116 protein-coding genes and 1 tRNA gene (2 of these 117 only partly in view) are annotated in these 110,842 nt (G+C 66.1%); 64 read left to right on the top strand and 53 right to left on the bottom strand.

The genetic code is table 11. The features are described from left to right. From fusA to rpsL, 3 genes are all read right to left on the bottom strand, one after another. Positions 1–1,558: the 5' portion of an elongation factor G gene (gene fusA / locus VGU00_RS18445; RefSeq protein WP_327471158.1), read on the bottom strand. The gene continues 536 nt to the left of window position 1, outside the view; 1,558 of the gene's 2,094 nt are visible here — the first part of the coding sequence; its start codon is at positions 1,556–1,558; its stop codon lies off the left edge, out of view. 93 nt (positions 1,559–1,651) lie between these two features. Beyond that, positions 1,652–2,122, bottom strand: coding sequence for a 30S ribosomal protein S7 (rpsG, locus tag VGU00_RS18440; RefSeq protein WP_058818022.1), 471 nt, complete (start codon positions 2,120–2,122; stop codon positions 1,652–1,654). Between the two features lie 72 nt (positions 2,123–2,194). After that, complete coding sequence (gene rpsL, locus VGU00_RS18435; RefSeq protein WP_058805196.1) at positions 2,195–2,566, bottom strand: 30S ribosomal protein S12; 372 nt, start codon at positions 2,564–2,566, stop codon at positions 2,195–2,197. Positions 2,567–2,871: 305 nt separating this feature from the next. Here rpsL and VGU00_RS18430 point away from each other — a divergent pair, with 305 nt between their 5' ends. Beyond that, positions 2,872–3,366, top strand: coding sequence for a DNA-deoxyinosine glycosylase (locus tag VGU00_RS18430; protein ID WP_327471157.1), 495 nt, complete (start codon positions 2,872–2,874; stop codon positions 3,364–3,366). Here VGU00_RS18430 and VGU00_RS18425 read toward each other — a convergent pair whose 3' ends face one another. Then, positions 3,367–4,668, bottom strand: a complete 1,302-nt coding sequence (locus VGU00_RS18425) for an amidohydrolase family protein (protein ID WP_327471155.1) — start codon at positions 4,666–4,668, stop codon at positions 3,367–3,369. A 60-nt stretch (positions 4,669–4,728) separates the two neighbouring features. Then, positions 4,729–7,068: a S8 family peptidase gene (locus tag VGU00_RS18420; RefSeq protein WP_327471153.1), complete on the bottom strand. Its 2,340-nt coding sequence runs from the start codon at positions 7,066–7,068 to the stop codon at positions 4,729–4,731. Positions 7,069–7,418: 350 nt separating this feature from the next. Here VGU00_RS18420 and VGU00_RS18415 point away from each other — a divergent pair, with 350 nt between their 5' ends. After that, a complete protein-coding gene (locus VGU00_RS18415) occupies positions 7,419–8,096 on the top strand; it encodes a pyrimidine 5'-nucleotidase (RefSeq protein ID WP_327471762.1) in 678 nt (225 codons plus the stop codon). Continuing rightward, positions 8,093–8,935, top strand: coding sequence for a 2,3,4,5-tetrahydropyridine-2,6-dicarboxylate N-succinyltransferase (dapD, locus tag VGU00_RS18410; protein ID WP_327471152.1), 843 nt, complete (start codon positions 8,093–8,095; stop codon positions 8,933–8,935). The genes VGU00_RS18415 and dapD overlap by 4 nt, the downstream gene beginning before the upstream one ends. Before the next feature lie 12 nt (positions 8,936–8,947). Here the strand turns inward: dapD and VGU00_RS18405 are convergent, their stop codons facing one another. Beyond that, a complete protein-coding gene (locus tag VGU00_RS18405) occupies positions 8,948–10,981 on the bottom strand; it encodes a DUF3857 domain-containing protein (RefSeq protein WP_327471151.1) in 2,034 nt (677 codons plus the stop codon). A gap of 218 nt (positions 10,982–11,199) precedes the next feature. Between VGU00_RS18405 and VGU00_RS18400 the strand changes: the two genes are divergently transcribed. Further along, the gene (locus VGU00_RS18400; protein WP_327471149.1) at positions 11,200–13,290 is read left to right on the top strand and encodes a TonB-dependent receptor; all 2,091 of its coding nucleotides are present in this window, start codon (positions 11,200–11,202) and stop codon (positions 13,288–13,290) included. Between the two features lie 157 nt (positions 13,291–13,447). Here VGU00_RS18400 and gpmA read toward each other — a convergent pair whose 3' ends face one another. Beyond that, positions 13,448–14,134: a 2,3-diphosphoglycerate-dependent phosphoglycerate mutase gene (gene gpmA, locus VGU00_RS18395; RefSeq protein ID WP_327471147.1), complete on the bottom strand. Its 687-nt coding sequence runs from the start codon at positions 14,132–14,134 to the stop codon at positions 13,448–13,450. A 189-nt stretch (positions 14,135–14,323) separates the two neighbouring features. On the opposite strand from gpmA, the gene VGU00_RS18390 reads away from it, so the two are divergent. Continuing rightward, positions 14,324–14,779, top strand: coding sequence for an Hsp20 family protein (locus tag VGU00_RS18390; protein WP_327471145.1), 456 nt, complete (start codon positions 14,324–14,326; stop codon positions 14,777–14,779). 77 nt (positions 14,780–14,856) lie between these two features. On the opposite strand, the gene VGU00_RS18385 is transcribed toward VGU00_RS18390, so the two are convergent. The 12 genes from VGU00_RS18385 to VGU00_RS18330 all read right to left on the bottom strand — a co-directional run bounded on the left by VGU00_RS18385 (position 14,857) and on the right by VGU00_RS18330 (position 23,185). Continuing rightward, a complete protein-coding gene (locus VGU00_RS18385) occupies positions 14,857–15,336 on the bottom strand; it encodes a GNAT family N-acetyltransferase (RefSeq protein WP_327471143.1) in 480 nt (159 codons plus the stop codon). Then, on the bottom strand, positions 15,333–16,442 hold the full coding sequence (locus VGU00_RS18380) for a M14 family metallopeptidase (protein WP_327471141.1): 1,110 nt from the start codon (positions 16,440–16,442) through the stop codon (positions 15,333–15,335). The genes VGU00_RS18385 and VGU00_RS18380 overlap by 4 nt, the downstream gene beginning before the upstream one ends. Then, a complete protein-coding gene (locus tag VGU00_RS18375; protein WP_327471139.1) occupies positions 16,439–17,065 on the bottom strand; it encodes a DUF4136 domain-containing protein in 627 nt (208 codons plus the stop codon). Before VGU00_RS18375 ends, VGU00_RS18380 begins: the two co-directional genes overlap by 4 nt. Positions 17,066–17,131: 66 nt before the next feature. Beyond that, positions 17,132–17,791: a cell wall hydrolase gene (locus tag VGU00_RS18370; protein WP_327471137.1), complete on the bottom strand. Its 660-nt coding sequence runs from the start codon at positions 17,789–17,791 to the stop codon at positions 17,132–17,134. A gap of 198 nt (positions 17,792–17,989) precedes the next feature. After that, the gene (locus VGU00_RS18365) at positions 17,990–18,322 is read right to left on the bottom strand and encodes a DUF1491 family protein (protein WP_327471136.1); all 333 of its coding nucleotides are present in this window, start codon (positions 18,320–18,322) and stop codon (positions 17,990–17,992) included. Between the two features lie 21 nt (positions 18,323–18,343). Continuing rightward, positions 18,344–18,808 (bottom strand): PTS sugar transporter subunit IIA, encoded by a 465-nt coding sequence (locus VGU00_RS18360; protein ID WP_327471134.1) that lies wholly within the window; start codon positions 18,806–18,808, stop codon positions 18,344–18,346. 202 nt (positions 18,809–19,010) lie between these two features. Then, positions 19,011–19,586 carry a ribosome hibernation-promoting factor, HPF/YfiA family gene (gene hpf, locus VGU00_RS18355; protein WP_327471132.1) on the bottom strand — a complete coding sequence of 192 codons (576 nt, stop codon included), beginning with the start codon at positions 19,584–19,586 and terminating at the stop codon, positions 19,011–19,013. A 46-nt stretch (positions 19,587–19,632) separates the two neighbouring features. Then, a complete protein-coding gene (gene dnaQ / locus VGU00_RS18350) occupies positions 19,633–20,331 on the bottom strand; it encodes a DNA polymerase III subunit epsilon (RefSeq protein WP_327471130.1) in 699 nt (232 codons plus the stop codon). 19 nt (positions 20,332–20,350) lie between these two features. Further along, entirely contained in the window at positions 20,351–20,974 is a 624-nt protein-coding gene (gene coaE / locus VGU00_RS18345; protein WP_327471128.1) for a dephospho-CoA kinase, read from the bottom strand. Continuing rightward, positions 20,971–21,783 carry a shikimate dehydrogenase gene (locus VGU00_RS18340; RefSeq protein ID WP_327471126.1) on the bottom strand — a complete coding sequence of 271 codons (813 nt, stop codon included), beginning with the start codon at positions 21,781–21,783 and terminating at the stop codon, positions 20,971–20,973. Before VGU00_RS18340 ends, coaE begins: the two co-directional genes overlap by 4 nt. Next, positions 21,780–22,376, bottom strand: coding sequence for a Maf family protein (locus tag VGU00_RS18335; RefSeq protein WP_327471124.1), 597 nt, complete (start codon positions 22,374–22,376; stop codon positions 21,780–21,782). Before VGU00_RS18335 ends, VGU00_RS18340 begins: the two co-directional genes overlap by 4 nt. Next, the gene (locus VGU00_RS18330; RefSeq protein WP_327471122.1) at positions 22,373–23,185 is read right to left on the bottom strand and encodes a pyruvate, water dikinase regulatory protein; all 813 of its coding nucleotides are present in this window, start codon (positions 23,183–23,185) and stop codon (positions 22,373–22,375) included. The genes VGU00_RS18335 and VGU00_RS18330 overlap by 4 nt, the downstream gene beginning before the upstream one ends. Before the next feature lie 341 nt (positions 23,186–23,526). On the opposite strand from VGU00_RS18330, the gene hemE reads away from it, so the two are divergent. The 7 genes from hemE to VGU00_RS18295 all read left to right on the top strand — a co-directional run bounded on the left by hemE (position 23,527) and on the right by VGU00_RS18295 (position 28,387). Further along, the gene (hemE, locus tag VGU00_RS18325; protein ID WP_327471120.1) at positions 23,527–24,555 is read left to right on the top strand and encodes a uroporphyrinogen decarboxylase; all 1,029 of its coding nucleotides are present in this window, start codon (positions 23,527–23,529) and stop codon (positions 24,553–24,555) included. A 32-nt stretch (positions 24,556–24,587) separates the two neighbouring features. Continuing rightward, positions 24,588–25,004 (top strand): CopD family protein, encoded by a 417-nt coding sequence (locus tag VGU00_RS18320; RefSeq protein ID WP_414713573.1) that lies wholly within the window; start codon positions 24,588–24,590, stop codon positions 25,002–25,004. A 195-nt stretch (positions 25,005–25,199) separates the two neighbouring features. Further along, a complete protein-coding gene (rho, locus tag VGU00_RS18315) occupies positions 25,200–26,456 on the top strand; it encodes a transcription termination factor Rho (RefSeq protein WP_093510006.1) in 1,257 nt (418 codons plus the stop codon). 12 nt (positions 26,457–26,468) lie between these two features. After that, entirely contained in the window at positions 26,469–26,762 is a 294-nt protein-coding gene (locus VGU00_RS18310; protein WP_327471116.1) for an antibiotic biosynthesis monooxygenase, read from the top strand. 59 nt (positions 26,763–26,821) lie between these two features. Next, on the top strand, positions 26,822–27,484 hold the full coding sequence (locus VGU00_RS18305; RefSeq protein WP_414713589.1) for a TerC family protein: 663 nt from the start codon (positions 26,822–26,824) through the stop codon (positions 27,482–27,484). 33 nt (positions 27,485–27,517) lie between these two features. Next, a complete protein-coding gene (locus tag VGU00_RS18300) occupies positions 27,518–27,955 on the top strand; it encodes a hypothetical protein (protein WP_327471114.1) in 438 nt (145 codons plus the stop codon). Positions 27,956–27,985: 30 nt separating this feature from the next. Further along, entirely contained in the window at positions 27,986–28,387 is a 402-nt protein-coding gene (locus tag VGU00_RS18295; RefSeq protein WP_327471112.1) for a DUF1489 family protein, read from the top strand. Here the strand turns inward: VGU00_RS18295 and VGU00_RS18290 are convergent. Together VGU00_RS18290 and VGU00_RS18285 are read right to left on the bottom strand one after the other, a co-directional pair. Continuing rightward, positions 28,384–28,797, bottom strand: a complete 414-nt coding sequence (locus VGU00_RS18290; protein ID WP_327471110.1) for a nuclear transport factor 2 family protein — start codon at positions 28,795–28,797, stop codon at positions 28,384–28,386. The two genes, VGU00_RS18295 and VGU00_RS18290, sit on opposite strands and share 4 nt — an antisense overlap. Continuing rightward, positions 28,794–29,492 (bottom strand): dienelactone hydrolase family protein, encoded by a 699-nt coding sequence (locus VGU00_RS18285; RefSeq protein ID WP_327471108.1) that lies wholly within the window; start codon positions 29,490–29,492, stop codon positions 28,794–28,796. The genes VGU00_RS18290 and VGU00_RS18285 overlap by 4 nt, the downstream gene beginning before the upstream one ends. A gap of 109 nt (positions 29,493–29,601) precedes the next feature. Here VGU00_RS18285 and VGU00_RS18280 point away from each other — a divergent pair, with 109 nt between their 5' ends. The 3 genes from VGU00_RS18280 to mnmG all read left to right on the top strand — a co-directional run bounded on the left by VGU00_RS18280 (position 29,602) and on the right by mnmG (position 33,167). Next, a complete protein-coding gene (locus VGU00_RS18280; RefSeq protein WP_327471107.1) occupies positions 29,602–29,895 on the top strand; it encodes a DUF6489 family protein in 294 nt (97 codons plus the stop codon). Between the two features lie 23 nt (positions 29,896–29,918). Beyond that, positions 29,919–31,223 carry a tRNA uridine-5-carboxymethylaminomethyl(34) synthesis GTPase MnmE gene (mnmE, locus tag VGU00_RS18275; RefSeq protein ID WP_327471758.1) on the top strand — a complete coding sequence of 435 codons (1,305 nt, stop codon included), beginning with the start codon at positions 29,919–29,921 and terminating at the stop codon, positions 31,221–31,223. A 75-nt stretch (positions 31,224–31,298) separates the two neighbouring features. After that, on the top strand, positions 31,299–33,167 hold the full coding sequence (mnmG, locus tag VGU00_RS18270; RefSeq protein ID WP_327471105.1) for a tRNA uridine-5-carboxymethylaminomethyl(34) synthesis enzyme MnmG: 1,869 nt from the start codon (positions 31,299–31,301) through the stop codon (positions 33,165–33,167). A gap of 51 nt (positions 33,168–33,218) precedes the next feature. On the opposite strand, the gene VGU00_RS18265 is transcribed toward mnmG, so the two are convergent. Continuing rightward, positions 33,219–33,509 (bottom strand): DUF7660 family protein, encoded by a 291-nt coding sequence (locus VGU00_RS18265; protein WP_327471103.1) that lies wholly within the window; start codon positions 33,507–33,509, stop codon positions 33,219–33,221. A 560-nt stretch (positions 33,510–34,069) separates the two neighbouring features. Between VGU00_RS18265 and rsmG the strand changes: the two genes are divergently transcribed. The 9 genes from rsmG (at position 34,070) to VGU00_RS18220 (ending at position 45,075) form a co-directional block, all read left to right on the top strand. After that, the gene (rsmG, locus tag VGU00_RS18260; protein WP_327471756.1) at positions 34,070–34,708 is read left to right on the top strand and encodes a 16S rRNA (guanine(527)-N(7))-methyltransferase RsmG; all 639 of its coding nucleotides are present in this window, start codon (positions 34,070–34,072) and stop codon (positions 34,706–34,708) included. Further along, complete coding sequence (locus VGU00_RS18255; protein WP_327471101.1) at positions 34,705–35,487, top strand: AAA family ATPase; 783 nt, start codon at positions 34,705–34,707, stop codon at positions 35,485–35,487. Before rsmG ends, VGU00_RS18255 begins: the two co-directional genes overlap by 4 nt. Next, entirely contained in the window at positions 35,488–36,450 is a 963-nt protein-coding gene (locus tag VGU00_RS18250; protein WP_327471099.1) for a ParB/RepB/Spo0J family partition protein, read from the top strand. A 262-nt stretch (positions 36,451–36,712) separates the two neighbouring features. After that, entirely contained in the window at positions 36,713–37,210 is a 498-nt protein-coding gene (locus VGU00_RS18245; protein ID WP_327471097.1) for a DUF4402 domain-containing protein, read from the top strand. A gap of 190 nt (positions 37,211–37,400) precedes the next feature. Beyond that, positions 37,401–38,231, top strand: a complete 831-nt coding sequence (locus tag VGU00_RS18240; RefSeq protein WP_327471095.1) for a molecular chaperone — start codon at positions 37,401–37,403, stop codon at positions 38,229–38,231. 33 nt (positions 38,232–38,264) lie between these two features. Beyond that, complete coding sequence (locus VGU00_RS18235) at positions 38,265–41,075, top strand: carboxypeptidase regulatory-like domain-containing protein (protein WP_327471093.1); 2,811 nt, start codon at positions 38,265–38,267, stop codon at positions 41,073–41,075. A 142-nt stretch (positions 41,076–41,217) separates the two neighbouring features. Beyond that, positions 41,218–42,753 (top strand): NAD(P)/FAD-dependent oxidoreductase, encoded by a 1,536-nt coding sequence (locus tag VGU00_RS18230; protein WP_327471091.1) that lies wholly within the window; start codon positions 41,218–41,220, stop codon positions 42,751–42,753. 25 nt (positions 42,754–42,778) lie between these two features. Next, the gene (locus VGU00_RS18225; protein WP_327456714.1) at positions 42,779–43,210 is read left to right on the top strand and encodes a GtrA family protein; all 432 of its coding nucleotides are present in this window, start codon (positions 42,779–42,781) and stop codon (positions 43,208–43,210) included. Then, positions 43,207–45,075: a hypothetical protein gene (locus tag VGU00_RS18220; RefSeq protein ID WP_327471089.1), complete on the top strand. Its 1,869-nt coding sequence runs from the start codon at positions 43,207–43,209 to the stop codon at positions 45,073–45,075. The genes VGU00_RS18225 and VGU00_RS18220 overlap by 4 nt, the downstream gene beginning before the upstream one ends. A 3-nt stretch (positions 45,076–45,078) precedes the next feature. On the opposite strand, the gene msrB is transcribed toward VGU00_RS18220, so the two are convergent. From msrB to VGU00_RS18200, 4 genes are all read right to left on the bottom strand, one after another. Then, positions 45,079–45,564: a peptide-methionine (R)-S-oxide reductase MsrB gene (gene msrB, locus VGU00_RS18215; RefSeq protein WP_327471088.1), complete on the bottom strand. Its 486-nt coding sequence runs from the start codon at positions 45,562–45,564 to the stop codon at positions 45,079–45,081. A 43-nt stretch (positions 45,565–45,607) separates the two neighbouring features. After that, positions 45,608–46,843, bottom strand: coding sequence for a cytochrome P450 (locus tag VGU00_RS18210; protein WP_327471086.1), 1,236 nt, complete (start codon positions 46,841–46,843; stop codon positions 45,608–45,610). 88 nt (positions 46,844–46,931) lie between these two features. Further along, entirely contained in the window at positions 46,932–48,221 is a 1,290-nt protein-coding gene (locus VGU00_RS18205; protein ID WP_327471084.1) for an ABC transporter permease, read from the bottom strand. Continuing rightward, positions 48,218–49,171, bottom strand: a complete 954-nt coding sequence (locus VGU00_RS18200) for an ABC transporter ATP-binding protein (protein ID WP_327471082.1) — start codon at positions 49,169–49,171, stop codon at positions 48,218–48,220. Before VGU00_RS18200 ends, VGU00_RS18205 begins: the two co-directional genes overlap by 4 nt. 67 nt (positions 49,172–49,238) lie before the next feature. On the opposite strand from VGU00_RS18200, the gene queG reads away from it, so the two are divergent. Continuing rightward, positions 49,239–50,291, top strand: a complete 1,053-nt coding sequence (queG, locus tag VGU00_RS18195) for a tRNA epoxyqueuosine(34) reductase QueG (protein ID WP_327471080.1) — start codon at positions 49,239–49,241, stop codon at positions 50,289–50,291. Positions 50,292–50,298: 7 nt separating this feature from the next. On the opposite strand, the gene VGU00_RS18190 is transcribed toward queG, so the two are convergent. Then, positions 50,299–50,679, bottom strand: a complete 381-nt coding sequence (locus VGU00_RS18190) for a hypothetical protein (protein WP_327471079.1) — start codon at positions 50,677–50,679, stop codon at positions 50,299–50,301. Next, complete coding sequence (locus tag VGU00_RS18185; protein ID WP_327471077.1) at positions 50,676–51,359, bottom strand: EI24 domain-containing protein; 684 nt, start codon at positions 51,357–51,359, stop codon at positions 50,676–50,678. The genes VGU00_RS18190 and VGU00_RS18185 overlap by 4 nt, the downstream gene beginning before the upstream one ends. A gap of 109 nt (positions 51,360–51,468) precedes the next feature. Between VGU00_RS18185 and VGU00_RS18180 the strand changes: the two genes are divergently transcribed. Beyond that, positions 51,469–52,467: an adenosine kinase gene (locus tag VGU00_RS18180; RefSeq protein ID WP_327471075.1), complete on the top strand. Its 999-nt coding sequence runs from the start codon at positions 51,469–51,471 to the stop codon at positions 52,465–52,467. Between the two features lie 65 nt (positions 52,468–52,532). Then, positions 52,533–52,790, top strand: a complete 258-nt coding sequence (locus VGU00_RS18175) for a hypothetical protein (protein WP_327471073.1) — start codon at positions 52,533–52,535, stop codon at positions 52,788–52,790. 3 nt (positions 52,791–52,793) lie between these two features. Here VGU00_RS18175 and VGU00_RS18170 read toward each other — a convergent pair whose 3' ends face one another. The 3 genes from VGU00_RS18170 to tsaD all read right to left on the bottom strand — a co-directional run bounded on the left by VGU00_RS18170 (position 52,794) and on the right by tsaD (position 56,438). Next, the gene (locus tag VGU00_RS18170) at positions 52,794–54,323 is read right to left on the bottom strand and encodes a lipopolysaccharide biosynthesis protein (protein ID WP_327471071.1); all 1,530 of its coding nucleotides are present in this window, start codon (positions 54,321–54,323) and stop codon (positions 52,794–52,796) included. Between the two features lie 76 nt (positions 54,324–54,399). Beyond that, positions 54,400–55,407, bottom strand: a complete 1,008-nt coding sequence (locus tag VGU00_RS18165; protein WP_327471069.1) for an NAD(P)H-dependent glycerol-3-phosphate dehydrogenase — start codon at positions 55,405–55,407, stop codon at positions 54,400–54,402. After that, positions 55,404–56,438, bottom strand: a complete 1,035-nt coding sequence (tsaD, locus tag VGU00_RS18160) for a tRNA (adenosine(37)-N6)-threonylcarbamoyltransferase complex transferase subunit TsaD (RefSeq protein ID WP_327471067.1) — start codon at positions 56,436–56,438, stop codon at positions 55,404–55,406. The genes VGU00_RS18165 and tsaD overlap by 4 nt, the downstream gene beginning before the upstream one ends. A 63-nt stretch (positions 56,439–56,501) precedes the next feature. Between tsaD and hemC the strand changes: the two genes are divergently transcribed. The 5 genes from hemC to VGU00_RS18135 are packed head-to-tail and all read left to right on the top strand — an operon-like array spanning position 56,502 to position 61,432. Beyond that, a complete protein-coding gene (hemC, locus tag VGU00_RS18155; protein ID WP_327471065.1) occupies positions 56,502–57,449 on the top strand; it encodes a hydroxymethylbilane synthase in 948 nt (315 codons plus the stop codon). Next, positions 57,446–58,135, top strand: coding sequence for a uroporphyrinogen-III synthase (locus tag VGU00_RS18150; protein ID WP_327471063.1), 690 nt, complete (start codon positions 57,446–57,448; stop codon positions 58,133–58,135). The genes hemC and VGU00_RS18150 overlap by 4 nt, the downstream gene beginning before the upstream one ends. A 19-nt stretch (positions 58,136–58,154) precedes the next feature. Further along, positions 58,155–59,069, top strand: coding sequence for a mitofilin family membrane protein (locus tag VGU00_RS18145; RefSeq protein WP_327471061.1), 915 nt, complete (start codon positions 58,155–58,157; stop codon positions 59,067–59,069). 46 nt (positions 59,070–59,115) lie between these two features. Then, complete coding sequence (locus tag VGU00_RS18140; protein ID WP_327471059.1) at positions 59,116–60,318, top strand: acyl-CoA dehydrogenase; 1,203 nt, start codon at positions 59,116–59,118, stop codon at positions 60,316–60,318. Then, on the top strand, positions 60,311–61,432 hold the full coding sequence (locus tag VGU00_RS18135; RefSeq protein ID WP_327471057.1) for a CaiB/BaiF CoA-transferase family protein: 1,122 nt from the start codon (positions 60,311–60,313) through the stop codon (positions 61,430–61,432). The genes VGU00_RS18140 and VGU00_RS18135 overlap by 8 nt, the downstream gene beginning before the upstream one ends. A 47-nt stretch (positions 61,433–61,479) precedes the next feature. On the opposite strand, the gene VGU00_RS18130 is transcribed toward VGU00_RS18135, so the two are convergent. Continuing rightward, entirely contained in the window at positions 61,480–63,843 is a 2,364-nt protein-coding gene (locus VGU00_RS18130; RefSeq protein ID WP_414713572.1) for a TonB-dependent receptor, read from the bottom strand. 195 nt (positions 63,844–64,038) lie between these two features. On the opposite strand from VGU00_RS18130, the gene VGU00_RS18125 reads away from it, so the two are divergent. Next, positions 64,039–64,674, top strand: a complete 636-nt coding sequence (locus VGU00_RS18125; protein WP_327471055.1) for a TetR/AcrR family transcriptional regulator — start codon at positions 64,039–64,041, stop codon at positions 64,672–64,674. Position 64,675: 1 nt separating this feature from the next. Here the strand turns inward: VGU00_RS18125 and metW are convergent, their stop codons facing one another. The 3 genes from metW to metX are packed head-to-tail and all read right to left on the bottom strand — an operon-like array spanning position 64,676 to position 66,815. Beyond that, entirely contained in the window at positions 64,676–65,260 is a 585-nt protein-coding gene (gene metW, locus VGU00_RS18120) for a methionine biosynthesis protein MetW (protein ID WP_327471053.1), read from the bottom strand. 2 nt (positions 65,261–65,262) lie between these two features. Then, the gene (locus tag VGU00_RS18115; protein WP_327471051.1) at positions 65,263–65,694 is read right to left on the bottom strand and encodes a GNAT family N-acetyltransferase; all 432 of its coding nucleotides are present in this window, start codon (positions 65,692–65,694) and stop codon (positions 65,263–65,265) included. Further along, positions 65,691–66,815 carry a homoserine O-acetyltransferase MetX gene (gene metX, locus VGU00_RS18110; RefSeq protein WP_327471049.1) on the bottom strand — a complete coding sequence of 375 codons (1,125 nt, stop codon included), beginning with the start codon at positions 66,813–66,815 and terminating at the stop codon, positions 65,691–65,693. Before metX ends, VGU00_RS18115 begins: the two co-directional genes overlap by 4 nt. A 91-nt stretch (positions 66,816–66,906) precedes the next feature. On the opposite strand from metX, the gene hisC reads away from it, so the two are divergent. Together hisC and VGU00_RS18100 are read left to right on the top strand one after the other, a co-directional pair. Beyond that, entirely contained in the window at positions 66,907–68,022 is a 1,116-nt protein-coding gene (gene hisC, locus VGU00_RS18105) for a histidinol-phosphate transaminase (RefSeq protein ID WP_327471047.1), read from the top strand. Continuing rightward, positions 68,022–68,936 carry a prephenate/arogenate dehydrogenase family protein gene (locus VGU00_RS18100; RefSeq protein WP_327471045.1) on the top strand — a complete coding sequence of 305 codons (915 nt, stop codon included), beginning with the start codon at positions 68,022–68,024 and terminating at the stop codon, positions 68,934–68,936. The genes hisC and VGU00_RS18100 overlap by 1 nt, the downstream gene beginning before the upstream one ends. Positions 68,937–68,973: 37 nt before the next feature. Here the strand turns inward: VGU00_RS18100 and VGU00_RS18095 are convergent, their stop codons facing one another. Genes VGU00_RS18095 through ftsE form a run of 4 tightly spaced genes read right to left on the bottom strand, consistent with a single transcriptional unit; the run spans position 68,974 to position 71,896 of the window. After that, complete coding sequence (locus VGU00_RS18095) at positions 68,974–69,705, bottom strand: 1-acyl-sn-glycerol-3-phosphate acyltransferase (protein WP_327471043.1); 732 nt, start codon at positions 69,703–69,705, stop codon at positions 68,974–68,976. 11 nt (positions 69,706–69,716) lie between these two features. Further along, on the bottom strand, positions 69,717–70,247 hold the full coding sequence (locus tag VGU00_RS18090; protein ID WP_327471041.1) for a YdcF family protein: 531 nt from the start codon (positions 70,245–70,247) through the stop codon (positions 69,717–69,719). Then, on the bottom strand, positions 70,244–71,161 hold the full coding sequence (locus VGU00_RS18085; RefSeq protein ID WP_327471039.1) for a cell division protein FtsX: 918 nt from the start codon (positions 71,159–71,161) through the stop codon (positions 70,244–70,246). The genes VGU00_RS18090 and VGU00_RS18085 overlap by 4 nt, the downstream gene beginning before the upstream one ends. Positions 71,162–71,164: 3 nt before the next feature. Then, positions 71,165–71,896, bottom strand: a complete 732-nt coding sequence (gene ftsE, locus VGU00_RS18080; protein ID WP_327471037.1) for a cell division ATP-binding protein FtsE — start codon at positions 71,894–71,896, stop codon at positions 71,165–71,167. A 159-nt stretch (positions 71,897–72,055) separates the two neighbouring features. On the opposite strand from ftsE, the gene VGU00_RS18075 reads away from it, so the two are divergent. Beyond that, entirely contained in the window at positions 72,056–72,835 is a 780-nt protein-coding gene (locus tag VGU00_RS18075) for a zinc-ribbon domain-containing protein (RefSeq protein WP_327471035.1), read from the top strand. Positions 72,836–72,866: 31 nt separating this feature from the next. On the opposite strand, the gene VGU00_RS18070 is transcribed toward VGU00_RS18075, so the two are convergent. Next, complete coding sequence (locus VGU00_RS18070) at positions 72,867–73,901, bottom strand: YeiH family protein (protein WP_414713587.1); 1,035 nt, start codon at positions 73,899–73,901, stop codon at positions 72,867–72,869. A gap of 133 nt (positions 73,902–74,034) precedes the next feature. On the opposite strand from VGU00_RS18070, the gene VGU00_RS18065 reads away from it, so the two are divergent. The 3 genes from VGU00_RS18065 to VGU00_RS18055 all read left to right on the top strand — a co-directional run bounded on the left by VGU00_RS18065 (position 74,035) and on the right by VGU00_RS18055 (position 76,980). After that, positions 74,035–74,111, top strand: a tRNA-Arg gene (locus VGU00_RS18065). A gap of 65 nt (positions 74,112–74,176) precedes the next feature. Further along, positions 74,177–75,394 carry a CoA transferase gene (locus VGU00_RS18060; protein WP_327471032.1) on the top strand — a complete coding sequence of 406 codons (1,218 nt, stop codon included), beginning with the start codon at positions 74,177–74,179 and terminating at the stop codon, positions 75,392–75,394. After that, on the top strand, positions 75,391–76,980 hold the full coding sequence (locus tag VGU00_RS18055) for an acyl-CoA dehydrogenase family protein (RefSeq protein WP_327471030.1): 1,590 nt from the start codon (positions 75,391–75,393) through the stop codon (positions 76,978–76,980). The genes VGU00_RS18060 and VGU00_RS18055 overlap by 4 nt, the downstream gene beginning before the upstream one ends. A 10-nt stretch (positions 76,981–76,990) precedes the next feature. Here VGU00_RS18055 and VGU00_RS18050 read toward each other — a convergent pair whose 3' ends face one another. The 5 genes from VGU00_RS18050 to VGU00_RS18030 all read right to left on the bottom strand — a co-directional run bounded on the left by VGU00_RS18050 (position 76,991) and on the right by VGU00_RS18030 (position 86,147). Continuing rightward, positions 76,991–78,157: an alginate lyase family protein gene (locus tag VGU00_RS18050; protein ID WP_327471028.1), complete on the bottom strand. Its 1,167-nt coding sequence runs from the start codon at positions 78,155–78,157 to the stop codon at positions 76,991–76,993. 9 nt (positions 78,158–78,166) lie between these two features. After that, positions 78,167–79,345, bottom strand: coding sequence for an alginate lyase family protein (locus tag VGU00_RS18045; protein ID WP_327471026.1), 1,179 nt, complete (start codon positions 79,343–79,345; stop codon positions 78,167–78,169). Positions 79,346–79,398: 53 nt separating this feature from the next. Next, positions 79,399–82,347 (bottom strand): TonB-dependent receptor, encoded by a 2,949-nt coding sequence (locus tag VGU00_RS18040; protein WP_327471024.1) that lies wholly within the window; start codon positions 82,345–82,347, stop codon positions 79,399–79,401. Positions 82,348–82,527: 180 nt separating this feature from the next. Then, positions 82,528–83,679 carry a glycoside hydrolase family 88/105 protein gene (locus VGU00_RS18035; RefSeq protein WP_327471022.1) on the bottom strand — a complete coding sequence of 384 codons (1,152 nt, stop codon included), beginning with the start codon at positions 83,677–83,679 and terminating at the stop codon, positions 82,528–82,530. Next, positions 83,670–86,147, bottom strand: coding sequence for an exo 1,3/1,4-beta-D-glucan glucohydrolase (locus VGU00_RS18030; protein WP_327471020.1), 2,478 nt, complete (start codon positions 86,145–86,147; stop codon positions 83,670–83,672). The genes VGU00_RS18035 and VGU00_RS18030 overlap by 10 nt, the downstream gene beginning before the upstream one ends. Before the next feature lie 127 nt (positions 86,148–86,274). On the opposite strand from VGU00_RS18030, the gene manD reads away from it, so the two are divergent. The 7 genes from manD (at position 86,275) to VGU00_RS17995 (ending at position 91,212) form a co-directional block, all read left to right on the top strand. After that, entirely contained in the window at positions 86,275–87,486 is a 1,212-nt protein-coding gene (gene manD / locus VGU00_RS18025) for a D-mannonate dehydratase ManD (RefSeq protein ID WP_327471019.1), read from the top strand. Next, complete coding sequence (locus tag VGU00_RS18020) at positions 87,486–88,379, top strand: DUF4861 family protein (protein ID WP_327471017.1); 894 nt, start codon at positions 87,486–87,488, stop codon at positions 88,377–88,379. The genes manD and VGU00_RS18020 overlap by 1 nt, the downstream gene beginning before the upstream one ends. A gap of 33 nt (positions 88,380–88,412) precedes the next feature. Beyond that, complete coding sequence (locus tag VGU00_RS18015) at positions 88,413–89,138, top strand: FadR/GntR family transcriptional regulator (protein ID WP_327471015.1); 726 nt, start codon at positions 88,413–88,415, stop codon at positions 89,136–89,138. 174 nt (positions 89,139–89,312) lie between these two features. Beyond that, positions 89,313–89,810, top strand: coding sequence for a helix-turn-helix transcriptional regulator (locus VGU00_RS18010; RefSeq protein WP_327471013.1), 498 nt, complete (start codon positions 89,313–89,315; stop codon positions 89,808–89,810). Positions 89,811–89,870: 60 nt separating this feature from the next. After that, the gene (locus tag VGU00_RS18005; RefSeq protein WP_327471011.1) at positions 89,871–90,245 is read left to right on the top strand and encodes a hypothetical protein; all 375 of its coding nucleotides are present in this window, start codon (positions 89,871–89,873) and stop codon (positions 90,243–90,245) included. A 24-nt stretch (positions 90,246–90,269) separates the two neighbouring features. Next, positions 90,270–90,683, top strand: a complete 414-nt coding sequence (locus VGU00_RS18000; protein ID WP_327471009.1) for a hypothetical protein — start codon at positions 90,270–90,272, stop codon at positions 90,681–90,683. A 73-nt stretch (positions 90,684–90,756) separates the two neighbouring features. Beyond that, a complete protein-coding gene (locus tag VGU00_RS17995; protein ID WP_327471007.1) occupies positions 90,757–91,212 on the top strand; it encodes a winged helix DNA-binding protein in 456 nt (151 codons plus the stop codon). 45 nt (positions 91,213–91,257) lie between these two features. Here the strand turns inward: VGU00_RS17995 and VGU00_RS17990 are convergent, their stop codons facing one another. The 6 genes from VGU00_RS17990 to VGU00_RS17965 form a co-directional block, all read right to left on the bottom strand. Next, a complete protein-coding gene (locus tag VGU00_RS17990) occupies positions 91,258–92,004 on the bottom strand; it encodes a FliA/WhiG family RNA polymerase sigma factor (RefSeq protein WP_327471005.1) in 747 nt (248 codons plus the stop codon). Then, entirely contained in the window at positions 91,994–94,117 is a 2,124-nt protein-coding gene (gene flhA, locus VGU00_RS17985) for a flagellar biosynthesis protein FlhA (protein WP_327471003.1), read from the bottom strand. Before flhA ends, VGU00_RS17990 begins: the two co-directional genes overlap by 11 nt. Continuing rightward, entirely contained in the window at positions 94,114–94,941 is an 828-nt protein-coding gene (locus tag VGU00_RS17980) for a transglycosylase SLT domain-containing protein (RefSeq protein ID WP_327471001.1), read from the bottom strand. Before VGU00_RS17980 ends, flhA begins: the two co-directional genes overlap by 4 nt. 79 nt (positions 94,942–95,020) lie before the next feature. After that, positions 95,021–95,320 carry a hypothetical protein gene (locus tag VGU00_RS17975; RefSeq protein ID WP_327470999.1) on the bottom strand — a complete coding sequence of 100 codons (300 nt, stop codon included), beginning with the start codon at positions 95,318–95,320 and terminating at the stop codon, positions 95,021–95,023. Continuing rightward, positions 95,317–95,616 (bottom strand): flagellar biosynthesis anti-sigma factor FlgM, encoded by a 300-nt coding sequence (gene flgM, locus VGU00_RS17970; RefSeq protein WP_327470997.1) that lies wholly within the window; start codon positions 95,614–95,616, stop codon positions 95,317–95,319. Before flgM ends, VGU00_RS17975 begins: the two co-directional genes overlap by 4 nt. Before the next feature lie 187 nt (positions 95,617–95,803). Then, on the bottom strand, positions 95,804–96,313 hold the full coding sequence (locus VGU00_RS17965) for a flagella basal body P-ring formation protein FlgA (RefSeq protein WP_327470995.1): 510 nt from the start codon (positions 96,311–96,313) through the stop codon (positions 95,804–95,806). Between the two features lie 255 nt (positions 96,314–96,568). Between VGU00_RS17965 and VGU00_RS17960 the strand changes: the two genes are divergently transcribed. The 14 genes from VGU00_RS17960 (at position 96,569) to VGU00_RS17895 (ending at position 107,356) form a co-directional block, all read left to right on the top strand. After that, positions 96,569–96,910 (top strand): flagellar basal body rod protein FlgB, encoded by a 342-nt coding sequence (locus VGU00_RS17960; protein ID WP_327470993.1) that lies wholly within the window; start codon positions 96,569–96,571, stop codon positions 96,908–96,910. Next, a complete protein-coding gene (gene flgC / locus VGU00_RS17955) occupies positions 96,907–97,317 on the top strand; it encodes a flagellar basal body rod protein FlgC (protein ID WP_327470991.1) in 411 nt (136 codons plus the stop codon). Before VGU00_RS17960 ends, flgC begins: the two co-directional genes overlap by 4 nt. 1 nt (position 97,318) lies before the next feature. After that, a complete protein-coding gene (locus VGU00_RS17950; protein ID WP_327470990.1) occupies positions 97,319–97,621 on the top strand; it encodes a flagellar hook assembly protein FlgD in 303 nt (100 codons plus the stop codon). A 4-nt stretch (positions 97,622–97,625) separates the two neighbouring features. Continuing rightward, positions 97,626–98,453, top strand: coding sequence for a flagellar hook-basal body complex protein (locus VGU00_RS17945; protein WP_327470988.1), 828 nt, complete (start codon positions 97,626–97,628; stop codon positions 98,451–98,453). Between the two features lie 35 nt (positions 98,454–98,488). Continuing rightward, positions 98,489–99,232: a flagellar basal-body rod protein FlgF gene (gene flgF / locus VGU00_RS17940; protein ID WP_327470986.1), complete on the top strand. Its 744-nt coding sequence runs from the start codon at positions 98,489–98,491 to the stop codon at positions 99,230–99,232. Positions 99,233–99,244: 12 nt separating this feature from the next. Then, the gene (gene flgG / locus VGU00_RS17935) at positions 99,245–100,030 is read left to right on the top strand and encodes a flagellar basal-body rod protein FlgG (RefSeq protein WP_327470984.1); all 786 of its coding nucleotides are present in this window, start codon (positions 99,245–99,247) and stop codon (positions 100,028–100,030) included. Beyond that, entirely contained in the window at positions 100,011–100,679 is a 669-nt protein-coding gene (locus VGU00_RS17930) for a flagellar basal body L-ring protein FlgH (protein ID WP_327470982.1), read from the top strand. The genes flgG and VGU00_RS17930 overlap by 20 nt, the downstream gene beginning before the upstream one ends. Positions 100,680–100,693: 14 nt before the next feature. Then, entirely contained in the window at positions 100,694–101,803 is a 1,110-nt protein-coding gene (locus tag VGU00_RS17925; RefSeq protein ID WP_414713571.1) for a flagellar basal body P-ring protein FlgI, read from the top strand. Next, positions 101,800–102,117 carry a rod-binding protein gene (locus tag VGU00_RS17920; protein ID WP_327470980.1) on the top strand — a complete coding sequence of 106 codons (318 nt, stop codon included), beginning with the start codon at positions 101,800–101,802 and terminating at the stop codon, positions 102,115–102,117. The genes VGU00_RS17925 and VGU00_RS17920 overlap by 4 nt, the downstream gene beginning before the upstream one ends. Further along, complete coding sequence (gene flgK / locus VGU00_RS17915) at positions 102,114–103,439, top strand: flagellar hook-associated protein FlgK (protein WP_327470978.1); 1,326 nt, start codon at positions 102,114–102,116, stop codon at positions 103,437–103,439. The genes VGU00_RS17920 and flgK overlap by 4 nt, the downstream gene beginning before the upstream one ends. Positions 103,440–103,477: 38 nt before the next feature. Then, positions 103,478–104,284 carry a flagellin gene (locus VGU00_RS17910; RefSeq protein WP_327470976.1) on the top strand — a complete coding sequence of 269 codons (807 nt, stop codon included), beginning with the start codon at positions 103,478–103,480 and terminating at the stop codon, positions 104,282–104,284. 88 nt (positions 104,285–104,372) lie between these two features. Further along, the gene (gene motA / locus VGU00_RS17905; RefSeq protein ID WP_327470974.1) at positions 104,373–105,236 is read left to right on the top strand and encodes a flagellar motor stator protein MotA; all 864 of its coding nucleotides are present in this window, start codon (positions 104,373–104,375) and stop codon (positions 105,234–105,236) included. Continuing rightward, entirely contained in the window at positions 105,236–106,102 is an 867-nt protein-coding gene (locus VGU00_RS17900) for a flagellar motor protein MotB (RefSeq protein ID WP_327470972.1), read from the top strand. Before motA ends, VGU00_RS17900 begins: the two co-directional genes overlap by 1 nt. A 180-nt stretch (positions 106,103–106,282) precedes the next feature. Further along, the gene (locus VGU00_RS17895; RefSeq protein ID WP_327470970.1) at positions 106,283–107,356 is read left to right on the top strand and encodes a sigma-54 dependent transcriptional regulator; all 1,074 of its coding nucleotides are present in this window, start codon (positions 106,283–106,285) and stop codon (positions 107,354–107,356) included. A 156-nt stretch (positions 107,357–107,512) separates the two neighbouring features. Here VGU00_RS17895 and VGU00_RS17890 read toward each other — a convergent pair whose 3' ends face one another. Then, positions 107,513–107,875, bottom strand: a complete 363-nt coding sequence (locus tag VGU00_RS17890; RefSeq protein WP_327470968.1) for a response regulator — start codon at positions 107,873–107,875, stop codon at positions 107,513–107,515. A 72-nt stretch (positions 107,876–107,947) separates the two neighbouring features. Here VGU00_RS17890 and VGU00_RS17885 point away from each other — a divergent pair, with 72 nt between their 5' ends. The 4 genes from VGU00_RS17885 to VGU00_RS17870 are packed head-to-tail and all read left to right on the top strand — an operon-like array spanning position 107,948 to position 110,502. Beyond that, positions 107,948–108,226: a DUF3572 domain-containing protein gene (locus tag VGU00_RS17885; RefSeq protein ID WP_327470967.1), complete on the top strand. Its 279-nt coding sequence runs from the start codon at positions 107,948–107,950 to the stop codon at positions 108,224–108,226. Next, positions 108,223–108,864 carry an HAD family hydrolase gene (locus VGU00_RS17880; RefSeq protein ID WP_327470965.1) on the top strand — a complete coding sequence of 214 codons (642 nt, stop codon included), beginning with the start codon at positions 108,223–108,225 and terminating at the stop codon, positions 108,862–108,864. Before VGU00_RS17885 ends, VGU00_RS17880 begins: the two co-directional genes overlap by 4 nt. 13 nt (positions 108,865–108,877) lie before the next feature. Next, positions 108,878–109,342: a RidA family protein gene (locus VGU00_RS17875; RefSeq protein WP_327470963.1), complete on the top strand. Its 465-nt coding sequence runs from the start codon at positions 108,878–108,880 to the stop codon at positions 109,340–109,342. An 8-nt stretch (positions 109,343–109,350) separates the two neighbouring features. Beyond that, on the top strand, positions 109,351–110,502 hold the full coding sequence (locus VGU00_RS17870; RefSeq protein WP_327470961.1) for a GNAT family N-acetyltransferase: 1,152 nt from the start codon (positions 109,351–109,353) through the stop codon (positions 110,500–110,502). Positions 110,503–110,605: 103 nt separating this feature from the next. Here the strand turns inward: VGU00_RS17870 and VGU00_RS17865 are convergent, their stop codons facing one another. Then, a protein-coding gene (locus tag VGU00_RS17865; RefSeq protein ID WP_327470959.1) for a hypothetical protein crosses the window boundary here: on the bottom strand, positions 110,606–110,842 show its 3' portion. 78 nt of this gene lie beyond the right edge of the window; 237 of the gene's 315 nt are visible here — the last part of the coding sequence; the start codon falls outside the window, past its right edge — the gene reads right to left on this strand; its stop codon occupies positions 110,606–110,608.

The raw sequence follows: 110,842 nt of genomic DNA, 5'->3' as shown, positions 1-110,842 counted from the left end.
CGACGCTGACCTTGACGCGGCCGAACTGGCCCGAGCCGCCCGACTGCTTCTTGTGGGTGTAGTCGACGTCAACGGCCTTCGCGAGCGATTCGCGGTACGCCACCTGCGGCGCGCCGACATTCGCTTCGACCTTGAATTCGCGCTTCATGCGATCGACGAGGATGTCGAGGTGAAGCTCGCCCATGCCCTTGATGATCGTCTGACCCGATTCATGGTCGGTCGACACGCGGAACGAGGGATCCTCGGCAGCCAGACGGTTGAGCGCGATGCCCATACGTTCCTGGTCGGCCTTGGTCTTCGGTTCGACCGACAGCTCGATGACCGGCTCGGGGAATTCCATCCGCTCGAGAATGATCGGCGCGTTGGTGGCGCAGAGCGTGTCCCCGGTGGTGGTTTCCTTGAGGCCGGCAAGCGCAACGATGTCGCCCGCATAGGCTTCTTCGATGTCTTCGCGGCTGTTCGCATGCATCAGCAGCATGCGACCGACCTTTTCCTTCTTGTCCTTCACCGAGTTCAGGTACGTGCCCTTGTTCAGGGTACCCGAGTAGATGCGGGCGAAGGTGAGCGAACCGACGAACGGGTCGTTCATGATCTTGAACGCGAGCAGCGACAGCGGCGCCGAGTCCGACGTCTCACGCGAGTCGGGCTGATCGGTGTCCGGGTTGATGCCCTGAACGTCGGGAATGTCGAGCGGCGAAGGCAGATAGTCGACAACCGCGTCGAGCAGCGTCTGGACGCCCTTGTTCTTGAACGCCGAGCCGCAGAGGACCGGAACGAACGCCTGCGCCAGCGTACCCTTGCGGATCAGCTTCTTGAGCGTCGCGACGTCGGGGACGGTGCCTTCGAGATAGGCTTCCATCGCGTCGTCGTCCTGTTCGACGGCGAGTTCGACGAGCTTTTCGCGATATTCGGCAGCCTTGTCGGCAAGGTCGGCCGGGATTTCTTCATAGAAGAATTCGGCGCCGAGGCTTTCATCCTTCCAGATGATCGCGCGCTCGTTGACGAGGTCGACGAGGCCCTTGAAGCCGCCTTCCGCACCGATCGGCAGATAGAGCACGGCCGGGGTCGCACCAAGACGATCGATGATCGTCTGGACGCAATAATAGAAATCGGCACCGGTGCGGTCGAGCTTGTTGATGAAGCACATCCGCGGAACCTTGTACTTGTCCGCCTGACGCCACACGGTTTCCGACTGCGGCTCGACGCCGGCAACGCCGTCGAACGCGGTGATCGCGCCGTCGAGCACGCGCAGCGAACGCTCGACTTCAATCGTGAAGTCGACGTGGCCGGGGGTGTCGATGATGTTCAGGCGGTGTTCCGGACCCTGACCTTCTTCGGCTTTCCACAGGCAGGTGGTGGCAGCCGACGTGATCGTGATGCCGCGTTCCTGCTCCTGTTCCATCCAGTCCATCGTGGCGGCGCCGTCATGGACTTCGCCGATCTTGTAGGATTTGCCGGTGTAATAGAGAATGCGCTCGGTGGTCGTGGTCTTGCCGGCGTCGATGTGCGCCATGATACCGAAATTGCGATAGCGTTCGAGCGGATGGCTGCGTGCCATGGTCTTTTCCTTGGATTTGGGGGGAGGCCTTTGGAGCCACCCCCGATATAGGAACGATTGTTACGATTGCGAGACGCCGAAGCGTCCCCGCAATTACCAGCGGTAGTGGCTGAACGCGCGGTTCGCTTCCGCCATGCGGTGCGTATCTTCGCGCTTCTTGACCGCGTTGCCACGGTTGTTCGACGCGTCGAGCAATTCGCCCGACAGACGCGCGGCCATCGTGGTTTCGCTGCGGTTGCGCGCAGCGGTGATCAGCCAGCGGATCGCGAGCGCCTGCGCGCGGTCCGGACGGACTTCGACCGGAACCTGATAGGTCGCACCGCCGACGCGGCGGCTGCGGACTTCGATGTTCGGGCGGATGTTCGCGAGCGCTTCGTGGAACACGCCCAGCGGTTCCTTCTTGGCGCGGGCTTCGACCGACTCGAGCGCACCGTAAACGATGCTTTCGGCGACGGACTTCTTCCCGTCCAGCATGACGCTGTTCATGAACTTCGACAGCACCGTATCACCGAAGCGGGGATCGGGCAGGATTTCGCGGCGTTCGGGACGACGACGACGAGCCATAGGTAATTCCTTTTACAACAACATCCCGGCGCGAGGCGCAGCGGGATGATCAAATAGCCGAAAAAGCGGTCCTTACTTCGGACGCTTCGCGCCGTATTTCGAACGGCTCTGCTTGCGGTCCTTCACACCCTGCGTATCGAGCACGCCGCGCAGGACGTGGTAACGCACGCCGGGAAGGTCGCGCACACGGCCGCCGCGGATCAGCACGACGCTGTGCTCCTGGAGGTTGTGGCCTTCGCCGGGGATGTAGGTGATGACTTCGCGGCTGTTGGTCAGGCGGACCTTCGCAACCTTGCGGAGCGCCGAGTTCGGCTTTTTCGGGGTCGTCGTATAGACACGGGTGCAAACGCCGCGCTTTTGCGGGTTTGCGTCCATCGCCGGGACCTTGGACTTCACCTTCTGGGGAGTCCGGCCCTTGCGGACCAGCTGGTTGATCGTGGGCATGAATGCTTCACCTTAAAATGTTCGCCCATCAAAGCGAACGGTTACTGTACCGCGGTGGATGAAGCTCCGGCCCGAAACCCGCCGAAAATGGCGAAAAACGGCCGACCTGATAACAGCAAAAGACCCCGGCGGATCGTGATGATCTTCCGGAGGCTCCATCCGCGCCAGCAATGTTCAAGCGCTGTTGTAACTGAAAGAGGCGGCAAACCGCCCTTTTCGGTCGAGCGCGCCCCTAGACCCGATTCCTCCGGCGGTCAAGGGGTGGGCAATATTGTTGCGCCGGACCGGGCGGGCTATCGGAAGCCATGCCCGCCATCCGCCACGCCAGTTTTGCGCCGCAGGTGTCGTCCGACACGCGGCTGCTGATTCTGGGCAGCCTGCCCGGCGTGCGCTCGCTCGCCGAGGGCCAATATTATGCACATCCGGCGAACCAGTTCTGGCGGCTGCTCGGCGCGGTGACGGACCGGCCGCTCGCCGAACGCGCCTATGCCGATCGGCTCGCCGCGCTGCGCGAGGCAAAGATCGGCCTGTGGGATGTGATTCGCAGCGCCGAACGACGCACAAGCAGCGACGCGCTAATTCGCGACGTCGAAGCGCATGATCTTGCGGCGCTGGTCGCCACCCTGCCCGAGCTGCGCATGATCGCCTTCAACGGCGGCAAGGCGGCGGCGATCGGAAGGAAGCAATTGCCGCCACTTGCGCACGTCGAGGTCGTCGACCTGCCGTCGAGCAGCGCCGCGCACACGATCGGATTCGACGCCAAGCTGGCGCGCTGGCGGGTGCTGCGCGGCGCGCTTTGATCAGTCGACGACTGCGCCGCGCGCCATCACGAAATCGACCTTCTTGAGCACGCGGACGTCGGCGATCGGGTCGCTGGCGACCGCGATGATGTCGGCGCTCTTGCCCGGTGCGATCGTGCCGATCTCGTTCGACAGGCCGAGCAGGTCGGCGGCGTTCACGGTCGCCGCCCTGAGCGCCTCGACCGGGGTCATGCCATGTTCGACCATCAGTTCGAACTCGTCGGCGTTGCGGCCGTGCTTCGACACGCCGGCATCGGTGCCGAAGGCGATGCGCACGCCGCGCGGGACCAGCTTTTCGAGGCTTTGCCCCGTGATACCGATACGCCACTGGATCTTCGCGAGCACGTCGGGCTCATAAGCCGCGGCGTTCGCTGCGATGCGTTCCTTGTAACCGTTCACGGTCGAGAGTGTCGGGACGTAATAGGTCTTCGACTTCGCCCAGGCGGCGATCGTCGCATCGTCGAGGATCGTGCCATGTTCGACCGAATCGACCCCGGCAGCTAGCGCGAGCCGGATGCCGTCGGCGCCGTGCGCATGGACCGCGACCTTCTTGCCGAACATATGCGCGGTCTCGACGATCGCCTGCGCCTCGTCATCGAACATCTGCTTGCCGAGGCCCGCGCCGATCCGGCTGTTGACCCCGCCGGTCGAGGCGAATTTGATCACGTCGGCCCCGCGTCCGATCTGGAGCCGCACCGCACGGCGGCAATCGTCGGCGCCGTTGCAGGTGTTGCCCGCACCGGCGAAGAAGGGGCGGAGTTCGTCGCGATAGCCGAGCGATCCGTCCATATGCCCGGCGCTGCCCGAAATGCTGGCACCCGCATCGACGATGCGCGGCCCCTTCGCCTTGCCGGCAGCAATCGCATCGCGCAGCGCGAGCGTCACGCCGTCGCCGTCGCCGAGATTGCGGACGGTGGTAAAACCCGCGCGCAGCGTCTTCATGCCGTTGACCTGGGCGTTGAAGGCCTGCGCCGCGGGGCTGAGCGTCATTTCTTCGAGCTGGCCGGCGATGCCGCCCGCGTCGCTCGTCAGATGGACATGGCTGTCGATGAGGCCGGGGAGGACATATTTGTCCTTGAGGTCGATCAGCGTCGCGCCGAGGTCGGCGGGCTGGAAGCCGTCGGCGACCGAAACGACCTTGCCCGCCTCGACCACGATCGTCGAGGCGCCGCGTGCCGGCTTGCCCGGTTCGGCGAGCAAATGCCCCGCGTGAATCACGGTGCGCGCCGGTGTCTGCGCAGCAAGCGGCGCGGAAACGGCCGCCCCCGCGAGCGCGAGCATAAGGACATGGATCGACTTCATTCTGGCATCCCCTGTTTTGCTTCTTGGCCCTGTTCCAACCCTTGCGCGCGTTAAAGCCGATCAGAAGCCCATCGTAAAGCGCAGCGCGGCGCCGCGATCGTCGGGCATCGCGGCGATGTGGCCGGGGTCGCGGCGCCACCAGATGTTCGCGATCAGATCGCCGCCGCCGAGCGGCGTCATATAGCTCGCCTCGACCACCCGTTCGCGGCCGGTCGGCGCGAGATTATATGTGCGGCGCGCAAAGTCGGTGCGCCCGGTCGCATAATCGTGCGCGACGGGAAGCATGAGGTCGATACCTCCATTTGCAACGCGCAGCGGCTGGGCAAGGCGCAGTGCAGCACGGTCGCCGGCACGCGCGAGATTCGCCCGCGCGATGTCGAAGGAAAAAGCGGCCGAGCGCAGCGCGCCCCCGGTGACGAGGCCGCTTGCGTCGGGGTGGGTCCACATCTGGCGCCACGCGGCTGCAATTTGCCAATCGTCGCGCATATCGAGCATGAAACCGGCGTCGCCGACGAAGCTGGTCGCGCCGTCGGCGGCGAAGACGGGGCCGAGGCGCGCGCCGAGGAGGCTGCCCGTTTCGCGCAACCAGCCGGCCCCGAGCGTTGCGCGGACAGGGCCGAAGCGGCCGTCCCATGTCGCGCCGAGGCGGCGGTAGCGGCTGTCGCCGTAGCGGAAGAGCCCGTCGTCCTGCCAGCGCGATCCCGACACAACACCCTTTTCCAATATGATATTAACATATTGATTATCATATATATTATGTCGGATTATCGCGCCGACCCCCGGCCGGACGGCGAAGCCCGGCCCTTCGTGTGCGGGGTCGCCGATCAGCATCGCGAGCGCCGGTTCGCCGCGTTCGCCCGCGAGCATCCCGCCGGTTCCGCGCCCCGCGGCGAAGCCGAGGCGCGTGCGCGCGTCGAGCCGCATGACGACCGAGGCGGCGAGCGTGCGCGCGCGCTGCGCATCGTGGAAGGAGAGGCCCGCGAGCGCGTCGGTGCCGCCCGCGCCGGGCGCGGTGACGAGCGACAGCGCGAGCGACCGGTTCGCCGCGCTCTGCTGGCGGACGAGCCCGCCGATCGCGCCGGTCAATTTGAAGTCGGGGCGGCGGACGCCAAGCGATCCCGCGAAATCGACGTTGAAGGCGCGGCCGAAAGTGTCGGTGACGAGCCCCATCGTGCCACCGCCGCGCGCGGCGCCCGCGTCGCCCATCGGCCCGCCGAGGATGCCGAGCGGTGCGTCGAGCGCCACCGCCGTCGTCGTCCCCGCGAGCGTCGTCGCGCCCATCGGCTGGAACGCCCGCGCGATGTCGAGAATGCCCTGCCCGAACACCCCGTCGGCACCCGCCGCGCCCGCGTCGCGCGCCGACTGGTAAAGCAGTTGCACGATCTGCTGGCTCGACAGGTTGGGAAAGGCCTGCGCCAGCAACGCGGCCGCGCCCGCGATATGCGGCGCGGCGAAGCTGGTCCCGTTCAGCAGGAAGACCGCATTGCCCTCGGTGCGTATCGCGCCATCGGCATAAGCGCAGCACACGCCTTCGCCGAGCGCCGCGAGATAGGATGCCGAATAGGCCCCGGCGCGGTTGCTGAAGGAGGCGATCGCCCCGTTCGCATCGACCGCGCCCGCGATGATCACGAGCCCACCGCCGGCGTCGCGCAAACCCTGCGCAAAGGGTTCGGGACTGTTCGGATCGTTGCCGCCGAGCGCATTGTCGCCCTCGTTCCCCGCCGACAGGACGATGATGGTCCCCGCCGCCGTCGCGCGCGCCACCGCCGCGCGCAGCGTCGCGCCGGGCGCATCCTCGCCGCCGAGCGAGATATTGACGACGCGCGCGCCGGCGCTGACGGCGCGGTCGAGCCCCGCCGCGATCGCGGTTTCGGGAAAGCGGCAGCCGCTTTCGTCATTGCCGGGATCCTCGGTTGCGCAGCTTCCCGGCCGGTCGGCGCGCAGCACGAGCAGCCCGGCGTCGAACGCGATGCCCGCCGTCCCGCGGTTGTCGCGCGCGCCGAGCAGCAGCTGCGCGACATTGGTGCCATGTGTCCCTTCGCCGTCGATGCCGCGCGAACCCGCGACATCGGCCGACAGCGGCGAGATGCGCCCGGCAAATTCGGGGCTGTCGACGTCGATTCCGTCGTCGATGACGCCGGCAAGAACGCCCTGCCCCGTCGCGCCCGCCTGCCAGGCGGTGATCGCGCCATGATAACCCGCGCCGTCGGTCCGGCGAATCTCGGCGGTGTCGAACTGGCCCGGCGGCGGCGGGGTCGGCGTGGGGGTGGGTGTCGGGGTCGGCGCGGGAGCCGGTGGCGGCGCCGGGGTCGGCGAAGGCCGCGCACCGCCGCCACCGCCGCAGGCGGACAACGACATGGCGGCAAGGCCAACCAGCGTCCAGATCGGCAGACGCCTCATCCGCCGGATGCTGCCGCCTCTGTTCGCATGCGCCATTGCCGTTCCCCCTGCCCCGTCTTTTAGCGTGGCGAAGCGCGGAGCGGTAGAAGGCTTATAGCCGCGCGGTATCGCCGTCTTTGGGGTGGAGAGCTGCCACTCCTAATATCCGTCATCCCGGCGAAGGCCGGGATCTCACCCTCTCGAAATGACGCGCCGGCGAGATCCCGGCCTTCGCCGGGATGACGAGGATAGAGGCGGCAGCAATCGGTCGAAAGCGGCCACCGCCGGCGCACGTCTTCGTCGCGATCGCGTAAGTCATGGCGCGTATCGTCATTGCCGAACCCGCCGGCAGCCCCTATGCGCGCCGCATCATGCCTGCCGCGATCGACCATATCGACAGCTGGATCTTCGATCTCGACAACACGCTTTATGCGCCGTCGGCGAAGCTATTCGACCTGATCGACGAGCGCATGGGCGCCTTCATCATGCGGCTCCTGAACGTCGATGCCGTCGAGGCGCGGCGCGTGCAGAAGCGATATTTCCACGATCATGGTACGACGATGGCGGGGCTGATGCGCCATCATGGCGTCGACCCCGAGGATTTCCTGGTCGATGTCCATGACATCGCGCTCGACCGGCTGAGCGCCGATCCACGGCTGCGCGCGGGGCTCGAACGGCTGCCGGGCCGCAAGCTGGTCTTCACCAACGCCGACGCCGATTATGCTGCGCGCGTGCTCGAAGCGCGCGGGATCGCCGACCTGTTCGACGGCATCTGCGACATCAGGGTCACGCGCTATGTGCCCAAGCCCGACGCCGCAGCCTATGCGGCGATGGTCGATCATCTGGGCGTCGATCCCGCGAAGAGCCTGTTCGTCGAGGATATGGCGCGCAACCTGACCCCGGCCAAGATGCTGGGGATGACGACCGTGTGGCTGGACAATGGCAGCGAAAGCGGCCATCGCGACCACCTGCCAAGCCATGTCGATTTCCACGCGACCGACATCGCCGACTGGCTCGACAACCTGCCTTTACCATGGGGAATTTCATGAGCACCGACCTGCAAAGCACGATCGAAGCCGCGTGGGACGCGCGCGACACGCTGGGCCTGACGACGACAGGCGCGGTGCGCGAAGCGGTCGAAACCGCGCTCGAAGGGCTCGATAACGGCAGCTATCGCGTCGCCGAGCGCGACGCCGGCGGCAACTGGCAGGTCAACCAGTGGTTGAAAAAGGCGGTGCTGCTGTCGTTCCGGCTCAACGACATGGATTTGATCGAAGGCGGCCCCGGCGGCGCCCGATGGTGGGACAAGGTGCCGTCGAAATTCAAGGGCTGGGGTGAAGCTAGTTTTCGCACTGCGGGTTTCCGCGCCGTCCCCGGATCGATCGTCCGCCGCGGCGCCTTTATCAGCAAGGGCGCGGTGCTGATGCCGAGCTTCGTCAATATCGGCGCTTATGTCGGCGAGGGATCGATGGTCGACGCATGGGCGACCGTCGGCAGCTGCGCGCAGATCGGCGCCAACGTCCATCTGTCGGGCGGCGCGGGGATCGGCGGCGTGCTCGAACCGTTGCAGGCGGGCCCGGTGGTGATCGAGGACGGCGCCTTCATCGGCGCGCGCGCCGAAGTCGCCGAGGGCGTGATCGTGCGCGAGGGCGCGGTGCTGTCGATGGGCGTTTACCTCGGCGCGTCGACCAAGATCATCGACCGCGCAACAGGCGAAGTCTTTATCGGCGAGGTTCCGGCCTATTCGGTCGTCGTACCGGGATCGCTGCCGGGCAAGCCGCTGCCCGACGGGACGCCGGGGCCGTCGCTCTATTGCGCGGTCATCGTCAAACGCGTCGATGCGCAGACGCGCGCCAAGACCGGGATCAACGAGCTGTTGCGCGACTGATCGCGGGCTTCGTCAGCGTTTCGTCGCGGGCGATAGGCAGGGAACATCGTCGGCGGTCCAGTCGATATCGTAGGTCGCGGGCACCGCACGGTTGCCCGCGGGCTGCGCTTTCGACACCGCAGGCCGATAGGACACCCATGCCATGCTGTTGTCGAAGGCCGCGATCCGGCCATTGTCGCGCCGCGCGCTGACCGCGTCGATTTCGGTCTGTTCGACGCGCGAGGCGCGGATCATGCGGATCGCGCCGTCGCGAATGTCGAACGCGCGGTAATAGTTGCGGCCAAAAATGCGCGTGTCATAGCCCGATCTGGACGACCAGTTCGCGGCGTCGGTCGTTGCCGGGAGCCGCAATGTCGTGACCCGGCAGTCGAATTCGGGCGCGCTGTACCAGGGCAGGTCCTGATTCTGGTCGGCGGCGCGGGCGCGCCGCTCGGGCGGGCTGAAGCCGCCGCCGGGCAACGCGAGCGATTTGTCGCCGTCGCCGTCATCCTCCCAGTCGACGTTCCAGGTGCCGACGACGGTGAGCACGCTCGCCGCAGCCTTTTGATCGTAACGCCATTTGACGTCCTCGACCGTTTCCCAGGTTCCGCCGACCAGCTGCTGGCGCATGGCGTCGCGCAGCTGGCCGGCGGTCAGTCCCGACATTTCGACCTGCTGCACCAGTCCCGCGATGCCGCGCACGATCACCGTATTGGTCACGCGCGCCGGCTTGTCGAAGCCCGCGCGCGCGTCGATTTCATAGAGGGTGATTTCGTCGGGCCGGACCGCCGGGCGCCAGTCGATCTTCTGGAGGGCGCCGCCCTTTGCGGTCAGGGGCAGGACCCAGCGATAGGGCACCACCGGCGTCGCCGCTGGCGGCGCGACGGGCGGCAGCGTCCCGTCGAGCCAATATGCGGCGCCGCCGATCCGCGCGCGGACGAGGACATGGTCGAACATACCGGGATTGGGGAGGCGTTCGTCGAGGCCGTCGTCGGCGCCGCTGTTGTTGGCGAGAACGGCTTCGGCCTCGATCCCCAGCCGGCCAAGCAGGCCGAGCAGCAGCGCGGTCTTGCCCTTGCAATCGCCGTAGCGGCGCTGCCAGGTTTCCTCGGCGGTCGCGGGGGTCAGATTGCCGTTGCCCAGCCCGACATAGATGTAGCGCACGTCGCGCTGCACCAGTTGCAGCGCGGCGTTCGCGCGGTCGATCGGGGCGCTGTGCGCGGCGGCGATACGCCGCACCTCCTCGTCGAGCGGCGAGCCGTCGGCGATTGCCGATGCCTTGGCGAACAGCGGCGCGAAATGGCGCGAGATCGTCGCCCAGTCGGCGAAGTCGGTATATTCGACGATCCGTTGCCATTGGTACCGCCCCGGCGCGTCTTTCGGCGGCGTCAGCATCGCCGGATTGTCGAAGCGGAAGTCGATCCCGCCATCGCGCGGCACGCCGACCGGCGCCAGATCGGGGGTCATCCGGATGTTCGGCTTCATCCCCTTGTCCCAGCTGAGCCCCAGCCGGTAGCGGCCGGGCGCGGGGCTGGGCGCGAGGAAAAGCAGACCCGAATCATTGTTCCCGAGGGTCGGGTCGGTCGTCCGGGTCGTCAGCCCGACCTCGAGCTCGTCACCGACGCGAAGGTCGGGGACGCGGAGTATCGCGGTCAATATGCCGTCGAGTTTCGCGGCTTCGAGCTGGTCCTCGCGCCGCAGGATCTCGAACGACGCCTTTTCGAGCACGTCAATCGTCGTGTCGCCCCGATGGACCTTGACCATGTGCACGACCGGCGGTCCCGAAGCCGGATTCCATGTCGTCGAAATATTGCCGGCCTGAAGCGCATTCGGGTGGAGGATACGCAGCCGATAGCCGAGATATTGCGCCTGTCCCTCTGCATCGAGATGGATCAGCGCATCCTGCCGCCGCACGAAGACGAGCCCGCCGGCATCGTCGGGCACCGCCATCGGTTCGGACGGATCGACCCAATCGGGCTCCGCGCCGCGCGCGATCCGGTCGTCCTCGGCATGGGCGGGCGCCTGCACGAGCAGCCCCGCCAGAAATATCGAAATTGCAATGCGCACCACAGCCCCCTGTAACTGCATGGCATAATGTCGCGAATTCACCGCGACGCAAGAGCGGACACCATCCGGCGGCACGGCGAGCGTCGCGACGGGGGCGCCAGCGTTCGTCGAACGGCGCCGGGCGTTGGTAGACATCATATGACAGGATATTTATTGCGAACTATTCGCGATTGGGGAACGCTGCCTTCTGTTTCGATAGCGGCCGCGAGGGGGGAATCATGTCGGCCTGTATCATCAGAATTTCGTTTGCCGCCGCCGTGCTGCTGTCGGCGGTGCCGGCCGCGGCGCAGGAGGTCAGCGGCGACGCACCGCCCGCGGTGCCGACGCCGGCGAACGGCGCACAGCGTTATACCCCGGCCGACTTCGAACGCTTCGCGCCGCGCACGGCGCTCGACATGGTCGAAAAGGTCCCGGGATTCCTGATCGTCACCGGCACCAACGGCGGCGCGCGCGGGCTGGGCGCGGCGACCGAAAATGTCCTGATCGACGGCGAGCGGATCGCGAACAAATCGACCGACGCGCGCACCGCGCTGGCGCGCATTACCGCCGCCGAAGTCGCCTATGTCGACATTGTCGACGGCGCCGGGTTGAATGTCCCGGGGCTGACCGGGCAGGTCGCCAATGTCGTGCTGGTCGCCGGAGCGGGGAAGGGCGGATTCACGACGACGCTGCGCTGGCAACCCGAATGGCGCCCGCGGCTCGACGACAATTTGCTGAACGGCGAGATTTCGACGACGGGCAAGATCGGCGGCACCAATGTGACGCTGAGCCTGAAGAACGAGGCGCGGCGGCAGGGCCACTGGGGGCCCGAACGGCGGTTCGACGGCGATGGCGGCCTGTCGTTCGTGCGCGACGAATTCGGCCGGTACAAGGCCGACCAGCCGCGCCTGTCCGCCGCGCTCGCGCGGACGACGGCCAACGGCAACAAGTGGAATTTCAACGTCGGCGGCCAGCTGCTCCGGCTCGACGACCGGGTCGACGGGATTTCGGTCCAGCCGGGCGCCGGGACGGTGCGCGAGGCGTTCCGCTTCACCGAAGACGAGCATAATTTCGACATCGGCGGCGACTATGAACTCGGGCTCGGCAAGGGCCGGCTGAAGCTGATCACCCTCTATCGTTTCGAGCATAGCCCGTTCGTCGACAGCTTCATCGTCGATCGCGAAATCGGCGGCCGGACGGGCGAGCGGTTCAAGCAGACCGCCGACGAAAGCGAGTCGATCCTGCGTGGCGAATATAGCTGGCGCACCGGCGGCGGCACCGACTGGCAGGTCGCGCTCGAAGGCGCCTACAACACGCTCGACGTCGATGCCGAGTTCGCGACGCTCCAGCCCGACGGCAGCTTCCTGCCCGTGATCTTCGGCGGCGAGAAGACCCGCGTCGAGGAGAAGCGCGGCGAGGCGTCGCTGACCTGGGGACGCGCGCTCGCCCCGAACCTGACCGCGCAGCTCAATCTCGGCGCCGAATATAGCGAGCTCACCTCGTCGGGCCCGGGCGGGCTGACGCGCCGCTTCGTCCGGCCGAAAGGCAAATTGGCATTGGCATGGAAGGTCGGGCCGAAAACGACGATCAACTACCAGCTGCAGCGCCGCGTCGACCAGCTCGACTTCTTCGATTTCGCAAGCTCGGTCGACGTCGCGAACGGGCAGGGCAATGGCGGCAACGGCCTGCTCGTGCCGCCGGTCGTCAACCGCACCGAGCTCGAATTCGTGCAGGACATGGGCGCGTGGGGCAATGCGTCAGTCGCCTTTGCCTATGCCTATGCGCAGGATCTGGTCGACCAGATCCCGCTGTCGCCGACCACCGAAGGGCGGGGCAATCTGCCGCCCGCGCACCTCTATCGCATCAGTTCGAAGGCGACCTTGCTGCTCGACCGGCTGGGATGGAAGGGCGCGCGGATCAACAGCGACATCACCTGGCGCCGCAACCGCGTGCGCGACCCGCTGACCGGGGCATGGCGCGACCAGAGCGAAGGGCAGGATTATGTCGTCGACCTGAGCCTGCGCCACGATATTCCCAGGACCGACCTTGCCTGGGGTGCGGGCTATTTCGACGAACGCTATAGCCCGAACCTGCGGCTCGATGCGATCCAGCAGGAATTTACCGACGGCCCCTTCGTCACCGCCTTTATCGAGCATAAGGATGTCGCGGGCTTCACGGTGAAGCTGTCGTACCGCAATCTTGCGAATATGAAGGACGGGTTCAACCGGACGGTGTTCGTCGACCGGCGCGACGGCCCGGTCGCGTTCAGCGAGCAGCGGCTGCGCAAGTTCGGGCGCTATTTCCAGCTGACGGTGACGGGGACGATTTAGGTCGGCTTCCGCTTTGCGGAAGCGTGCGGCACCGGCCCGCTCCCCCACCGCCCGAAGATGACGCGTGGCGTCGAAGGGCCTCCCCTACGATAGTAACTAGGGAGGCCCGGTGGGGGAGCGGGCCGGTGCCGCTTTCCACGTTAGTGGAAAAATACGCTCAGCGTTCGCTCAGATAATAGCGCTCGCGCGCGCTCAGGTCGTCGTTCAGCTCGTAGACGATCGGCTGGCCGGTCGGGATTTCGAGGCCCGTGATGTCGGCGTCCGAAATGCCCGACAGATGCTTGACGAGCGCGCGCAGGCTGTTGCCGTGCGCCGAGATCAGCACCGTCTTGCCCGCGGCGAGTTCGGGGACGATCGCCGCTTCATAATAGGGCAGCACGCGCTCGATCGTGTCCTTGAGGCTTTCGGCCGACGGAATGTCGATACCGGCGTAGCGCGGGTCGGTCGACAGGTCCCATTCCGAGCCGGCGTCGAGCGGCGGCGGCGGGATGTCGAAGCTGCGGCGCCAGATCTTGACCTGCTCGTCGCCATGCTTCGCCGCGGTCTCGGCCTTGTCGAGCCCGGTGAGCCCGCCATAATGACGTTCGTTGAGGCGCCAGTCCTTGGTGACGGGGAGCCAGAGGCGGCCCATCGCTTCGAGCGCGAGATTGAGCGTCTTGATCGCGCGCGTCTGGACCGAGGTGAAGCAGGTGTCGGGGGCAATGCCCTTCGCCTTCATCAGCTCGCCCGCCGCGAAGGCCTCGGCGGCACCCTTTTCGGTGACATCGACATCCCACCAGCCGGTGAAGCGGTTTTCGAGATTCCACTGCGACTGGCCGTGACGGATGAGGATGAGCTGGGGCATTTCGGATCCTTGCGATGGAGGAGGTGTGCCGCCCTTTAGCGCGGCTTTTCGGCAAAGGCCAACCGCCCTCTTGAAATGGTTTCGGCCGCTACCAGATTGTCCCTGTCCGGCCGCCGATACGGGGCCGGGTGGCGATCGCGGCGCGCTGCCGCGGTCCCTTGCTTCGCTTTGCAAAAGGAAGAAAGACCCATGCGTAACAGCTTCGACTGGACCCCCTATCGCCGTTCGACCGTCGGGTTCGACCGGTTGTTCGATTTCCTCGAAACCGGCGGTTCGGGCGCCGAAAATTATCCGCCGTTCGACATCGAAAAGGTCGCCGACGACCATTTCCGCATCACGGTGGCGGTCGCTGGTTTCAAGAGCGACGAAATCGACATCACCGCGCAGCAGAATATGCTGACCGTCAGCGGCCGCAAGGCGCCGGTGGCCGAAGGCGAGGGGCGCCAGCTCCTCTATAGCGGTATTGCGACGCGCGCGTTCGAGCGCCGCTTCCAGCTCGCCGATTTCGTACGCGTCGCCAGCGCCGACCTGGCCGACGGGCTGCTCGTCATCGACCTGGTGCGCGAAGTGCCCGAGGCGATGAAGCCGCACAAGATCGCGATCGGCGGCAGCCAGCCGGCGATCGAGGACAAGAAGGCCGCCTGAGGCGAGCCACCTGTCCGAAGCCCTTCGGGGCTTATGAGCGGGGTCCGGAGTCCCTTCCGGACCCCGTTTTCGTTTCGCTACAGTGCCCGCGTCATGAAGCGGCTGAAGGGGTCGGGTTTATAGTCGGCGAACGGCGCGCATTCCTCGAAACCGTGTAGCGCGTACAGCGCAAGCGCGGGCTCGAAGGCCGGACCCGATCCGGTTTCGAGGCTGAGGCGTTCGAGGCCGCGGACGCGCGCTTCGGTCATGATGTGGCCGAGAATCCGCGCCGCGACGCCCTGACGCAGGAAGGCGTCGGCGGTGCGCATCGACTTGATTTCGCCATGCTGCGCGTCGAGCATCTTCAGCGCCCCGCAGCCCGCGAGTTCGCCGCCCTTGTGGATCGACCAGAAGGTGACGTCGCCCGCGCGCAGCCCGTCGAAGTCGAGGAAGTGACAGCTTTCGGCCGGCGAATTCGCCAGCATGCCCGCAAAATGCTGCTCGAGCAGTGCGCGGATCGGCGCGCCCGACAGATCGTCCTCGACGATCCGCCACGCGCCGTCCGCGCCTGCGCTCACAGAAGCTGGTCCAGCGTCGCGAGACAGGCGTGCGCGAGCAGTTTCGACCGTTCGGGCGACCAGCCGCGTTCGGGGTCGGGCAGGTCGCGATTGTCCTTGAACGGCATTTCAAGCGTCATCGTGACGGCGCCGAACCGTTCGGCGAGCTGCGTCGTCGACATCGACAGATTCGCCTTGCCCGGTGCCGATTGTTCGTAGCCGAGGTCGACCTGGAAATCGGGGGTGTTCGCTGCGAGCGCGGTTTCGAACGCCTTGTATTTTTCGCTCTGTCCGGCCGTCAGCGACGGAATGCCTTCGAAGCCCGCGAGGAAGACCGCGGGGATCGCTTCGTCGCCATGGACGTCCATCGCCCAGTCGACGCCGGTCGCGTCCATCGCGTCACGCACGCACAGCACTTCGGGACTGCGTTCGGCGGTCGGATTGTCCCATTCGCGGTTGAGGTTCACGCCCGCATAATTGGTGCGCAAATGCCCGCGGCGCGAACCGTCGGGATTCATGTTCGGGACAATATGGAAACGGCATTTTTTCAGCAGCGACCGCGCATGCGGATCGGCGGGGTCGACGAGCTTTTCGAGCGCGCCTTCCATCCACCATTCGGCCATGCTCTCGCCCGGATGCTGGCGCGCGTAAAGCCACACCTGCGTATCGCCGCTGCCCATTTCGAGGCAGTCGATCGGCTGGCCTTCGAGGCTGGTTCCGAGGCAGCGATAGGTCACACCCTCGCATTCGGCGACCGACGCGACGAGGTCGTGGTGCCGCTCCATCGAATAAGGCGCGAAATAGGCGACCCAGAGGATCGGGCCTTCGGCGTTATGGCGGATCGTCAGCGTTCCGGCGTCATAAGCGGTGTCGAGGCGGAACCAGTTTTCGCGGTCGTAGCTCGCGCAGGCCGCATAATCGGGCCAGCCGTCGGGGTAGGCCGAACCGGCAAGGCCCGCGATCGCAAGCTCGAGCGCGTCGCCCACCGCGCACGCGACGCGGAAATGGAACCACTGGAAAAAGTCCGATTCGCGGTCCTTGCGGATCGACAGGCGGGCGGACGTGCCGTCGATGGCGTCGACGACGATGTTGCCGCTGTCGAAAGCGGCGTTGATGGTGATGGTCATTTGACGCTGATAGTGCGTCCCGATTCGCCGGGGAAGTCCTTGAATAGCGCGTCGGCCAATTTCGCCGCGGCGAGGCCCGGCTGCGACGCCGGCGCCTTTACCGGCACCGCGGCGAGCGCGCGCCCTTCCCACAAGGCGCGGCCGCTGGCGCTGTCGTCGATGCGCACCGCGAGTTGCAGGTCCTGCACCTTGCGCGGGCCGCCGCCGAGGTTGATGCCGATTCCGAGCCCGACGCCCGAACGATAGCCCCCCGTCGAGCCGCCGACGCCGACCGAAACGGGCGAACGGCCGCCGCCGGTTTCGCGGTCGATCCGGTCGAACCCGATGCGGACCTTGAGCGGCGCGCTGGCGCCGTCGGGCGCCGCGACCAGCCCCTGCAATTGCAGCTGGCGCTCGACCGCAGCGCGATAGCTGCCCCATTCCATCGACGGCTGCGTCGCGCCGACCATCGCCGCGGCATCGCCGAGCGGCGCGGTATCAACGGTGTAGCGCGTGCCGGGTGCCCAGCCGGCCGGTGCGGCAGCGTGGAACCGGGTCACTTCGACCGGCGGGACGGCTGTTGCGCAGCCGCCGAGGGCGAGCGCCGCTGCAGCGAGCAGGGCGGCGGAAAGATGACGCGTCATCCGCGCATCATGCGCCACTTAATATGGCTTGGCAATGAACGGGATACGCGCGCGCATCCCGTCCGATCAGCGATAGAAGATGTGATTGTCGATCTGCGCGATGCGCGTCTTGCGCCAGCCGGGCGAGACGTAGCGGGCGTGGAAGAAGAGCGCGCCGGGCGCGTGGTTCTTCCAGCTGCCGTCGCGCGCGATCTGCGCGATGGCGACGGCATTGGCCCACTGCGCCGCGTTGCGCACGGCGGGCATCTTGCCCCCGCGCACGAAGCTGAACTGGCTTTTCTGGTGGACGACGCCGCACAGGCTCTTCGGAAAACGGCCCGACTGGGCGCGGTTGATCACGACATGCGCGACCGCGAGCTGGCCGGGAAGCGATTCGCCGCGCGATTCGAAATAGACCGCGCCGGCAAGGCAGCGCAGTTCGGCATCGATTTCGGCGGGCTTCGGCGTCGCGGCGACGAGTTCGGCAAGCGAATCGGCGGTCACCGGCGCCGGCTTGGGCCCCGCAACGTCTTCGGTTTTTTTGCTGTCTTCGACCGGCGTTTCGGCTTCGGTCGGAAGGTCCGCCTTTTCCTCGACCACCGGCGCGTCGGCGCCCGGCAGGAGGATCGCGGGGATATTGGCGTCGGCAGCAAGATCGCTTGCAAAGCCGGGTTCCGCCAAAAGCAGCATGGCGGCGGCAGTCATGCCGACGGCGGCCATACTGGCACCATTCAGAATGCGACTCATATTGTCCGTCAAAAGTGCGGCCGATGAACCGAACCTCTCAAAACAGGCGGGGGACTAGCGTCCAGTATCGCCGCCTGCGGTCATCGTCCGACTGCGTGTCCAGTCCGTTTTACCGGGGCCTTGCGAAAGGGCAGGGCAACCCGCGGAACGACCTACGCGTTATCGAATGGGCGCCAGTTATTGTGCGCCGCAACAGAGTCAAGTTAACGCGGCCCACTCCGCGACGAGTCGTGGCGCATCTGCGATATCCAGTTCGACGATCCACAGGTCCGGATCGGCCTTTCGCCGCCGTTCGCGGTAGTTTTCGTACGATTCACCATCTTCGCCGGTCGGCCCGACGGCTTCCCAGACATAGGCGCCGTTCGCCGCGAAGCGTCGTTCGAGCAGCGGCCCGGGCGCGCCGCGATCGGCGCACTGGACAAGGATGATCCCGGAGCTTTCGTCGCCTTTGGCGAGCACGGTCGCAAAGCCGCCGGCCGTTTCGGCGCGGCGGATCAGCAGGTCGACGAGAAAGCGACTCTTCAGCCGCACGGGGTTTTTCGCCGTGCGCGGTTACGCCGCGTCACGCGTTTCGCCGTCGGCGAGCAGCGCGTAGAGCGCTTCGTCGCTCTTCGCGCCGCGCAGCCGATCGGCGATCGCCTCGTTGCGGAGCATGCGCGACACGCCGGCGAGCGCCTTCAGATGATCGGCGCCGGCATCGAGCGGCGAGAGCAGGACGAAGAGCAGGTCGACCGGCAGACCGTCGACCGCGTTGAAATCGATCGGCTTGGCAAGTTGCAGGAACAGGCCGCGCACGCCGCCGAGGTCAGCCATCTTGGCATGCGGCAGCGCGATACCGCGACCGAAACCGGTCGAACCGAGGCGTTCGCGTTCGAGCAGCGCTTCGCTGACTTCGCCAGCGTCGAGGCCAAGCGAACGGCTGGCAAGGTCGCCGACGAAGGGAAAAAGCGCCTTTTTCGAATCGAGCTGAACATGCGCGCGCACGGTCGCCGGATAGAGAAGGGAAGAAAGATTCATTGCTCTGGTCAAATCTTGTTAAACGCCGGCCGCCGCCAGCTACCTCGCTGGCGAGCGATCGCGGATCTGTCGTGGCAGGCCCCCGCCATCCGGATTTCGGGTATCGTTGGGCGCGGCCCTTAGGCCGGATGGCAGAGAAAATCCAGTCCTATCGTGTGAAGCTTGACGGTCCAGGCTGAAACCAGCCTGAACCGGTGGCGGTTCAGCGCGGTTCGACCCAGCCGATCGTGCCATCGTCGCGGCGGTAGACCATATTGTGCGTACCGGTCTTGCTGTTCACGAAAAGCAGCGCATTGGTGTTGCGCAAGTCGAGCATCATCACCGCGTCGGAGACGCTGCTGCTGGGGATATCGACGCGCGTTTCGGCGATGATCGCGGGCGCATCGCCCACATCTTCTTCATCGGCGCCGCTGTCGAAAACCGTGTAGCTGGCGTTATCCTCGATCTCGTCGACCGTCGGCGAGGGCTCTGCCGGACCGTTGTTGCGATCCTTCAATCGCCGCATATAGCGCCTGAGCTGCTTTTCGATCCGCTCGGCCGCGCCCTCGAACGCGACGTGGGCGTCCTGCGCTTGGCCGTGCCCCTTCAGCACCAGCCCCTGCATCACATGCGCGACGATGTCGCACTGGAAACTGTCATGCGGCCCCTTGCCGAAGGTCGCGTGCGCCCCGATCGCGCGGGAGAAATATTTGTCGGCAATCGCGTTCATCCGATCCGATACGTGCGACTGCAGCGCTTCGCCGGTTTCGATCTGGTGGCCAGAGACGCGGATTTCCATTTTTCTTCTCCTTCTTGGCCGGCGCGATGACTTTAAGGGAGTGTCATCACACCGTATCGAGCCACAGCGGCTGGTTCAGCCCTGCGACAAATTCGGCGTGGCGCGCGAGTTCTGCGGCCGACGCCATATGGGGACGGGGTTCGCGAAAGGGACGGTCGGGGTGCGACGGCGCGGGCACCGGGGCGACCGACGGAGTGATGCTCACGGCCGACGCGGCAAGTCCGAGGCCGATCTGCCGGCCGCCGGTCATTTCGATGTACAGATGCGCGAGCAGTTCGGCGTCGAGCAGGGCACCATGCTTGACGCGATGGCTGCGGTCGATGCCGTAGCGCGTGCAGAGCGCGTCGAGGCTGTGCTTGGCGCCGGGATGGAGCTTGCGCGCCATCTGCACCGTGCAGCACATGCGCGCCATGTCGAGCGCCGGCCGGCCTGCGCGCGCAAGCTCGGCGTTGACGAAGCCGAAGTCGAACGCGGCATTGTGCGCGACGAGCGGCGCATCGCCGAGAAATTCGATCAGCTCGTCGACACGAGTCGCGAAGAGCGGCTTGTCCGAGAGGAACTGGATCGACAGGCCGTGCACCGCTTCGGCGGCGGCGGGCATGTCGCGTTCGGGGTTGAAATAGGCGTGAAAGGTGACGCCGGTTTCGCGGCGGTCGACCAGCTCGACACATCCGATTTCGACCAGCCTGTCCCCGCTCCTGGGATCGAAACCCGTGGTTTCGGTATCGAAAATAATCTCGCGCATCGAAGCCTTAATCTGGACCCTATCGGGCGCGGAAACAAGAGGCGATGAAGCGAATCTGGCGATGCGTCTCGCTTTTCGGGCGGCCCGTTTCGATGATGAAATCGGCGCGCGATCGCTTGACCCGGTCGGGAACCTGCAGCCGCCGGATCGCCTTGAGCTTTGCGGCGGTCATACCGCGGCGGCGCATCACGCGCCTCCGCTGCATCCACGCGGGCGCCGAGACGACGGCGATCGCGCCGACGCGTCGCCAGCCGCCCTTTTCGAAGAGCAAAGGGATATCGAGCACGACGACGTCGCGCGCGCGGTGCCGGGCGAGGAAACGTTTCTGCGCCTTGCCCACCGCAGGATGGACGATCGCCTCGAGCGCGGCGAGTTCGTGCGTATTGCCGAGCACGCGCGCGCCGAGTTTCTGGCGGTCGACGCCGCCTGCCCCGGTCGTACCGGGAAAGCGCGCCTCGATCGCGGCGACGAGCGCGCCGCCGGGCCCTTGCAGCCGGTGCACTTCGGCATCGGCGTCGAACACGGGCACGCCCTCGCGTTCGAACATCGCGGCCGCGGTCGACTTGCCCATGCCGATCGACCCGGTGAGGCCGATGATGAAGGGACGGCGGAGCCGCGAGCCGGGGCGCCGATGGTGGGTCATGCGGTCAGGAGAGCGCGCAGTTCCTCGTCGCGGCCCTCGGGCGGCGCGGCGCCGAAGAAGAGCTCGAAGGCGAGCGCGGCCTGGCCGATCAGCATGTCGAGCCCGTCGACCGTATCGAGCCCGCGCGCTTCGGCGGCCCCCAGCAGGCCCGTTTGCAGCGGCGAATAGACGAGGTCGTAGACGATCGCATCATCGGGCAGCGGCGCAAGATCGAGATCGAGCGGCGGCTGGCCCTTCATGCCGAGGCTGCTCGAATTTACGAGCAGCGACACGGGAGGAAGCTGGGCATCGAGCGCCACGACATCGCCCTTGAGCCCGAAGGTTGCGAGCAGACCCATCGCTTTCAGCGGGCTGCGGTTGAGGATGGTGACGGGCCCGACATTCGCGCGCGCGAGCGCGAACAGCACCGCGCGCGCCGCACCGCCGGCGCCGACGACCGCGACGGGGGCGCCCTCGAGATCGAGTTCGGCGAGCGGCGCGTAGAAGCCGGCGGCGTCGGTGTTGGTGCCGATGAGCGCGCCGTCGGGCTGGCGGACGACGGTATTCATCGCGCCGATCGTGCCGCGGATATTGCCGGGATCATCGACGAGATCCATCACCGCCGCCTTGTGCGGCATGGTGACGTTGCAGCCGCGCCAGTCGGGGTCGGCGCGGCGCTCGGCGATATAGGCAGCAAGATCGCCGGGCTTTACATGCGCGCGGCGGTAATCGCCGGAAAGGCCGAGCGCTTCGAGCCAGAAGCCATGGATTAGCGGCGATTTCGACTGCGCGATCGGGTCGCCGATCACCTCTGCGTAGGGTGTGCTCATTGCGGTGCCAGTCCGGTGGTGCGCAGCCACGCCAGCAAGGGGAGCATCGGCATACCGATGATAGTCCAGGGATCGCCTTCGACTCGTTCGAACAATTGCACGCCCGCTCCCTCGATTTCGTAACAGCCGACGGTCCAGCGAATGCTGTCCCAGTTTTGCGCGACATAGTCGGCAATGAAGCCGTCCGACAAGGGGCGCATCCACAGTTTCGCCTCGCCGATCGCGCGCCAGACAGGGGCGCCGTCGCGCGCGGCGACCGCGGCGCTGAACAGCCGGTGGCGCGTCCCCGCCATGCGGCGGAGATGCCCGGCCGCCTCGTCGGGACTGGCAGGTTTCGACAGCATCGACCCGTCGTCGAGCGCAAGCGTCGAGTCGGCGCCGATCACGGTGACGCCGGGAAGCCGCGACGAGATTTTGACCGCCTTCGCCTCGGCGAGCGCGTCGGCGATGTTGCGCGGCGTCTGGCCGGCGGCGAGCAGCGACGCGGTGAGCGCGTCCTCGTCGACATGCGCCGCGCTGGTTTCGAAAGTCAGCCCGGCGGCGCGGAGCATCGCGGCGCGGCCGCTGCTTTGCGAAGCAAGAAGAAGCGTCATGCCGCACCGCGATCTTCGACGAGCTTGATTACCGCCGCGGCGGTTTCCTCGATCGAGCGGCGCGTCACATCGATCACCGGCCAGCCATTGTCGGCGAACATGCGGCGCGCATAGGCAAGCTCGGCCTTGACGCGCTCGTCGTCGACGTAAGCGGTTTCGGGCGCCTGATTCAAAGAGAGCAGGCGATTGCGGCGCACCTGCACGAGGCGGTCGAGCCCGGTGGTCAGCCCGACGACCATCGGCCGCTTCAGGTTGAACAGGGCGGTCGGCGGCGGCGATTCGGGAACGATCGGAATATTCGCGGTCTTGAATCCGCGATTCGCGAGATAGATGCTCGTCGGGGTTTTCGAGGTGCGCGACACGCCCGCGAGCACGATGTCGGCCTGTTCCCAATTTTCCCAGCCGATGCCGTCGTCGTGCGCGACGGTGAACTGGATCGCCTCGACGCGCGCGAAATAGGCGGCGTCGAGCTGGTGCTGACGACCGGGACGCGCCTTGGCTTCCTGTCCGAGCATCCGCGACAAGGCGTCGGTCACCGCATCGAGCGCGGCGACGGTGGGAAGGTTGAGCGTCCGCGCGCGGCGTTCGAGACTGACGCGCAGTTCGCCGTTCACCAGCGTGAAGAGGATCATGCCGGGGCTCGCCTGCACTTCGGCCATGATCCGGTCGAGATGCGATTCCGATCGCACCATCGGCCAGAAATGGCGCACGACCTCGACATCGTCGAACTGCGCGATCGCCGCCTTGGCGATATTTTCGAGTGTCTCGCCCGTGGAGTCGGATATGAGATGCAGGTGAAGCCGGCCCATCGCGGCACCATGGCGGGAAAGCGCCGAAAAAGGCAAGCCGCGAAGCGTTTCGCGGACCTGTGGATAAGTTTCGGTATAAGCGCAGGGACAAAATCGGCACGCGCGATTCATCCCCAACCGTGTCGATTCCGCTCCACCCGTTATCCACATGGGATGAATCTTATCCACAGGCTGTGAATATGGGGAAAAGCATGTGGCGACTCTGCCGACGCGCTTGCGAGTCCGGGAGTCAAGCTGTTGGCAAAAGGGACGCCCCGCCCTAAGGCCGCGTTTGTCCGCCGACCAACAAACCACCACAATCCTATTACATATTATATTATGAAGAGAGAAAGAGGGGCCGCGTGAAGGCGTCACCGAAAAGTTTGCTGGCAGTGCTGCGCGGGGTGCGGCAGGAACGTCCGCCCCTTTGGCTGATGCGTCAGGCGGGACGCTATCTGCCCGAATATCGCGCCCTTCGCGAAACCAAGGGTGGTTTCCTCGAGCTTTGCTACGATCCCGAAGCGGCGGCCGAAGTGACGTTGCAGCCGATCCGGCGCTTCGGCTTCGACGGCTCGATCCTCTTTTCCGATATCCTCGTGATTCCGCACGCGCTCGGTCAGCATCTCTGGTTCGAGGCGGGCGAGGGTCCGCGGCTCGCACCGCCACTGGTCGACAGCGCCTTGGCGTCGCTCGAGGCGGCGCACCAGCGGCTGGACCCCGTCTATGCGACGGTGGCGCGTGTCGCCGCGGCCTTGCCGCCCGAAACGACCTTTCTCGGCTTTGCGGGCAGCCCCTGGACGGTGGCCACCTATATGGTGGCGGGGCAGGGGTCGAAGGATCAGGCGGCGGCGCGGCGCATGGCGTTCGGCGATCCTGCGGCATTCCAGGCGATCATCGATGCGATCGTCGATTTGAGCGTGACCTATTTGTCGGGCCAGATCGAAAATGGCGTCGATGCCGTGCAATTGTTCGACAGCTGGGCGGGCAGCCTGTCGCCCGCGCAATATGAGCAATGGGTGATCGCGCCCAATGCCGAGATCGTGCGCCGGCTGAAGGCACTGCATTCCGATACGCCGATCATCGGCTTTCCAAAGGGTGCGGGCGGCAAGCTCCGCGCCTACGCCGACGAAACGGGGGTCGATGGACTTGGGCTCGACGAGACGGTCGATCCTGTCTGGGCGGACGCAGCCTTGCCGCCGCATCTTCCCGTGCAGGGCAATCTCGATCCGCTCGCGCTCGTCGCCGGCGGCGATGCACTCGATACGGCGATCGACCGCATCCTTGCGGCCTTCCCGTCGCGTCCCCATATCTTCAATCTCGGCCATGGTATCGTGCCCGACACGCCGATCGCCCATGTCGAACATCTGATCAAACGCGTTCGCGGCGGATAACTATGGAACTGGCCGGATTTTTGGGGGCGACGATGCTTTGGGTCAAAGCGGCGCATGTCATTTTCGTGATCTTCCTGATGGCAGGCCTGTTCATGATGCCGCGCTTCTTCGTCTATCACCATCAGGCGCCCCTCGGGTCCGACGAAGACCGGAAGTGGATCGAGCGCGAGGACCGGCTGCGGCGGATCATCCTGAACCCGTCGCTGATCATTGTCTGGATTTTCGGGCTGATGCTCGCGTTCAACGGCGATTATTGGCGCGAGGGCTGGTTCATCGCCAAATTGCTGCTCGTCATCGCGCTTTCGGGCTATCACGGCTGGATGATCGGCTATTTCAAGAAGCTCCAGAAGGGCGAGCGGCCGCTTACCGAAAAGCAGCTGCGCCTGCTCAACGAGGTCCCGGGCATCGCCGCGGCGATCATCGTCATCCTCGTCGTCGTTCGGCCCTGAATTTCGGTCTTCCGGCGCAGCCCGATTGACTTGAACCCGGCCCGGTTATAGGGGCCGGTCAACCCCGCTTCGCGCGGGCGGCGCGTCCCCCGCGCCGATGCTATCGAAACGGTCGTCCCACGGCCGGATAGGCACCCCGGCGGTGCAACGCGAATTGTCTTAATTTTCTCCCGAATACCTATCTGGAATCCATCCATGCATCTCAAAGAACTCAAAACCAAAGCCCCCGCCCAGCTTGTCGAAATGGCAGAAGAACTGGGTGTCGAGGGTGCATCGACGCTGCGCAAGCAGGACCTGATGTTCTCGATCCTGAAGGAACTCGCCGAAGAGGGCGAGGAAATCATCGGATCGGGAACGATCGAGGTTCTCCCGGACTCGTTCGGTTTCCTTCGCTCGTCGGACGCCAATTATCTCGCCGGCCCCGACGACATCTATGTCTCGCCGAACCAGGTCCGCAAATATGGCCTGCGCACTGGCGACACGGTCGAGGGCGAGATCCGCGCGCCGAAGGACGGCGAACGCTATTTTGCGCTGACCAAGCTGATCAAGGTCAATTTCGACGACCCCGAAGCGGTGCGCCACCGCGTCAATTTCGACAACCTCACCCCGCTCTACCCGAACCAGAAGCTGTCGCTCGATACCGTCGACCCGACCGTCAAGGACAAGTCGGCGCGCGTGATCGACCTCGTCAGCCCGCAGGGCAAGGGCCAGCGCGCGCTGATCGTCGCGCCCCCGCGCACGGGCAAGACGGTGCTGCTCCAGAATATCGCCAAGGCGATCACCGACAACCACCCCGAGGTCTACCTGATCGTCCTCCTCGTCGACGAACGTCCCGAGGAAGTCACCGACATGCAGCGCAGCGTGAACGGCGAAGTCGTCTCCTCGACCTTCGACGAACCCGCGACGCGCCACGTCCAGGTTGCCGAAATGGTGATCGAAAAAGCCAAGCGCCTCGTCGAGCACAAGAAGGATGTCGTCATCCTGCTCGACTCGATCACGCGCCTCGGCCGCGCCTACAACACCGTCGTTCCCTCGTCGGGCAAGGTGCTGACCGGCGGTGTTGACGCCAATGCGCTCCAGCGCCCGAAGCGCTTCTTCGGCGCCGCGCGCAACATCGAGGAAGGCGGTTCTTTGTCGATCATCGCGACCGCGCTGATCGACACCGGCAGCCGCATGGACGAAGTGATCTTCGAGGAATTCAAGGGCACGGGTAACTCGGAAATCGTGCTCGACCGCAAGGTCGCCGACAAGCGCATCTTCCCGTCGCTCGACGTCGGCAAGTCGGGCACCCGCAAGGAAGAATTGCTCGTCGAGAAGGACAAGCTGTCGAAAATGTGGGTGCTGCGCCGCATCCTCATGCAGATGGGCACCGTCGACGCGATGGAATTCCTGCTCGACAAGATCAAGGATTCGAAGACCAACGAGGATTTCTTCGACAGCATGAACCAGTAAGCCGGCATCGCGATGGCTGTGATCGAACATGCGCTGCTTTCCGTTCGCGCGGGCAGCGAAGCGGCGTTCGAGACGGCCGTCGACGAGGCGCGGCGGCTGATCGAAGCGTCGCCCGGATTTATCTCGATGCAAGTCCGGCGCCCGACAGCCGCAGGACAGCCTTATCTGTTGTTGGTCGAATGGAGGTCGGTCGCTGATCATCAGGGCGGCTTCCGGCAATCGGATCGCTATCAGCAATGGCGGGCGTTGCTGCATCGCTTTTATGACCCTATGCCAGAGGTCAGCTATTTCGGAGAGCCGCTGTGATTTTGGAATTTCTGACTCAGGCCGCGGCGCATGCCGGCGGTTTCGGCGGTCCCGCCGGAATGTGGGATGCTATCGTCAACGATTTCTCGAACATCACCGAACCTGCGGCCTTTGCGGCCTTCCTGCAGGTGCTGATGATCGACATCGTGCTGGCGGGCGACAATGCGATCGTCGTCGGCGCGCTCGCGGCGGGGCTACCCGCCGACCAGCGCCGCAAGGTGATCATGATCGGCGTGCTTGCCGCGCTCGTCCTGCGCATCGCCTTCGCGCTCGTCGTGACGCAGCTGATGCAGATCGTCGGGCTGATCTTCGTCGGCGGCCTGCTGCTCGTCTGGGTGGCATGGAAAATGTGGCGCGAGCTGCGCGAAGGCGCGCATTCGGCCGGTTCACCCGAGGTCGAGGGCGACGAACATTCGGGGCTGAAACCCGCCAAGAGCTTTGCCGCCGCCGCCTGGGCGGTTGCCGTCGCCGACGTCAGCATGAGCCTCGACAATGTGCTCGCGGTCGCCGGCGCGGCGCGCGATCACCCCGGCATCCTGATCGTCGGCTTGATCTTTGCCGTCGCGCTGATGGGCGTCGCGGCGAACATCATCGCCAAATATATCGAGCGCTATCGCTGGATCGCCTACATCGGGCTCGCCGTGATCGTCTATGTCGCGGTCAAGATGATCTACGAAGGCTGGATCGACCCGAGCGTCGGCGTCGGCACGCTGTTCGGCTAGACAAATTGCGGTGTCCATCGCATCGTCGCCGCGATGGCTGACGATGCGATGGTCCCGATTGCACGCCTGTTGGGGCGCGGAGAAGCGCTGACGGTTGCCGCGATGCTCGATGCGGCGGGCATCATCGTCCATGTCGGCGGCGAATATTACACCAGCGTATCGCCCGACATCCTTGCAATCGGCGGGTTTCGGCTGGCGGTGCCGGCGTGGCAGCATGAAGAGGCGTCAGCGCTGCTGGCGGACATGCTCGCCGAACCCGAACCGCAACCCAATGATCATATGCGCCGAGCATTGGGGCGCTTTGCGCTCGCGACCATGGCGATGATGGGGGTTGCAGTGCTGCCCTATGCGGCGGTGCTCGGTTTGAAATCGCTCGCTGTCGTCCTGCTTTCGCCGGTGAGCATGATCGTGCTTCCCGTCAATCCGCAGGGACGGGGCGATTATTATCTGGTCGCCGCCAGGAGCGATTGAACCGCGCCGGCGAACGCCCATTTAGAGGGGATGTCCGCTCTCCACATGACCCGCGTCGCCGTTGGCTGTACCGACTATCCTGCGCTTGAGGCGCGGATCGCCAATTATGCCGTCGATGGCGAGATCCGGTTCACGACACGCTTCCGGCCCAAGCGTGCCGACGAGCTGATCGGCGGCAAGCTGCACTTCATCGTCAAGCATACGCTCGTCGCGCGCGTCGAAATCCTGCGTTTCGACGATCGCAGCGACGGGCGCGTCGATATCGTGTGCGTCGCATCGCTCGAGCGGGTTCACCCGCAGCCGAAACGCGCGCATCAGGGTTGGCGTTACCTCACCGACGCCGACGCGCCGAAGGGCATCGATGGGGGCGACGGCGTCGGCGACCTGCCGCCCGAGCTGTACCGCGAACTCGCCGGGCTCAGCCTGATCTAGCTTGCGGCCTGCGCCGCGAGCATTTCGGCCATCTTTTCCCAGACCTTGTTGATCGCCTTGAGCGGCCTGACCATCACCTTGAAATCGCTTATTTTTCCGTCCGCGTTCCATGCGATGATGTCGACACCGTTGATCTGGATGCCGTCGAGGCTGCTCTGGAATTCGAGCATCGCCTGATCGCCGTCGACGATTTCGCGCAGATAGCGAAAATCGTCGCCGCCGAGGACATGGCTCGCCGCATGGAGATAGGCGAAGACCTTGTCGCGTCCCGCCTGCGGCGTGTGGACGACGGGCGAGTGGAACACCGCATCTTCGGCGAGCAGGTCGCGCAAGGCCTGCGGGTCGCCGCCGCCCGCCATATAGGCGTGCCAGGCGGCGAGACCGGCCCCGGCTCCATTTGGCACGCTCATGCAAGATGCTCGGCGAAAAAGGCGCGGGTGCGGCCGTCGGCGAGCTGCGCTCCGTCCTCGTTGCGGCGGTTGCCCATCGTCGCGGCAAAGCCGTGGTCGAGCCCCTGATAATCATGGAGCGTCACCTTGGGATGCGGATCGAGACCTTCGTGGATCCGCTTCTGCGCTTCATGGTCGACGAGATGGTCTTCGGTCGGGATGTGGAGCATCAGCGGATGCGCGATCGCATGGCTTTCGCCCAGCATCTGGTCGATCATGACGCCATAATAGCCGACCGACGCATCGATATCGGTGCGCGCCGCGGTCATATAGGCGAGGCGGCCACCGAGGCAGAAACCCACCGCGCCGACCTTGCTGGAGCCCTGGCCGTGCAGCCAGCGGATTGTAGCCTCGATATCTTTCACCCCGTCGTCGGCATCATATTGGCCGAAATAGCCGAAGGCTTCCTGCAGCTCGGACTCGACATCGGGATTGAGCTCGACCCCGGGCGCGAAACGCCAGAAAATGTCCGGCGCGATCGCGAGATAGCCCTCGGCCGCCCAATCGTCGCATTTCTTGCGGATGCCTTCGTTGATCCCGAAAATTTCGGGAATGACGATGATCGCGCGCGAGCTGTCGGCGTCGGGGCGTGCGACATAGGCGGGAATTTCGTTCGTCCCGTCGAGCGCGGGGATGGTGGTGTTGGTCGCGGCCATGCGGGGAGCTCTCCTGTCTCTTGCTTCTTTGCTGGGAAAGCGCGAAGCTAGCGGGGCTGCGGGCAGGGCTCAAGCGGCTAACCGGGATTTTTCGGGGCGGAGACAGGCAATGAAGTTCAATATCGAGATCGATTGCACCCCCGAGGAAGCACGGCGCCTGTTTGGGCTTCCCGACCTCGAGCCGCTGCACGATATCTACCTCAGCCGCGTCAAGGAACTGATGGCGAAGGGGATCACCCCCGACATGGTGCAGTCGATGGTAAAGACCTGGGTGCCGATGGGGGGCAGCGGGCTCGAGCTCGTCCAGTCGCTACTCGGCCAGTTCGGCGGCGGATTGATGGGCGGTTCGAAATCGGCCGATGCGACCGATGACGACAAGCCCGCCAAGGGACGCAAGAGCTGAACCAAATCCTTGTAAGAGATACGATTTTTGCGCTGTCGAGCGGGATACCGCCGGCGGCGATCGGCGTCGTGCGCGTGAGCGGGCCAATGGCTGGGCCGGCGCTGGCCGCGTTGGCGGGGCGTCTGCCGCCCGCGCGCCGCGCCTCGCTCGCGCTGTTGAAGGACGCCGCGGGTGCGCCGCTCGATCGCGCTTTGCTGCTGTGGTTTCCCGGACCCGCGACCGCGACGGGCGAGGATCTCGCCGAACTGCATCTGCACGGCGGGCGCGCGGTGGTCGCCGCTGTTGAAGCGGCGCTCGGGATAATGGACGGGTTGCGACGCGCCGAGCCGGGCGAATTCACGCGCCGGGCGTTCGAGAGTGGGCAGATCGATCTCGCCGAGGCCGAAGGGCTCGCCGACCTGCTCGCCGCCGAGACCGAGAGCCAGCGCGTGCAGGCGCTGAGCCATGCGAGCGGCCATGTGTCGCGGGCGGTTGCTGGCTGGCAGGACCGGCTGCTCGGGCTGATGGCAGGGGCGGAGGCCGAGCTCAACTTCGCCGATGAGGATGATGTCGAAGTTGGCGAAAGTGTCGCGCAGCGTATGATTTCGGGGATGGGCGAACTGGCGGGCGAGCTGGACGAATGGCTGGCGCGGCCGGCGGCGGAGGTGATCGCCGAAGGGCTTTCGGTCGTGATCGCTGGGCCGCCGAACGCCGGAAAATCGACCCTTATCAATGCATTGGTCCGGCGCGAGCTGGCGATCGTGTCGCCCATCGAGGGAACGACGCGCGACGTGATCGAAACCCAGCTCGCGCTCGACGGCATCGCGATGCGCTTTTCGGACACGGCGGGGATCCGGGGCGAAGGTGCCGATGTCATCGAGTCGATCGGGATCGACCGCGCGAAGGCGGCGATCGAGGCCGCGGACATCCTGCTGTGGCTCGGGCGGCCGAAGGAAGCGCCGGATCACCCGCGCGCGATCCTGATTGCGGCGCAGGCCGATCGCTGGAAAGGCGATGCAGCGGCCGAGGCCGAAGCCGCGCGGTGCGACCTCATCCTGTCGGCGACGACGGGTGAGGGGATGGACAAGCTGCACAGGATGATCGTCGAGATGGCACGGACGCTGCTGCCGCGAGAGGGCGAAGCCGCGCTGCGTCAACGCCAGCGTTCCGCACTTTCAGAAGCAAAACAATGGCTTGAGGTCGATATCCGATCGCGCGAGGCGAGCGATCTGATCCTGCTCGCCGAGCGGCTGCGGCTCGCGGCGACGGCGCTCGATCGAATCACGGGGCGTGCGGGAGTCGAGGAGATGCTTGACGCTTTGTTCGGGCGTTTTTGCATCGGAAAATGATGTTCCACGTGAAACATCGAGCGGCAAGCAGCGCGGTGGATTCGAAGCGCGCTTTGCGCTAAGGGCGCCGCAATCATGCAGGATTCAGCAATTTTCGATGTCATCGTCGTCGGCGGTGGGCATGCCGGAACCGAGGCGGCTGCGGCGGCGGCGCGACTCGGCGCGCGCGTCGCGCTCGTCAGTTTCGATCCCGCGCTGATTGGGACGATGTCGTGCAATCCCGCAATCGGCGGGCTCGGCAAGGGCCATCTGATGCGCGAGGTCGATGCGCTCGACGGCTGGATGGCGCGCGCGGCGGATAGCGCGGCGATCCATTACCGGATGCTCAACGCGTCGAAGGGAGCGGCGGTGCAGGGACCGCGCATCCAGGCCGACCGTAAATTATATCGCGACGCGATCCAGACTCTGCTCGCGGCCGAGGAAGGCATCACCGTCGTTGCCGGCGAAGCGGCGGCGCTGCGGCTGTCGGGTGATGGCCGCGTCGAGGGACTCGAACTTGCCGATGGCGCGGTGCTGACCGCGGGCGCGGTCGTGCTCGCGACGGGCACCTTCCTCGGTGGAAAGCTATTCCGCGGTGAGGAGCGGATGGAGGGTGGGCGTATCGGCGAGGCCGGGGCGCACCGGCTCGCCGGGCAGTTGCGCGGTGCCGATTTGCCGATGGCGCGGCTCAAGACGGGGACGCCGCCGCGGCTCGACGGACGCACGATCGATTGGGCGCGGCTCGCCGAACAGGCGTCGGACAGCGCCGAGGGCGCGCGCTGGACCTGTTCCACGTGGAACAGCGCGCGGACGGTGCCGCAGGTTTTTTGCGCGATCACGCGCACGAACAGTGAAAGCCATGCGATCATCGCGGCGAATCTCGATCGCTCACCGCTGTTTACGGGCGCGATCGGCGCGGCCGGGCCGCGCTATTGTCCGTCAATCGAGGACAAGATCCACCGTTTCGCCGACCGCGACGGGCATCAGGTGTTTCTCGAACCCGAGGGGCTCGATAGTACCCTTGTCTATCCGAACGGCATTTCGACTTCGCTGCCCGCCGACGTCCAGCTCGCGATGCTGCGTACGATGGAGGGGCTCGAGACGGTCGAGATGGTCGTCCCCGGCTATGCGGTCGAATATGATCATATCGATCCGCGCGCGCTCGATCGGACATTGCAGATCCGCGCGATGCCGGGCGTGTGGTGCGCTGGGCAGATCAACGGGACGACCGGATATGAAGAAGCGGCGGCGCAGGGACTCGTCGCGGGCGCCAATGCGGCGCTCGCGGCGCTGGGGCGCGATCCGCTGATTCTCGATCGCAGCGAATCCTATATCGGGGTGATGGTCGACGATCTGGTGCTGCAGGGCGTGACCGAACCGTATCGGATGCTCACCGCGCGCGCCGAGTATCGGCTGCGGCTGCGCGCCGACAATGCTGCGACGCGGTTGACGCCGAAAGGGATCGCGCTCGGGCTGGTGCATCCGGCGACGGCGGACCTGTTCGCAGCGCGGATGGCCGAGCGGGCGCGGGCCGAAGCCTTGCTCGACGCCCTTGTGAGCACCGCCGATTATGCGACGGTCGGGCTGGCGTTGCCGGGCGACGGAATCGCGCGCAAGCGGATCGACCTGTTGCGCTATCCCGAGATGACGATGGCGCGGCTCGCGCGTTTGGCGCCCGAGCTTGAATCGATCGATTCGGCGATCCTGTCGGAGGTTGGCGAGGACGCGCATTATGCGCCCTATATCGCACGGCAGGATGCCGAGCTGCGCTCGCTCGCGGCGAATGAGGCGATCCTGCTCGACCCAAGCCTTGATTATGGCGCGATCGGCGGACTGTCGCGCGAAATGGTCGAGCGGTTGACGCGGGCGCGTCCCGAGACATTGGGGCAGGCCGGGCGGATCGACGGGGTGACGCCGGCGGCGCTGACCGCGATCATGGTGCACAGCCGGCGGCGGGCGGCTTGAGCTTTCGGGCTTGGCGTGAGAGCGTCCGGTTTAGGGTAGAGAACGGACGTTCTATTCGTAGAATTTGCCCGCATAGAGAATGTGCGCGCAACGCTTCCAAGGATTGTCTTCGGCAAGAGAAAAGCCCGTCAAAAGCTTGATGCGCCCCCAAGCCGCGGCTGCACCGAGCACGGTGTCGACCGTCCCATTTTCCCAACCGAGCTGACCGGGACCATACAGACCTGATGGGCTTTCCGCTTCAAGTTCTCGTTCACAAGCAAAATCGTTAGCGAGCGCTTCCACGAATGCGATGAAGCCTTTTTCGTCGGCGACTTGTTCAAGCAGAGCGTCCAAATCGATCATTTCAGGGTGTCCGTCATAGCTCTACGCTGAGCAAGAATTCCTAGTAGTTTCGCGACCCGCCACTTTGACCGCTGGTGCCGGGAGAGCGACGGAAACTCCTCTGCCTTTCTCAAGGCCCCGGCTGATCCTCTCGCCAAGTCTAATCCGCCGGCTCGGCTGAGAGTAGACTAAGCCTAGCTTTGCAAGAGAACGTCCGCAATCGGTCGAAAGCAGCCCTGTATTGACCCCGGACGAAAGCACCTTTGTCCGGTGCAACTGGGGCCCCGGCTTTCCCCGGGGTTGCACAACGCGCGTTCCTGTCGTTTCATTCTCATTGTCATTGTCATTGTCATCCTCGAACGAGACAGGTGGCTCGTTCGCCTTGATCCGGGATCAATGTAGCGCCGAAGTCATGGACCCCGGATCAAGTCCGGGGTGACGAGAAGGGCGTTCTGTTGCGTGGTGGACTTTCCAAAGGCTGCGGAAAGGCGCTAGGGCGTGAAAACGGAAGCTGGACTTCCGTTTCCGCGGAAACGACGAAGATAGGTAGGGCGCTGGTGGGTTCGGACGACGCGATTCTGGTGACCGAGGATGGAGCAAGGGCCTGGATCGGGGACGCGTTTTCGCCGACCGCCGATCAATGGGCTCGGCTCGAACGCTTCGCCCGAATGCTTATTGCCGAGAATGCGCAGCAGAATCTGATCGCGGCGTCGACGATTCCGACGATCTGGGTGCGGCATATCGCCGACAGTGCGCAATTGCTGGCGCTCGATATGGGGGGCGAGGGGCTCTGGGTCGATCTGGGGAGTGGGCCGGGGCTGCCGGGGCTTGTGGTTGCGATCCTGAGTGACCGCCCGATGCTGCTGGTCGAATCGCGCAAGCGCCGCTGCGATTTCCTGCGCGCCGTGGTGGCGGAGCTTGACCTGAGCCACGTCGAGGTCGCCGAAGCGCCGCTCGAGCGCGTCGAAACGCGGGCGGCTGCGACGATCAGCGCGCGCGCGTTCGCGCCGCTCGACAAGCTTATCGACTTATCCGCGCGTTTTTCCACCGAATCGACGCACTGGCTGCTGCCAAAAGGCCGAAACGCGGTTAAGGAACTGGCATTGCTGCCCGAGCCATGGCAGAGAATGTTCCACGTGGAACAGAGCCGCACCGACGCCGAGAGCCAGATTTTGGTGGGGCGTGGAAAGATTGCGGCAAAACAGCGAGGAAAGCGATGATCCGCATTGCCGTGGCGAACCAGAAGGGTGGGGTCGGCAAGACGACGACCGCGATCAATCTGGCGACCGCGCTTGCGGCCACAGGATGGCGAACGCTGATCATCGACCTCGATCCGCAGGGCAATGCGTCGACGGGGCTCGGCATTAAACAGTCGCAGCGCGAATTTTCGAGTTATGAGCTGCTGCGCGGCGACGCGACGATCGCCGAATGCGCGATCCCGACCGCAGTGCCGCGGCTCGACATCGTCACCGCGACGGTCGACCTGTCGGGCGCCGAAATCGAGCTGATCGAGTTTCAGGACCGGCTGCACCGGCTCCAGCAGGCCTTGTCGGGTGCCGAAGCGGGGCAGTGGGATATCTGCCTGATCGATTGCCCGCCGTCGCTCGGCATGCTCACGCTCAACGCGCTGATCGCGGCCGAATCGCTGATCGTGCCGCTGCAATGCGAATTTTTCGCGCTCGAGGGGCTCAGCCAGCTGCTGACCACGGTCGAACGCGTGCGCGAGCGCTTCAACCAGAAATTGTCGATCCTCGGCGTCGCGCTGACGATGTTCGACCGGCGCAACCGGTTGACCGACCAGGTATCGGACGATGTGCGCGAAGTGCTGGGACCGGTGGTGTTCGAGACGGTGATCCCGCGCAATGTGCGCCTGTCCGAAGCGCCGAGCCACGGCCTGCCGGCGCTGATCTACGATCATCGCTGCGCGGGATCGGCCGCCTATATCGCGCTGGCGCGCGAATTGATCGACCGGCTCCCCGAGATCCGTAAGGCCGCCTAAATGACTGATAATAAAGACGATAATGGTGCAGTTCCGATTCGCAAACGGCCTTCGGGGTTGGGCCGCGGGCTGAACGCGCTGTTCGGCGACGCCGCGGTCGAGGCGCCGGTGCTCGCGACGCCCGGCGGCGCGGCAAAGGCGGCGCCGGTATCGGGTGACGCCGTGCAGCATGTGCCGGTCGGATCGATTCGGCCGCTTCCCGGGCAACCGCGGCGTCATTTCGACGAGAATGCGATCGCCGAACTCGCCGATTCGATCGGGCTGCGCGGATTGCTGCAGCCGATCATCGTCCGCCGTTCGCCCGACGGCGAGGGTTTTCAGCTCGTTGCCGGCGAACGGCGCTGGCGCGCGGCGCAGCGCGCCGGGCTGCACCAGATCCCGGCGCTCGTCCGCGATCTCGACGACGCGGCGACCTATGAGATCGCGCTGGTAGAGAATATCCAGCGGCAGGACCTCAACGCGATCGAAGAGGCGAGCGCCTATCACCGCCTGGTCGAGGATTTCGGGCATAACCAGGAGGCACTGGCCAAACTGGTCGGCAAGTCGCGCAGCCATGTCGCGAACCTGATGCGCCTGCTCGACCTACCCGACAGCGTACAGGCGCTCGTCGGCGATGGATCGCTTGCGATGGGGCACGCGCGCGCGCTGATCGGAGCGCCCGACGCCGAAGCGATCGCGCGCCGCGTTGCGAAAGAAGGCCTGTCGGTGCGCGCGGTCGAAGCGCTCGTCCGTTCGGGCAAGGATGGCGATGCGCCGCGCAAGGCCGCGAGCGAGGTGATGGTAGCGAGCGGGGCGGGGCGCGACCCCGACATCGTCGCGGTCGAGCGGCATCTGTCCGAACTGCTCGGAATCGGCGTGGCGATCCAATATGCCGGCGGCGGCAAGGGCGCGCTGACGCTGAAATTCGCGTCGCTCGACCAGCTCGACATGATCTGCCAGCGCTTGTCCGGCGAATCGATCTGAACGGGCGGTTGTCCGGCGGGCTTCGAGCTCGTCCAACCTGTACCAGTCCGGGCCGTTAAAGCAAAAATGCGTCACTTCGGTTCGGCCGAAAAACTGCATAAGTAATTGATTTTAATCAGGTAAATCATGATTTTCGACGCAATTCCTACCGTGCTGTTAACCATGCTTGCTGGCAAAGCCTGAACAGGTCGTCCCCTAAACAGGTCGGCGAATGGGGTGGGATATCCATTCGAAATTTCGACTGTTTCAAGGGACCAAAAATATGCGCAAATTTGGAATGAAGCGCGCCCTCGTTGGCGCCGCGATTGCTGCCCTCGCCATGAACGCCTCGGCGGCGCATGCGGCGTCGGCCACGGGCACGGCCAAGGCCAAGATCCTGCGCCAGATCACGCTCGCGAACACCAGCGACCTGCAATATGCGACGATCATCAGCGGTGCGACCGCTTCGACCGTCGCCGTGTCGACCGGCGGCACCCGCACCTGCGGCGGTTCGCTGACCTGCACCGGCACCGCCACTGCAGCGAACTTCAACGTCGCCGGCACCGACGGCGCCGTGGTTGTCGTCGGCGGCGATTCGAGCGTGACGCTCAACGGGTCGCTCGGCGGCACGATGACGTCGTCGCTGACCTATTCGTCGGCGACGATCACGCTGGGCGCCACGGGCGGCAGCTTTCAGGTCGGCGGCACGCTGAGCGTCGGCGCCAACCAGGCGTCGGGCGACTATTCGGGGACGTTCAACGTCACCGCCAATTACCAGTAATTGAGGGGGGACGGCGGGCTTCTCGCTCGCCGGCCAGTCGAAGGGAGGCCGCCGGGCGATGGTCCGGCGGCCTCTTTTTGTGCGCCGGGCACCGATGGTTAGCAAAATATCAACCATGTTGGCGCAGGCAGGACGCGACCATCGGGACGGTGTGGGGCCGTTTCCCGAGACGATTGTGGGGATCGTATCCATGTTGCGTTTTCTGAAGGGCTTCGGCCTGTTTACCGCGGCTGCGCTGGGCGTCGCGGCTCTGCCCGTCCATGCGGCGGGCGACTTGCTGGTGGCGCCGACGCGCGTCATTCTCGACGGATCGCGCGGCACCGAGGTGGTGCTGAACAATATCGGCGCCGAGCCCGCGACCTATCGCATCAGCCTCGAGATCAAGCGGATGACCGCCGAAGGCGGGCTCGACGAAATTTCCGAGGACAAGGTCAATCCGGCCGAGCGGGCCGCGCTCGACATGATCGCCTTCAGCCCGCGCCGCGTCACCCTGCCGCCCAACCAGCCGCAGGTGATCCGCGTCGGCGTGCGCGTTCCCGAAGGCACGCCGGCTGGCGAATATCGCGCGCATATGCTGTTTCGCGCGGTGCCCGATTCGGCCGCCGCCGCTCCGGCTGATGCCGGCAGGCCCGCGAGCGAGGGAGTGTCGATCGCGCTGACGCCGATTTACGGCATCACCATCCCGGTGATCGTCCGCGTCGGCGACCTCGGCGCCGAAGCATCGATCGGCGAAGCGTGGGTCGGCGAGACACAAGACGGTCCGGCGTTCAATTTCGACCTGACGCGCACGGGCACGCGTTCGGTCTATGGCGATATCGAAGTCACGCGGCCGGGGGTCGCCGAGCCCCTGCTCGTCGCGCGCGGTATCGCCGTCTATCCCGAAGTGGCCGAACGCAAGGTGTCGCTGCGCGTTCCCGGCGAGCTCGCCGCGAAGCTGAAGGGCCCGGTGCGGATCCGCTATACCGAGGATCGCGAAATCGGCGGCGGCACGATCGACGAGGCGGAGCGGATCGTGAAATAGCGAGACGCGACCGGAACGAAAGCGGGCGGGGCGATGATCCGCGCGGCGCTTGCACGATGGAAACCGGCGATCCTCGCCGGGCTGGCGCTGGCCGGGCTTGTCCCCGCCGGCGCGCAGGCCGTCGACAAGGCGCCGGCCGCAATCGCCGCCGACAGTTGGGCGCCGAACGAAGAGGATAGCTGGCTGTTCGATGTGCGGTCGGGCCAGTATCGGCTCGGCGACGGGGTGCGCGGTTATCAGACACCACAAGGGATTTGCGTCGATCTCGCCGACGTCGTGCTCGCGCTTGACCTAGCAGTGCGCGTCGATAAGAAGTTGCGCCGCGCAACCGGCTGGGTGTTCGACGAGCGCCGCAGCCTGACGATCGACCGCGACGCGGGCGAAGTGCGCGCGGGCAGCCAGAGTTTCCGGCTGGCGCCGACGACGATCCGCGACACGCCCGCGGGCTGGTGCGTCGATCTGGACAGCCTCAACAATTGGCTCGGCGTGCCGCTGGCCGCTGACCTGTCGAACGCGGTGCTGCGCATTGATTCCAAGGACAAGCTGCCGTTCCAGCTCGCCGCCGAACGCCGTGCGCGCGCGGCGGGAATCCGGCCGCAAGCCTCGTTCGACCTCGCGAGCCTGCCGCAGGCGGCGCGGCCCTACCAGGCGTGGGCGACACCGTCGGTCGACGTCGTTGCGTCGGCGGGGATGGTGTCGGACAAGCGCGGCGGATCCTATGTCCAGGCGCGCTACGAGCTGTTTGCCGCGGGCGAGCTGCTCGGGCAGAGCTTCGACGCGCGGCTGTCGTCGGACAACGAGGGCGTGCCCGACAGTTTGCGGATGCGGCTGTACCGCACCGATGCCGAAGGGCGGCTGCTCGGGCCGCTGAAGGCGACGCATTATGCGGTGGGCGACGTCAGCCTGCTGTCGACGGGGATCGTGGCGGGATCGGCGCCGGGGCGCGGCGCGGTGCTGACCAACCGTCCGATCGAACGCCCCGATGCGTTCGACAAGACGACTTTCCGCGGCGACCTGCCCGCGGGCTGGGACGCCGAGCTCTACCGCAACGGGCAATTGCTCGCCTTCACCAGCCCGAACGGCGACGGGCGCTATGAATTCATCGACGTGCCGCTGCAATATGGCGCGAATCGCTTCGAAATCGTGCTCTACGGCCCGCAGGGGCAGGTGCGGCGCGAGATCCGGCAGGTGCAGGTCGGCATGGATTCGATCCCGCCGCAGCAGACCTGGTACTGGGCGGGTTTCGCGCAGGAAAATGCCGACCTGATCGAATTCGGAAACCAGCGCCGCGGCGCGTTCCGGCGCGGCTGGCGTGGAACATTGGGGATCGAGCGCGGGCTCGACACGCGAACCTCGGCCGCCGCCTATTTCCACAGCCTGATGATCGAGAATATCCGATACAATTATGGCGAGGCGGCGCTGCGGCGGTCGATCGGCCCGACCTTGTTGGAGGTCGCCGGTTCCTATGCCGACAATGGCGGGGTCGCGGCCCGCGCGAGCTGGCTTGCCGCGTTCGGCGAAACCTATGTCCGCGCCGATGCCATGCGCGGCTGGGGCGGCTTCGTGTCCGACCGGTTCATCAACAATATCACGGGCATTTACGCGATATCGGTCGACCAGTCGGTGAAGCTCGGCCGGACGATCCTGCCGCTCCATTTCGACGTCCGGCAGGTCGACCGGCGCTCGGGGATCGAGAGCCTCGAAGCGAGTGCGCGCGCGTCGGCGAGCTTCCGCGCGATGACCTTTACCGGCCAGCTCGACTGGGCGCGGACCAAGGTACCGGTCGGGCCCGACCCGCCCGACAATCTGACCGCCAGCCTGCTCGCCAACGCCCGGATCGGCCGCGTCCGCGTTCGCGGCGAGGCGCGTTTCGCGCTGTCGGGGGATAATAGCGACACGCGCATGACGGTGATCGGCGAATGGGCGGGTGCCGGAAAGCGCGAGGGCGATGCCGAATGGCGCGCCGAGCTCGGCTATGACCGCGGGCTCGATCGCGCGCGCGCCGGTATCGGATATACGCGTCGTTTCAACAAGTTGCAGCTGACCGGCTTTGGCGAAGTCGCGAGCGACGGGTCGGTCGCCGCGTCGTTGGCGCTCGCGTTCAGCTTCGGGCCGAAGCCGAATGGCGGCTGGCGCGTGTCGAGCGAAAAGCTCGCGAGCCGCGGACAGGTGATCGCCGACGTCTGGATGGACGACAATGGCGACGGAATCCGCCAGCCGGGCGAGGCGGCGCTGCCGGGCGTTCCGCTGACGGCCGGCAACGCCTATGTCGAGGCCGCGACCGACAAGGCGGGGCAGGGGACGATCGACGGGCTCGAGCCGTTCCGCCCGGTGATGATCGGTATCGACGCCGGCAGCCTGCCCGATCCCTATGTCCAGCCCGCGCTGCCCGGAGTCGTCGTCTCGCCGCGCCCGGGCGTCGTAACACGCGTCGCGCTGCCGATGGCCGCGGCCGGCGAAATCGAGGGGAGCATCCGGCGCGATGGCGGCAACCCGATCGAGGGGCTGGGCCTTGAACTGGTCGATGCCGAAGGCCGCGTCCGTGCGACGACATTGACCGAGTTCGACGGATATTTCCTTTTCGAAGCGGTTGCTTACGGGCGCTACACGGTCCGGCTCGGCAAGGCTTCGGCGGCCGCGCTCCGGCTCGATGCAGCCTTTGCGATCGATGCGGTACCGGGCAAGGCGACGCCGCGCGTCCGGCTCGGCACGCTCGCGCTGAAGCCGCTGCGCCGCGACGTCGCGATACAGGATGAGCCGCCGCCCGGCGCGAACAGCGCGCGGGGACCGCCGGAAAGCGGGCAAGATGACGACCCGATTCGCCAGGATGCGGTAGGACGGTGACCGGCTTGCCGCGCGTTCGAGGGGTATTTTTCCTGCCGCAACCGGATCGATCCGTGAGAATCCCGGGTCCGCGTTAACTAGTTTTTATCCATGATTGGTCACAGCGGGACCGAGCATGAATTTGCCTGTGGGGAACAATCGAATGACCGATGCTTTTGGTTCGAGGAACCGACCGACCAGCGCCGACGTCGCCATCATCGGCGCGGGCCCGGCCGGACTGACCGCCGCCTATCAGCTGACCCAGCAGGGATACAGCGTCACGGTGATCGAAAAGGATCCCGTCTATGTCGGCGGCATCAGCCGCACGGTCGAGCATGAAGGCTTTCGCTTTGATATCGGCGGGCATCGCTTCTTTTCGAAGAGCCGCGAGGTCGTCGACCTGTGGAACGAGATACTTCCCGACGACTTCATCGAGCGCCCGCGGATGAGCCGCATCTATTATGAGGGCAAATTCTACTCCTATCCGCTGCGCGCGTTCGAGGCGCTGTGGAATCTGGGCGTGATCCGCTCGACTTTGTGCATGGTGAGCTATGCGCAGGCGAAGCTGTTTCCGAACAAGAGCGTCCGCAGTTTCGAGGACTGGACGATCAACCAGTTCGGGAAGAAGCTCTATTCGATCTTTTTCAAGACCTATACCGAGAAGGTGTGGGGCATGCCGTGCGACGAAATGTCGGCCGACTGGGCGGCGCAGCGCATCAAGGGGCTGAGCCTCGGCGCTGCGGTGCTCGACGGGCTGAAGCGCAGCCTCGGGCTCAACAAGCGCCCGAACGACGGCATGGCGACGAAGACCCTGCTCGAAACCTTCCGCTATCCGCGGCTTGGTCCCGGCATGATGTGGGATGCGGCGCGCGACAAGGTCGTCGCGGGCGGCAACCATGTGCTGATGGGCCACAGCTTCAAGCAGCTGACGCAGGACCAGAAGACTGGCCGCTGGCGGATGACCGCGACCGGCCCCGACGGCGATGTCGTGATCGACGCGGCGCATGTCATCAGCTCGGCGCCGATGCGCGAACTAGCGGCGCGGATCCATCCGCTGCCGGCTTGCGCGCTGAACGCCGCGCCGAATCTCAAATATCGCGACTTCCTGACCGTCGCACTCAAGATCCGGTCGGAGGATCTGTTCCCCGACAACTGGATCTATATCCACGACAGCAAGGTGAAGGTCGGCCGGGTGCAGAATTTCCGCAGCTGGTCGCCCGAAATGGTGCCCGATCCCGAGCTCGCGTGCGTCGGCCTTGAGTATTTCTGCTTCGAGGGCGACGGGCTCTGGTCGGCGAGCGACGAGCAGCTGGTCGCGCTGGCGACGAAGGAAATGGAGATCCTGGGTCTTTGCGATCCCGAGGATGTCGTCGGCGGTGCCGTGGTGCGGCAGGAAAAGGCCTATCCGGTCTATGACGACGACTATGCGGCGCATGTCGAGACGATGCGCAGCGAACTCGAAGCGCGTTATCCGACGCTGCACATGGTCGGACGCAACGGCATGCACCGTTACAACAACCAGGATCATGCGATGATGACCGCGATGCTGACCGTGCGCAACATTGTCGCGGGCGAGAAGCTCTATGATATCTGGGGCGTCAACGAGGACGCCGAATATCATGAAAGCGGCACCGAGGGCGAACAGGCCGCGCTGGCGTCGGTCCGCGAGGTCCCGGCGCGCGTTGCGAAGGCCGCCTGAGATCTTGGCCGGGGGGATCGGCGCCATGCAACCCGTCACGCGGCTGATCGCGTCGGTTCGGCGCGGCGAAATTCGCTGGTTGAACTATCTGCTCGCGAGCGGGCTTGCGCTCGGCAGCGACGCGGGGCTGTTCCTGCTGCTGCTCGACGCCGGCCTGTCGCCGGTGCCGGCATCGGCGACCGGCTATTGCGCGGGCATTCTCGTCCACTGGATGATTTCGAGCCGGCTCGTCTTCGCCGACGGCGCGGCGGCGCGCGGCACGGGTGAACGGCATCGGCAGAAACTGCTTTTCGTCGGCTCGGCGCTCGTCGGCCTCGCGGTCACGACCGCGATCGTCGGCGGTGGCAGCGCGCTGGGGCTCGACCCGCGGCTGGCCAAGCTTGCGGCGATCGTCGTGAGTTTCCAGACCACCTATTTGCTGCGCCGCCATATCGTTTTCCGGGCCGCCGCGGCATGACCGACGCCCCCGCCTTTGCGGGGGGGGGGGGCGGTACTGCGCCGCCGCAGCCTGCCGCATCCGGCGCGCGCGCGTTCGACCTGCATCCCTGGTTCACGCCCGTGCGTATTGCGCTGCTCGTCTGGGCGGCAATGAGCCTGATCGCGATCGCCGTGCAATGGCATGCGATCGGCGCGCTCGACCTTTCCGATACCGACGACGCGATGCGCATGGCGCAGGTGCGCGACCTCATCGCCGGGCAGGGCTGGTGGGACCCGACGCAATATCGCGTCAATCCCACGGGCGGCGGGGTGCTGATGCACTGGTCGCGCATCGTCGATGCGCCGATCGCTGCCGGTATCCTGTTGCTCAAGCCGGTCGTCGGGCAGGTCATGGCCGAACGCATCGTGATGGCGCTGTGGCCGCTGCTGCTCGGTGCGGCGCTCAGCGTCGCCTGCGTCCTCGGCTACCGCAACCTGTCCGATCGGCGAATCGCCTATGCGGTGCCGCTGTTTTTGATCCTGTCGGCGTTCGTCGTCGCGCAATTCCGCCCGCTGCGCGTCGATCATCATGGTTGGCAGATATTCTTCGCGATGCTCGTGATGGGCCAGGCGCTGCGGCCCGCGACATGGAGCGCCGGCCTGATCGGCGGCCTCTGCGCGGCGGCACTGCTCGCCATTTCGATCGAAGGCCTGCCGATCGCCGCGCTGTTTGCGGGCCTTGCGGCGCTGCGCTGGGCGCTGCACGGACGCGACGCGGATCGTGCCCGGCTATGCGGCTATATGGGCGCGCTCGCGACCGGCGCGATCCTGTTCCAGTTCCTGACGCGCGGTCCGGTGGGTCTTACCGCGACATGGTGCGATTCGCTGTCGGCACCTTATATGGCCGCGTTCGTCGCTGCGACGGCGGTAATTTTCGCGGCAGTGCGCGCGCATCCGGCGCATATCGCGACCCGCTTCCTGTGGCTGGGCGGCGCGGGCGTCGCCGCGGCGGGCGCGCTGCTGTGGACCGAGCCGCAATGCGCAAAGGGACCCTTCGCTTCGCTCGACCCGATCGTCGTGCAATATTGGTATCGCCACGTCCTCGAAGGCCAGCCCTTATGGGCTTCGAAGCCGCTGGTCACGGTGCATGTGCTGGTGCCGACGCTCGTCGGGCTTGCCGGGTCGCTGCTCGCCTGGCGCGCGGCTGCCGATGATGCGGATCGCCGCAACTGGACGACGGTGTTCATCGCGCTGCTCGGCGCCGGGGCGCTGTCGCTGCTCGTCATGCGCAGCGTTTCGACCGCGCATCTCTTCGCGCTGCCGGGCTGTGCCTGGCTCGGCTTCCGCATCTGGGAACGGGCACGGACGATCGGATCGACCGTACCGCGGATCGCGGCTTCGGTGGCCGCCGCGCTGACGCTGCCGCTGCTCGGCAGCACGGCGGTCGCGGCCGTGCTCGGCCTGGCCTTTCCGGCACTGAACGCCGGCAACGAGGCCTCCGGGCAACCGACGGCCGAGCAGGCCTGTCTCGCGCCGCCGGCGATCGATGCGCTGGCCCGGCTGCCGAAAACGACGATCCTGACGCCGATCGACCTTGGCGCGCCGCTGCTGTTCTGGACGCAGCACAGTGTCGTTGCGACGCCGCATCACCGCAACAAGGCGGCGATGGCCGATACGATCCGCGTTTTCGCCGGCGACCCGGCCAAGGCCGAGGCGCTGGTCCGCGGGCAGCAGGCACAGCTGATCGTCTTTTGCCGCGGCGCGAACGACTTCACCGCCTATCGCCGAGCGCGCAAGGATTCGCTGGCTGCCGAGCTCGATGCGGGAACGCCTCCGGCGTGGCTCGAGGCGGTGCCGATCGATACGCGCACCGGAATCTCGGTCTGGCGGGTGAAGCCCGAATAGGCGTCAGGCAGGGCGGAAGGCGAGCGCCGCGCCGTTCATGCAATAACGTTTGCCCGTCGGCTTCGGCCCGTCGTTGAAGACATGGCCAAGGTGGCCGCCGCAACGTTTGCAATGGACCTCGGTCCGCGCATAGCCGAGATCATGGTCGGTCGAGGTGCCGATCGCGCCTTTCAGTGGCGCCCAGAAGCTCGGCCAGCCGGTGCCGCTGTCGAATTTGGTCTTGCTCGAATAGAGCGGCAGCGCGCAGCCCGCGCAGGCGAAGATCCCCGCGCGCTTTTCCTTGTCGAGCGGACTGGTAAAGGCGCGCTCGGTCGCGGCTTCGCGCAGCACGCGATATTGCAGCGGCGACAGGCGCGCCTTCCACTGGGCGTCGGAAAGTTGCCAGCCTGCTTCCGCCCGCGGACGCGACGATTTGGCGAAAAGCATCGGGGCGCCGATGATGGCGCCGCCGAGCGCGAGTCCGCCAAGGAGATGACGACGTTCGATCATAGTCCCGATACGTATGCCCGGGGCGAAGGGTTACAAGCGGGCGTCAATATTTCTCGACTTTTACCGGGAGCGTCCGGAACCCGTGGACGAAGCAGGCGTGCACGCGCTCGGGCGTGCCGGTGACCGTCACGCGCATCCGCCGCGCCGCCATTTCCTCGAGCAGGATGCGCAGCTGCAGTTCGGCAAGGCGTGCGCCGACACAGCGGTGGACGCCATAGCCGAAGGACAGGTGCCGCCGTGCATTTTCGCGGTCGAGTTTGAGCGCGTCGCCGTCGTCGAACACGCTCTCGTCGCGATTGGCCGACAGATACCAGAGGATGAGCTTGTCGCCCTTCTTGATCTGGTGCCCGAACAGTTCGGCATCCTCGAGCGCGGTGCGGCGCATATGCGCGAGCGGGGTCTGCCAGCGGATGATCTCGCTCACCGCATTGGGGATGAGCGCGGGGTCGGCTTCGAGCTTCGCGCGCTGCTCGGGGAATTTGTCGAGGCCATAGGCGAGTCCCGACATGGTGTTGCGCGTCGTGTCGTTGCCGCCGACGATCAGCAGCACAAGGTTCCCGATGAACTCGTACTTGTCCATGTTGCGCATCGCTTCGCTGTGCAGCATCATCGACAAAAGGTCGGGCGACGGCGGCTGGTCGAGCTTTTCCATCCACAATTTCTGGAAATAGACGAAGGCTTCCTCGAGCACCGCGCGGCGCTGTTCCTTGAGTTCGGGCTTTTGCGCGAGTTCGACGTCGCCCATCCAGTCGGACCATTCGGTGAGCTTGCGCCGGTCTTCCCACGGGAAGTCGAAGAGCAAAGCGAGCATCTGCGTCGTGAGTTCCATCGACACGCGATCGACCCAGTCGAATTCGCTGTCCCACGGCAGGCCGTCGAGCACTTCGCCGGTCCGGTTGCGAATATCCTCCGACAGGCGCGTCATTTCGGCGGGGGTGAAGGCGGGGGCGACGGTGCGGCGCTGGTCGGTGTGCTGCGGCCGGTCCATAGCGATGAACATCGGCAGGCGGAAATCCTCGTCCTCGTCGCGTTCGAGGATCGTGATCCCGCCATATTCCCACGACGAGCTGTAGATATCTGGCAGCGCCTCGACATGCTGGATCGCCTGGTGGCTCGCGATATTCCAATAGGGGCCGTGGACGCTGTCTTCGCATTTCACGATGCCGCCCAGCCGGCGCAGCTCGGCAAAGGGCGCCTGCCAGCGATCCTCCGAATAGAGGGCGGCGGGGCTCATGTCATAAGCGTGCGAAACGGTCTGGGGTTTGGCGGCAGTGGCCATCGGCATCCTCCTCCTTGGCAGGGGACTCGCCGCGACGCTTGCCGCCGTCGGCGAAATCAGTTGCAGAATGCCACTGCTAACAGCTTTGTCAACGACGCTCGGCTTCGGTGGTCGCGCCCTGGGCGGCATTCGCCGCGCTCCGGCGCCAGAATTTCCAGCCGCTACCGCTGCTCAGCACGCCAGCGCGGAACAGCCGCACCGAAATCCAGACGACGAGCGCGACCCAGATCGCCTGCCAGCCGAGCGCGAGGAGGTGGACCGCTTTCGAATCGTCGGTCGCGGCGCGCGCCGCCATCGCGAGCGGTGAGGAGAAAGGGAATATCTGCGCGAAACGGGCGAGGCCGCTGCCCGGCGCGCTGGCGGCTGCGGCGGAGAGGCTGAACATGCCGACCTGGAAGATGGTGATGGGCAGGCTGAGCATCTGGATTTCGCGCACCGTTCCCGCCTGTGCGCCGACGCCGAGAAAGACCGCGCCGAGCAGGAGAAAGGAGAGGATGAAATAGATGAAGCCGATACCGAGGAAAAATCCCCAGCCGGTCGCAGGCATCGCCGCCATCGCCGCCGCGGCCTTGCTCGCGCCATCGGCGGCGGCGAGCGACGTGGGGTCGGCGAGCAGCGCCGCAGCCAGCCCGCCGCCGAGCGCGATCAGGATCCAGAAGGCGATGAACAGAACCGCGACGCCTAGGAATCCGAGGAGCTTGCCGAGGAAGACGCTTTCGAGCGGAACTGCGGCGGCAAGGATCTCGATGACCTTGTTGCCCTTTTCCTCGGCGAGCGAACTCACCGTCTGGCCGGCGAGCAGCAGCGTCAGCAGGAAGATGATGAAGACCGCGCCGAAGCCGAGCGATTGCTGTGCGGCGATGCTGGCGCCCCCGCTGCGGATGCTTTCGTAACGCGGCTCGACCGCGGCAACCGCGCCCGCGGCGCGGTCGCGCAGGACCTGTCCGGCGAGCAGGGCCAGATAGCGCCCCGACTTGCCGTCGACATTGCGTTCGACGATGCGTGGCGCCTCGAGCGCGCCGGTCATCACCGCATAGGTGTCGGAGCCCTTCTCGAGCGCGATCGCGACGGGATCGACGCTGTCGGGGCCGGCGAGGCGAAAGGTGACCGGCGGCGGGGCCTCGCTGCCCGAAAAGGCATCGCGAAGCCGGGCGTCGGCGGCGCGCAACGCCTCGATATCCGCGGCATCGGCAACGACGACGATCCGGCCGGCACCGCGCGCGCTGTCGGCAAGCTGCGAGGCGCCCATGCCTCCGGCGAGCCCCATGCCGACCATGAACAGCGGTGCGAGCAGGAAAAGCAGGAAGGTCGGCGTTGCGACGATCGCGAGGAAGTCGCGCCGCGCAACAACGAACATGCTCTGGATGAAGGGGGTCATGCGCTGGCCTCCTCGACCGCATCTTCGGTGGCGTCGGCGTCGAAGCTCGCATCGACCTGCCGCACGATATGGACGAAGGCGTCGTGGAGCGCGGGGCGGCTGATCGACAGGCCCGTGACGCCAAGGCCGCTCGCGGTGATGCGCGCGAGCAGCGGTTCGACGCCGGCATCCTCGATCGCGAAGTGCCAGCCATCGCCGCGCTGTTCGGCCCCGGCGGGCAGGCTCGCGGCGATTGCCGCGGGATCCCACTGCTCGCGCGGCGTATAGCGGACCTGCATCGGCAGCAGCGCGCGCGCCTCGTCGACCGTGCCTTCGAAGCGGCGCTGCGAGCGCGCGATGATCGCGATGCGGTCGCACAGCCGCTCGGCATGCGCCATGACATGCGTCGAAAAGAGGATCGTCGCGCCGCGCTCGCGCTCGCGCCGTACGAGCATTTCGAGTCGTTCCTGGTTGACGGGGTCGAGCCCGGAGAAAGGTTCGTCGAGCACGATCAGGTCGGGGGCGTGGACGATCGAGCCGATCAGCTGGATCATCTGCGCCATGCCCTTCGACATTTTGCGGATCTTTTCATCGATCACGCGCTCGAGCCCGAGTTCGGTCATGAATGCGGCGGCGCGGCGGCGGCCTTCGGCCCATTCGAGCCCGCGCAGCGCGCCCATGAACGCGATCGCTTCGCGCGCCTTCATGCCAGGATAGAGGCCGCGTTCCTCGGGAAGATAACCGATGCGGTTGCGAACGGCCTGCGGCCGCTCGCCGAAGACGCGGCTCGACCCTTCGTCGGGGTCGATGATGCCGAGCGTCATGCGGAGGCTGGTGGTCTTGCCCGCGCCATTGGGGCCGAGCACGCCGTAGATGCTGCCCGTCGGCACCGCGAGGCTGACATGATCGACCGCCCTGTAATCGCCGAAATATTTGGTGAGGCCATTCGCCTCGACGCTGAATCCGCTCAAATCATGGTCCCCGACTGGCGCACGTGCAAGCTATGGCACGGCGAGACGGCTCGCGTATAGAGCGCCAATGGTTGCGGAAGCCTTGCCCCCTCTGGAAGAACGCCTCGAAGCCATCGCGCGGGCGCATGGTTTCGTCGCGTTTGGCATCGCCGATGCGGGGGCGGCACCGCAAACCGCCGCGCGGCTCGGCCAGTGGCTGGCGGAGGGGCGTCACGGCGACATGATCTGGATGGAAAGCCGCGCCGAGCAACGCGGTTCGCCCCGGGGGCTGTGGCCCGAAGTGCGTTCGGTGATCGCACTCGGCATGAGCTATGCGCCGGCGTTCGACCCGCTGCTGCTCGCCGATCACCCCGATCGCGGCCGCATTTCGGTCTATGCGCAGGGCGGGGATTATCATGACATCGTCAAAAAGGCGCTGAAGGCGGTCGCGCGCTGGCTTGTCGCCGAAGCGAAGGATGCCGAGGTCAAGGTGTTCGTCGACACCGCGCCGGTGATGGAAAAGCCGCTGTCGGCGGCGGCGGGGCTCGGCTGGCAGGGCAAGCACACCAACCTAGTCAGCCGCGAGCATGGCAGCTGGCTGTTTCTCGGAGCGATCTACACGACGCTGGGCCTCGCGGGCAGCAAGCCCGGGCGCGACACATGTGGCAGCTGTGTTGCGTGCCAGGATGCCTGCCCGACGCAGGCCTTTCCCGCGCCCTACCGGCTCGATGCCCGGCGCTGCATTTCTTACCTCACCATCGAGCACAATGGCCCGATCCCCGTCGAGCTGCGGCGCGGGATCGGCAATCGCATCTATGGCTGCGACGATTGCCTCGCCGCCTGTCCGTGGAACAAATTCGCCGATCGGGCGCATGCGCACCGCGCCTTCCTGCCGCGTGCCGAGCTGGTCGCGCCGTCGCTCGCCGATCTGCTCGCGCTCGACGATGCGGGGTTCCGGCAGGTGTTCGCGGGCTCCCCGATCAAGCGGATCGGGCGCAACCGCATGGTTCGCAACGCGGCGATCGCCGCGGGAAACAGCGGCGATGCGCGCTTCGTACCGGTACTGGAGCGGCTGGCCGGCGACGAATCGCCAATGGTCGCCGACGCGGCATCATGGGCGCTCGCGGAACTGACGCCGTGACGTCAGCCTATTTGCGCAGCGCCTCGATACAGCTCGGCACATTGGCATCGCGTCCGTCGGGCGTGCGCGCGTCGACATGGGTCGCCAGCGGATCGGCGCCCTGTTTCGGCGCATAATAATAGACGTCGAGGATACAGGCGGCGCCGGCGAACTGTAGCTTGCGACCCGATCCCTCGGCGACGTCGAGCCGGGGTTTGCCGAACAGGCCGAGCGCCGCACTGGCGCTGTGGCCGATCAGGCTGTTGTTCTGGACGGGGCGCGGCGAGGCGATGGGGGCCGTCGACGAAGGCGGCTTCGGCGGCGTCGCGCGGGGAATCGCGGGACCTGCGCAGGCACCGAGCATCAGGGCAAGGCCGGCGATGGCGGCCAGGTGGCGGTTTTCGATCATTTTTTCGGGTCCCCATTGCGCAGGTGCAGCATGTGCACGGCCATAGCGGCGCTCAGGATAGGCGCCAACAGATTGGCGACGGGCACCACGAAGCTTGCGGCGGACAGCAGGCCCATCGACCAGCGCGCCGACCGGTCGAACTGCGGTCGGTCGGGGTGGCGCGCGAGCACCATTGCCTCGAGATCGCGGCCGAGCAGCAGGGCGTTGACGAGCAGGGCGAAGATCGGCGTCCCGATTCCGGTGACGAGCAAGAGGATGTAGACGGGCAGCGCAAGCAGGTTGCCGCCGATCAACCGCCCCAGCGAGGCGAGTGCGAGTGCGATATTCTGGCGCCAGCCGACATCGCAAGCACAGGCCGCGGCGGCGGGATAGTGGCGTCCCTCGACATCGGCGACGATGCCGTCGGCGAACAGGCCGACGACGACGATCGCGACGGCGCGAAACAGTAGCCAGCTGCCGGCGATCAGCACGAGGACGATCAATATCCCCGCCATGTCGAGCCCGTCGGCGCCGAGCCATTGCCAATGCGCGAGCGCCCAGCGCGCGCCGAAGAAGATCGCGGTGCCCGCGGCGATGAAGATCAGCAGCGTGAGCGCAAGACTTTGCGCGAGGACGCGCAGCACGCACGGATTGTCGAGATCCCGAAAGGCGAGGAGGAAAGCCTGAAGCGCGCGAGCCATGCGACGGGATGGCGCGCGGGCGGGGCGTTCGTCAAGGCTTCCGCTTGCCTTGGGCGGCGCGCCCCACTAAAGGCGCGCGCAGCTTTTCCCATACAGCACAGGATTTTTCATGGCCGCCACCGCCCGTTTCGATGTCGTCGCCATCGGCAATGCGATCGTCGACGTTCTTGCCCGCGCCGACGACGCGCTGATCGAGGCCGAAGGCCTGACCAAGGGATCGATGCGGCTGATCGACGGCGAAGAGGCCGAACGGCTCTATGCGGCGATGGGGCCGGCGGTCGAGGTTTCGGGCGGCAGCGCGGCGAACACGCTCGCGGGCATGGCGGCGCTCGGCGAACGCTGCGCGTTCATCGGGCAGGTCGCCGACGACCAGCTGGGCCATGTCTTTACCCACGACCTGCGCGCGCTCGGCGTCGCCTATGAAACCCCCGCGCTCAAAGAAGGCGCACCGACCGCGCGCTGCCTGATTCTCGTCACCCCCGACGGCCAGCGCACGATGAACACCTTCCTCGGCGCGAGCCACCTGCTCGAACAGCGGATGATCGACGAAGACTGGATCGCCGATTCGGAAATCCTCTATCTCGAAGGCTATCTGTGGGATCCCGAGCTGTCGCGCGCGGCGATGCGCCGTGCGATCGACGTCTCGCGCGCGGCAGGGCGCAAGGTCGCCTTCACCCTGTCCGACGCCTTCATCATCGATCGCCATGGCGAAGATTTCCGCAAGCTGATCGGCGAAGGCCTGTTCGACATCTTGTTCGCGAACGAGGTCGAGATCTGCGCGCTCGCCGAAACCGAGGATTTCGAGGCGGCGGTCGCCAAGATCGCGCCGCAGGTTCCGCTGCTCGTCGTCACGCGCGGTTCGGACGGCGCAATCGCGCTTCAGGGCGGCGAGCGGACCTCGGTCGGTGCCGAGCCGATCGAGACCGTCGTCGACACGACGGGCGCGGGCGACCTGTTCGCGGCCGGTTTCCTCTCGGGCCTTGCCGAAGGTCGCTCGATCAGGGATTGCCTGACGATGGGCGCGGTGTGCGCGCGCGAAATCATCGCGCAGGTCGGACCGCGCGCGCAGGTCGACCTCAAGGCGAAGGTCGCGGCGCGACTGGGATAGGTCCCGGAACTTCTTGCCCCCTAGAGCGTCCTATGCCGCATCACTGGCATAGGAGGCTTTTTCACATGGCCGACGAAATCCACACCACGCGCGATCCCGACGGGACGACGCACACCACCACCGTCATCGATCGCGAACCGCGACGTCGCGGCGGTATGGGCCTTGGCCTGATCTTTCTCGCCGCGATCCTGATCGCCGCCTTTTTCGCCTTCCAGTTCCTCGCCAACGACAAGGCGCAGAGCGGAGCGATCACCGAGGCGGCGCAAAAGGTCGGCAATGCCGCCGAAGATGTCGGCGACGCGGCCCAGAAGGCGGTCGAATAGCGGTCAGGTGGCCGGGGCTGCGGCCGGGTCGGGGTCCTTCTTGAACAGCGCCCGGTCGGCGGGACCGAAGCCGCGCGTCCAGATCAGCCAGGCGTAAACGCCGAGGATGAAGGGCACGCCGATCAGCAGCTCGGCCCATTCGGGAAGCTGCGTCGCGCCCCAGCCAAGCACCGCGGCGCCGGCGGTGGCCCAGACGAGCGCCCAACGCAGGCTGTTCACCGGCGCTCCGAGCACGCGCGCAAGCAGGCGCGCCTTGACGACCGACGCGAAACCGAGTGCGAGCATCAGCGCGAGCGCGACCGCGCCGGCGTAATAGATGGGCGGCAGGCCCATCGATTGCGCGACCAGTATCAGCGCGACGCTGAGGGCGGCTTGCAGCGCGAGCGTGGCGATGCTGATGAGCAAATTGCGGTGGCGCGCGACATAAACGAGCGCGGCTTCGCTGACGACCGCGGTCGCCGCGACGACTTCGGCGGCGAGCAGGAAGGCGAGCGCCGCCGTGCCGCTGACGAATTCGGGGCCGACGAGGCCCATCACCGCCTCGCCCGGGATACCGAGCGCGAGCGCGACGCCGGCCTGTGCGGCGATGATCCAGAAACCGACCTGGCTCACTTGTGCCGCCACGGCGGCAAGCCGCTTTTCGGCGAGGTTGCGCGTGATCACGGGGCCGAGGATCGGTTCGAAGCTGGTCTTGAGCTTCTGCGGCAGCGAGGCGACCTGCTGCGCCATATAATAGATGCCGTAGATCGTCGGCGAGGTGAACTGGCCGAGGATGAAGAGGTCGAGCCGGCGCGTGCCCCATTCGATCGCGTCGGCGGCGGCAAGCGGAGCGTTGCGCCGCGCAACTGCGATCAGGTGGGCGGGGTGCGGCTGCCACCCTTGCGGCCCGCCATAATGGCGGAGCATCGGGATCAGCGCGGTCAGGAAGGCGCCGACCATCGCCGCGGCATAGGAAAGCATGAGCCCGTCGCGGACCGAAACGAACCAGAATCCTGCGGCCGCGGCGCTGATCACCCAGGGTTCGACGATCGCGCGCGCGCGCACCGTCGCGCCGATGTCGAATTTATAGGCACAGGCGGCGAGCGCGATATCGGTTCCCGCGATCGCGAAGACGAGCAGTGCCATCCAGCGATCGGTGCCGTCGATGCCGCCCGACGGAAACATGATTTGCGGGAATAGTGCGAGGAGCAGCGAGCCCGCCGCCGACGCGATGAAGGCGACGAACATGCCGTCCCAGACGACCGTGCGGTGATCGGCGCCGGGAGCGCTCAGCTGTTCGGCGAGGCCGCGCTTGAGCCCCAGCGTCGCGAGCTGCGCGACGAGTTCGATGACGAGCACGGCAAAGGCGAAACGGCCGACGGCTTCGGGTCCGTACCAGCGGCCCGCCACATAAAGGAAGGGCAGGCGCGCGACGAGGCGGAGGATAAAACCGAAGAAGTTGGTGCGCCCACCCTTGGCGAGGGCCGCCGTGTCCGCGTCCCGCGGGGGATCGTCCGGCGAAGCAGGCGCGGCTGCGCTGTCCGTCTGGCTCAAGCCTCGCGCCCCTTCTGCTTCGCCCTGCCGTGCAGTCTAGCGCGGTCGAGGGGGGCAGGCAATTGTGTGCGGCATTTCATCGGCCTTCGGATCGCAGCGGTCGGCTGAGCAATGCCTGAATGGCGTCGGCGACGCGCGTTTCGCCCGCGACGAGACGCGCGACGGTATCGGTGATCGGCATGTCGATACCGTCGGCGCGCGCGGCGGCTGCCACCACGGGCGCGCTGAACGCGCCTTCGGCGACGGTGCGGCGGTCGGCCATCAGATGGGCCGCCTCTTCGCCGCGGCCGAGCCCCTGGCCGAGCGCGAAGTTACGCGAATTGGACGAGGTGCAGGTGAGCACGAGGTCGCCGAGGCCGGCAAGCCCGGCAAGCGTTTCGGCCTGTGCGCCGCGCGACAGGCCGAAGCGCGTCATTTCGGCAAAGCCGCGGCTGATCAGCGCGGCGCGTGCGTTGAGTCCGAGTCCGGCGCCGTCGACGATGCCGCACGCGATCGCGAGGATATTCTTGACCGCGCCGCCGATCTCGGCGCCGACGACGTCGGTCGAGACATAGGGCCTAAAATGCGGGCGCGCGAGCGCCTGCGCGAGACCGGTGGCGACGGCCGCGTCGGTCGCCGCGAGGGTAATCGCGGTGGGGAGGCCGGCGGCGACTTCATGCGCGAAGGTCGGCCCCGACAGCACCGCGTGCGGCCGCTGCGGCGCGATGTCGCGCGCCATGTCGATCGGAAAGGCGAAACTGCCCGCCTCCATCCCCTTGCTGCAGAAGATCAGCGGCGCGCCGCCCGGCGGAAGGTCGGCAAGCACGGCGCGCAGGAAGGGGACCGGGACGACGACCAGCAGCGCGTCGAGGTCCGCCATCTCGCGAAGGTCGGTGGTGGCAGTCAGCGACGGCGACAATGGCGCGCCGGGCAGGAAGACCGGGTTGCGGTGCTCGCCGTTGATCGCGGCAACGACATCGGCCTCGCGCGCCCACAGGCGCACCGGCGCGCCGTCGGCGGCGAGAAGCTGCGCGAGCGCGGTGCCCCACGCGCCGCCGCCGACCACGCCGAATTTCGAATAGGGCGTCATGCTTTCACGCGTCATGCCTTGACTCCGGCGCCGCGCACCGCCTCGGCATCGGGATCGAGCGGCCAGCGCGGGCGTGCGGGCATGTCGAGCGGATCGGTGAGCCCGGCGGCGAAGCGCTCGGCGCCTGCCCAGGCGATCATCGCGCCATTGTCGGTGCAGAGCCAGAGCGGCGGCGCGACGAATCTTTTGTCATGGGCGGCGGCCAGGTCGGTCAGCGCGCTCCGGATCGCGCCGTTGGCAGCGACCCCGCCCGCGACGACGAAGGCGGTCGCTTCGGGGCACGCAGCAAGCGCGATGCGGCTGCGGTCGACAAGGCAGTCAACGACCGCTTGCTGGAAGGAAGCGGCGAGGTCGGCGACGCTATGTTCGCCCGATGCGACGGCGCGCGCGACCGCGCTCTTCAGTCCCGCGAAGGAAAAATGCGGCTCGGCGCGGCCCACGAGCGGGCGGGGGAAGGGGATCGCGCCGGGATTGCCGTCGCGCGCGACCCGTTCGACGGCAGGCCCGCCGGGATAGCCGAGCCCGAGCAGTTTTGCGGTCTTGTCGAAGGCCTCGCCTGCGGCATCGTCGATCGTCGTCGCGAGGCGGCGGTAATCGCCGACGCCGCGCACAAGCAGCAACTGGCAATGCCCGCCCGAGACGAGCAGCAGCAGATAGGGGAATTCGAGCGTGGCATCGGCGAGACGCGGGCTGAGTGCATGGCCTTCGAGATGGTTGACCGCGATCAGCGGCTTGTTCGCGGCGTGCGCGAGCGCCTTGCCCGTCACCAGCCCCACCATGACGCCGCCGATGAGCCCCGGCCCGGCGGTGGCGGCGATCGCGTCGACGTCGGCGAGCGATACGCCAGCGTCGGCGAGGACGCCCTCGACGATCGGCGCGAGCCGGTCGACGTGCGCGCGCGCGGCAATCTCGGGAACGACGCCGCCAAAGGGCTTGTGCTCGGCTTCCTGCCCCGCGACACGGTGCGCCAAAATGCGCCGTTCGCTGTCGACGAGCGCCGCCGCGGTTTCGTCGCAGCTCGATTCAAGGCCAAGGATCAGGGTCATATTGTCGCGCGCTCCTTTACCCGCCCCTTTATCGCGAGGGCAAGCCGCGCTAGCAGCGGGCGGATGAGTTCTCTTCCTACCCCCGAAATGCCCTTGCGCATCGGCACAAGGGCTTCGCCGCTGGCGATGGCCCAAGCCCATATGGCGGCGGCGGCGCTGATTGCCAGCCATGGTATCGACATGGCGGCGCTCGAAATCGTACCGATGACAGCGACCGGCGACCGGATTCAGGACCGCGCGCTCGCCGAGGTCGGCGGCAAGGCGCTGTGGACGCGCGAACTCGACGCCGCGCTCGACGCGGGGACGATCGATATCGCTGTCCATTCGCTGAAGGATGTCGAAACGCTCCGCGACGCGCGCTTTTTCCTCGGCGCGATGCTCGAGCGTGCCGACCCGCGCGACCGGCTGGTCGTGCGCGAGGGAATATCTGCGGCGACGATCGCCGACCTGCCGCACGGCGCGCGGCTCGGCACCAGCAGCCCGCGCCGCGCGGCGCAGGTGAAGCGGATCCGGCCCGACCTCGAAACGGTGCTGCTGCGCGGCAATGTCGCGACGCGGCTCGCCAAGATCGCGGGCGGCGATGCCGATGCGACGCTGCTCGCGGCGGCAGGGCTCGACCGGCTCGGCATGCATGACGTCGGGTCGGTGCAGGACGCCGGCATGTTGCTGCCCGCGGCGTCGCAGGGAGCGATCGGGATCGAATGCCGCGCGGACGATAGCGCGACCCGCGCGTTGCTGGCCGCGATCGACCATGAACCGACGCACCGGGCGGTCGCTGCCGAGCGCGCCTTTCTTGCGGCGCTGGGCGGCGATTGCCGATCACCCGTCGCCGCGCATGCCAGCTGGCAGGGCGATGGCACGCTGCGTCTCGATGCCGAAATCTTCTCGGACGACGGTGCCGATCATTGCGCGGGTCATGTCGCCGCCGACGATGTGGCGGCGGCCGGGGATCTCGCGCACCGTTTGCTCGGCGGCGCACCCGACAGCGTCCGGCGCCTGTTCGGCGCATGACGGGCAGCCGCCCGCTGATCGTCACACGGCCCGAACCGGGCAATAGCGCGACGGTCGAGCGCGCGCGCGCGATGGGTTTCGACGCCCGCGCCATGCCGCTTTTTGCCGCGCGGCCACTGGAATGGACCGCGCCGCCGCCAGCGGATTTCGACGCGCTATTGCTCACCAGCGCGTCCGCGGCGCGGCTGGCGGGGCCGGGGCTTGCTTCGCTTGCGTCCTTGCCCGTCTATGCCGTGGGCGCGGCGACGGCGGATGCCGCCAATGCCACAGGATTGACGGTGGCGATGGCCGGAACGGCCGATGTGCAGCTGCTTCTTGATGCCATGACGTCGCGAAATATCCGCAGGATATTATGGCTTTGCGGGCGCGACCGGACGGAATTGGGCGCAGGTAGCGCGGCGCTCACACCGCTGCCCTGCCATGCCGTCGACCGGATCGCCCCGCCCGATGCATGGGCCGGGCTGATCGCCGCGCCAGCGATGCTGCTGGCGCATTCGGTGCGCGCGGCCGCCTATATTTCGGAGCTGGCCGGTACCGCACGCGGGCATCTGGCGCTCGTCGCGATCAGCCCGAAGGTGGCCGCCGCCGCCGGCGATGGCTGGGGTGCGATCGCCATCGCGGGACAGCCCGACGATGCCGCAATGTTGGCACAGGCGCATGCTTTGTGGCACAAGGTCCCGAAATAGGGTCGTTCGAAAGAGAAACATGGCAATCGACAGCATCGATACCTCCTTGCCCGCCAAGGACGAGGCGGTTCCGGCGAGGGGGCTATCGTTTCGCGCTCTCGCCATTGGCGGCTTCCTCCTGCTCCTGATCGGCATTGTCGCTGGCGGCTGGGCGGTGAACCGCTGGCTGACGGGAACTGACAGCATCCCGGTCACGAAAATGATCGAATCGCCAGGCGGGGCACCGACGCCGATCATGGTCGCCGGCGGCGACGCCAAAAACGCCGTTGCCGACCCGGCGATGGTCGTGGCGCCCGTCGACGGCGCCAATGCGCTCGCGGCGCGTGTGGCCGAACTCGAACAGCGGCTCTCGCGCATCACGCTCGAAGCCGAATCGGCGTCGGGCAATGCGTCGCGCGCCGAAGGGCTGCTCGTCGCCTTTGCCGTGCGCCGCGCGCTCGATCGCGGGCTGTCGCTCGGCTATCTCGACGCGCAGCTCCGCCTGCGCTTTGGCGACGACCAGCCCAATGCCGTGAAAACGATCATCGACACGTCGCGCGAACCGGTGACGCTCGAACAGCTGCGCGCCGAACTCGACACGCTGGCGCCGCAGCTCGTCGGGCGCGGTGGCGACGGAAACGGCAGCCTGTGGACCGGGCTTCGCCGCGAACTGGGCGAATTGTTCGTCGTTCGGGCGGCGGGGACCCAGTCGCCGCGGGCGTCCGAACGGCTCGAGCGCGCGCGGCGCTATCTCGCGGGGGGGCAGGCCGACAAGGCGATTGCCGAGGTCGAAGCCATGCCCGGCTCGGCGGCGGCGACCGACTGGCTGATCGATGCGCGGCGCTATCATGAAGCGCGGCGCGCGCTTGACCTGATCGAGACCGCGGCGATATTGGAGCCGCGCGACAGCCCCGCTGCCGCAATGGCCCCCAAAACGGCCGCACCGACCCCGTAGCGCGCATTCCGTAAGGGCTGCCCGCCCTTTAGAGAAAGCCCGTTCCATGGCCCTCGCCGACCCGCAGCGCATCGAAGCGCTCGACCCGCTCGATCCCCTCCAGCTCGACGCCGAGCTTAGCGAAGAAGAGCGGATGGTGCGCGACACCGCGCGGTCCTATGCGACCGATGCGTTGTTGCCGCGCGTGACCTCGGCGTTTCTCGACGAACGGTTCGACCGCGAGATCATGTCCGAAATGGGTCAGCTTGGCCTGCTCGGCGCGACGATCGATCCCGAATATGGCGGCGCGGGCCTCAACTATGTCAGCTACGGCCTGATCGCCCGCGAGGTCGAACGCATCGATTCGGGCTATCGTTCGGCCTGTTCGGTACAGAGCAGCCTCGTGATCCACCCGATCAACGCCTATGGCAGCGAGGAACAGAAGCGCAAATATCTGCCCGGGCTGACGTCGGGCGAGCTCGTCGGTTGTTTCGGCCTGACCGAACCCGGCGCCGGCAGCGACCCCGGCGGGATGCGTACGCGTGCCGAAAAGATCGAGGGCGGATACCGCCTCAAGGGCGCGAAGATGTGGATCACCAATTCGCCGATCGCCGACGTCTTCGTCGTCTGGGCGAAGTCGGAGGCGCATGACGGCGCGATCCGCGGTTTCGTGCTCGAAAAGGGCATGAAGGGCCTGTCGGCGCCGAAGATCGAGGGCAAGGTGAGCTTGCGCGCCTCTGTCACCGGCGAAATCGTCATGGACGGCGTCGAAGTCGGCGAAGATGCGCTGCTGCCGCACGTATCGGGCCTCAAGGGCCCGTTCGGCTGTCTCAACCGCGCACGTTACGGCATCGGCTGGGGCGCGATGGGTGCAGCCGAATTCTGCTATGAAGCGGCGCGCAATTATACCGGCGAGCGCAAGCAGTTCGGGCGCCCGCTCGCGGCGAACCAGATCGTCCAGCTGAAGCTCGCCAACATGCTCACCGAAATCGCGCTCGGCACGCAGGCTGCGCTCCGCGTCGGCCGGCTGATCGACGAGGGCCGGCTCGTTCCCGACGCGATCAGCCTCCTGAAGCGCAACAATTGCGGCAAGGCGCTCGATATAGCACGCGTCGCGCGCGATATGCACGGCGGCAACGGGATTTCGGCCGACTATCATGTGATCCGCCACGCGGTGAACCTCGAAACGGTGAACACCTATGAGGGCACGCACGACGTCCATGCGCTGATTTTGGGTCGCGCGATCACGGGCATTTCGGCCTTTGCCTAAGCCGCTTGAGGGCATCCGCGTCGTCGAACTGGCGCGGGTGCTCGCGGGCCCTTGGTGCGGGCAATTGCTCGCCGACCTTGGTGCCGAGGTGGTCAAGGTCGAGCGGCCCGGCGCGGGCGACGATACGCGCGAGTGGGGCCCGCCCTTCGTCACCGGCGCCGACGGCGAAAATCTCGGCGCGGCCTATTATCACAGCTGCAACCGCGGCAAGCGCAGCGTCGCGATCGATATCGCGCGTGCGGAGGGACAGGAGGCCGTCCGCGCGCTGCTCGCCGCCGCCGATGTCGTCATCGAGAATTACAAGGTCGGGGGGCTCGTCAAATATGGGCTCGATCCGGCGCGGCTGCGCACCGATTTCCCGCGGCTCGTCGTCTGTTCGATCACGGGGTTCGGACAAACGGGGCCTTATGCGCACCGCGCGGGCTATGATTATATCGTGCAGGCGATGAGCGGCTTCATGTCGCTGACCGGCGAGCCCGACGGCGCGCCGCAAAAGGCCGGTATCGCCTATGCCGACATCTTCACCGGCATGTATTCGGCGGTCGCGATCCTCGCCGCGCTGCGACGCCGTGACGTCACCGGATCGGGCGCGCATGTCGACATGGCGCTGCTCGATTCGCAGGTCGCGGTGCTCGCCAATCAGGCGGCCAATTATCTTGCGAGCGGCGCCGTGCCGAAACGGATGGGCAATGCGCATGTCAATGTCGTGCCCTATCAGGTTTTTGCGACCGCCGACGGCCAGCTGGTGATCGCGGTCGGCAACGACGGGCAATATCGCAAGCTCTGCAATATTCTGGGCGTGCCCGAATGGGCCGACGACCCGCGTTTCGTGAACAATGCCGCGCGGCTCGCGAACCGCGCCGAACTGATCCCGCTGCTCGCGGCGAAGATCGCGGCGTGGGACGCGCAGCCGCTGTCGCTCGCGCTCGAAGCCGAAGGCGTGCCCGCGGGACCGATTAACGACCTGGCGCAAGTGTTCGCGGATCCGCAGGTGATCGCGCGCGGCATGCGTTTCCGGCCCGACGGCGCATCGGTCGACGGCGTCGCGAGCCCGATCGTCATCGACGGCGAGCGGATGGTGGCGCCGGGCGGGGCGCCGCCGCTCGCGCAATAGAAAAAGGGGCGCCGCGACGGACGCCCCTTCTCCCCCTTATCCAAAGATCAGAATTTGACGGTGCCGGTGACGAAGACCTGGCGCGGGTTGCCGTAGAAAGCGGTGAGCACGCCTTCCTGCCCCAGCGCAGGCGTGACGTTGCCGGCCTGCGTCAGGATGGGCGCACCCGTCGTCGGGTTGACGGCGATGAATTGATAGCCCGACGTCTTGTACTGCTTGTCGAGGATGTTCTTGGCATGGAGGCCGATCGAGAAGCTGTCGTCGCCCGACGACCAGACCAGATTCGCGTCCCACAGCGCATAGCCCTTCTGGTCGAGGAACGGGCTCGGGGTTTCGAACTGGGTGGTCTTGCTGCGATAGGAGAGGGTGGTCGACGCGTTGATCGAGCCCGAGAAGCCCGGGAACTGTCCCGACAGCGTGCCCGATGCCGTCCATTCGGGGGTGTTCTGGATGCGCCGGAAATCGGCGACGTCGACGCCCAGATTGTTGATGAACTTCAGATATTTTCCATCGATATAGCCGAGCGTTCCCGCCAGGTTGATCGCCGATCCGTCGCCGGCGAAATCGCGCGCCAGCGTCGCGGAACTTTCGACTTCAACACCCTGCAGGCGCGCCTTCGAGGCGTTGGTGGTAATCCCGGCGAAGGTTTCGAACACGCCGTCGCCATTATTGTCGACGCCGACCGAGCCCGGGATCTGCACATCCTTGTAATCGGCGCGGAAGCCCGTGATGGCGAGGCGCAGGCGGCCATCGGCCAGCGATCCCTTATATCCGATTTCGTAGCTGTCGACCGTTTCGGGGTCGAAGGTCAGGAAGTTGAAAATCTCGTCATAGCTGCGCACGCCGTCGCGGTTGGTGTCGGGCGCGCCGGTGGAGTTGCCGCGCGGGTCGAAGCCGCCGCCCTTGAAGCCGCTCGAGTAGGAGGCGTAGATCAGATGATCGTCGGTCGGCTTGAACGAAATCGAGGCGCGCGGGGTGAATTTGGTGAACTTGCGCGACCCCCTGAAATCGGAATCGGTGACGAGCGCGATGGGAGCAACGCCGCCGAGTTCGGGGTCGGGGCCGAGGATGCGGCGCTGCTTCAGGATACGCGCGTCGCGGACGTCCGACGTGTAGCGACCGCCCAGCGAGATCGAAAGCCGGTCGGTTATGTCGTAGGTGAAATCGCCGAAGACCGACCAGGTGTCGGTCTTCACCGTGCCCGCGGTGTAGGATGAAAATTGCGGGAAGCCGAGCAGGTTGCCCGTGGTATAGAGCAGCACGTCGAAATTGGTGACGGCCGAGGCGTTCAGATAATAGAAGCCGACGAGGCCGTTCAGCCGGTCGCTTTCGTAAAGCAGCTGGAATTCCTGGCTGATCTGCTCATTCTTGTAGATTCCGGGAACGTCGACATCGACGGCCGGCAGCGCGTCGAAATCGATCGGACCGAAGCTGGTGTCCTTGCGCCAGGCGCTGATGCTGCGCAGCGTGACCGTGTCCGACAGTTCGGCCGAGACGTTCATCGCGAGACCATAGGCCTCGATATCCTGCTTGGGCGTGACGAGGCCGCCGCGGGTATCATAGACGTCGTCGAGCACGGGGGTGCCGGTCTGGAGGCTGCGGATCAGGCGATGGCCGCCGCGCGGCTGCGACTTGTCCTTGGTATAATCGCCCGAAATGCGGATCAGCACCGGTTCGCCATAGCCGCCGAGTTCGACGGTGCCGCGCCCTGCCCAGACATCCTTGTTATAATTTTCGAGCCCGGTGGTCAGATTCTTGCCAAAACCGCCGCGCGACAAGCGCGCAACCGACCCGCCGACGCGGAGCAGGTTGCCGACCGGCGCACTGACGGTGAGCACGCCCTCTGCCTGGTCATAGGTGCCATAGGTCGCACGCAGCTTCAGCGAAAAATCCTGCGGCAGCGTCTTGGTGACATATTTGACCGCGCCGCCGATGGTGTTGCGGCCGTATAGCGTGCCCTGCGGGCCACGCAGGATCTCGATTCGTTCGACATCATAGATGTCGAGAACCGCGGCTTGCGGGCGATTGAGGTAGACGTCGTCGAGATAAATGCCGACACCCGCCTCGAACCCGCCCACCGGATCCTGCTGGCCGACGCCGCGAATGAAGGCGGTGAGCGTCGAATTGGTCGCGCGCGAATTTTCCAGCGTGACGTTGGGCGTCGTGTCGGAAATGGCGGTGATGTCGGCCGCGCCCGACTGCTCCAGCGCCGCGCCCGAATAGGCGGTGACCGCGATCGGCACATCGAGCAGCGATTCTTCGCGGCGGCGGGCGGTGACGACGATGTCGCCATCGCTGGCGTCGGTGCTCGCGCCCTCTTCCTGTGCGAAGGCGGCAGGCGTGAACGCGATCATCGAAAGGGCGCTGGTGGCCAGGACCGCGCGGCGCAGCCGGGGGGCGAAAGGACGCATATGAGTCTCCCATGTCACGGGTGACCCCGCGTCACCCTGTTTCTGCTTTTCTTGGGCCGGTGCTTGCCAAGCCGCGCCGCATCCAATAATGAAACATGAACCAAGTTTCAACTTGGAATATGCAGCCGTCGTTTTTTGCTTGCTTGTGGTGCGGAAAAGCCACGATGCAGCGACGGAAGGGAGACGAGGGCCGATATGGATCAATCGCCAGTCGCGACAGACAATGCGGCAAGCGAGGCGCGCGACAAGACGCCGCGTACCGAACGCGGCCGCCGGACGTTACGCAAGCTGCTCGACGCGGCGGCGATCGAGTTCGGCGAGCGCGGCTTCCACGAAGCGTCGATCAGCGCGATCACGCGCCGCGCCGGAACCGCGCTCGGCAGCTTTTACACCTATTTCGATTCGAAAGAGGAGATCTTCCAGGCGCTCGTCCGCTATATGAGCGAGCAGCTTCGCGACCATGTGACGCCGCTGGTGCAGGCGGCGCCCGACGAGATCAGCGCCGAACGCATCGGGCTCGAATCCTATCTGGGCTTCGTTCGCGAGCATAAGGAGATTTACCGCATCATCGACGAGGCCGAATTCGTCGATTATGCGAGCTATCGCCGCCACTATGAAACGACGGTTGCGCGTGTCCGCCAGCGGCTCGAGGGGGGCGCGGCGCGCGGCGAAATCCGGCCCGACGTCAGCGAGATCCACGCCTGGGCGATCGGCGGGATGAACGTGTTCCTCGGGATGCGCTACGGCTTGTGGGACACCGAGACCGACATCGCCGAGATTGCGCGTATCGCGAACGACCTGCTCGCAAACGGATTGAAGAACCGCGACTGATTCAGCGGGAGATCAGGAAGATCGCATGTTCGGCGCGCCAGCTTGCGGCGGCGTCGCTGGTGGGCTTGTCGCCCGAAAGATGCCAGACGCGTTCGACCCCGATGCCCTTGGCGCGGACGAGGTCGCGAAAATCGCTGACCGTCACATGGTGGATGTTCGGGGTTTCGTACCAGGCGACCGGGATCGACCGCGTGACCGGCATCCGTCCGCCCCACAGCAGCGCCAGCCGCACGCGCCAGTGCGCGAAATTCGGGAAGCTGACGAAGGCGCGCGGCGCGATGCGCAGCAATTCGTCGACCACCTTGTCCGGCCGTTCGGTCGTTTGCAGCGTCTGCGACAGGATCGCATAGTCGAACGCGTCGTCGGGATAGTCGGCGAGGTCGCGGTTCGCGTCGCCCTGTACGACCGACTGGCCGCGCGCGATTGCGGCGGTGACATTATCGGGATCTATCTCCAGCCCGCGCGCGTCGACGCCCTTGCCCTGCAACGCCGCCATCAATTCGCCGTCGCCACAGCCGACGTCGAGCACGCGCGCCGCGCGGGGGACGGCGTCGGCGATGATCGCAAGGTCGGGGCGAAGTTTCATCGTCAAGCCTGCTTGTAAACGTCGGGGAAGTGCCGCTGCATGAAGGGCGCGGCGTCGTCGACCGGGGTCCAGCCGAGCGCCGCATAGAGCCCGTGCGCGTCGCTCGTCGCGAGCATCCACCGCCGCAGCCCCTGCAAATCGGGGTGGTCGTGGAGCGCGGTCACCATGCGTGCGGCGAGCCCGTGCCCGCGATGCGCCGCGAGCACATAGACGTCGGCGAGATAGGCGAAGGTCGCACGATCGGTGATGACGCGGGCGAAGCCGACCTGTTCGCCATCGGGCGCGAAGAGACCGACGCACAGCGAGCCCGCGATCGCGCGTTCGACCACCGCGCACGAAATATCTGCCGCCCAATAGCTTTGCGTCAGGAAGGCATGGATCGCATCGACCTGCATATCGGCAGGATCCAACGACAGATGATACGCATCGCTCATGCGAGGCCCGATCGCAGCGATCCGGCGACCAGCCGGTCGAGCGCGGGGACGTCGAGGAGGAAGCTGTCATGGCCGAAGGGCGCCGACAGTTCGACGAAGCTCGCCGCCGCACCGACGCTTTGCAGCGCCTGCACGATGCGGCGCGATTCGGAGGTCGGGTAAAGCCAGTCGGTGTCGAAGCTGACGAGGGTGAAGCGCACGTCCTTCGCGCCGGCAAAGGCACCCGCCAGGCGCCCGTCGTGCGGATCGGCGAGGTCGAAATAGTCCATCGCGCGGGTGATATAGAGATAGGCGTTGGCGTCGAACCGGTCGGTGAAGGCGAGCCCCTGATGCCTGAGATAGGATTCGATCTGGAAATCGGCGTCGAAGCCAAAACTCTTGATGTCGCGCGCCTGCAGGCGGCGACCGAATTTCTCGGTCAGCCCTTCTTCGGAGAGATAGGTGATGTGCGCTGCCATGCGCGCGACCGCGAGGCCCTTGGTCGGCGCGCGCTCACTGCCATAATATTGGCCGCCCTGCCAGTCGGGGTCGGCCATGATCGCCTGCCGTCCGACTTCGTGGAACGCTATATTCTGGGCCGAATGGCGCGCCGCGCTCGCGATCACGAGCGCCGAGGCGAGCCGCTCGGGATAGGTTGCGGCCCATGCCAGCGTCTGCATGCCGCCCATCGAGCCGCCGACCACGGCATGGAGCCGCGCGATGCCGAGATGATCGAGCAGCATCGCCTGCGCGCGCACCATGTCCGTAATCGTGATGACAGGGAAGGCCATGCCGAGCGGTGCACCGGTCGTCGCATCGGGCGAAGCAGGACCGCTCGATCCCATGCAGCTGCCGAGGACATTGGCGCAGATGACGTGGAATCGGTCGGTATCGATCGGCTTGCCGGGACCGACCATGCGTGCCCACCAGCCGGGCTTGCCGGTCGCAGGATGGTCGCTCGCGACATATTGGTCGCCGGTCAGCGCGTGGCAGATGAGCACCGCATTCGACTTGTCGGCGTTCAGCGCGCCATAGCTTTGATACGCGATCGTCACCGCGGGTAGCAGCTGTCCGCTGTCGAGCGACAGCGGCGCGGCAATGGTCACGCTGTGATGCCGGATATCGTGGAGCAGACTTGCCATGGTTCGCGCGGGGCTAAGCGGCCCGACGGGGCGTGTCAACGTGCTGGACTAGATGCTGGACTTGGGGCGCGCAGCCGCTAAACCGCGCGACATGACCGACGCGACCCCGACCCTTACGCCCAAGCCGTGGATCAGCGGCATTGCTCCCTATGTTCCCGGCAAATCGGCGGGCAGCGACGGGCGCCCGCTCATCAAGTTGAGCGCCAACGAAAATCCGCTCGGTACGGGTGAAAAGGCGCGCGCCGCCTTTGCCACGGTGCAGGGTGCCGCCGACGCCCTGTCGCGCTATCCCGATCCGGGGTCGAACGAATTGCGCGCGACGATCGCGGCGAAGTTCGGGCTCGATCCGGCGCGGATCATCTGCGGCAACGGGTCGGACGAACTGTTGCACCTTGCGGCGGGCACCTATGCCGGGGCGGGCGACGAGATCCTCTATGTGCGCTATGGTTTCGCGGTCTATGAAATCGCGGCGCGCCGCGTCGGCGCGGTGCCGGTCGAGGCCGACGACAAGGATTATGCGACTGATGTCGACGCGCTGCTCGCCGCGGTGACCGACAAGACGCGTGTCGTCTACCTTGCCAATCCGAACAATCCGACCGGAACGCTCGCGACGCGCGACGAAGTCCAGCGGCTCTATGCCGGGCTGCCCAAGAATGTGCTGTTCGTGATCGACCAGGCTTATAGCGAATATCTGTCCGATGCCGAGGACGACGGCGGGCTCGAGCTGGCGAAGACGCAGCCGAATGTGTTCATCACCCGCACCTTTTCGAAAATCCACGGGCTGGCCGCCGAACGGATCGGCTGGGGCTATGCGAGCGCCGAGGTGATTTCGGCGCTGCACCGCATCCGCCTGCCGTTCAACGTCACGCGCGCCGGACAAGCGGCGGCGGTCGCGGCGCTCGGCGACGCGGATTTCGTCAATCACAGCCGCGCGCATAATGCGCAGTGGCGTGACTGGCTGGCGGGCGAACTCGAAAGCCTCGGCAACCATGGCGTGCGCGTCATACCGTCGGCGTGCAATTTCCTGCTCGTGCTGTTCGAAGGTACGACGAGCGCCGAGACGGTGTATAACCGGCTGATGGACGCGGGCTATATCGTGCGCTGGCTGCCGGGGCAGGGCCTGCCGAACGCGCTGCGCATGACGATCGGCACCGAGGACGAGACACGCGGGCTGGCGGCGGCGATCCGCGCCGCGCTGAACGGCTGATGCCAAAAGCGTCGAGCGTCGATCGCGTCGCGATTGTCGGGCTGGGCCTGATCGGCTCATCGATCGCGCGCGCGATCGGCGAGCGATTGCCGCAGGTGACGGTGACCGGCCATGACGCCAGCGCCGAGGTGCGAGGGATCGCCGACGAACTCGGCTTTTGCGACCATATCGTCGCCGATCCGGCCGCGGCAGTCGCCGATGCCGACCTCGTCATTTTTGCCGTTCCCGTCGGCCGGATGGCCGAAGCGGCGGCGGCGATCGCACCGGGGCTGAAGCCCGATGCGATCATTTCGGACGTCGGCTCGTCGAAGGCGGGCGTCGCCGACGCGCTGGCCAGGGCGTTGCCCGGCCATGTCGTCATTCCCGCACATCCGGTCGCAGGGACCGAGAATAGCGGTCCGGCGGCGGGGTTCGCGACGCTGTTCGAGGGGCGCTGGTGCATCGTCACCCCGGGCGCGGACGCGTCGGAGGACGCCGTTGCGGCGGTGACCGCTTTCTGGCAGGCGCTCGGCGCCAAGGTCGAGACGATGGATGCCGCGCACCACGACATGGTGCTCGCGGTGACGAGCCATTTGCCGCACCTCATCGCCTACACGATCGTCGGCACCGCGAGCGAGCTCGAGGAAGTGACCGAGAGCGAGGTCATCAAATATTCGGCGGGCGGTTTCCGCGACTTCACGCGCATCGCGGCGAGCGATCCGGTGATGTGGCGCGACGTCTTCCTTGCGAACAAGGACGCGGTGCTCGCGACCTTGCAGCGCTTTAACGAGGACCTGACGGTTCTCCAGCAGGCGATCCGCCGGGGCGATGCCGACAAGCTCGAAGACTGGTTCACGCGCACGCGTGCGATCCGGCGCTCGATCATCGAACAGGGTCAGGATGACGCGGCGCCCGATTTCGGGCGGAAGCATTAAGCTTCCAACCCCAACCTTCGCTCGACACGAACGGGAATTAGGAGGCTTTGTAGCCTTCCAGCAATGCTTCCGGCGGGTTCAGCGCGTTGATCGCGCGCCACACGCGTTCTTCGGCTTCCTCGCGCGGCAGGCCGGCAGGGATGGTTTCGCCAACCTTGTAGGTGATCGTGCCGGGCCATTTGACCCAGCGGCGCGGCGGATAGACGATGCCGCTGTCGAGTGCGACCGGGATCACCGGCACGCCGAGCAGGCGGTAAATACCCGCGAAGCCCGAACGCAGCGGCGGCGCCTCGCCGTGCGGGATGCGTGTACCTTCGGCGAACAGCACCAGCGGACGATCCTTGGCAAGCGCGGCCTTGGCGGCGTTCAGCATGGCACGCATCGCCTTGCCGCCCCCGTCGCGATCGACCGGGATCAGGCCGTAAAAATGCGCCGCCTGTCCCCAGACGGGGATATTGAAGAGCTGTTCCTTCGCAAAGACGGCCGGATGCCTGAACAGCCCCGGCTGTTCGATCGTCTCGAACGCGCCCTCGTGCTTGAAGACATAGAGCACGGGGATGTCGGGCATGTCGCCTTCGACGACGATCCGCTGGCCGAGGACGAAGCGGCAGATCAGCCGGTGGAACTGCGCCCAGATGCGCACGAACCAGATCGTCGCCTTGTGCGAGATCGGCAGCGAAATCACCGCGCCGATCGAGCTGAAGCTGCTCATCAGGACGAAGAGCAGCCAGAAGAGGATCGAGCGGAGAAGGGCGACGGTGTAGCGCATCGGCGCGCTTCTTAAAGACCGAGGAGGCCGCCCGCCAGCCCCGCGAGATATTTATGATATTCGCGGAACAAAGTCGCGAAATTGGGCTGGCTGCGCACCGCGTCGGGCAGGATCGTTACCTTGTCGCCGACCGCGCGGCCGATTTCATATTCGGCGCGGCGCATATGCCAGTCGGTGGTGATCAGGCGGATGCTGCGATATTTGCGTCGTTCGACCCAGGTCGCGACTTCGGTGGCGTTCGAGCGCGTGTCCTCCGCCTCGAACCCCAGCGCGATGCAGCAGTCGAACAGATGCTGCGGGCGCTTGTAGGTCGCGGCGAGTTCGTGCGGTTTCACTTCGCGCGCGACGCCGCTGATGAGCAGGCGCTTCGCATCGCCCGCCTCGAGCCGTTCGAGCGCGCGGTCGATGCGGCCGGGGCCGCCGGTGAGCACGACGATCGCGTCGGTCTTTTGCGCGCCGGCGGGCAGCGGCAGCAGCAGCGCGAACCAGGCGAAGCCGAGCACCCAAGCAAGGAAAATCAGGGAGAACAGGCGCTTGATCATAGAATCTTCTTGAGCGCCGCGAGCAGGGTCTGGCGCGCGGTGAGGGCTGCGAGCGCGATAGCCAATAGCGGCAGCGCCAGCAATAGCGCCCAGCCCGCAGGGCCGAGCGATGCGGTCGCCGCGAGCCCCGATGTGACCCCCGACCATTGCCAGCCGATCAGCAGCAGGATCGCCGCGGCCACGGTGCTGCCGAGCGCGATGCCATAGGCGGTGTCGATCGCGATGCGGCGCTGGAACAGGCGGGTGATCTGGCGGTCGGTGGCGCCGATCAGGTGGAGCATCTCGATCGTCGGATAATGGGTGGCGAGTGCGGCGCGTGCGGTCATGATCACCACCGCCGCGCTGGCGAGCGTCATCAGTACGACCATGCCGCCCGCGATCCACGCGAGCGAGCGGATCAGCCGCGCGACCGGGCCGAGCCATTCGGCGTGCGGGATGATGCGCGCGCCGGGCGCCTCGCGCGCGACGAGCGCCTGCAGCTGGCGCATATGGCCGCTGCGATCTTCGCCGACGAAATCGATGTCGACGAGCGCGGGCAGGGGAAGCGACTTCAGCACCGGATCGTCGCCGTCCTCGCCGTTCCCGTCGCTGCCGAACCATTGGCCGAGCGTGGCCCTGAGTTCCTCCTGTTCGACCGAGCGGGCGGACAGGACGAAGGGCTGCGCGGCGGCGGCGCGGCGCAGGGACGCGGCCTGCTCGGCGCGCGTCACCGGATTGGCGGTGACGATCTGCACCGTGACGCGTCCGGCAATCGCGCTGCCGATCGCATTGGCCGATCGCGCGAGACCGACGCCCGCGGCGGCGGCGAGCAGCGTCAGCATCATCAGGATCGCGATCACCCACGGCGTCGGCCCCGACAGGCGGCGGTCGGGGAGCAGGCGGCGATGCTGGACCGGAACGCGCGGAATGATCATCGGTCAGACCCGGTTCGCCGGCGGATAGCGCAGCGCGCCGGTCGGATCGAACAGCCGGCCCTTTTCGAGCCGCATCATCTGGGCATTTTCGATCCGGCTGATCAGGTGGATGTCGTGCGTCGCGACGACCACTGTGGTGCCGAGGCGGTTCAGCGCCTCGAACAGCCCCAACAGGCGCATCGCCATTTCGGGGTCGACGTTACCCGTCGGTTCGTCGGCGACGAGCAGTTGCGGGCGCGCGATCACCGCGCGCGCGATCGCCACGCGCTGCTGTTCGCCGCCCGACAGCGTCGCAGGGCGCGCGTCGGCGCGCTCGTTGAGGCCGATCCAGCTCAGCATCTCGCCGACCGGCCCCGACAGATCCTCTTCGCTGACCCCCGCGATGCGCAGCGGCAGCGCGATATTGTCGCGCGCCGACAGGTGGGGGATCAGCCGGAAATCCTGGAAGACGACGCCGATGCGGCGGCGAAAGCCGGGCAGGCGGTGGCGCGGCATCGCGACCAGATCCTCGCCGAACAGACGGACGATGCCCCGGCTCGGCCGCTGCGCGAGATAGAGCATCTTGAGCAGCGACGTCTTGCCCGCGCCCGACGCGCCGGTCAGGAAATAGAAGCTGCCCGGCTGGAGGTTGAAACTGATATCGCTCAATACCTCCGCATCGGGGCCGTATCGCAGGCCGACCCCGTCGAATTCGACCATCGCGCCGCCGGGGCGTGCGGGCGCCGTATCGGTCATGGCGTCACGCGTGCGCGATCATGCGCCTGTGTCGGGGCAAGGAACAGGGGCGCTGGTCCGCTCATCCCGCAGCCTGTCGCACGGCTGTCCACAGAGGACAAGCGGCGAGTGCGACGCAAGGCTTGCAACACCGCGAATCAGCGTGTTTAGAGGAACCCCATGATCCTTGCCTGCCCGTCCTGTCACACACGCTACGTCGTTCCCGATACGGCGATCGGTCCGACGGGCCGCACGGTCCGCTGCGCCAATTGCCGGCACAGCTGGTTCCAGGAGCCCGCGAACGCGCCGGCCGAAGCCGTCGCGGCGCCGGTTCGGCCTGCACCCGAACCCGCCGCCGTGCCGGCTCCTGCTCCCGAAGCAGCGTCGAAGCCCGCGGCGAGCTATTCCGATCTTCCCGAATCCGCGCCGACCCGTGCGCCGGCACCTGCACCGCGAAGCTTTGCCGCCGAACCGGCGCCGCGCGTCGTGCCCCCGACCGACGATGCGCCTCTGCCGTTCCGCCGCCCGCGTCGCAATCCGGCGAAGCGCTGGACCGCCATTGCCGCCGCGGCGGCGGTGTTGATGATTGGCGCGACCGCGGGGCTCGTCTATTTCGGGCTTCCCGGCTGGGCGCAAGGGCTGGGCCTGCCCGGCATGGCCGCCGAACCCGACCTCGTCATCGAACTGCCGCCCAACCAGGATCATCGCGAGCTGGCCGACGGCACCATCTATTTCGCCGCGTCGGGCGTGATCATCAACCCGACCGACCGCGAACAGCGCGTTCCGCCGATCCTTGCCGAACTGCGCGATGCGCAGGGCACGATCGTCTATAGCTGGACGATCAAGCCGCCGGTGCGGATGCTGCCGCCGAACGAAAAGGTCAATTTCAGCGAGGCGAAGCTCGACATCCCGCGCCGCGCGACGCAGCTGACCGTCAGCTGGGCGCTACCGAAAAGCTGATATTCCAAGCCCTTAGTCTGGCGTCACGGCGTCACAGGCTGAGCGCGGCCGCCAAGGATAGCAGGAAGCTGGTCAGCGTCGCGACGATGATCGGCGCAAAGCTGCGCCATCCCTGATCGAGCAGCAGATGCAGCCGCGCCTTCATCGCGGTGGCGACGATCGCTAGCAGCAGCAGCGCCTGCGCCCCGGTTGCGGCGGCGTCCTGCGCCTGCCGTGGGATGGCGATCAGCGAATTGGCCGCGGCAACGGCCAGGAAGCCGAGGATGAACCAGGGCAGGCGCAGCGGGATGCGCGTCTTGCCGTCACCTTCGCCGCTTCGTCCGAGCCAGAGCGCGACGAGCATCAGCATCGGGGCGAGCAGCGCGACGCGCGTCAGCTTGACGATCGTCGCGACCTCGCCCGCTTGCGGCGAGAAGGAAAAGCCGCCGCCGATCGCTTGCGCGACGTCATGGATCGACGCGCCGATCAGGAAACCCGCCTGCGCGTCGTTGAGGCCAAGTTCGGCGGCGAGTATGGGATAGAGTGTCATCGCAAGTGCGCTCGCGACGGTGATGCCGACAAGGGTCAGTGTGAAGCGCGCCTGGTCGACGCGTTTGTCGCCGATCAGCGACCAGAGCGCGAGCGCGGCCGACGCACCGCAGATCGCGGTCGCGCCGCCGGCGAGCAGCGCGGCGTGACGGTCCTGCGCGAACAGCCGCGCGCTGGCGACGGTCACGACGATTACCGCGAGCATGATGAGGACGAGCAGCGCGAAGGGGAGCGGTCCCAGTTCGGCGAGCTGTTCGGCGGTGATCCGTGCGCCGAGGAGCACGATGCCGATGCGCAGCGCCGTCTGCGACATCAGGTCGAGCCCGGCATGGGTGCGCTTGTCCTGCGACAGGAACGACAGCGCGAGGCCGATGAGGAGACCCATGAGCACGATCGGTGCGGCATAATGATCGGCAAGCCAGGCGGCGGCGAGCGCCGCGATGGCGGTGACGAGGATACCGGGCAGATAGTCGCGCCACCGTCGCCGTGCGGGCGGATGCGCTTCGAGCTGCATTTCGCCGTACAGGTCGGCGGCCATCGGCCAGCTTTGTTCGGTCGGCTTCACCTGGGCTCCCTCGTGCGTGCGCCGGCTCCGCTTGGCATATCCGCCAGCCACGGTCGATAGCCCATTGCTGGCGGGCCAAGGGCTTGCTAGAGGCCGCGCTCTATCAGCACCCGTAGCTCAGCTGGATAGAGCGCTGCCCTCCGAAGGCAGAGGCCAGGGGTTCGAATCCCTTCGGGTGCGCCAGATAGCTTCAACCGGCCGGTCAGGCCGGGACGTCGCGGGGCCGTTGCGCGGGAGATTGGGGCCGGATGTACGACCTGCTGGCCGGCCTGTCGGTGATCGAAGCCTCTTCCTTCGTCGCCTCTCCGACCGCCGGGCTCTATTGCGCGCAAATGGGCGCCGAAGTGATCCGCGTCGACCAGATCGGCGGCGGTCCCGATTTTCGCCGCTGGCCGGTCACCGACGCCAATGACTCGCTTTATTGGGAAAATCTCAACCGCGCGAAGAAATCGGTCGCGCTCGACCTCGGCCGGCCCGAGGGGCGCGAATTGTTGCAGGCGCTGGTGCGCGCGACGGGGCAATTCGTCACCAATTTCCCGGTGGGGGGCTTCCTGTCGCACGACCTGCTGGCCGAAGGACGTCCCGACCTCGTGACCGTCCGCGTCATGGGCTGGGCCGACGGCTCGCCCGCGCTCGACTATACCGTCAACAACAGTGTTGGATATCCGATGCTGACCGGCGCCGGACCCGATCCGGTCAATCATGTGCTGCCGGCATGGGACCTGCTCACCGGCGCCTACGCCGCCTTTGCCCTGCTCGCGGCGATCCAGCGGCGCAGCGTGACCGGCGAAGGCGGCGAGGTGCGCCTTCCGCTGTCCGACGTGGCGATCGGTACCGTCGCCAATCTGGGCGGCATTGCCGAAGTGCTTTATTCGGGCGCGAACCGTCCGCGGCTCGGCAATGCGGTCTATGGCCTGTTCGGCCGCGATTTCGTGACGCGCGACGGGCAGCGGACGATGATCGTCGTCGTCACCCCGCGCCAATGGGCCAATTTGATCGCCGCGCTGGGGCTCGGCGACGCGATCGCGGTGATCGAGGGTGAGCGCGGCGTGTCCTTCGCAAAGGACGACGGCCTTCGCTTCGAGCACCGTGACGCGCTCTATCCCTTGTTCGAACGCGCGATCGCCGCGCGCGACCATGCCGGTCTTGCGGCGGCGTTCGACGCCGGCGGCATCGTCCACTCGCCCTATCGCACCATGCACGACGCCGTGCAGGACCCCGCGCTCGTCGCGGGCAACCCGATTTTCGGGCAGGCGGATAATCCCAGCGGTTTCGCCTATCCCGCCGCGGGCGCCTTTGCGACCCTGCCGCAGCAGGAGCGCCGCCCGCCCGCGTCCGCGCCGCGCAACGGCCAGCACAGCGAAGAAATTTTGAGCGAACGGCTTTCTTTGTCGTCGGGCGAGATCGCCCGGCTGGTCGATACGGGGGTCGTCGGCGTCGGGGCCGGGGGAGAGGACGGCCTATGACACTTCGTTCCGCGCTTGCTGCGGCCGAAACCTATCGCGCTGCCGCAGAGGCGGCGCTCGCCGAACGGCTTGTGCGGGTCCCGATCGACCGTGAGCAACGCGCGGCGCACGGTTTTGCCTGGGTCGCGACGACGGTCGCGGCGCTCGCGGCGACGCTCGACTGGTTCGAGGCGGGCGATGGGAAGAACCCCCTCGACGCAAAGATCGCCACGCTCGCCTTCGCCGAAAGCATCGGCCAGCTCGCCGGCGGGCTGCCGATGGGTCAGAATGAAATCTTCCGTCCCGCCGACCTCGGGCTGGGCGCGGCGGCGCGAACACTTGCGGACGCTTGTGCCGACCTGGTCGATGCCGATCATGCCGGCTTGCGCGCCGACGTTGCCGCCGCGCTCGCCGAGGGCGATTGGCCGAGCGAGACGCTGCACGATCCCGACCTCGACGCGATCCGCGATCAGTATCGCCGTTTCACCGACGCCGCGATCTTGCCCCACGCGCACGGCTGGCACCTTGCGAACGATTTGATACCCGATGCGACGGTGCAGGCGATGGCCGACCTCGGCACCTTCGGCGTCTGCATTCCCGAAGAATATGGCGGGCTCGGGCTCGGCAAGCTGGTGATGTGCATCGTCACCGAGGAATTGTCGCGCGGCTGGATCGGCACCGGCTCGCTCGGTACGCGGTCGGAGATCGCGGGCGAATTGATCGTCCACGGCGGCACCGACGCGCAAAAGGCCGAATGGCTGCCCCGCATCGCGAGCGGCGAGATTTTACCGACCGCGGTGTTCACCGAGCCCGATATCGGTTCCGATCTCGGTTCGCTGCAGACGCGGGCACGACTGGACGGTGACCATTGGGTCATCGACGGCGCGAAAAACTGGATCACCCACGCCGCGCGCTCGGACCTGATGACGTTGCTCGCGCGCACGCTGCCCGACGCCAAAGGCTATGCAGGCCTCTCTATGCTGCTCGTCCCCAAGCCGCGCGGGACCGAGGGCGATCCTTTCCCCGCCGGCGGCATGACCGGCAGCGAGATCGAGGTGCTCGGATATCGCGGCATGCGCGAATATGCGCTGCAGTTCGACGATATGACGGCGCCCGCCGACGCGCTGCTCGGCGGCGAGGAGGGGCAGGGGTTCAAGCAATTGATGCGCACTTTCGAAGGCGCGCGCATCCAGACCGCCGCGCGTGCGGTCGGCGTCGCGCGTCGCGCGCTCGAACTCGGGCTCGGCTATGCACTGACGCGCAAGCAGTTCGGCCGGGCGATCGTCCACTTCCCGCGCGTCTCGGACAAGCTCGCAATGAGCCTCGTCGATTTCGTCATGGCGCGCGAGCTCAGCTATGCCGCAGCGCGCGCCAAGGATTCGGGCAAGCGCTGCGATATCGAGGCGGGCATGGCGAAGCTGCTCGGCGCGCGCGCCGCATGGGCGAACGCCGACGCGGCGCTGCAGATCCACGGCGGCAACGGCTATGCGCTCGAATATGAAATCAGCCGTATTCTCTGTGACGCGCGCATCCTCAACATCTTCGAAGGCGCAGCGGAAATTCAGGCGCAGGTGATCGCGCGCGGGCTGGTCGAGGGCCGCAACTAGGGTCCTGACCCTAGAGCCAGAGCAAGGGCTGGCGCACCGGGAAATTGCGCACGACCTCGCCGATCGCGGGGTCGGGGTCCAGCCTGTACCACAGATCGAGCCAGTCGCTGTCTCGCCGTGCCATGCCGCCGAAAAGAAGGCTCGGCTGGCGCACCGGGAAGCCGTCCCAATATTCGATGTCGGGCGGTAGCGGCCATTTCACCTTGTCGGCGATAAAAGGTGCCATCCATGCGATCGCGCCGCCGATCGAACGGCCATCAGCCGTTTTCCAGTCGATCAACGCGCCCGTCCTCTCGCCGAGCAACCACGCCGAAGCGGCGAGCACGTCGAGGTTGAACAGCGAATAGGCATAGGGCTTGGTACGTGCGAGTTCGAGCGGCTGGCGGCCATCGAGTTCGATCTGGGTAGGGATGATGATCGTCCGGAGCCGGTTTCGCGCATCGTCCAAAATGTCGGTGCGGCCGAGCAATGCGGCAAAGGAGGTCGCCTGGAGCAGCCAGCAGGTGCCGTGGTTGTTTTTCTCGTCGCGTTCGGTGGTACCGAAGGGTGAGGTCGTGAGCCAGTTCAGATAGGCGGCGAACCAGCTTTCGACGTCTGCGTGGATCGCCGCGTAGCCGGGCGCGTCCTCGCGTGCGAACAAGGCCGCCGCGCGCGCGACCTCGACGATCTGCAGCGTGTCGATCACGCCGATCGCGCGGCCGCTGTTCACGCCGATGATCGCCTGCGCGTGATTGAGGTTGGGGTTCATCCGCGTTTTCGGATCGACGAACCATGCGGTCAGGTGACGCATCGCGGCGGCAGCGAAGCGCGGGGCGCGGGTGAGGTCCCACAGGGCAGCCAGCGCGGGGACGGTGCGGCCGAAAGCGATCAAGGCATCACGGTGACCATCGAACTTGTCGGGGTTTGATCGGCCGTCGCGGCGGATGTAGGCGCCCCCGGGGTTCGCTGGATCTGGCCACCAATAATCGCCTTCGGAATAATAATCCTGTTTGCCCGCGGGGCTGCGCGGCGCTGCGATCGCCGCAATGGTGCGGGGCGATGCCGCGAGCAGGGCGTCGGCTTGCGGCATCAGCCGGCGGCGCTCGATCGCGCGAATGTCGAATGCCTTTGGCGCCTTGGCCCATGCCGCCGGGGCGGCGAGCAAGGCGGCGATCAGCAGGGAGCGGCGCGCGATCATCGGGGCATTCTAGGGCAGCGAATGGCGCAGCAACAGGCCGCCACTGATGGAGCGCGGATAGGCGCCGGGTCCCCATATGTCATCGGCGCGAACCAGCAGCTCGTCGAGGGTTTCGGCGGGCCAGCCCTGCTCCCTGTACGGCCAGTCGGCGGCGCGGCCGCGATAGGCGGCGACATAGTCGGCTGCCTGTCGCAGCGACCGGCCCTTTTCCTCGGCATGATAGAGGTCGATACCAAGGCAGGCGGCGCTGTCGGCGAGCGTATAGGCGGCGGCGAGCGCATAGAGCGAATAATGAAAGCTGCGCGTCCGCGTCAGTTCGGCTGGCAGCGCGCCCGATGCGTCGACCTGCCGCGCGATCCGCGCTGCGGGAAAGGCGAGCGCGATCTTGCGCGCGATCCCGGGCTTGCGCGCGAACAGCGCGAAGCGCGCCACTTGCGCGTCATACCACAGGCCGTGGTTGTTCGATGCCTTGCCTTCTTCCTTGCCGTTGGCGCTTTTCAGCATCCAGTCGACATAGCGCGCGAACCAGTCTTCGAGCGCGCTGGTCTCGCCCGGCGTCAGCGCGCCCGACGGGCCGATCAGCCCTGCGGCGTCGATCACGCCGATGAAGCTCGCGCCGTCGAGCACGCCTTCGGGGCGTCCGTTCGACACGCCGGGGACGGCCTGCGCGTAATTCATGTTCGGGTTCATGCGCGTAGCCGGGTCGAGGAACCAGGTCCGGATCACGCGCGCGGTGCCTTCGGCATATTTGCGGTCGCCGCTGTAATAATAGGCGAGCGCGAGCGTGTCGGCCTCGTGCGTCATGCGGCTGAGCGCCGACCTGTCGAAGCGATTGCTCTCGATGTCGGGGTTGGTGTCGCCGTCGCGGCGGACATAGGCGCCTTTCGGATTGGCGGGGTTCGGCCACCAGTAACGCGCGAGGCTGACATAGTCGTGGCGGTCGCCCGACACGGGGATGCTGCGCTTGTCCATCACCGAGGCCGGTTTGGCCGCGAGCATCTTGTCGGCGCGGGCGATCAGGTCACGATAGGCGGCGCCCACCGCCGGGTCGCGCGCGAGGGCGGCCTTGATCGCGGTCAGCGCGTCGGGGCGCAGCGTAAAGGTGCGGCGGCCGTCGAAGGCCGCGGAATATCCCTCGCTCGCCGCACAGGCCGGCGCGGGTGCGGAAAAAGCCGCCGCCGCGTGCAAAGACGCGGCGGCGGCCAGTATAGCCCAAGGGAGTCGGGCTAAAGTCGTGGACGTCACAGGCGGACCCGGAAGCCGAAGAAATATTGCGTGCCGCCGCGCGACACTTCGGCGATGCTGTCGTAACCGCCCTTGTACATCACGTCGTTGGTGCCGGTGACGTTGAGCGCCTGCAGCTTCAGCTGGACATTCTTGGTCAGGTCGTACTGCGCCGACAGGTTGAGATAGGTGCCGCCGCGGATCTCGCGGTTGGTGCCGCCGTTGGGCTTGTAATAGCCCGAGCGGTAGCGAAGGTTCGCGCGCAGCGAGAGGCCCCATTTTTCGAACCAAACCGATCCGCTCGCGGTCCATTTCGACAGCCCGATCAGATTGGCCGGATCGATATAGTCGGCGATCGGCGAGGTATCGGGATATTCGAAATTGGCGAAAGCGCGGTTGACCGACCCCTGGATGCCGAGCCCGTCGAGCGGGTCGGGCAACCAGGTCAGCGCGTGGCTCGCCGTCGCCTCGACGCCATAAAGATGCCGCGTTTCGAGGTCGTTCGACGGCGCGACGGGGTTGATGGTGAAGGTCTCGGTCTCGCGCGGGCCGTTGTCGCGGATCGTGGTGACGGTGATGTCGGTCGGGATCGGTTCGGACCGCCCGATCACCGTGCCCTTCGCCCATTTATAATAGCCCGCAATCGAGATCAGCGTGTCCTTCGATGCGTAGAGCTCGAGACTGGCGTCGAGGTTCCACGCGCGCAGCGGCTTGAGGTTCGGGTTGCCGGTCGTCGCGTTGAAGATGATGTTGTCGACGCCCGAAGCGGCGGTCGTCGGGTTGAGGTTGATCCCCGCGCCAAAGCTTTCGATCCCCGACCGCGCGATCGCGCGATAGGCGGCGAGGCGCAGCTTGACCTCGTCCGACAGGTCGAAGGCGATGTTCGCGCTGGGCAGGAAATAATCATAGCTGCCCTTCGACCGGTTGGTCTGGAGCTGGCCGGTCGGGTCGACCGCTATGTCATAGGTGTCGTTGCCGCTGTCGATCGTCAGCAGGTAGGATTGGCGATAGCCGATCGACGTGATGTCGGTCTTGACCCAGCGCAGCCCGATATTGCCGCTGACCGGGACATTGCCGAGGTCGGAAGCGAAATTCGCCATCGCATAGGCGGCATAGATGCGTTCGGTGACGTCGATGTCGCTCGGGTCGCGGCCGTCGGCGGGATAGGGCAGCGCATCGTCGCTGCCGGTGAAGGTGCGGAACAGGCAGTCGTTGTCGAAGGTCGCCCATCTCGTGACGTTCGTCCCCATGCCTTTCATGTAGCGGGTGGTGGTGAAGGGGACGCGGCATTGCTGGTTCGCCTGCGCGATCAGCTGCGCCGGCGACTGGCCGTTCAGCGCGACGAGCGTGTTGAGGTCGCTATTGCGCGCATTGTCGTTGGTCCGGTGATGATCGGAGATCCGGCCGCCGAATTTGACCGAGGTGAAAAAGCCGTCGAGCTCGCGGTCGAGGTCGAGCCGCGCCGCCCAGATGCGGTCGGTGCGGTCGGTGACGAAGCGGTTGCGCGCATAGACCGAGTTGGCGGCGGTGGTCAGGAACAGGTCATGGTCGGTGATATCGAAATTATCGAAGGTCACATGGGGGACGACATCACCCTCTTCATAGCTCAGCTCGTAGCCGACCCGCCGGTTCGAGCGCATGCGCGTCTGCTTCTGCGTCTCGGTGCGGTGGCTGTTCGAATAGGAGCCGTCGAACGAAATATTCCAGCGATCGGGCGACCAGACCAGGCTGATACCCCCGCCGATATATTCCTCGATGCGGCGGCGCGTCTCGAGCTGGTTTTCGATGTTCGAATTGCCGCGATAGCGGATCAGCGCGCCCGGCGAATAGCCGTTGCTGCCGTTGCCGATCAGGATCGGCTGCACCCCGCGCAGCCCCTCGGCGATGCCGAGCACATTGCGATCCTCAAGGCTGTTGCGCTTCGAATATTGGCCGTCGATCGATATTTCGAAGTCGGACGAGGGGCGCCACTGGATCGCGCCGATCAGGCCGTCGCGCACTTCCGACGTCGACTGGGTGCGGAAGCTGCGCGACGAATTGGCGAAATAATAGTCGCCGCGCGTCTCGCCGACGAGGACGGGCGGCGCGCCGGTGCTCGGCGCGACCGAGCGCGGCCCGGTCGCGAAGGTGCAATTGGCGCCCGCGCCCGCGGCAACCTGCGACGCGGCCGATCCCGTCACCAGCCAGGGGTTGTTCGCCGATGTGTTGCACAGCTGGAAGGTCGAATTGGCGTTGTAATAATCTTCGGGCGCGGTGGTGTCCTGCCGCTGATAGCCGATCGAGACGCCGATATCGCCGATGCCGGTCGAGAACTGATCGGCGTAGGAGAAGTTCGCGCGGTAACCGAGCCCGTCATGCTGGTAGACGTCATTGTCCTGCGGCTGGAAATCGCCGCGCACTTCGAACTGGATGCGGCGCTTGCCATAGTCGAGCGGCTTCATCGACCTGAGTTCGATCACCCCGCCGACGCCGCCTTCGAGAAAGTCGGCGCGCTGTGATTTATAGACGAGGACGCCATTGACCAGTTCGGACGGGAATTGCTGGAAGGCGACCGAACGGTCGGGGCCCGCGGTCGATACCTCGCGCCCGTTGAAGGTCGAAAAGCTCAGCGTCGGGCCAAGGCCGCGTACCGACAGTTCGTTGGCGTTGCCCTTGAAGCGGTCGGCCGACACACCGACGATGCGTTCGAGCGTGTCGCCGACCGAATTGTCCGGCGTCGCGCCGATTTCGTCGCTGACGAGTCCGTCGACGACGACGTCGGCGTCGCGCTTGAACGCGATGGAGCTGCGCTGCGTCGCGCGCGTCCCGGTGACGAGGATTTCATCGCCGCCGATATCGCCGGTCGCGGGATCGACACTTTCGGGAGCGTCGGCCGGGGCTTCCTGCGCGAAGGCTGGAACCGCGATGAAAAGCGCGGCGGAGGCAAGCAGCGACGTGCGAACCAGCGAGACCGATGATGACTTCATATTCTTCCCTCCCATGCCGCCCGGCTGGACGACGTCGACCCGATTGATACCGGTGTCACTTTCATATGTAATACAACTTGAAATATGTAATACAAATTTCAGCTCACAAGTCAACGCCCCCCGACCGCGTCGCCGGCTTTGGCGAACGGAGCGGGTCAGAGCGTTGATTTTATGATCGAATTAGCGGCGCGCGCGCTTTTTCGTGAGATCGTACATCGCCGTGCCGGCAAGCAGATAGGCGCCCGAACCGTAGAATTGCGTTTCCTTGGCGGAGACGCTGTCGGGGCGATCGCCGACTTGTTGCACCCAGCCGAGCATCCCATCGGGCTGCACCGCGCGCTGCAGTGCGGCCCAGCCGCGCACCGCGGCGGGCTCATAGGTCGCGCGGTCGAGCAGGCCCTTGTCGACACCCCATGCGAAGGCATAGGTGAAAAAGGCGGTGCCGCTCGATTCGGGCGGTGTGCCGGGGTCGTTGTCGAGCAGCGAAGCCGGCCAATAGCCGTCTGCCTTTTGCAGCGTCACGAGCTTCGCCGCCATGTCCTTGAACAATTTCTCATAATAGGGGCGCTGCGGGTCCTTCTTGTCCAGCACCTGCAACACGCGGACCAGACCGCCCATCACCCAGCCGTTGCCCCGGCTCCAGAACAGCTTGCGCCCCTTGGCGTCGCGCATGTCGAAAAAGCGGCTATCGCGGAAATAGAGCTGCTCCGACGGGTCGAAGAGATAGTCGGTCGTCGCCCTCCACTCCTCGTGCACAAAATCGGCATAGCGTTTGTCGCCGGTCGCCTCGGCGAGGCGGAGCATCGTCGGCGGCGCCATGAACAGTGCATCGCACCAGCACCAGCGGTCGGTGCAGGTCGACGTGCCCTTTCCGGGCGCTACGGGAATGAATTCGAGGCCGATCGTCGGACGGTTGGCGAGCACATGGTCGAAATAGATACGCATCGGCGCGATCGCTTTCTTGCCCTCGCCATTTTGCGCCGCCCACAGCCACGCCTGCCCGATCAGTTGGTCGTCGGCGTGAAAGGGCAGGTCGCCCATCTGCCATTTTTCGGCGCGGCCGAGATCGAGGAGCGGCTTGGCATAAGCCTTGTCGCGGTTCGCGAGCTCGGTGAGTGCGATCCAGAAGGTCGCCTGCTGCCAGTCGCGCACTTCCTGCACGCTCTTGCGCGCGGCGGGCATCGTCGCCCAGTTGGTGCGGTTGGCGAGCTGCCAGTCGGCGACGCGCTTCGTTTCGGCGAGGATCGTCGCGGGCTTCGGCATGGCCAGCTCGGCGGGAGCGACCGCGGCGGCGGGGCTGCTCATCATCAGGGCAAAGAGGCTCAGCGACATGATGTTTCCTTTACGGGCGTGAGTGCGATCGAAGACAGGGTGAAGCGCATCGGCGCGCTCGACGACAGCGCGAAGGGCGCGGTGATGGTGTCGAGCTTCGCCTCTGGCAGGCAGGCGAGCGGGATTGCCAGCGTCTGCCAGCCCTTGCCGGCGATAGCGGCAAGGCGCGGCGCGATGTCGAGCCGCGCGGTGCAGCCGGGCCCGCAGCGCAGTTCGAGCGTCGCGGGGCCGGTCGGTGCCCGATCGACGCGGAGGTCGATCGCCAGCGCGAGCGGTCCGGCGCGCGACAGGTCGGCCGCGCGCGGGTTGGCGACGATCAATGCCCCGCGCGACTTACCCGACCAGGCGATCTCGCGCGCATCTTCCTGCGCATCGCGGTCGACCGGACGCACTGCGATCGCGCCATTGTCGGCGGCGCCGCTGATCACCTGCGGGCTATCGTTCGCGCCGTCGATCTGGAGCAGCCGGGTGCCGACCGCACGCCCGTGCGCGAAGATCGGGCCGGCGAGCGGTTGTTCGATGACGATGCCGGGCTCTTCGGAAAGCTCGGGCACTGGCTGGCGGTCGGCGAGGGTGAGGCCATAGCCGAAGGCATAGAGCGGCTTGTAATCGGCATCGCCGATGTTGAGCGGCGCGCCTTTGGCGTCGGCGGGCCACGAGAAGGGGAGCTTGCCCTTGAAGTCGGCCTTGCCGAACAGCAGATCGGCGACACCGCCGCCTTCCGACCCCGGCAGCCATGCCGCGATGAAGGCGTCGGCGGCGTTGATGTGGCGATTGACCCAGAGCGGACGGCCCGAAAGGAAGATCGCGACCACCGGGATGCCCGCGGCCTTCAGCCGCTTCATCGTGTCGAGATTGCCGCGTGTGTCGTCGAAATAGAGGTCGGCGCGGTCGCCCTGGAATTCGGCATAGGGATCTTCGCCGAAGACGACGATCGCGGCGTCGGGCTTGACCGTATAGCGGCCGTCGGCCGACAGCTCGGCAGTGCCGCCGCTCGCGGTCGCCGCGTCGCGCACGCCGGCGAAAATCGAGGTCGCACCCGGGAAATGCTCGGGCTTTGTGCCGGTTCCCTGCCAGGTCAGCGTCCAGCCGCCCGACTGCTTGGCGACATTGTCAGCGCCGTCGCCCGCGACGAGGATGCGCGCGTTGGCCTTGAGCGGGAGGGCGCCATTGTTCTTGAGCAGGACGAGCGATTCGCGCACTGCCTGCCGGGCGACCGCGCGATGCTCGGGCGAGCCGAGCAGTTCGGTGCGACCGGCATAGGGGCGCGACGAAGGCTTGCCCGCTTCGAACAGCCCGGCGTGCTGCTTGAGGCGCAGGATACGGCGCACCGCATCGTCGAGCCGCGCCATCGGCAGCGTGCCCGACCGAGCGGCTGCGAGTGTCGAGGCGTAGAGTCCCTTCCAGCTCGCAGGCCCCATATAAAGGTCGAGCCCCGCGGCGATCGAGGCGGGGCAGTCGGTCGGCGAACAGCCGGGCACCTTGGCGTGCCCGTCCCAGTCGCCGACGACAAGCCCGTCGAAGCCCCAGCGCCGTTTGAGCACGCCGGTGAGCAGGCTGGCATTGCCGTGCATCTTGACGCCATTCCATCCCGAGAAGCTCGCCATCACGCTCTGCACATCGGCCCCCAGCGCGGCGACGTAGGCGGGTGCGTGGAGGCGGATCAGTTCGGTCTCGTCGATCTGCGCATCGCCGCGGTCGCGCCCGTCCGTCGTGCCACCGTCGGCAAGGAAATGTTTGGCGGTGGCGATGATGTGCGGGCCCTTCAGCCAGTCGGGATCGCCGCGGCGGCCCTGGATGCCGTGGACGAGCGCCGCGGCATAGGATTCGGCGATTGCCGGATCCTCGCCGAAGCTTTCATAGGTGCGCCCCCAGCGGTCGTCGCGCGCGACCGCGATCGTCGGCGCGAAGGTCCAGTCGAGCCCGGTGACACGCATTTCGATCGCCGTCGCCTGCCCGATCCTTTCCATCAGCGCGGGGTTCCTTGCCGCGCCGAGCCCGATATTGTGCGGGAACAGCGTCGCGCCGACGATATTGTTGTGGCCGTGCACCGCGTCCGATCCCCACATCACGGGGATACGCGGCAGATTGCCGTTCGGGCGCATCGACGCCGCATAATAGGCGTCGGCCGCCGCGACCCACGCCGAGGCCGGACCGAATTCGTCGCCGCTGGGCGACGAGCTGCCGCCGTTGAGGACCGAACCGAGGTGATAGGTCGCGACGTCCTCGGGCGTCGTGCTGCCGATATCGCCCTGGATGATCTGACCGACCTTCTGCTCGAGCGACATCGCCGCGATCAGCGCGTCGATCCGCCGTTCGGTGGAGGTGTCGGCAGCGGGCGCGGGCAACGCGGGCCAGGATTCGGGATGCGCGGTGCCGCTGGCCTCGGCGGCGGGCGACGCGGAGCCTGAAAACAGCGCCGCCGTAGACAGGCTTGCCACGGCCAAGGCGCGCCAGGCGCTTCGCATCACTTGCCTTCTCCCTTGTGAATCGGTCGGGTTTTTACCTTGACACCGGTGACATACCTCTTTCCTTTTGGCGCAAGTGTCAATAAGGTTGTCACACAACTAGTCCAAATGGCGATGAGGGGATGGAATGCCGAAGATCGTGTCAGCCCGGGTGATATTGACCTCGCCGGGCCGCAATTTCACGACGCTGAAGATCGAGTGCGACGACGGGACGACCGGCGTCGGCGACGCGACGCTCAACGGCCGCGAACTCGCGGTCGCGGCCTATCTGTCCGAACATGTTGTCCCCTGCCTGATCGGGCGCGACGCGCATCGGATCGAGGATATCTGGCAATATCTCTACAAGGGCGCCTATTGGCGCCGCGGCCCGGTGACGATGGCGGCGATCGCCGCGGTCGACATGGCGCTGTGGGACATCAAGGGCAAGGTCGCAGGGCTGCCGGTCTATCAATTGCTCGGCGGCGCGGCGCGCGAGGGGTGCATGGTCTATGGCCATGCCAATGGCACGACGATCGCCGACACGATCGAGGCGGCGCTCGACTATCAGCGGCAGGGCTATAAGGCGATCCGGCTGCAATGCGGTGTGCCGGGGATGGCGTCGACCTATGGCGTCAGCAAGGACCGCTATTTCTACGAGCCCGCCGACAACGACCTGCCGACGGAAAATGTCTGGTCGACGGCGAAATATATGCGCGTCGTGCCCGAACTTTTCGCCGCGGCGCGCGAGGCGCTCGGCTGGGACGTCCACCTGCTCCACGACGTCCACCACCGGCTGACCCCGATCGAGGCGGCGCGGCTCGGCAAGGATCTGGAGCCGTACCGGCCGTTCTGGATCGAGGATGCGACGCCCGCCGAGGATCAGGACGCGTTTCGCCTCATTCGCCAGCATACGATGACGCCGCTCGCGGTCGGCGAGATTTTCTCCTCGGTGTGGGACTGCAAGGCGCTGATCGAAAACCGCCTGATCGACTATATCCGCGCGACGGTGCTCCACGCGGGCGGCATCACCCATATGCGCCAGATCGCGTCGCTTGCCGATCTGTACCAGGTCCGCACCGGCTGCCATGGCGCGACCGACCTGTCGCCGGTGACGATGGCGGCGGCGCTTCATCTGGGGCTCTCGATTCCCAACTTCGGGGTGCAGGAATATATGCGCCACACGACCGAGACCGATGCGGTCTTCCCGCACGCCTGGCGCTTCGCCGACGGCATGCTCCATCCGGGCGACGCGCCAGGACTCGGGGTCGACATCGACGAGGCACTCGCCGAAACCTTTCCTTATGCCCGCGCCTATCTGCCGGTAAACCGGCTCGAGGACGGGACGATGTGGAGCTGGTGATGCGTCCGGCCCTTCTGGCGCTCGTCCTTCTGGCCGTCCCGGTGGTGGCAGCGGGGCATGAGCCGCTCCGGCCGGGCACCGTCGAGGAGCAGAAGGGGCGCGCCGCGGTCGTGATTGCCGACTATCGCTTCGACGACCTGCTCTGGGAAAACGACCGCGTCGCGCATCGCATCTACGGCCGCGCGCTCGAAAAGGCCGAGCCGCCGTCGTCGTCGGGGATCGATGCATGGGGCAAGCGCGTGCGCTGGCCCTTCATGGACCGGCAGCTGCGCACCGGCGACCAGCATGCCGATCATGGCGAGGGGATCGATTTCTATAATGTCGGCACCGGGCGCGGCACGGGCGGGCTTGGCATCTGGTATGACAACAAGCTCTGGACCTCGCGCAACTATGTCCGCCCGCATATCCTGCAATCGGGGCCCGACGTCGCCGACTTCACCGTCGATTACGACCCCTGGCCCGTCGACACGCAGCGCACGGTGCGCGAAACGCGGCGCTTCACCTTGCCGGCGGGGACGAATTTCACCCGGATGACCTCGACCATCGCGTCGAGCAGCGATGCCGAATTGATCGTTGCGATCGGCATTTCGAAACGGCCGACGGGCGGCGGCAAGCCTGGCGAGATCGAAAAAGACAGCGCGGGCGCGCGCATGAGCTGGTGGGGCCCGGCCGACGGAGAAAAGGGGCGGATGGCCGCGGCGGTGATCGTCGACCCCGCCACTTTTGCCGGTTTTGCGGAGGATGCCGACAATTATCTGCTGCTCGTGCGTGTGCAGCCAGGGCAGCCCTTTGTCTATTATAGCGGCGCGGCGTGGGACCGCGGCGGCGATTTCGCCACGCGCGACGCCTGGAATAGCTATGTCGATGCGCAGCGCCCCGATTTCCGGCCCTAGCCAGTTTCGAAACGCGATGATAACGCATAGTCCATGGCGGTAACCAAGGCGGCATCGCTGGCCGACGATCTGGTCCAGCGTTTCGAGGAGCAGATCGAAACGGGCGAAATGCCCGTCGGATCGCGTTTCCCGACCGAAAAAGAAATCACCGAGACGTTCGGCGTCAGCCGCACCGTCGTGCGCGAGGCCTATTCGCGGCTTGCGGCGCGCGGCCTGCTGGTATCGCGGCGCGGGTCGGGTGCCTATGTTCCCGACGGTGCCCAATATCGCGCCTTCCAGGTGACGGCCGAGGAAGTCGGCGAAATCGACGACGTGCTGAAGCTGCTCGAAATGCGGATGGGGTTCGAGGCCGAGATGGCCGACCTCGCGGCGCGGCGGCGGACCGATGCCGACCTCTCCCAGTTGCGGCGCACGCTCGCCGCGATGGAGGAAAGCCGCGATGTGGATGCGTCGGTCGCCGCCGATGCTGCCTTCCACGCCGCGATCGCCAGCGCGACGGGCAATCCCTATTTCCTCCGTTTCACCCAGTTTCTCGGGGTGCGGCTGGTACCCTCGCGGCGGCTTTACCTGCAGGGCGACGATCCGGTGCGGCACCAGCGTTACGCGCATACGATCAATCGCGATCATGAGGCGATCTACGCCGCGATCGAGGCCGGCGATCCCGCCGCGGCACGCCGCGCGTCGCGCCGCCATATCGAAAAATCGATCCTGCGCTATCGCACCTTGAAGGAAAGCGGCGGCGATCTGCCGACGGGCTAAAGCCTTAGTGAGCTAAGTGTCCCGCGAATCATCGCTAGCCGGGAAAAATTTTTGCGGGCCCGGGCGGTTCGACACAGATGGATATAACATACGGTTTTTAAATTGCTTTTCTGTGTGTCACTGCCCGTTCTGGGCCACGAATCACCCGGCACACCAACTTGATTTCGACTCGTGATGCTCTATTCCAGCGGCGTGCAAGGCGACCCCGACAATTACATGAGCCTGCTGTCGGCGGCGCAGATTGAAACGTTGCGGCATGTTTACGAGCACAAAAATTCCAAGCAAATCGCCAGCCTGATGAATGTGTCACCGCATACGGTGGACGAGCGCGTGCGACGCGTTCTTAAAAAACTCAATGTTTCCAATAGGATAGAGGCGGCGCGGATTCTGGCGGTTAACGGTGTCTTCGACCATGTTACCCCTTATCAGCCTTTGACATATCAATTGATCGACCTAGGCGACCTATCCCCCGCCGACGATGCGGAAGCGGGGCGCAGTTCGTTTCGGCGATTATTCGACATCGGTTCGCCATTCCCGACCGCGTCCCAGCCGGCCAACCGGCATGGGTTGATGGAAAGGATAATCTGGCCGATCCTGATCGCGTTTGCGACGATTTTGGCTTTCTCCGCCCTCTATTCGATCCTTGTCGGACTTGGTCGCGTGATGACCTGAATGTTCGAACCGAATGCTGCGGGGGGGAACCGGTAGCATTCTTTTTCAAGGAAAAAGATAATGCTGAATCAACGAGTTTCTGCGGCGAAGAAAATCGCCTCCGACCTTCATCTGGCCGAAGATGCCATCGACGAGGCGATGATCCGTATCGCCCAGCTCGCCGCCACGCTGCCCACCGCGCGCCGCGAGACCAACATGTCGGCGATCGTCGGCCAGGAAGCGATGGCCAAGGTGGCGCATGCGCTCGCCGCCGCCGGCGAAGTCCGCCAGCTCCTGACCGACGCGCACCTCGCGCTGACCGTCACCCAGAAGGAAGTCGGCCTCGGGACGCGGATGTTCGGTGCGGGCGTCAAGCCGGCGGCCAAGCTCGACGAAGGCAGCAACGACCAGTCGGACGCCGCGGTCGCAGCCCTGCCGCTCGCGCAGGCCTCTTGATCGTCTGGAAAGGTTGACAGCCACATGTGGTCCGTGGCGATCTATTATCTTGTACTGCTCATCACGGTGGCCGTCGCGATCAAGCGCGGCGGTCCCCTCGAGCGGTGGGCGGCCTACACCGCATTGATCGCCTCGATCCTCACCAGCGCCGTAAACCCCTTTCCGACCTGGACCGATATCGAACTGAATATCTTCGTCATCGACGTGCTGGTTCTGCTGAGCTTCTGGCTTATCGCCCTGAAGACGCACAGTTTCTGGCCGTACTGGATCACCGGATGGCAATTGATCGCCATTTTCGGCCACATCCAGAAATATATGTTTTCGGAGATATTGGCGCGGCCCTATTCGCTCCTGTCAGTTTATATATCCTATCCCATCCTGCTGCTGATTATCTACGCGTCAGGATCGTCCAGTCGTCAGAAGGATGTTGCGGCCTAGTGCGTGGCTCCCCCGGGGGCATCGTCACATGCAGCAATTTTCGAACCAAGAAATTGCCGAACTGAAATCGCGCGTGGACCAGATCCACGACCTGCTGGCGAGCCGTGGCGAAGCGCCGGTGCCCGCGTCGCGCCTTGCGCCTGTGGCGCCCGGCGACGCATCGCCGGCACCGGCGTTGCTCGAGCAGGTGTCGTTCAGCATCCGGATGCGGCGAATACGCCGCAGCCATTTCGGCAGCGCGGAGCTGTCGGGGCCGGTGTGGGACATGATGCTCGACCTGATGCTGGCGAATACGCACGGCCGGGCGCTCAGCGCCAGCGACCTCGCAACGGGTGCTGCGGTCCCCCTGTCGTCGGGGCTTCGCATGATCGCCGCGCTCGAACGGCTCGGCCTGGCACAGCGCTCGATCGACGAACGCGACAGGCGGCGCACGATCGTCCGGCTGACCGAAAGCGGGATCGAACGGATGGCGAGCTATTTCGATAAGATCGGCGCCGCTTGGCAGGATATCCGGCCGATGGCCGCCTGATCGCCGGCCCCAGGAGAGGGCGGCGAGCATTTGCGCGCCGCGACCCTATTCGGTCATCGAGCGCATCATCCGGTCGACCTTCGCCATCGCTTCGCGCTTGATCTGGCAGATGCGCGCCGCGCTGACGTCGAGCGTCAGTCCGATTTCGTGCAGGTTGAGCTCTTCGAAGAAATAGAGCTGCAGCACCATCTGCTCGCGCTCGGACAGATGCGCGATGCATTGGCGCAGCGCTCCCATCATATCCTCCTGCTCGCATTTTTCGCCGGCGCCGATACTTTCGTCCGCCGCCAGAAAGGCGCCGACATCGGTCAGTTCGTCGAGCGACGTCGAACGGCCGTGCGTTGCATTGCGTTCGAGCGCGAAATATTCCTCGGGCTGCATGCCCAGCGCCTCGGCCATTTCCGCCGCGGTCGGCGCGCGCATCAATTGCTGCTCAAGCGCCCCGCGCGTCGCTGCCAGCCGTTTCGCCGCGACCATCGCCGAACGGCCGACGTCGGCCTCACGGCGGAGTTGGTCGATCATCGCGCCGCGAATGCGCGTCGTGGCGTAAGTGGCAAAGGCGAAACCGCGTTCTTCATAATGGCGACTCGCCTCGATCAGCGCGATCAGCCCGGTCTGGATCAGGTCGTCGAGTTCGCTCGTCCGCGACACGCGCGAAAAGACCTGCCAGGCGATCTTGCGGACCAGCGGCGAATATTCCTCGACCAGCGCTTCGACGCTTTCGCCATAGCGATGCGAACGCGGCGCGCGGCTGGCGACGCCGGCAAATTGCTCGGCGGGCTCAATTCTCATGCGGTTGGTCCTCCATATGGGCCTCGGGCCCGTTCGCGAGGCGCGGCACTTCGGCGCCGATCGTCGCGACGATTTCGGTTTGTTTGGTGGCCGGAATTTCGAGATAGGAAATCACGGCGACGTCGGGGAATGTTGCGCGGACGAGCCGCGACAGCGCCGAACGGCAGATCGGCGAGGCGACGAGCGCAAAGCTGCGTGTCTGCAGCAGCAGCGGTTCGACCGCTTGCCCGACCTGTTCGATGATCTTCATCGCCATGCCATGTTCGAACGGCCATTCGGCGCCGGGGTTGGCGCGAACCGACTGATTCAGCAGCATCTCGATTTCGGGGCTGAAGGTGACGACGGGCAGCGGCATCCGGCTCGGCACGATCGTCTGGACGATCAGCGCACCGATACGCTGGCGCACCGATTCGACCAGGTCGATCTCGCCAAGCTGCTGGCCCGCCAACGAGACCATCGCCTCTGCGATCTTGCGGAAATCGCGCAAGGGGACGCGTTCGACGAGCAAAGATTTGCAGAGGCTTGCGACGCGCGGCAACGAATAGCCCTGCGGGCTGAGATTCTGCGCGAGCTGCGGATAATGCGTCTTGAGATTGTCGATCAGCGCCTGCGCATCGTCGATGCCGAACAATTCGGCGGCCGAGCCGACGATGCTGTTGTTGAGGTGCGTCGCGACGACGGTAGCCGGATCGACGACGGTATAGCCCGCCGCGATGGCGTCATTCTGCGTCGCCTTCGGAATCCACAGCGCGTCGAGGCCGAAGGTCGGATCCTTGCACGGGCGTCCCGCGACCTTGGTGACCAGATCGCCCGAATCGAGCGCGAGCATTTCGTGGGGAAAGACCTCGTCCTCGCCCACGATCACGCCGGCGACCGAAATGCGATAGACGTTGCCGGGAAGCGACAGGTCGTCGGTGACCTTCACCGGCGGGACGACGAAGCCGAGTTCCTTCGACAATTGACGGCGGATGCCCGTGATCCGCGTCATCAGCGGCGAACCCTTGCGTTCGTCGACGAGGGTGACGAGCGCATAGCCGATTTCGAGCTGGCACGCGCTGGCATCGCTGACGTCCGACCATTCGATCAGCGACGGGTCGGGCGCGGGGGCCACCGGTTCGGGCGCGTCGGCGACGGCGGCAGCGGCACGGCGAAGTTGCCAGCCGATCGTGAAGGACAGTGCGGCGGCCGGCAGGATCAGCATCTGCGGCATCGCCGGGACCAGGCCGAGGATGAACAGGATGCCGCCGACCGCCATCCAGATCGCTGGCGACGAAAACTGGCTGCCGATCTGACCGCTGAGGTCGAACGGCGACGAAACGCGGGTGACGATCGCCGCCGCGGCGATCGACAGCAGCAGCGCGGGAATCTGCGCGACGAGCGCGTCGCCGATCGCCAGCGTGATGTAGGTGCTGCCGGCTTCGGAGAAGCTGAGCCCATGACTGAAGATGCCGAGAATCAGACCGCCGACGATGTTGACGAACAGGATCAGCAGCCCGGCGACTGCGTCGCCCTTCACGAATTTCGACGCGCCGTCCATCGAACCGTAGAAATCGGCTTCGGTGCCGACTTCGACGCGGCGTGCCTTGGCCTCCTCGGGGGTCAGCAACCCGGCGTTGAGGTCGGCGTCGATCGCCATCTGCTTGCCGGGAAGCGCGTCGAGGGTGAAGCGTGCGGAGACTTCGGATACGCGCCCGGCGCCCTTGGTGATGACGATCAGGTTGATGATCATCAGCACGAAAAAGACGAAGAGGCCGACGACATAGTCGCCGCCGATCAGCACCTGGCCGAACGCCTCGATGACATGGCCAGCCGATGCGGTACCTTCGTGGCCATGGACCAGCACGACGCGCGTCGACGCGACGTTGAGCGCGAGGCGGAACAGCGTCGCGAGCAGCAGCACGGTCGGGAAAGCCGAAAAATCGAGCGGTTTCGAGGCCTGCAAGGCGACCATCAGGATCAGCAGGCTGATCATGATATTGGCGACAAAGCTGATGTCGAGGATCAGCGGCGAGACCGGGATGACCATCAGCCCGACGAGAATCAGCATCCCTGCGGGCAGCGCCGAAGCGCCGGCGATGCGCGCGAAGCTGCGCGCGTTCAGGCCGGGGGTCATGCCGTGCCTCCCGAAAGTGAGGCGAGCCGCCGATAGGCATCGGCGGCAAAGCCCATCGAGAGCTTTTTCGGCATAGGCTGGATATCCATCATCTGAAGCGGCGGACGCCCCCCGCCGGCGCCGGCAAGACCACTCGAACTGCTCGCCTCGGCGTGCCAGCCCGAGGGGGCGAAGGGCTTGATATTCTCGATCTTGCCACCTTCTTCGAGTTTCACGCGAAACCGTTCGCGGATCTCGGCAAGGCTGCGCATGCCGCCGTCGGACGCATAGAAGATCGACCGGTTGGCGGCGGCAGCTTCGGGCATCATCGTTGCGCCCGGCTGGTCGGGATTGGCTTCGAGCGCCGACAGGAATTTGGCGGCGCCGCCTGATCCCAGGAAATGCGCGAGATAGAGATCGACGGGTTCGGCGTTGCGGCCGATCCGGCTTTCGAGATAGGCGCGGTTGTCGCCGGTCAGCGCTGCCGCCATGTTCGACGAAGCCGCCGGGTCGTCGCGCAGGTCGAATATCTGCTGGCGCAGCGCCGGATCGGCGACCGACAGCCGGCCTGACGCGTCGCGACCGATCGCGTCGGCGGCCCAGGCAAGGCCATGATCGGCGCCATGCCGGTCGAGCGTCGCGAGCCAGGTCTGTTTGGTGAATTGATACAGGCCGCGTGCCGATGAGGTCGGCGCCTTGGCGGTCGGGTTGTAGCCGCTTTCGACGCGCGCGACGTCGACCAGATAGTCGAAATCGATTCCGGTGCGCGCCGACGCATTCTGGACCGCGTCCATCACGGGCGTGGCGATGCGGGTCGGGCCCTGAGGATTGTTGATGGCGTTCATGGCTATGGTTCCGCTGGTTCAGCAGACCAAAAGCAATCATCGTGCCATTTACGGTTGATCCCTGTAAGTCACAGGATTATCAATAGCTTATTGCTACTCCGCGATGGTGCGTGCCGCGGATTTCGTGGTTTCTGTCAATCCTCTGACGCGTCCAGTCTTTCAGGATGTTGACACGGATCGCGGCGGCTTCGAGCTGTCCGAGCGTCTTGCCGATCAGCAACTGCGCACGAAGTTCGCTGCCTGCGGGAATCCCCGCGCCGCGGAACAGGATCACTGCGGTTGCCAGTTCCTCGGTCGCGGCGATGATTGCGCCGGCGTCATGTCCGTCGAGCGCGCCGACCAGCGCGTCGAGCCGCGATTGTACTTCGTCGAGCATCATTCGGCCCCACGGCCGTGGAAATCGAGCATGGCACTCGCGATGATCGCGGGATGGACGCCATAGCTGCCGTTGGCGATCGCGGTGCGCAGCGACGCGACGCGCGCGACGTCGATCGGCGGCGCTTCGTTGGCAAGGTTGCCCGCCAGGCGCGTCAGGCGCGCGGTGGGCAGGCTGTCCTGTGTCGCCTGCAGAGGCGCGGCGGTGTGCGCCGGCGCAGCGCTGCCGCTGGCGACGCCGCGGAGCGGGTTCGTGCGGACGATGCCGCCGATGGGTCCGATCTTGCTGTCACCCGACATAATGCCTCCATCCGATGCCGTCAGAAAAGTGACGACGCGGTTCACGAAGGCTTTAACGGACGCTGGCGGGGACGATTAAGGCGGGGCGACGCAAAAAAGAAAAAGAAAGGCCCGGTGCCGTCGGAAAGCCGACGGCACCGGGCCGGTGGGTGGCTAATCGTGAAAAGCGGCGGGCCGGGGTGGCGGATCAGTCGGCCATGCGCGCGCGGCCGGCGCCGGTGACGACGGCGCTCAGGGTCGATTTCGCGTCGTTGCCACGCAGCGCGATGGTTTCGCCGATACGGCCGTCCTCGTTTGCGATCGCGGCATAGCTGATCGAAAAGCTTTCGGTTTCGATCGTGACCCGAACATTGTCGCCGCGGCGGATTACGGGAGCGCTCGCGCTCGGCCGGGAAAAGCCAGCAGCTGCGGGTGCCGCCTCGGCCGGGCCGGTCATCGGTACGCGCAGACGCCAGCCGAGCGAGTTGCAGCGGACAGCGAGCGTATGGGCATCGAGGGGGGTGACCGATGCCTGTTCGGGGCAGCGCGCCAGTTTGATGCGACGGTCGACCGGGGTCGCGTTGCGGCCCATGGCGTTGGCGACCATGGCGGTCAGCACGTCGATCGTCTGCCAGTCCTCATTGGCCTGCTGGGCGTGTGCCGGAACGGCGGTGCATGCGCCGATCGCGGCGAGGCTTGCGAGAAATTTGTGCGACACGGTTCCATCTCCTTCGGTCCAAATGGTTGCCCGCAGGGGTGCAGGAAGCGTGCCAGTCGCGGATTGGCGTGCAGTTCGGGCGTGCGGCATGGGCGCTTGTCGGTTTTTTGACGAGCCCCCTTGCCGGTTTGCCGATGCTGCATCTAAAATATTGAAAATAATAGATAAATAAAGTTTGGCACGTCCATTGCATCATGCCTTGGTGTTTCCGCGTGTCCGTGGCCGATCGGTCCGGAACCCGGCGAAAGGAATGAGATGATGGCATCCGAGAAACTCTTTGGCCTGCATGCAACAGCGCTCCAGCTGCGCAGCCAGCGCATGATGATGCTCGCGTCGAACATCGCGAATGCCGCGACCCCCGGCTACAAGGCGCGCGACCTCGATTTCGCCAAGGCGCTCGACCTCGCGAAGCAGGGCGGTTCGACCGAGGGCGCCATTGCCTATCGCGTCCCGGTCCAGGCGTCGCTCGATGGCAACACCGTCGAGATGGCAACCGAGCAGACCGCCTATGCCGAAAATGCGCTCGCCTACCGGTCGAGCCTCGCTTTCCTGTCGGGGCGCATCAACACGCTCTCGCGCGCGCTGAAGGGCGAATGAGGATGAACGGCAATTTCTCCGTCTTCGACATCAGCGGCCGCGCGATGTCGGCGCAGCTTGTCCGGCTCAACGCCACCGCGTCGAACCTCGCCAATGCGGGAACGACGGCGGGCAGCGAGGCGGGCGCCTATCGTTCGCTCAAGCCCGTCTTTCGTTCGGTGATGGACGGGCAGGGCCGCGCGACCGTCGCGGTCGACCAGGTCACGACGTCGAAAATGGCACCGTCGAAGCGCCACGATCCGTCGAACCCGCTCGCCGATGCGGACGGCAATGTCTGGGAAGCGGCGGTCGATAGCGCCGCCGAGATGGTCGAGATGGTCGAGACCGCGCGCCAGTATCAGAACAATGTGCAGGTCCTCGAAACCGCGAAGGGCCTGATCAACGAAACACTCAGGATGGGACAGTAAGATGAGCGTCTACAGCGTCACCAATAACAGCAACCCGGTTTTCCAGCCCAAGGGCGGCAAGCAGATGGATCAGAGCGATTTCATGCGCCTGATGACGGCGCAGCTGTCGCAGCAGGATCCGTTCAATCCGGTCGATAACCAGCAGATGGTTGCGCAGATGGCGCAATTCTCGAGCCTCGCCGGAATCAGCGAGACCAACACCGCGCTCGCGAAGATTTCGGAGCAGCTCACGGCGCAGACCCAGCTCCTCAAGGACATCAAGGCCGCCACGCCGGCGCCCACCCCCACCACGCAGGAAGGATAAGTCCATGTCATTCTACACTTCGCTTTCGGGTCTCAAGGGCGCGCAGACCGACATGTCGGTCATCTCGAACAATATCGCCAACGCCGGCGCTATCGGCTTCAAGCGCAGCAAGGCGCAGTTCGGCGACATCTTCGCTTCGTCGCCGACGCAGTCGACCAAGATGATCGCGGGACAGGGCACGCGCCTCAACGGCATCACCCAGCAGTTCACGCAGGGCTCGTACGAGGCGAGCGAAAAGACGCTCGACCTCGCGATCGTCGGCGAAGGCATGTTCATCGTGAAAGGCGATCCGCCGCGCGAGCAGGTGACCTACACGCGCAATGGCTCGTTCGAACCGACCCCCGACCGTTATGTCATCGACACGACCGGTGCGAAGCTACAGCTGCTGCCCGTCGATGCCGACGGCAACGTCACCAATAACACGCTGGCCGGCGCCTTTGACCTTCGCCTGCCCGAAGGGTCGCCGTCGGATCCCGATTCGGCGCTGGTCAATGTTTCGATCGGTCTCGACGGCCTCGTTACCGCAACCTTCGCGAACGGCGAGGATCAGGTGCTCGGCAAGGTCGCAATGGCGACCTTCCCCACCATGTCGGGCCTGCGTCCGACCGGTGACGCCCACTGGCAGTCGACGGGCGAAAGCGGCCCGCCGACGATCGACGCCGCAACCAACGGCCCGATGGGCGCGATCCGCTCGGGTGCGCTCGAACGGTCGAACGTCGATATCACCGAGGAACTGGTGATGCTGATGGCCGCACAGCGCAATTTCCAGGCCAATGCCAAGGCGATCGAGGGCGCTTCGCAGCTCACCCAGACGATCATCGGCATGCGCTGACGCATCGCTGACCGCCGCCTGCCGGGAGACCTTCGATGGACCGCCTCATCTATACCAGCCTTGCCGCGATGCGGGGCAGCATGTCCCGGCAGACGGCGATCGCCAACAATCTGGCGAACGCCCAGACGCCGGGCTTCCGCGCCGACATCGCCAATGCGCAGTCGTTGTGGCTCGATGGCAGCGGGCTCGACGCGCGCGCCATGGCGTCCGAGGAAGTGCTCGGCGCCGATATGAAGGCGGGCACCGTCACCCAGACGGGCCGCGATCTCGACATTGCGATGCAGGGCGACGCGCTGCTCGTGGTACAGGCGAAGAATGGCGAAGAGGCCTATACGCGGCGGGGCGATTTGCAGCTCTCGCCGAGCGGCCTCCTCACCACCAGCGACGGCAATCCCGTTCAGGGTACGCAGGGGCCGGTGACGATCCCGCCAGCCGATGCGATCAACATCGACCAGGAAGGGCGCGTGTGGATCGTCCCGCAGGGCGGCGACCCCGAAAATCCGCAGGAGGTCGACCGGCTGCGCCTCGCAACCCCGACGGGTTCGGATATCGTCAAGGGGCTCGATGGCCTGTTCCGCGTGAAGGGCGGCGGCATATTGCCCGACGACCCCGAAGCGCGGCTGCTCACCCGCTCGATCGAAGGATCGAACGTCACCGCGACCGCCGCGCTCGTCGAGATGATCGAGGCAAGCCGCAGTTGGGACACGCAATTGAAGATGATCAGCGACGCGCGCGACATGGACAGCGCGAGCGCAAATCTGATGCAGCTCCCCCGTTAAGGAGAATATGACATGAGTATCGGTGCCTTGCACGTCGCGCGGACCGGTCTGGATGCCCAGGGCTTCCGGATGCAGGTGATCGCGAACAACCTCGCTAACGTGAACACGACGGGCTTCAAGCGCGACCGCGCCAGCTTCGAAACGCTGAGCTATCAGATGATGACGCAGGCCGGCGCGCCATCGACGGCGGAAAACCGCTATGCGACGGGCCTCAACCTCGGCACCGGCGTCGCGCTGAACGGCACCGCGCGCATGGACACGCAGGGCACGTTCCAGACGACGGGCAACGGGCTCGACGTCGCGATCGACGGCGCCGGCTATTTCCAGGTCGAAATGCCCGACGGGCGCACCGGCTATACCCGCGCGGGCAATTTCGGCCGCGCCCCCGACGGCACGATCGTGACCCCGGACGGCAAGCCGCTGACCCCCGCGATCCAGATTCCCGAAGATGCGAGCAATGTGACGATCGGCCTCGACGGCACCGTCTCGGCGACGGGCGCCGACGGCACCTCGCTCGAACTCGGCCGGATCGAAATCGCGCGCTTCGCCAATCCGGCGGGGCTGCAGGCAATCGGCGGCAACATGCTCGTCGAAACGCAGGCGTCGGGCGCCCCGCTGGTTGGCGGCGCGGGCGAGGAAGGCCGCGGCTCGCTGCGCGGCGGCATGCTCGAGGGATCGAACGTCAATGTCGTCGAGGAACTCGTCGACATGATCGAGACGCAGCGTGCCTATGAGGTCAATTCGAAGATGATTTCGGCCACCGACGAGATGATGAAAAATGCGTCGCAGACTCTCTGATCTGGCTAATCTGGCGATGCTGGCCCTGGTGCTGGCGCCGGCTTCGGCGCTCGCGAAGGACAAGCTGCCGCCCGATGCCTTTTCGGTGTCGATCCCGGCGCCGCCACCGCCGCCGCCGGCGAACGGCTCGATCTTTCAGGGCAGCTATGTCGCGCTCACCTCGGGCGGGCGTGCGGGGCAGGTCGGCGACATCGTCACGATCCAGCTCGTCGAGCGCACCGCAGCGACCAAGAGCAACGCCGCGGGCACGCAGCGCGACGGCAGCATCGGACTGACGCCGCCGACGACCGGCCCGCTGTCGCTGTTCAGCCCCAGCGATGTCGCTGCGGGTGGCGGACAGCAGTTCAAGGGCAAGGGCGACGCATCACAGTCGAACGCGCTGTCGGGCGAAGTCAGCGTCACGATCGCCGCCGTCTATCCGAACGGCACGATGTTCGTGCGGGGCGAAAAGCTGCTCACGCTCAACCGCGGCGACGAACGCGTCCAGATCTCGGGGATCATTCGCGCGATCGATATCAGCCCTGACAATCGCATCCTGTCGACGCGCGTCGCCGACGCCAAGATCCGTTACGTCGGCAAGGGCGAGATCGCCCGAGCCAGCCAGCAGGGCTGGCTGCAGCGCTTCTTCTCGATCATCAGCCCGTTCTAACAGAGGAATTTCCTGTGACCCAGCGTCCGACCCTGTTCACCCTTCTTGCGTTCCTGATCGCGAGCTTCCTCTTCGCGGTGCCGGCACATGCCGAACGCATCAAGGACATGGGCCAGTTCCAGGGCCTTCGCGCCAACCAGCTCACCGGCTACGGCATCGTGGTCGGCCTCGCGGGCACCGGCGACGACAGCCTCGACTATTCGACGCTGGGCATGAAGGGCGCGGTTTCGCGCTTTGGCCTGACCTTGCCGCCGGGCGTCAATCCGGCGCTCAAAAATGCCGCGGCGGTGATGATTACTGCCGAACTTCCGCCCTTCGCCAAGCCCGGCCAGCGTCTTGACGTCACTGTATCGGCGATGGGCAAGGCGAAAAGCCTGCGCGGCGGCACGCTCGTGCTCGCGCCGCTTTATGGCGCCGACGGACAGATTTACGCGATGGTGCAGGGCAATCTGGTCATCGGCGGTCTCGGCGTCGATGCCGCCGACGGGTCGAAGCTGACCGTCAATGTCCCTTCGAGCGGCCGGATCGCGGGCGGCGCGACGGTCGAACGGTCGGTCGACACCGGCTTTGCGACGTCAAGCTACCTGACCTTCAACCTCCACCAGTTCGACGCGACCAATGCAAAGCGCGTCGCCGACGCGATCAATGCTGCGCTGCCGGGTTCGGCGTCGATGATCGACGGCGCGAGCATCGCGATCCGCGCGGCGGGCAGCGGTGACGAACGGATGCGGCTGATGTCGCAGATCGAAAATCTGGGCGTCCAGCGCGCCGAACCGCCGGCCAAGGTGATCGTCAACGCGCGGACCGGAACCGTCGTCATCAACGGCGCGGTCCGCGTCGGTACGGCAGCGGTGACGCAGGGCAAGCTTACCGTGTCGATCAAGGAATCGCCGACGGTCGTCCAGCCCGCGCCCTTCAGCCGCGGCCAGACCGCGATCGAACCGTCGAGCGACATCAGCGTCGACGAGGAATATCGCCCGGTGATGCTGGTCAGGCCGACCGCTTCGCTTTCCGAACTCGTCGATGCGATCAACCGCATGGGCGTTCCTCCCGGCGACCTGGTCGCCATCCTCGAGGCGCTGAGCCAGGCCGGCGCGCTCACTGCGGAACTGGTGATCATATGATGAGCCCCATTTCTTCGATCGGTGCCGCCCCGACGCCCGCCGCAGCCGGCGGCGGCGATGGCGGGCTGCGCAAGGCGGCCGAGGCGTTCGAAGCCGTGATCCTGCGCCAGTTGATGGCGTCGATGCGGCAGGCGAAGCTCGGCGACGATATCTTCGGATCGAGCGCGACCGACAATTTCCGCGAAATGGCCGACGCGCGCACCGCCGACAGCCTCGCCTCGATGCGCCAGTTCGGTATCGCCGACATGGTCGAGCGCCAGTTCCGCGGCCAGCTCGGCGGGCACGCCGGGCGCTCCGGGGGAGGCGTACAATGAGCGACCTGCTCGGCATCGGCTATAGCGGGCTCAAGGCCTATTCGCGCGCGCTGTCGACGGTGGGCGACAATATCGCCAACGCCCAGACGCCCGGATATGCGCGGCGCCGGCTCGAGATGATGGAAGCCGTCGGCGGCGGCAATTCGATCTTCTATCGCGGCAACACCAACCCCGGCGGCGTCGACATTCGCGGCGTGAACCGCTCGGTCGACGCCTGGCTGATCGAGGATTCGCGCATCTCGGGCGGCGATGCCGAACGCGCGGCGACGAAGCTCGGCTGGCTGGGCAAGGTCGAAGACGCGCTCAGCGACGAAACGAACGGCATCAAGACGGGCCTCACCAAGCTTTACACGACCGCCGATCAGCTCACTTCGGATCCGGCGAACAAGACGCTGCGCGCCCAGTTTCTGCAATCGGTCGACGACATCGCGTTGGGTTTCCGGACCGCGTCGGGCCAGCTCGACAAGATGGGCGAGGGGATTTCGGGCGCAGCGACAAGCGCCGTCGACCAGCTCAATTCCAATCTGGACGCGCTCGAACAGATCAACATCGGCCTGCGCAAGGCGCGGCCGGGATCGACGAACGAGGCGAGCCTGCTCGACGAACGCGACCGGCTGCTCGACCAGATTTCGTCGCAGGCCGGCATCAAGGCGACCTTCGACAACAATGGCGCGGTGACGCTGCGCGCCGCCGGATCGGGCGACCTGCTCGTCGGTGGCGGGGTAGTGAATCCGGTCACGGTGACCGCGGCGGTCGACGGGCGCTTGTCGTACGGCGTCGGCGGTTCGCCGCTGACGATCTCGACCGGATCGCTGGCGGGATTGGCGGAGTCGGCGGGTCATGTCGCCGACCAGCGCGCCGCGCTCGATGCGATGGCGAATGATTTCGCAAGCCAGCTCAATGCCGCGCATCAGGCGGGCACCGATGCGGCGGGCAATCCCGGCCAGCCGCTGTTCACCGGCACGAGCGCCGCGACGCTGACCGCAGCTTCGCTCGCTCCCGATCAGGTAGCCGCAGCGAACGGGTCGGGCAGCAACGGCAATATGCTCAACTTCGGCGCGATGCGCGGGGCGAACGATCCCGAATCGCGCTGGTCGGGGCATCTCGCGACGCAGGCGCAATCGGTCGCGTCGGCGCGGGCGCAGGATGCGGCCGCGACGACGCGCGCCGACGCATCGGCCGCCGCGCGCGATGGCGTGAGCCAGGTCGATCTCGATACCGAAGCCGCGGAACTGCTCCGCTTCCAGCAAGCCTATTCGGCCGCTGCGCGGACGATCCAGGTCGCACGCGAAACGATGCAGACGCTGCTCAGCTCGCTGTAAGGAAGGCGAAGACGATGATTAATGCCGTGGGCAATCGCATGACGCGTGAAATCGCGCGCCAACAACGGCTCGCCGATGCGCTCGAGCGGACGCAGATCCAGATTTCGGGTGGCAAGAAGCTGCTGCGCATGTCGGACGATCCCGTCGCGTCGCGGCGCATCGCGACGATCGGTACGACGCAGGCGAGCATGGCAGCCTGGTCGTCGAACATCAATTCGGCGACCGCGCTGGTGTCACAGGCCGATGGCGTCATGAAGTCGGTCACCAATCTGATGACGCGCGCGCGCGATCTGACGCTCGCGGCGGCGAGCGACACGGCGAACCCCGCCGACCGCGCAACGATCGCGGCCGAACTCGGGACGATTGCCGAAGAGCTCGACGCGCTCGCGGCCACGCGCGATTCGAACGGCGATCCCGTGTTCGCGACCGGCGCGGCGCGCGTGATGCGCTTCGATTCGGATGTCAGCTTCGCTCCTGTCCAGTCGGCGGCCGATGTGTTCGTCGTCGGCGGGAACAGCCTGTCGACGGGGGTGCGCGATGCCGCCGCCGCAATTTCGGCCGGCGACAAGGCGGGGATCAACGGCGCGATCGACGCGATGGCGACCGCGATCGGCCATGTCGCCGACGAACATGCCAAGCTCGGCCTTGCCGGCGGGCGGCTCGATCGCATCGGCGACGGACTCGCGTCGCGCGCAATCACGCTCAAGGACGAACGATCGAGCGTCGAGGATACCGACATGAATGTCGCGATCGCCGAACTCAATGCGCTCGACCTGACGCTCGGCGCGGCGCAGGCCGCCTTTGCGAAGATCAACCGGCAGACCCTGTTCGATATTTTGAACTGACGCGCTCAATATTCGGGCGTCGCTGCCGTTAATCATCAAGACGTCATTTGGATGAGGGGCTTTCACGCCCCGATGGAGTTGCTCTCAGATGTTTCCCGTTATCGGCATCGTCGTTCTGATCCTGCTGGTCTTCGGGGGCTTCGCGCTGACCGGGGGCAATCTGGGGCCTGTCATGCACGCGCTTCCGCACGAAATGCTGATCATCGGGGGCGCCGCGATTGGCTCGCTGATCATCGGCAATTCGGGCGCCGACCTGAAAGCGCTCGGTGGCGGCCTGGCCAAGGTGTTCAAGGGTCCGCAGTATAAGAAGCAGGATTATCTCGATTGCATCCTGCTCGTTTCCACGCTGATGAAGATGATGCGTACCGAGGGGCCCGTCGCGGTCGAACCGCATATCGAGGATCCGAAAAGCTCGCCGATCTTCCAGCAATATCCCAAGCTTTTGAAGGACGATACGCTCGTCCACCTGATCTGCGATACGCTGCGCCTTGTCGTCGTGTCGTCGGGCACGCTCGATCCGCACGCCGTCGAGGACGTCATGGACAACGCCCTCAAAAACCACCGTCATCACTCGCTGAAACCGGCCGAGGGGCTCCAGAGCCTTGCTGACGCACTCCCGGCGCTCGGGATCGTCGCGGCGGTGCTCGGCGTCGTGAAGACGATGGGATCGATCGACAAGCCGCCCGAGATTCTCGGCGCGATGATCGGTTCGGCGCTGGTCGGCACCTTCCTCGGCGTGCTGCTCGCCTACGGCCTTGTCGGCCCCTTCGCGACACGCGCCAAGACGGTGATCGAAAGCGATGCCGCCATCTATCATACGGTGAAGCAGCTGATCGTCGCTTCGCTCCATGGCCATCCGCAGCCGCTGGTGATCGAGGCCGCGCGCTCGGGTGTCGACCATCATAACCAGCCGAGCTTCGCCGAAGTATTTGATGGTATGCGAGGCCGCTGATGGCTGCGCGTCCCAACACCCCGCCGCGGCCGATCATCGTCAAGAAGATCGTCGAGGAAGCGCATGGCGGCCACCACGGCGGCGCATGGAAGGTCGCCTATGCGGACTTCGTGACCGCGATGATGGCCTTCTTCCTCCTGATGTGGCTGCTTGGCGCCACCACCGAGAAGCAGCGCAAGGCGCTTGCCGACTATTTCGCGCCGACGATCGTCCAGACCAAGACCGACTCCGCAGGCTCGACTGGCTTGTTCGGCGGCGATTCGCTGGTCGCGGCCGACCGCTATCCGCATGGGGCGGCGCAGACCGGCACGCGCTCGATGACGATACCGCGCGATGCCGTCGGCGGACCGCGTGAAGCATCGGGGCGCGAACGCGATGCGGAGTCGAAGAAACTGCGGCTGCTCGCGCAATCGCTAAAAGCGCGCGTCGAGAGCAAGGGCGAGCTCAAGCGCCTTGCCCAGAATCTGCGCTTCACCGAAACCACCGAGGGGCTGCGGATCGACGTCGTCGACGACGCCGATTTTTCGATGTTCGTGATCGGTACCAGCCAGCTGACCCCGGCGGGCGCCCGCCTGTTCAGCGAAGTTGCAAAGCCGATCGCCGAGGTCAGCAACCAGGTGATGGTCCGCGGCCACACCGACGCCGCGCCCTGGTCGGCGAAATCGGGCACGAACAATTGGCGCCTCTCGGTCGACCGCGCCGAGGTGACGCGTCATTATCTCGAGTATCGCGGCGTCGCCTCGGGCCGCTTTGCGCGCATCGAAGGCGTGGCCGATCGCGAGCCCTATGTGCCCTCCGACCGATTCGATCCGCGCAACCGCCGCATCTCGATCACCCTAGGCTGGCGAAGCGCTCCCGACAATTAGTGCCAGTTTGGCAGCAAATCGGCGACAGTTAACGCAATTGCGCCATCATTACTTTCATTATGGCAATAACTGTTTATTTTGAATGACTTAGGTTGGCTGTGATAAGCTTTTGTTTACCAGTTTCGTCAATTTCTGGATCCATCGAAAGGGCGCCGATCGGGGGGCGCGGTGGAGACTGAAATGACGGTGGGGCAGAATAATAACGCAGCGCTCGAAGCGCTGATCATCGGCAGCAGCGATGCCGCCGTGCGACTGCGCGAGATGATCCGCCGCGTCGCCCGGTCGAACGCATCGGTCATGCTCTGCGGCCCGTCGGGCTCGGGCAAGGAACTGGTCGCCCGTGCCATCCACGACGAGGGCGTCCGCGCGGGCCAGGCCTTCTCCGCGATCAATTGCGGCGCCATTCCCGGCGACCTCATCGAATCCGAACTGTTCGGGCATGAAAAGGGCAGCTTCACCGGCGCCCATGCCCGCCGCATCGGCCATTTCGAAGCGAGCGAGGGTGGTACAATCTTCCTCGACGAAATCGGCGACATGCGTTTCGACATGCAGGTCAAGCTGCTCCGCGTGCTCGAAGACCGGACGATCGTCCGCGTCGGTAGCAGCGAAGTCCGCGACATCGACGTCCGCGTGATTTCGGCAACGCACCAGGATCTTGGCGTCGCGATCGCCAACGGCAAATTCCGCGAAGACCTGTTCTTCCGGCTCGGCGTGGTTGTGCTGCAGGTCCCCAGCCTCGCCAGCCGCGTCGAGGATATTCCCGCGCTCATCCGTCATTTCCAGCGCAAGATGCCCGCCGACGCCAAATGTCGTTTCGACGACGCGGCCATGGCATTGCTCATGCAGCATGGTTGGCCCGGCAATATCCGCGAACTCAGGAATTTCGTCGAACGCGCCAGCGTTCTCCATGGCGGCGAAACGCTCGGCCTCGACGATGTCGCCATGCTTTTGAACCCCACCGCAGCGCTGGCGCCGCGACAGGCTGTCCCCAGCAGCCCCGTCGCGGTGCCGGCCAGCGCGGACGATTTCGCTGCCGCCCCGGTCGTATCGGCTGCCCCGCACGGCAAGACGCCGGCACCGGGCCGTCCGATCGACCTCAAGCGCGAAATCGAGACGATCGAGCTCGAACAGATTCACGTCGCACTCGACCTTGCCGACGGCATCATTTCCGAAGCGGCACGCCTGCTGACGCTGAAGCGCACCACACTCATCGAAAAGATGCGCAAATATGGCGTCCATCAGCAGGCCGCCTGACGGCCACGATACGAGTTTCAGCACCCGCTGAAAAAAGGGGGCTCTGGTCCGCCCCCGCACCGCCCGGCCGCCCGTCCCCACCTAGGGCGGCCGGGTACCCAATGCACCGGATCGATCGATATGAAACGGGGGCCGTGGTCAGCGGCCCTTGGCCGTTCAGGCGAAAGCGCCGACGCTCTCGATAAATTTGATCACCGAAATCGGCTTAGACACATAGGCCTCGGCGCCCGCGGCGCGAATCTGTTCTTCGTCGCCCTTTCCGGCATAGGCGGTCACCGCCATGATCGGTACCGCGCGCAGCTTCAGGTCGTTCTTCATCTGGCCGATCAGCTCGAGCCCGCTGACATGCGGCAACTGGATATCCATGATGATGAGGTCGGGCGTGACCTCGCGTGCCCTCGCCAGCGCATCGCGACCGTCGCGCACCGGATGCGCGTGATAGCCATGGGCGTTGAGCAGGTCGCAGAAGAGACGCAGGTTGAGTTCATTATCCTCGACGACCAGGATGGTCTTGCCCATGTGCGTTCCGTTCCCCACCTTGCGTGCGCGGCCCGTTTAGGCGAATCGGCCGCACGACACAATTGCATCGCGATGAAGGAAACCCGCTTGCTTGAGGATGATGCCGCGCTGGCGCTCCATGCGCTCGGCTGGATCTTGAACGACGAGCCGCGCGCCGAACGCCTGCTGGGCCTGACCGGCCTCACGCCCGAGGAGCTTCGCGCTTCGCTTGGCGAACGTGCGACGCTGGCGGCGATACTCGCTTTTCTGACCGGTCATGAAAATGACCTTGTCGCCTGCGCCGATGCGTTGCAGGTGCCGCCGGCGAGCATCGCCGCCGCCGCCCAAAGACTCGAAGGAACGACCGCATGAACCGCCCGCTCGTCATCACCGATTGCGACGAGGTGCTGATGCACATGGTCGTCCCCTTCGCCGAATGGGTCGATACCGAACATGGCGTGATCTTCCGCATCGAAGATGCGAGCTTCGCCAATGCGCTGAAGCGCAAGGAATGCGGTACGCCGCTCGACGCCGCCGAGGTTTGGCCACTGCTCGACGGTTTCTTCCGCAGCGAAATGACGCGCCAATATCCGATCGCCGGGGCTTTGGCCGCGATGGCGGCAATCGGCGCCGAGGCCGATATCGTCGTCCTGACCAACGTTGGCCCCGAGCACCAGCAGGCGCGGGTCGACCAGCTCGCGCTCCATGATTTTCACGCGCCCGTCATCGGCAGCCGCGGCGGCAAGGGCGAACCGGTACGCCGCCTGATCGAGCAATACCGGCCCTCGGTCGCGGTGTTCATCGACGACCTCGCCGGCCATCACCAGTCGGTCGCGCACGAGGCGCCCGCCGTATGGCGGCTCCACCTTGTCGGCGAGCCCGCGATCGCTGGCAAGATCGCGCCGGCGAAACATGCCCATGCGCGAATCGACGATTGGAACGAAGCGCGCGACTGGATATTGGCGCGGCTCACCGAAAACATCCCCGCTCCGGCTCCCGAACCGGTCTAAGAAGGAAGCTCCCATGGATATCGCCGCCAAAATCGCCGAACTCGGCCTTGACCTCCCCAGGCCCGCCGCTCCGGTCGCCGCTTATGTGCCCGTCGTCGAGCAAGGCGGCATGCTTTATGTCAGCGGCCAGCTGCCGTTCCGCGACGGGCAGGTCGTGACCGGCCGGCTCGGCGACGACATGGATGTCGCGGGCGGGCAGGATGCGGCGCAGCGTGTCGCGCTGATGCTCGTCGCGCAGATCGGTCAGGCGCTCGGCGGCGACTGGTCGCGCGTCGAGCGCGTCGTCAAGCTGGGTGTTTTCGTCAACAGCGCGCCGAGCTTTACCGATCAGGCAAAGGTCGCGAACGGCGCCTCGGAACTGTTCGAAACGCTGTTCGGCGAAGCCGGCCGCCACGCGCGCGCAGCCGTCGGCGTCGCTGTGCTGCCGCTCGGTGCAGCGGTCGAGGCCGATGCGATCGTTGCGGTGAAGCCCGCGTAAGGACGCTGGTGGCCGAAGCCGACCCGCTCGCCCGGACCGTCTCGCTCGGAACCGGCGTCGCCGCGATCGGCGCCGCAGCATGGGACGCGCTGGCAGGCGACGGCAATCCGTTCGTCGGCCACGCCTTCCTGTCGCTGCTCGAACGATCGGGCAGCGTCGGACCGGGAACCGGTTGGCAGGCGGCGCCGCTGCTGGTCGAGGATGCGGCCGGGTCGCTCGTCGCTGCGGCGCCTGCCTATCTCAAATCGCACAGCCAGGGCGAATATGTCTTCGACCATGGCTGGGCCGATGCCTGGACGCGCGCGGGCGGCGATTATTATCCCAAGCTGCAGATCGCGGCGCCCTTCACCCCGGTCCCGGGCCCGCGCTTGCTCGCGAAAAGCCGGGACGACGCACTGCTGTTGCTCCGCGCGGCCGAGGCGGTGGTACGCCAGAACCAGCTATCGTCGGCGCACGCCACCTTCGTGGCACCCGAGCAGATGCCGCTGTTCGAGGAGGCCGGCTGGCTCGTGCGCCGCGATATCCAGTTCCATTTCGCGAATAGCGGCTACACCAGCTTCGACGATTTCCTCGCCACGCTGAACTCGCAGAAGCGCAAGCAATTGCGCAAGGAACGGCTGCGCGCGGTCGAAGGGCTTCAGATCGCGGAGCTGACCGGGGACGCGATCCGGCCCGAACATTGGGACGCGATGTGGCTCTTCTATCAGGACACGGGAGCGCGCAAATGGGGGCATCCGTACCTCACGCGCGAAGCGTTCGACCTGATGGGCACGGCGATGGCCGACCGGATCATCCTGCTGATCGCTTATGACCGCGAGGAACGGCCGGTTGCGGGCGCGCTGCATTTCCTCGGGCCCGACACGCTTTACGGACGCTATTGGGGCTGTCTCGTCGAGATTCCCTATCTCCATTTCGAGCTATGCTATTATCGCGCGATCGACATTGCGATCGAACGCGGCCTGAAGCGCGTCGAGGCGGGCGCGCAGGGCGGGCACAAGCTCGCTCGCGGCTATGGCCCCGTCGCGACCTGGTCGGCGCATTTTATCGCCGATCCGGGCTTTCGCCGCGCCGTCGCGGACTATCTCGAACAGGAGCGCCGCGCCGAAGAAAGTGAGATGGAATGGCTGGAAGGGCATACGCCCTTCAAACGCTCGGTCTGAACTCGTCAGAACGGCACCAGCCCGCTCCCCCGCCCGGCCTCCCATTTCAGGGTACGGCCGGGCGGGGGAGCGGGCTGGTGCCGTGCCGCGTGAGCGGAAAAACTTAGGCCGCGAAGCGGCGCGCAGCCGGACGGCGAGCCGTCTCGTCGAGCCAGGCGCGAGCCTGCCGCTGCGCTTCGGCAATTTCATCGCGCGACATCTCGCTCGACACGTCGGCGCGGCAGTGCTGGCCTTCGATATTGCCGCCGAGCGCGGCAAGGTTGAACCATTTATGCGCCTGGATCAGGTCGACATCGACACCGCCGGTCCCGGTGGAAAAGGCAATGCCCAGATCGAAATA

The organism is Sphingopyxis sp. (assembly GCF_035944815.1).
Taxonomy (GTDB): Bacteria; Pseudomonadota; Alphaproteobacteria; order Sphingomonadales; family Sphingomonadaceae; genus Sphingopyxis.
This window is presented reverse-complemented; position numbering and strand designations above follow the sequence as displayed.

Bases quoted from the DNA above. Each gene is read 5' to 3' on its own strand.
- rpsG (WP_058818022.1), bottom strand. From the start codon at position 2,122: ATGGCTCGTCGTCGTCGTCCCGAACGCCGCGAAATCCTGCCCGATCCC.
- rpsL (WP_058805196.1), bottom strand. From the start codon at position 2,566: ATGCCCACGATCAACCAGCTGGTCCGCAAGGGCCGGACTCCCCAGAAG.
- VGU00_RS18430 (WP_327471157.1), top strand. From the start codon at position 2,872: ATGCCCGCCATCCGCCACGCCAGTTTTGCGCCGCAGGTGTCGTCCGAC.
- VGU00_RS18425 (WP_327471155.1), bottom strand. From the start codon at position 4,668: ATGAAGTCGATCCATGTCCTTATGCTCGCGCTCGCGGGGGCGGCCGTT.
- VGU00_RS18420 (WP_327471153.1), bottom strand. From the start codon at position 7,068: ATGAGGCGTCTGCCGATCTGGACGCTGGTTGGCCTTGCCGCCATGTCG.
- VGU00_RS18415 (WP_327471762.1), top strand. From the start codon at position 7,419: ATGCCTGCCGCGATCGACCATATCGACAGCTGGATCTTCGATCTCGAC.
- dapD (WP_327471152.1), top strand. From the start codon at position 8,093: ATGAGCACCGACCTGCAAAGCACGATCGAAGCCGCGTGGGACGCGCGC.
- VGU00_RS18400 (WP_327471149.1), top strand. From the start codon at position 11,200: ATGTCGGCCTGTATCATCAGAATTTCGTTTGCCGCCGCCGTGCTGCTG.
- gpmA (WP_327471147.1), bottom strand. From the start codon at position 14,134: ATGCCCCAGCTCATCCTCATCCGTCACGGCCAGTCGCAGTGGAATCTC.
- VGU00_RS18390 (WP_327471145.1), top strand. From the start codon at position 14,324: ATGCGTAACAGCTTCGACTGGACCCCCTATCGCCGTTCGACCGTCGGG.
- VGU00_RS18380 (WP_327471141.1), bottom strand. From the start codon at position 16,442: ATGACCATCACCATCAACGCCGCTTTCGACAGCGGCAACATCGTCGTC.
- VGU00_RS18375 (WP_327471139.1), bottom strand. From the start codon at position 17,065: ATGACGCGTCATCTTTCCGCCGCCCTGCTCGCTGCAGCGGCGCTCGCC.
- VGU00_RS18370 (WP_327471137.1), bottom strand. From the start codon at position 17,791: ATGAGTCGCATTCTGAATGGTGCCAGTATGGCCGCCGTCGGCATGACT.
- VGU00_RS18360 (WP_327471134.1), bottom strand. From the start codon at position 18,808: ATGAATCTTTCTTCCCTTCTCTATCCGGCGACCGTGCGCGCGCATGTT.
- hpf (WP_327471132.1), bottom strand. From the start codon at position 19,586: ATGGAAATCCGCGTCTCTGGCCACCAGATCGAAACCGGCGAAGCGCTG.
- dnaQ (WP_327471130.1), bottom strand. From the start codon at position 20,331: ATGCGCGAGATTATTTTCGATACCGAAACCACGGGTTTCGATCCCAGG.
- coaE (WP_327471128.1), bottom strand. From the start codon at position 20,974: ATGACCCACCATCGGCGCCCCGGCTCGCGGCTCCGCCGTCCCTTCATC.
- VGU00_RS18340 (WP_327471126.1), bottom strand. From the start codon at position 21,783: ATGAGCACACCCTACGCAGAGGTGATCGGCGACCCGATCGCGCAGTCG.
- VGU00_RS18335 (WP_327471124.1), bottom strand. From the start codon at position 22,376: ATGACGCTTCTTCTTGCTTCGCAAAGCAGCGGCCGCGCCGCGATGCTC.
- VGU00_RS18330 (WP_327471122.1), bottom strand. From the start codon at position 23,185: ATGGGCCGGCTTCACCTGCATCTCATATCCGACTCCACGGGCGAGACA.
- VGU00_RS18320 (WP_414713573.1), top strand. From the start codon at position 24,588: ATGCTTTGGGTCAAAGCGGCGCATGTCATTTTCGTGATCTTCCTGATG.
- rho (WP_093510006.1), top strand. From the start codon at position 25,200: ATGCATCTCAAAGAACTCAAAACCAAAGCCCCCGCCCAGCTTGTCGAA.
- VGU00_RS18310 (WP_327471116.1), top strand. From the start codon at position 26,469: ATGGCTGTGATCGAACATGCGCTGCTTTCCGTTCGCGCGGGCAGCGAA.
- VGU00_RS18305 (WP_414713589.1), top strand. From the start codon at position 26,822: ATGTGGGATGCTATCGTCAACGATTTCTCGAACATCACCGAACCTGCG.
- VGU00_RS18300 (WP_327471114.1), top strand. From the start codon at position 27,518: ATGGCTGACGATGCGATGGTCCCGATTGCACGCCTGTTGGGGCGCGGA.
- VGU00_RS18295 (WP_327471112.1), top strand. From the start codon at position 27,986: ATGTCCGCTCTCCACATGACCCGCGTCGCCGTTGGCTGTACCGACTAT.
- VGU00_RS18290 (WP_327471110.1), bottom strand. From the start codon at position 28,797: ATGAGCGTGCCAAATGGAGCCGGGGCCGGTCTCGCCGCCTGGCACGCC.
- VGU00_RS18285 (WP_327471108.1), bottom strand. From the start codon at position 29,492: ATGGCCGCGACCAACACCACCATCCCCGCGCTCGACGGGACGAACGAA.
- VGU00_RS18280 (WP_327471107.1), top strand. From the start codon at position 29,602: ATGAAGTTCAATATCGAGATCGATTGCACCCCCGAGGAAGCACGGCGC.
- mnmG (WP_327471105.1), top strand. From the start codon at position 31,299: ATGCAGGATTCAGCAATTTTCGATGTCATCGTCGTCGGCGGTGGGCAT.
- VGU00_RS18265 (WP_327471103.1), bottom strand. From the start codon at position 33,509: ATGATCGATTTGGACGCTCTGCTTGAACAAGTCGCCGACGAAAAAGGC.
- VGU00_RS18255 (WP_327471101.1), top strand. From the start codon at position 34,705: ATGATCCGCATTGCCGTGGCGAACCAGAAGGGTGGGGTCGGCAAGACG.
- VGU00_RS18250 (WP_327471099.1), top strand. From the start codon at position 35,488: ATGACTGATAATAAAGACGATAATGGTGCAGTTCCGATTCGCAAACGG.
- VGU00_RS18245 (WP_327471097.1), top strand. From the start codon at position 36,713: ATGCGCAAATTTGGAATGAAGCGCGCCCTCGTTGGCGCCGCGATTGCT.
- VGU00_RS18240 (WP_327471095.1), top strand. From the start codon at position 37,401: ATGTTGCGTTTTCTGAAGGGCTTCGGCCTGTTTACCGCGGCTGCGCTG.
- VGU00_RS18235 (WP_327471093.1), top strand. From the start codon at position 38,265: ATGATCCGCGCGGCGCTTGCACGATGGAAACCGGCGATCCTCGCCGGG.
- VGU00_RS18230 (WP_327471091.1), top strand. From the start codon at position 41,218: ATGACCGATGCTTTTGGTTCGAGGAACCGACCGACCAGCGCCGACGTC.
- VGU00_RS18225 (WP_327456714.1), top strand. From the start codon at position 42,779: ATGCAACCCGTCACGCGGCTGATCGCGTCGGTTCGGCGCGGCGAAATT.
- VGU00_RS18220 (WP_327471089.1), top strand. From the start codon at position 43,207: ATGACCGACGCCCCCGCCTTTGCGGGGGGGGGGGGCGGTACTGCGCCG.
- msrB (WP_327471088.1), bottom strand. From the start codon at position 45,564: ATGATCGAACGTCGTCATCTCCTTGGCGGACTCGCGCTCGGCGGCGCC.
- VGU00_RS18210 (WP_327471086.1), bottom strand. From the start codon at position 46,843: ATGGCCACTGCCGCCAAACCCCAGACCGTTTCGCACGCTTATGACATG.
- VGU00_RS18205 (WP_327471084.1), bottom strand. From the start codon at position 48,221: ATGACCCCCTTCATCCAGAGCATGTTCGTTGTTGCGCGGCGCGACTTC.
- queG (WP_327471080.1), top strand. From the start codon at position 49,239: ATGGTTGCGGAAGCCTTGCCCCCTCTGGAAGAACGCCTCGAAGCCATC.
- VGU00_RS18190 (WP_327471079.1), bottom strand. From the start codon at position 50,679: ATGATCGAAAACCGCCACCTGGCCGCCATCGCCGGCCTTGCCCTGATG.
- VGU00_RS18185 (WP_327471077.1), bottom strand. From the start codon at position 51,359: ATGGCTCGCGCGCTTCAGGCTTTCCTCCTCGCCTTTCGGGATCTCGAC.
- VGU00_RS18180 (WP_327471075.1), top strand. From the start codon at position 51,469: ATGGCCGCCACCGCCCGTTTCGATGTCGTCGCCATCGGCAATGCGATC.
- VGU00_RS18175 (WP_327471073.1), top strand. From the start codon at position 52,533: ATGGCCGACGAAATCCACACCACGCGCGATCCCGACGGGACGACGCAC.
- VGU00_RS18165 (WP_327471069.1), bottom strand. From the start codon at position 55,407: ATGACGCGTGAAAGCATGACGCCCTATTCGAAATTCGGCGTGGTCGGC.
- tsaD (WP_327471067.1), bottom strand. From the start codon at position 56,438: ATGACCCTGATCCTTGGCCTTGAATCGAGCTGCGACGAAACCGCGGCG.
- hemC (WP_327471065.1), top strand. From the start codon at position 56,502: ATGAGTTCTCTTCCTACCCCCGAAATGCCCTTGCGCATCGGCACAAGG.
- VGU00_RS18150 (WP_327471063.1), top strand. From the start codon at position 57,446: ATGACGGGCAGCCGCCCGCTGATCGTCACACGGCCCGAACCGGGCAAT.
- VGU00_RS18145 (WP_327471061.1), top strand. From the start codon at position 58,155: ATGGCAATCGACAGCATCGATACCTCCTTGCCCGCCAAGGACGAGGCG.
- VGU00_RS18140 (WP_327471059.1), top strand. From the start codon at position 59,116: ATGGCCCTCGCCGACCCGCAGCGCATCGAAGCGCTCGACCCGCTCGAT.
- VGU00_RS18130 (WP_414713572.1), bottom strand. From the start codon at position 63,843: ATGCGTCCTTTCGCCCCCCGGCTGCGCCGCGCGGTCCTGGCCACCAGC.
- VGU00_RS18125 (WP_327471055.1), top strand. From the start codon at position 64,039: ATGGATCAATCGCCAGTCGCGACAGACAATGCGGCAAGCGAGGCGCGC.
- metW (WP_327471053.1), bottom strand. From the start codon at position 65,260: ATGAAACTTCGCCCCGACCTTGCGATCATCGCCGACGCCGTCCCCCGC.
- VGU00_RS18115 (WP_327471051.1), bottom strand. From the start codon at position 65,694: ATGAGCGATGCGTATCATCTGTCGTTGGATCCTGCCGATATGCAGGTC.
- metX (WP_327471049.1), bottom strand. From the start codon at position 66,815: ATGGCAAGTCTGCTCCACGATATCCGGCATCACAGCGTGACCATTGCC.
- hisC (WP_327471047.1), top strand. From the start codon at position 66,907: ATGACCGACGCGACCCCGACCCTTACGCCCAAGCCGTGGATCAGCGGC.
- VGU00_RS18100 (WP_327471045.1), top strand. From the start codon at position 68,022: ATGCCAAAAGCGTCGAGCGTCGATCGCGTCGCGATTGTCGGGCTGGGC.
- VGU00_RS18095 (WP_327471043.1), bottom strand. From the start codon at position 69,705: ATGCGCTACACCGTCGCCCTTCTCCGCTCGATCCTCTTCTGGCTGCTC.
- VGU00_RS18090 (WP_327471041.1), bottom strand. From the start codon at position 70,247: ATGATCAAGCGCCTGTTCTCCCTGATTTTCCTTGCTTGGGTGCTCGGC.
- VGU00_RS18085 (WP_327471039.1), bottom strand. From the start codon at position 71,161: ATGATCATTCCGCGCGTTCCGGTCCAGCATCGCCGCCTGCTCCCCGAC.
- ftsE (WP_327471037.1), bottom strand. From the start codon at position 71,896: ATGACCGATACGGCGCCCGCACGCCCCGGCGGCGCGATGGTCGAATTC.
- VGU00_RS18075 (WP_327471035.1), top strand. From the start codon at position 72,056: ATGATCCTTGCCTGCCCGTCCTGTCACACACGCTACGTCGTTCCCGAT.
- VGU00_RS18070 (WP_414713587.1), bottom strand. From the start codon at position 73,901: ATGGCCGCCGACCTGTACGGCGAAATGCAGCTCGAAGCGCATCCGCCC.
- VGU00_RS18060 (WP_327471032.1), top strand. From the start codon at position 74,177: ATGTACGACCTGCTGGCCGGCCTGTCGGTGATCGAAGCCTCTTCCTTC.
- VGU00_RS18055 (WP_327471030.1), top strand. From the start codon at position 75,391: ATGACACTTCGTTCCGCGCTTGCTGCGGCCGAAACCTATCGCGCTGCC.
- VGU00_RS18050 (WP_327471028.1), bottom strand. From the start codon at position 78,157: ATGATCGCGCGCCGCTCCCTGCTGATCGCCGCCTTGCTCGCCGCCCCG.
- VGU00_RS18040 (WP_327471024.1), bottom strand. From the start codon at position 82,347: ATGAAGTCATCATCGGTCTCGCTGGTTCGCACGTCGCTGCTTGCCTCC.
- VGU00_RS18035 (WP_327471022.1), bottom strand. From the start codon at position 83,679: ATGTCGCTGAGCCTCTTTGCCCTGATGATGAGCAGCCCCGCCGCCGCG.
- VGU00_RS18030 (WP_327471020.1), bottom strand. From the start codon at position 86,147: ATGCGAAGCGCCTGGCGCGCCTTGGCCGTGGCAAGCCTGTCTACGGCG.
- manD (WP_327471019.1), top strand. From the start codon at position 86,275: ATGCCGAAGATCGTGTCAGCCCGGGTGATATTGACCTCGCCGGGCCGC.
- VGU00_RS18020 (WP_327471017.1), top strand. From the start codon at position 87,486: ATGCGTCCGGCCCTTCTGGCGCTCGTCCTTCTGGCCGTCCCGGTGGTG.
- VGU00_RS18015 (WP_327471015.1), top strand. From the start codon at position 88,413: ATGGCGGTAACCAAGGCGGCATCGCTGGCCGACGATCTGGTCCAGCGT.
- VGU00_RS18010 (WP_327471013.1), top strand. From the start codon at position 89,313: ATGCTCTATTCCAGCGGCGTGCAAGGCGACCCCGACAATTACATGAGC.
- VGU00_RS18005 (WP_327471011.1), top strand. From the start codon at position 89,871: ATGCTGAATCAACGAGTTTCTGCGGCGAAGAAAATCGCCTCCGACCTT.
- VGU00_RS18000 (WP_327471009.1), top strand. From the start codon at position 90,270: ATGTGGTCCGTGGCGATCTATTATCTTGTACTGCTCATCACGGTGGCC.
- VGU00_RS17990 (WP_327471005.1), bottom strand. From the start codon at position 92,004: ATGAGAATTGAGCCCGCCGAGCAATTTGCCGGCGTCGCCAGCCGCGCG.
- flhA (WP_327471003.1), bottom strand. From the start codon at position 94,117: ATGACCCCCGGCCTGAACGCGCGCAGCTTCGCGCGCATCGCCGGCGCT.
- VGU00_RS17980 (WP_327471001.1), bottom strand. From the start codon at position 94,941: ATGAACGCCATCAACAATCCTCAGGGCCCGACCCGCATCGCCACGCCC.
- VGU00_RS17975 (WP_327470999.1), bottom strand. From the start codon at position 95,320: ATGATGCTCGACGAAGTACAATCGCGGCTCGACGCGCTGGTCGGCGCG.
- flgM (WP_327470997.1), bottom strand. From the start codon at position 95,616: ATGTCGGGTGACAGCAAGATCGGACCCATCGGCGGCATCGTCCGCACG.
- VGU00_RS17960 (WP_327470993.1), top strand. From the start codon at position 96,569: ATGATGGCATCCGAGAAACTCTTTGGCCTGCATGCAACAGCGCTCCAG.
- flgC (WP_327470991.1), top strand. From the start codon at position 96,907: ATGAGGATGAACGGCAATTTCTCCGTCTTCGACATCAGCGGCCGCGCG.
- VGU00_RS17950 (WP_327470990.1), top strand. From the start codon at position 97,319: ATGAGCGTCTACAGCGTCACCAATAACAGCAACCCGGTTTTCCAGCCC.
- VGU00_RS17945 (WP_327470988.1), top strand. From the start codon at position 97,626: ATGTCATTCTACACTTCGCTTTCGGGTCTCAAGGGCGCGCAGACCGAC.
- flgF (WP_327470986.1), top strand. From the start codon at position 98,489: ATGGACCGCCTCATCTATACCAGCCTTGCCGCGATGCGGGGCAGCATG.
- flgG (WP_327470984.1), top strand. From the start codon at position 99,245: ATGAGTATCGGTGCCTTGCACGTCGCGCGGACCGGTCTGGATGCCCAG.
- VGU00_RS17930 (WP_327470982.1), top strand. From the start codon at position 100,011: ATGCGTCGCAGACTCTCTGATCTGGCTAATCTGGCGATGCTGGCCCTG.
- VGU00_RS17920 (WP_327470980.1), top strand. From the start codon at position 101,800: ATGATGAGCCCCATTTCTTCGATCGGTGCCGCCCCGACGCCCGCCGCA.
- flgK (WP_327470978.1), top strand. From the start codon at position 102,114: ATGAGCGACCTGCTCGGCATCGGCTATAGCGGGCTCAAGGCCTATTCG.
- VGU00_RS17910 (WP_327470976.1), top strand. From the start codon at position 103,478: ATGACGCGTGAAATCGCGCGCCAACAACGGCTCGCCGATGCGCTCGAG.
- motA (WP_327470974.1), top strand. From the start codon at position 104,373: ATGTTTCCCGTTATCGGCATCGTCGTTCTGATCCTGCTGGTCTTCGGG.
- VGU00_RS17900 (WP_327470972.1), top strand. From the start codon at position 105,236: ATGGCTGCGCGTCCCAACACCCCGCCGCGGCCGATCATCGTCAAGAAG.
- VGU00_RS17895 (WP_327470970.1), top strand. From the start codon at position 106,283: ATGACGGTGGGGCAGAATAATAACGCAGCGCTCGAAGCGCTGATCATC.
- VGU00_RS17890 (WP_327470968.1), bottom strand. From the start codon at position 107,875: ATGGGCAAGACCATCCTGGTCGTCGAGGATAATGAACTCAACCTGCGT.
- VGU00_RS17885 (WP_327470967.1), top strand. From the start codon at position 107,948: ATGAAGGAAACCCGCTTGCTTGAGGATGATGCCGCGCTGGCGCTCCAT.
- VGU00_RS17880 (WP_327470965.1), top strand. From the start codon at position 108,223: ATGAACCGCCCGCTCGTCATCACCGATTGCGACGAGGTGCTGATGCAC.
- VGU00_RS17875 (WP_327470963.1), top strand. From the start codon at position 108,878: ATGGATATCGCCGCCAAAATCGCCGAACTCGGCCTTGACCTCCCCAGG.